Annotated in this window: 83 protein-coding genes and 1 tRNA gene (1 of these 84 running past the window's edge); 48 read left to right on the top strand and 36 right to left on the bottom strand. The window is 50.0% G+C overall.

From position 1 onward, the window contains the following. Positions 1-1,296, top strand: partial view of a hydroxylamine reductase gene (hcp, locus tag QHH26_01805; GenBank protein ID MDH7480695.1) — the 3' portion only. Its footprint begins 348 nt before the window's first position; the window shows 1,296 of its 1,644 coding nt (coding positions 349-1,644); its start codon lies beyond the left edge, outside the window; it ends in the stop codon at positions 1,294-1,296. Between the two features lie 73 nt (positions 1,297-1,369). On the opposite strand, the gene QHH26_01800 is transcribed toward hcp, so the two are convergent. From QHH26_01800 to QHH26_01790, 3 genes are all read right to left on the bottom strand, one after another. Beyond that, positions 1,370-2,197, bottom strand: coding sequence for a hypothetical protein (locus QHH26_01800; protein ID MDH7480694.1), 828 nt, complete (start codon positions 2,195-2,197; stop codon positions 1,370-1,372). A gap of 187 nt (positions 2,198-2,384) precedes the next feature. Beyond that, positions 2,385-3,914, bottom strand: coding sequence for a hypothetical protein (locus QHH26_01795; GenBank protein MDH7480693.1), 1,530 nt, complete (start codon positions 3,912-3,914; stop codon positions 2,385-2,387). Positions 3,915-4,148: 234 nt separating this feature from the next. Further along, positions 4,149-5,096, bottom strand: a complete 948-nt coding sequence (locus QHH26_01790) for a glucosamine-6-phosphate isomerase (GenBank protein ID MDH7480692.1) — start codon at positions 5,094-5,096, stop codon at positions 4,149-4,151. A gap of 318 nt (positions 5,097-5,414) precedes the next feature. Between QHH26_01790 and mraZ the strand changes: the two genes are divergently transcribed. From mraZ to QHH26_01690, 20 genes are all read left to right on the top strand, one after another. Further along, positions 5,415-5,843: a division/cell wall cluster transcriptional repressor MraZ gene (mraZ, locus tag QHH26_01785; protein MDH7480691.1), complete on the top strand. Its 429-nt coding sequence runs from the start codon at positions 5,415-5,417 to the stop codon at positions 5,841-5,843. A gap of 13 nt (positions 5,844-5,856) precedes the next feature. Further along, positions 5,857-6,792 carry a 16S rRNA (cytosine(1402)-N(4))-methyltransferase RsmH gene (gene rsmH / locus QHH26_01780; protein MDH7480690.1) on the top strand — a complete coding sequence of 312 codons (936 nt, stop codon included), beginning with the start codon at positions 5,857-5,859 and terminating at the stop codon, positions 6,790-6,792. A 106-nt stretch (positions 6,793-6,898) separates the two neighbouring features. After that, entirely contained in the window at positions 6,899-7,297 is a 399-nt protein-coding gene (locus QHH26_01775) for a hypothetical protein (GenBank protein MDH7480689.1), read from the top strand. 120 nt (positions 7,298-7,417) lie between these two features. Beyond that, positions 7,418-9,208 carry a penicillin-binding protein 2 gene (locus QHH26_01770; protein ID MDH7480688.1) on the top strand — a complete coding sequence of 597 codons (1,791 nt, stop codon included), beginning with the start codon at positions 7,418-7,420 and terminating at the stop codon, positions 9,206-9,208. Positions 9,209-9,339: 131 nt separating this feature from the next. After that, the gene (locus QHH26_01765) at positions 9,340-10,821 is read left to right on the top strand and encodes a UDP-N-acetylmuramoyl-L-alanyl-D-glutamate--2,6-diaminopimelate ligase (GenBank protein MDH7480687.1); all 1,482 of its coding nucleotides are present in this window, start codon (positions 9,340-9,342) and stop codon (positions 10,819-10,821) included. Positions 10,822-10,937: 116 nt separating this feature from the next. Then, positions 10,938-12,320, top strand: coding sequence for a UDP-N-acetylmuramoyl-tripeptide--D-alanyl-D-alanine ligase (gene murF, locus QHH26_01760; GenBank protein ID MDH7480686.1), 1,383 nt, complete (start codon positions 10,938-10,940; stop codon positions 12,318-12,320). Further along, entirely contained in the window at positions 12,313-13,284 is a 972-nt protein-coding gene (gene mraY, locus QHH26_01755) for a phospho-N-acetylmuramoyl-pentapeptide-transferase (protein ID MDH7480685.1), read from the top strand. The genes murF and mraY overlap by 8 nt, the downstream gene beginning before the upstream one ends. Beyond that, complete coding sequence (gene murD, locus QHH26_01750; protein ID MDH7480684.1) at positions 13,275-14,678, top strand: UDP-N-acetylmuramoyl-L-alanine--D-glutamate ligase; 1,404 nt, start codon at positions 13,275-13,277, stop codon at positions 14,676-14,678. Before mraY ends, murD begins: the two co-directional genes overlap by 10 nt. A gap of 3 nt (positions 14,679-14,681) precedes the next feature. Then, positions 14,682-15,875: a putative lipid II flippase FtsW gene (gene ftsW, locus QHH26_01745; GenBank protein MDH7480683.1), complete on the top strand. Its 1,194-nt coding sequence runs from the start codon at positions 14,682-14,684 to the stop codon at positions 15,873-15,875. Next, positions 15,811-16,905: an undecaprenyldiphospho-muramoylpentapeptide beta-N-acetylglucosaminyltransferase gene (murG, locus tag QHH26_01740; GenBank protein MDH7480682.1), complete on the top strand. Its 1,095-nt coding sequence runs from the start codon at positions 15,811-15,813 to the stop codon at positions 16,903-16,905. Before ftsW ends, murG begins: the two co-directional genes overlap by 65 nt. Positions 16,906-16,907: 2 nt before the next feature. Continuing rightward, positions 16,908-18,311: a UDP-N-acetylmuramate--L-alanine ligase gene (gene murC, locus QHH26_01735; protein ID MDH7480681.1), complete on the top strand. Its 1,404-nt coding sequence runs from the start codon at positions 16,908-16,910 to the stop codon at positions 18,309-18,311. Then, entirely contained in the window at positions 18,308-19,222 is a 915-nt protein-coding gene (gene murB, locus QHH26_01730; protein ID MDH7480680.1) for a UDP-N-acetylmuramate dehydrogenase, read from the top strand. The genes murC and murB overlap by 4 nt, the downstream gene beginning before the upstream one ends. A gap of 1 nt (position 19,223) precedes the next feature. After that, the gene (locus QHH26_01725; GenBank protein MDH7480679.1) at positions 19,224-20,267 is read left to right on the top strand and encodes a D-alanine--D-alanine ligase; all 1,044 of its coding nucleotides are present in this window, start codon (positions 19,224-19,226) and stop codon (positions 20,265-20,267) included. Beyond that, on the top strand, positions 20,267-21,037 hold the full coding sequence (locus QHH26_01720) for an FtsQ-type POTRA domain-containing protein (protein ID MDH7480678.1): 771 nt from the start codon (positions 20,267-20,269) through the stop codon (positions 21,035-21,037). The genes QHH26_01725 and QHH26_01720 overlap by 1 nt, the downstream gene beginning before the upstream one ends. 103 nt (positions 21,038-21,140) lie before the next feature. Then, on the top strand, positions 21,141-21,902 hold the full coding sequence (locus QHH26_01715; GenBank protein MDH7480677.1) for a DUF881 domain-containing protein: 762 nt from the start codon (positions 21,141-21,143) through the stop codon (positions 21,900-21,902). Positions 21,903-21,912: 10 nt separating this feature from the next. Further along, positions 21,913-22,269 carry a small basic family protein gene (locus QHH26_01710; protein MDH7480676.1) on the top strand — a complete coding sequence of 119 codons (357 nt, stop codon included), beginning with the start codon at positions 21,913-21,915 and terminating at the stop codon, positions 22,267-22,269. 12 nt (positions 22,270-22,281) lie between these two features. Then, positions 22,282-23,520, top strand: a complete 1,239-nt coding sequence (gene ftsA, locus QHH26_01705; GenBank protein ID MDH7480675.1) for a cell division protein FtsA — start codon at positions 22,282-22,284, stop codon at positions 23,518-23,520. Between the two features lie 33 nt (positions 23,521-23,553). After that, on the top strand, positions 23,554-24,606 hold the full coding sequence (gene ftsZ / locus QHH26_01700) for a cell division protein FtsZ (protein ID MDH7480674.1): 1,053 nt from the start codon (positions 23,554-23,556) through the stop codon (positions 24,604-24,606). A 117-nt stretch (positions 24,607-24,723) separates the two neighbouring features. Beyond that, complete coding sequence (locus tag QHH26_01695) at positions 24,724-26,436, top strand: TIGR03960 family B12-binding radical SAM protein (protein MDH7480673.1); 1,713 nt, start codon at positions 24,724-24,726, stop codon at positions 26,434-26,436. Between the two features lie 183 nt (positions 26,437-26,619). After that, positions 26,620-26,925, top strand: coding sequence for an STAS domain-containing protein (locus QHH26_01690; GenBank protein ID MDH7480672.1), 306 nt, complete (start codon positions 26,620-26,622; stop codon positions 26,923-26,925). 87 nt (positions 26,926-27,012) lie between these two features. On the opposite strand, the gene QHH26_01685 is transcribed toward QHH26_01690, so the two are convergent. The 3 genes from QHH26_01685 to QHH26_01675 all read right to left on the bottom strand — a co-directional run bounded on the left by QHH26_01685 (position 27,013) and on the right by QHH26_01675 (position 31,583). Further along, on the bottom strand, positions 27,013-28,065 hold the full coding sequence (locus QHH26_01685) for a hypothetical protein (protein ID MDH7480671.1): 1,053 nt from the start codon (positions 28,063-28,065) through the stop codon (positions 27,013-27,015). 44 nt (positions 28,066-28,109) lie between these two features. Continuing rightward, positions 28,110-29,306 carry an MFS transporter gene (locus QHH26_01680; protein MDH7480670.1) on the bottom strand — a complete coding sequence of 399 codons (1,197 nt, stop codon included), beginning with the start codon at positions 29,304-29,306 and terminating at the stop codon, positions 28,110-28,112. A 120-nt stretch (positions 29,307-29,426) separates the two neighbouring features. Further along, a complete protein-coding gene (locus QHH26_01675; GenBank protein MDH7480669.1) occupies positions 29,427-31,583 on the bottom strand; it encodes a hypothetical protein in 2,157 nt (718 codons plus the stop codon). 345 nt (positions 31,584-31,928) lie between these two features. Here QHH26_01675 and QHH26_01670 point away from each other — a divergent pair, with 345 nt between their 5' ends. The 5 genes from QHH26_01670 to QHH26_01650 all read left to right on the top strand — a co-directional run bounded on the left by QHH26_01670 (position 31,929) and on the right by QHH26_01650 (position 37,289). Then, positions 31,929-33,347, top strand: a complete 1,419-nt coding sequence (locus QHH26_01670; protein ID MDH7480668.1) for an ROK family protein — start codon at positions 31,929-31,931, stop codon at positions 33,345-33,347. A gap of 56 nt (positions 33,348-33,403) precedes the next feature. Beyond that, positions 33,404-34,252, top strand: a complete 849-nt coding sequence (locus QHH26_01665) for a PIG-L family deacetylase (protein ID MDH7480667.1) — start codon at positions 33,404-33,406, stop codon at positions 34,250-34,252. An 18-nt stretch (positions 34,253-34,270) separates the two neighbouring features. Next, positions 34,271-35,308 carry an S-methyl-5-thioribose-1-phosphate isomerase gene (gene mtnA / locus QHH26_01660; protein MDH7480666.1) on the top strand — a complete coding sequence of 346 codons (1,038 nt, stop codon included), beginning with the start codon at positions 34,271-34,273 and terminating at the stop codon, positions 35,306-35,308. A gap of 60 nt (positions 35,309-35,368) precedes the next feature. Then, a complete protein-coding gene (locus tag QHH26_01655) occupies positions 35,369-35,890 on the top strand; it encodes an adenine phosphoribosyltransferase (protein MDH7480665.1) in 522 nt (173 codons plus the stop codon). A gap of 109 nt (positions 35,891-35,999) precedes the next feature. After that, the gene (locus QHH26_01650) at positions 36,000-37,289 is read left to right on the top strand and encodes an NCS2 family permease (GenBank protein MDH7480664.1); all 1,290 of its coding nucleotides are present in this window, start codon (positions 36,000-36,002) and stop codon (positions 37,287-37,289) included. Positions 37,290-37,331: 42 nt separating this feature from the next. On the opposite strand, the gene QHH26_01645 is transcribed toward QHH26_01650, so the two are convergent. The 19 genes from QHH26_01645 to QHH26_01555 form a co-directional block, all read right to left on the bottom strand. Then, positions 37,332-38,402, bottom strand: a complete 1,071-nt coding sequence (locus QHH26_01645) for a Gfo/Idh/MocA family oxidoreductase (protein ID MDH7480663.1) — start codon at positions 38,400-38,402, stop codon at positions 37,332-37,334. 44 nt (positions 38,403-38,446) lie between these two features. Continuing rightward, a complete protein-coding gene (locus QHH26_01640) occupies positions 38,447-39,223 on the bottom strand; it encodes a hypothetical protein (GenBank protein MDH7480662.1) in 777 nt (258 codons plus the stop codon). After that, positions 39,223-40,542 (bottom strand): sulfatase-like hydrolase/transferase, encoded by a 1,320-nt coding sequence (locus QHH26_01635; protein ID MDH7480661.1) that lies wholly within the window; start codon positions 40,540-40,542, stop codon positions 39,223-39,225. The genes QHH26_01640 and QHH26_01635 overlap by 1 nt, the downstream gene beginning before the upstream one ends. Positions 40,543-40,933: 391 nt before the next feature. After that, positions 40,934-41,470 (bottom strand): ferritin, encoded by a 537-nt coding sequence (locus QHH26_01630; GenBank protein ID MDH7480660.1) that lies wholly within the window; start codon positions 41,468-41,470, stop codon positions 40,934-40,936. A gap of 42 nt (positions 41,471-41,512) precedes the next feature. Next, complete coding sequence (locus QHH26_01625; protein ID MDH7480659.1) at positions 41,513-42,085, bottom strand: rubrerythrin family protein; 573 nt, start codon at positions 42,083-42,085, stop codon at positions 41,513-41,515. Between the two features lie 108 nt (positions 42,086-42,193). Next, the gene (locus QHH26_01620) at positions 42,194-44,077 is read right to left on the bottom strand and encodes a DUF3604 domain-containing protein (GenBank protein MDH7480658.1); all 1,884 of its coding nucleotides are present in this window, start codon (positions 44,075-44,077) and stop codon (positions 42,194-42,196) included. Between the two features lie 10 nt (positions 44,078-44,087). Beyond that, positions 44,088-46,124 (bottom strand): hypothetical protein, encoded by a 2,037-nt coding sequence (locus QHH26_01615; GenBank protein ID MDH7480657.1) that lies wholly within the window; start codon positions 46,122-46,124, stop codon positions 44,088-44,090. Further along, positions 46,121-47,416, bottom strand: a complete 1,296-nt coding sequence (locus QHH26_01610) for an alpha-L-fucosidase (protein ID MDH7480656.1) — start codon at positions 47,414-47,416, stop codon at positions 46,121-46,123. The genes QHH26_01615 and QHH26_01610 overlap by 4 nt, the downstream gene beginning before the upstream one ends. 122 nt (positions 47,417-47,538) lie before the next feature. Then, entirely contained in the window at positions 47,539-49,794 is a 2,256-nt protein-coding gene (locus QHH26_01605) for a hypothetical protein (protein ID MDH7480655.1), read from the bottom strand. A 124-nt stretch (positions 49,795-49,918) separates the two neighbouring features. Next, positions 49,919-51,850, bottom strand: coding sequence for a DUF4838 domain-containing protein (locus tag QHH26_01600; protein ID MDH7480654.1), 1,932 nt, complete (start codon positions 51,848-51,850; stop codon positions 49,919-49,921). Continuing rightward, positions 51,847-55,434, bottom strand: a complete 3,588-nt coding sequence (locus tag QHH26_01595; GenBank protein ID MDH7480653.1) for a glycoside hydrolase family 2 TIM barrel-domain containing protein — start codon at positions 55,432-55,434, stop codon at positions 51,847-51,849. Before QHH26_01595 ends, QHH26_01600 begins: the two co-directional genes overlap by 4 nt. A gap of 73 nt (positions 55,435-55,507) precedes the next feature. Continuing rightward, positions 55,508-56,458, bottom strand: coding sequence for a sialidase family protein (locus tag QHH26_01590; protein MDH7480652.1), 951 nt, complete (start codon positions 56,456-56,458; stop codon positions 55,508-55,510). 27 nt (positions 56,459-56,485) lie between these two features. Continuing rightward, the gene (locus QHH26_01585) at positions 56,486-56,896 is read right to left on the bottom strand and encodes a sialidase family protein (protein ID MDH7480651.1); all 411 of its coding nucleotides are present in this window, start codon (positions 56,894-56,896) and stop codon (positions 56,486-56,488) included. A 41-nt stretch (positions 56,897-56,937) separates the two neighbouring features. Continuing rightward, a complete protein-coding gene (locus QHH26_01580) occupies positions 56,938-58,455 on the bottom strand; it encodes a sulfatase (GenBank protein MDH7480650.1) in 1,518 nt (505 codons plus the stop codon). A 23-nt stretch (positions 58,456-58,478) separates the two neighbouring features. Continuing rightward, the gene (locus QHH26_01575; GenBank protein ID MDH7480649.1) at positions 58,479-60,026 is read right to left on the bottom strand and encodes a sulfatase-like hydrolase/transferase; all 1,548 of its coding nucleotides are present in this window, start codon (positions 60,024-60,026) and stop codon (positions 58,479-58,481) included. 27 nt (positions 60,027-60,053) lie between these two features. Beyond that, positions 60,054-61,544, bottom strand: a complete 1,491-nt coding sequence (locus tag QHH26_01570; GenBank protein MDH7480648.1) for a sulfatase — start codon at positions 61,542-61,544, stop codon at positions 60,054-60,056. Positions 61,545-61,585: 41 nt separating this feature from the next. Continuing rightward, positions 61,586-63,124, bottom strand: a complete 1,539-nt coding sequence (locus QHH26_01565; protein ID MDH7480647.1) for a sulfatase-like hydrolase/transferase — start codon at positions 63,122-63,124, stop codon at positions 61,586-61,588. 80 nt (positions 63,125-63,204) lie between these two features. Then, positions 63,205-64,032 (bottom strand): TIM barrel protein, encoded by an 828-nt coding sequence (locus QHH26_01560; GenBank protein ID MDH7480646.1) that lies wholly within the window; start codon positions 64,030-64,032, stop codon positions 63,205-63,207. Between the two features lie 45 nt (positions 64,033-64,077). Further along, positions 64,078-65,085 (bottom strand): hypothetical protein, encoded by a 1,008-nt coding sequence (locus tag QHH26_01555; protein MDH7480645.1) that lies wholly within the window; start codon positions 65,083-65,085, stop codon positions 64,078-64,080. A gap of 148 nt (positions 65,086-65,233) precedes the next feature. Here QHH26_01555 and QHH26_01550 point away from each other — a divergent pair, with 148 nt between their 5' ends. Together QHH26_01550 and QHH26_01545 are read left to right on the top strand one after the other, a co-directional pair. Further along, a complete protein-coding gene (locus tag QHH26_01550; GenBank protein ID MDH7480644.1) occupies positions 65,234-66,544 on the top strand; it encodes a hypothetical protein in 1,311 nt (436 codons plus the stop codon). A gap of 3 nt (positions 66,545-66,547) precedes the next feature. Continuing rightward, positions 66,548-66,787, top strand: coding sequence for a hypothetical protein (locus tag QHH26_01545; GenBank protein MDH7480643.1), 240 nt, complete (start codon positions 66,548-66,550; stop codon positions 66,785-66,787). A 27-nt stretch (positions 66,788-66,814) separates the two neighbouring features. Here the strand turns inward: QHH26_01545 and QHH26_01540 are convergent, their stop codons facing one another. From QHH26_01540 to QHH26_01525, 4 genes are all read right to left on the bottom strand, one after another. Continuing rightward, positions 66,815-67,702, bottom strand: coding sequence for a CehA/McbA family metallohydrolase (locus QHH26_01540; protein ID MDH7480642.1), 888 nt, complete (start codon positions 67,700-67,702; stop codon positions 66,815-66,817). Positions 67,703-67,968: 266 nt separating this feature from the next. Continuing rightward, positions 67,969-69,789: a PQQ-binding-like beta-propeller repeat protein gene (locus QHH26_01535; GenBank protein ID MDH7480641.1), complete on the bottom strand. Its 1,821-nt coding sequence runs from the start codon at positions 69,787-69,789 to the stop codon at positions 67,969-67,971. A 200-nt stretch (positions 69,790-69,989) separates the two neighbouring features. Then, positions 69,990-70,196, bottom strand: a complete 207-nt coding sequence (locus QHH26_01530) for a hypothetical protein (GenBank protein MDH7480640.1) — start codon at positions 70,194-70,196, stop codon at positions 69,990-69,992. Between the two features lie 156 nt (positions 70,197-70,352). Then, positions 70,353-71,360: a LacI family DNA-binding transcriptional regulator gene (locus tag QHH26_01525; GenBank protein MDH7480639.1), complete on the bottom strand. Its 1,008-nt coding sequence runs from the start codon at positions 71,358-71,360 to the stop codon at positions 70,353-70,355. Positions 71,361-71,603: 243 nt separating this feature from the next. Here QHH26_01525 and QHH26_01520 point away from each other — a divergent pair, with 243 nt between their 5' ends. The 14 genes from QHH26_01520 (at position 71,604) to QHH26_01455 (ending at position 92,202) form a co-directional block, all read left to right on the top strand. Next, positions 71,604-72,836 carry a DegT/DnrJ/EryC1/StrS family aminotransferase gene (locus QHH26_01520; GenBank protein ID MDH7480638.1) on the top strand — a complete coding sequence of 411 codons (1,233 nt, stop codon included), beginning with the start codon at positions 71,604-71,606 and terminating at the stop codon, positions 72,834-72,836. Continuing rightward, a complete protein-coding gene (locus QHH26_01515; protein MDH7480637.1) occupies positions 72,833-73,927 on the top strand; it encodes a right-handed parallel beta-helix repeat-containing protein in 1,095 nt (364 codons plus the stop codon). Before QHH26_01520 ends, QHH26_01515 begins: the two co-directional genes overlap by 4 nt. Positions 73,928-74,010: 83 nt before the next feature. Beyond that, positions 74,011-74,772 (top strand): amidohydrolase family protein, encoded by a 762-nt coding sequence (locus tag QHH26_01510; protein ID MDH7480636.1) that lies wholly within the window; start codon positions 74,011-74,013, stop codon positions 74,770-74,772. A gap of 43 nt (positions 74,773-74,815) precedes the next feature. Continuing rightward, positions 74,816-76,852, top strand: a complete 2,037-nt coding sequence (locus QHH26_01505; protein ID MDH7480635.1) for a beta-galactosidase — start codon at positions 74,816-74,818, stop codon at positions 76,850-76,852. Beyond that, positions 76,843-77,658 (top strand): amidohydrolase family protein, encoded by an 816-nt coding sequence (locus QHH26_01500; GenBank protein ID MDH7480634.1) that lies wholly within the window; start codon positions 76,843-76,845, stop codon positions 77,656-77,658. Before QHH26_01505 ends, QHH26_01500 begins: the two co-directional genes overlap by 10 nt. Positions 77,659-77,663: 5 nt before the next feature. Further along, a complete protein-coding gene (locus tag QHH26_01495; GenBank protein ID MDH7480633.1) occupies positions 77,664-78,962 on the top strand; it encodes a sugar ABC transporter substrate-binding protein in 1,299 nt (432 codons plus the stop codon). 85 nt (positions 78,963-79,047) lie between these two features. Beyond that, entirely contained in the window at positions 79,048-79,974 is a 927-nt protein-coding gene (locus QHH26_01490) for a sugar ABC transporter permease (protein MDH7480632.1), read from the top strand. A 28-nt stretch (positions 79,975-80,002) separates the two neighbouring features. Next, the gene (locus QHH26_01485; GenBank protein MDH7480631.1) at positions 80,003-80,875 is read left to right on the top strand and encodes a carbohydrate ABC transporter permease; all 873 of its coding nucleotides are present in this window, start codon (positions 80,003-80,005) and stop codon (positions 80,873-80,875) included. 88 nt (positions 80,876-80,963) lie between these two features. Beyond that, positions 80,964-82,685, top strand: a complete 1,722-nt coding sequence (locus QHH26_01480) for a tetratricopeptide repeat protein (GenBank protein MDH7480630.1) — start codon at positions 80,964-80,966, stop codon at positions 82,683-82,685. A gap of 23 nt (positions 82,686-82,708) precedes the next feature. Then, positions 82,709-85,885 carry a family 78 glycoside hydrolase catalytic domain gene (locus QHH26_01475; GenBank protein ID MDH7480629.1) on the top strand — a complete coding sequence of 1,059 codons (3,177 nt, stop codon included), beginning with the start codon at positions 82,709-82,711 and terminating at the stop codon, positions 85,883-85,885. 8 nt (positions 85,886-85,893) lie between these two features. Next, the gene (locus QHH26_01470) at positions 85,894-87,171 is read left to right on the top strand and encodes a hypothetical protein (protein ID MDH7480628.1); all 1,278 of its coding nucleotides are present in this window, start codon (positions 85,894-85,896) and stop codon (positions 87,169-87,171) included. Between the two features lie 21 nt (positions 87,172-87,192). Then, positions 87,193-88,488 (top strand): neutral/alkaline non-lysosomal ceramidase N-terminal domain-containing protein, encoded by a 1,296-nt coding sequence (locus QHH26_01465; protein MDH7480627.1) that lies wholly within the window; start codon positions 87,193-87,195, stop codon positions 88,486-88,488. After that, positions 88,485-90,680 (top strand): family 20 glycosylhydrolase, encoded by a 2,196-nt coding sequence (locus QHH26_01460; protein ID MDH7480626.1) that lies wholly within the window; start codon positions 88,485-88,487, stop codon positions 90,678-90,680. Before QHH26_01465 ends, QHH26_01460 begins: the two co-directional genes overlap by 4 nt. Next, complete coding sequence (locus tag QHH26_01455; GenBank protein ID MDH7480625.1) at positions 90,673-92,202, top strand: hypothetical protein; 1,530 nt, start codon at positions 90,673-90,675, stop codon at positions 92,200-92,202. The genes QHH26_01460 and QHH26_01455 overlap by 8 nt, the downstream gene beginning before the upstream one ends. A gap of 65 nt (positions 92,203-92,267) precedes the next feature. Here QHH26_01455 and QHH26_01450 read toward each other — a convergent pair whose 3' ends face one another. Continuing rightward, positions 92,268-93,410, bottom strand: a complete 1,143-nt coding sequence (locus QHH26_01450) for a uroporphyrinogen decarboxylase family protein (GenBank protein MDH7480624.1) — start codon at positions 93,408-93,410, stop codon at positions 92,268-92,270. A gap of 135 nt (positions 93,411-93,545) precedes the next feature. On the opposite strand from QHH26_01450, the gene QHH26_01445 reads away from it, so the two are divergent. Then, positions 93,546-93,622: transfer RNA gene (locus QHH26_01445), tRNA-Met, on the top strand. A 325-nt stretch (positions 93,623-93,947) separates the two neighbouring features. On the opposite strand, the gene QHH26_01440 is transcribed toward QHH26_01445, so the two are convergent. Continuing rightward, positions 93,948-95,330, bottom strand: a complete 1,383-nt coding sequence (locus QHH26_01440; protein MDH7480623.1) for a hypothetical protein — start codon at positions 95,328-95,330, stop codon at positions 93,948-93,950. 681 nt (positions 95,331-96,011) lie between these two features. On the opposite strand from QHH26_01440, the gene QHH26_01435 reads away from it, so the two are divergent. Continuing rightward, positions 96,012-96,419 (top strand): hypothetical protein, encoded by a 408-nt coding sequence (locus QHH26_01435; protein ID MDH7480622.1) that lies wholly within the window; start codon positions 96,012-96,014, stop codon positions 96,417-96,419. Positions 96,420-96,830: 411 nt separating this feature from the next. Here QHH26_01435 and QHH26_01430 read toward each other — a convergent pair whose 3' ends face one another. Together QHH26_01430 and QHH26_01425 are read right to left on the bottom strand one after the other, a co-directional pair. Continuing rightward, entirely contained in the window at positions 96,831-97,406 is a 576-nt protein-coding gene (locus QHH26_01430) for a winged helix-turn-helix domain-containing protein (GenBank protein ID MDH7480621.1), read from the bottom strand. Between the two features lie 97 nt (positions 97,407-97,503). Beyond that, positions 97,504-100,767, bottom strand: a complete 3,264-nt coding sequence (locus tag QHH26_01425; protein ID MDH7480620.1) for a PDZ domain-containing protein — start codon at positions 100,765-100,767, stop codon at positions 97,504-97,506. 250 nt (positions 100,768-101,017) lie between these two features. Between QHH26_01425 and QHH26_01420 the strand changes: the two genes are divergently transcribed. The 4 genes from QHH26_01420 to QHH26_01405 all read left to right on the top strand — a co-directional run bounded on the left by QHH26_01420 (position 101,018) and on the right by QHH26_01405 (position 105,500). Continuing rightward, complete coding sequence (locus tag QHH26_01420; protein ID MDH7480619.1) at positions 101,018-101,476, top strand: hypothetical protein; 459 nt, start codon at positions 101,018-101,020, stop codon at positions 101,474-101,476. A 771-nt stretch (positions 101,477-102,247) separates the two neighbouring features. Continuing rightward, positions 102,248-103,117 (top strand): hypothetical protein, encoded by an 870-nt coding sequence (locus QHH26_01415; protein ID MDH7480618.1) that lies wholly within the window; start codon positions 102,248-102,250, stop codon positions 103,115-103,117. Positions 103,118-103,209: 92 nt separating this feature from the next. After that, a complete protein-coding gene (locus QHH26_01410) occupies positions 103,210-104,865 on the top strand; it encodes an RCC1 repeat-containing protein (protein ID MDH7480617.1) in 1,656 nt (551 codons plus the stop codon). A gap of 293 nt (positions 104,866-105,158) precedes the next feature. Next, positions 105,159-105,500, top strand: a complete 342-nt coding sequence (locus QHH26_01405; GenBank protein MDH7480616.1) for a hypothetical protein — start codon at positions 105,159-105,161, stop codon at positions 105,498-105,500. 207 nt (positions 105,501-105,707) lie between these two features. Here the strand turns inward: QHH26_01405 and QHH26_01400 are convergent, their stop codons facing one another. From QHH26_01400 to QHH26_01390, 3 genes are all read right to left on the bottom strand, one after another. Beyond that, positions 105,708-106,211, bottom strand: coding sequence for a hypothetical protein (locus QHH26_01400; GenBank protein MDH7480615.1), 504 nt, complete (start codon positions 106,209-106,211; stop codon positions 105,708-105,710). Positions 106,212-106,270: 59 nt separating this feature from the next. Further along, positions 106,271-110,962 (bottom strand): DEAD/DEAH box helicase, encoded by a 4,692-nt coding sequence (locus QHH26_01395; GenBank protein MDH7480614.1) that lies wholly within the window; start codon positions 110,960-110,962, stop codon positions 106,271-106,273. 20 nt (positions 110,963-110,982) lie between these two features. After that, on the bottom strand, positions 110,983-115,343 hold a 4,361-nt coding region (locus tag QHH26_01390; protein MDH7480613.1), incomplete at its 5' end, for a DUF1156 domain-containing protein.

Below are 115,343 nucleotides of genomic sequence, written 5' to 3'. Positions count from 1 at the left end.
AGATGGACTCCGGCAACCGACCGCGATGGTCTTCTTCGTCAAGGTGAATCGGTAGGCGTCATTGCGCGTAGGAAAAAATTTGGCGAAGAGATTACTGCGCTTCAAGATCTTGTGCTGTATGGTTTGAAAGGTGCAGCTGCATACGCAGACCATGCACAAATTCTCGGCAAGGAATCCGATGAAGTCTATGCCAGATCTCATGAAGGCTTAGACTTTCTTACGAAAGAGAATACAACCGTTGAAGAGTTGCTTGGAATGTGCCTAAAAATCGGCGAACTAAATCTGAAAGCCATGGAGCTCTTAGATGCGGCAAACACGAGTGCATATGGTCATCCCGAGCCGACAAAGGTGCGCATCGAGCCTGTTAAAGGAAAAGCAATTGCCGTCTCTGGCCATGATCTCAAAGACCTCGAGGAGCTACTAAAGCAGACGGACGGAAAGGGAATAAACGTTTACACCCATGGTGAGATGCTTCCGGCGCACGGATATCCAAAGCTTAAGGCATATAAGCATCTAGTTGGCAATTATGGAAGCGCCTGGCAAAACCAGATAAGGGAGTTTGCCGCCTTCCCAGGCGCAATACTTATGACAACAAACTGCCTCCAGCGCCCGAGTGACGTTTACAAGGACCGCATTTTCACCACAGGTCTTGTTGGCTGGCCAGGCGTAAAACACATAGCGAACAAAGACTTCACACCAGTAATCGAAGCAGCACTCGCTGCACCCGGATTCACGGAAGATGGCGAGGAAAAGTATATAACCGTAGGCTTTGGGCGGCAGGCAGTGCTCAGCACAGCTGATGCAATCATTGAGGCGGTCAAAAGCGGAGCGATACGTCATTTCTTTCTCGTCGGTGGGTGCGATGGCGCCAAAGCGGGACGAAATTACTACACAGAGTTTGTTGAAAAAGCTCCAAAGGACACCGTCATACTCACATTAGCATGCGGAAAGTACCGCTTCAACAAAATGGACCTGGGAGACATTGGTGGAATCCCAAGGTTACTCGACATTGGCCAGTGCAATGATGCTTATTCGGCAATCCAAATAGCAGCGGCTCTTGCAGATGCCTTTGGTGTAGGCATAAATGACCTGCCGCTTTCTCTTATACTTTCATGGTATGAACAAAAAGCAGTAGCAATCCTGCTAACGTTACTTCACCTTGGGATAAGAAATATGCGGCTTGGCCCAAGCCTGCCAGCCTACCTGCCGCCAACAGCATTAAACGTCCTTGTTGAGAAGTTCAATATCATGCCAATCACAACCCCCGAGCAAGACCTGAAAGCAATCCTTGGATAATTATTAGAGCTGTAAAAAGATAAATGGAGGAAAGTGAACACCTGTTTTCCTTTCCTCCATTTTCCACTTTCAACTAGATTGCGCTTGTATGCCGATAGCCAATGACTAACCTAAGGATTGAATCCCACTCGCGGCTTCCACGAACTGAGCGAATGAGGTTGTTCACAGACCAGCCGAGTCGCAACGACAGCCCCGGTGCAAATTCATGGACCAGGGAAATGTCCGAATCAACTTTTGTTGCGCGGAATTTTTCCATGGATTGAAGCAACAAAATATCTGATTCTAGAGCAAGCTTTGGATTGAGAGAATGTCGACCACGTAGCGATGCAACAAGTACCGGCTTTGTACCGGTGCCATTGTCGTAGTCTTCCAAAAACCCGAGACCGACATCACCCTTCATTTTCGTTCCAAGTTGTTTCCCAACTCCATAGGAAAGAAGATGGTAGCCGGATTTCTTTGGCTGGTTTTTTGACACCCGATTTCTATCCCGTCTGCTCAATACTGCAGTCCAGACAGAATAACCGTTATCTGGCTTGGAGTTTTCAAGCCGCGAATCAACCTTTTGTGTCGTCACATGCCACGACGTATTCCCAGATTTTGCTACTGTCCGGATGTAAGCCCCACGCACAAACCAATCACGCTGGTTTCTTTTCTCCGACAGCGAGACTCTTAGGTACAACTGGTCTGCGTCCTGCGAGGTAAATCCGCTTACCTGGGTTTCGATTGTTCGCGTGCCACGAGGCTTCTTTGGTTTTGCAGATGAAGTCTGTGTTTTTTGCGCTGGAACCGACATCGGTTCGGGCGCAGTTTTCTCAGGTTCCTGAGCCGAATAAACTGAAGCACTAACTATGCAAATTATAAGTGCAACAACGCCTTGAAAAAAGCAAAGCCTTCTTACCAAAACCACCTCCTAAAGCACCGTTTAGATACACTCATTTTAACATGACGGCGCTGTATGGTAAATGTTCACCTATGGGCATTGCTTTCCTCTGATGAATAAGCATACTAGCGGAACATGATTGATAACTTTGTGCTGGAAAGGGGCAAAGTCACAGCCGCCAAGGAGTTGGTACGCTTAGAAGCCAAACTTACATTGAAACCGCCCGTTTATAAGGAACCCGACGCACAAATATAACTGCTTTGTCATCCTGATAAATACGCTGCCAGTCGGGAGCTTCGGTGAGCACGTCTGCGAGAAGAGTATCGGGCATAATGATAACTAAGTTTACGCCATACTTGTCGAATATCTTTCTCCATACGGAGTTGCCGCCTACCATTGCTACCCGCACAAAATCTTCAAAGGCACCTTCATAGAAAATATCGTCTCTGTTGTCTATAAAAACTTTATACTTGGGCCAAAGTCGCCAGATAAGATAGCTGCCGTAATTTAACTCGTTAAACATCGGACCGGGCGGCCGCTCTTTTAGAATGAAGTCGCAAGCAGCAGCTGGAAAAACGTCGGAGCTCGTGACATAGGTAAAGACATCCATCCCATCTATATCGGATATCCTATATGCAACGCCTCCAGAAACAGCGGCGATTACAAGTATTCCTATCACCCACGCCCTCCAACGGTTTTCTAATAACCTACTAAGAAGTGGGGTTATCAAGCTCGCCAAAGCAGGCGCAACTGCGATGGCGAACAAAGGACCAATTCGCTTGGCCATGAGCGATGCAGAGAGAAAAACAACAATCATTGCCAGCGTTCGCGGGCGGAGCGGCTTACTGCTCTGCGAGATGGCAAATATAAGAACTAATATCAGCACGCATAAGAAAGCACCAAATAAAGACCGAAAGTCGGGCGGCATCCACTCGGCTATAATTGAAGTCATCTCCCCATGACCAACTGTTTTAAATGGATAAGCGTAAAGGCTCAAGCCGTTGGGGTTCACTAAAACAGCAACTCCACACCCAAAAGTTACAGCTAGATTCCGCAGAGGAATGGAGTAGTCAATCTTCTTGTTTTTCTCACGAAAAGCAGTATAAAAGGCGGCAACACACTCAACACCGAGTAGTAGAAGGCCTGATATAAAACTCCCGTGTAAATTCGCCCATACGAGAAATAGGAGAGGCAACCAATATGGCAGCCCTTTTCCGCTTCGGGCACCATTCTCAACCCCCCATACAAGGACTGCAAAAGCAAGAATTCCTGCTACATTCGGACGAACATCCACCATATCTGCGCTTACACCAGCGGTTAATACGCTTACAAGAAATGCGGCTGGAATGGATGCTTGCGACCGCGCTGTAAAAAACACCAAAACAAGCGCCCCGGCTACTAAACCAAAGCACAACCACGTGAGAAATTCGAATGAGATACGCGAAACAAACCAAGCGAATACTTGAAATGCCCATTCATGAAAGATCCACTGCTTTGTGGCGGTATATGAAAAGGGGTCAGGCCAAGGGAAAGAGCGGTGAGTAGCTATCCATTCGCCAGTTTTGAGGTGCGAATAAACATCCCCACTGAGCTGGCGGCCGAAATTGATTGCGAAAATAGCCGCTAGGAGGACTAGCAAGTACCCTATTGTTACAAGTGGCGACCGGTTCGCAGATTCAATAAGCGGCTTTTGGGGAGACGTCTTGGCAGTTTTAGAAGCCCGCTCCCTTTCATTCATTTTCTCTCCTACCCCCTGGAGCTCCTAATCTGCCCACAGTATAGCATTAAGTATTACGCCACTCAAGTTCGGACTATTCAACTAGTCAAACAATGTTGAAAAATCCTCAATTGATATGCACAAACTCCCATCTAAACGCCACAATCAGGCACAAAAATTAACGCTACAGCCTGCCGCAAACCACCGCCGACTTGCATTCGAGTATAATAACAATACCGCTAGCGCCTACAGACCCTAGTTACACTCGGGAATCAGTGGGCCAGCAAGCTCTTTCAAGAAGAACAGCCTGCCGGGGAGCGTGGTCATAAATGTGCTTGGAATCCAAGGAGTTGGCTCATGCCTGAGCGTCATCCAAAGCGACATTCCCTGCCACATCATCCCTCTACCAAGAGAGCCATCTGCACCGCCTATTATCTCGTCAGCCATCAGAAATAGCCCTGGACCTATAGTATTCGCCCGCGCAGGCACTAGGGTTGTTCGGCTCTTGAAACTCGTAATCGCATTTTGCTCAATCGTAAGTGGGTGAAGCAGGGCACCGAGCCGATAATCTTGTTTCTTCCATTCGTCAAGGGTGAACTCGGCGGCGAAGTGAGGCTCCCAAAATGCGATATGACAAACGCGTCCGATACCGAAGACAACGACCAACCGTGCGCCCTGCGCTTTGAGGGCACGTATCTTCTCGCCATAAGTCGGCAATTCCGACTTTACCGCAAAGTGGCGCTGCTCCTTGGGAACTGTAAGACTGCCAAGCGGTCCATAAAACGCATCCTCCATTGCATACTGGAATGACTCTGGGCTGTCAGGAGAAACTGTATTTCCCTCTGCATCACTCCACTCGTCCATATTAAAGCCGTGGACATGGTCGCAAGGGATATTCCATTCCTTCAAGAAGTAGACCGCCCATCTATACATGCCCATTGGTCCGACAGGAAGAATGAAAACGATAGGTTTCCCAGCAGCCCTTGAATCGCGGATACATCCTGCAATACCCTCGCCCATCATTACGTTGAAATCTTCAAGAGAATCACAAGGTATGGGTCTAAATTGGGGATTCCACCATGGCTGACGCTCCGTAATGGACTCAGGCAGAAGCGAGCAGAGCTTATCAATCTTTTCAAGGTCCCACCCCGCTGGGAAGAAATTCTCAAGAAGAGAGCCCTTAATTGTTGTAATAAGGTTAATTGCCATTTCTTCACTCCTTCGCCAAAAAGTTTTATAGCCTATGCCTACACCAAGAATTATTTTCTACAATTACCCAAGATTTCCTTGCAACCTTTGGCCAAACAAAAAGCCGCCACAAATTCAGATTCTAGATTTACTAATTAATTCATCAAAGTGCTTGTTTTCCTTCCAATTATTCGCTGATTATGCAAGTCAGCGCAAAATTCTTTCAAAAAATTTTACATTCCGGGCTAAAAGGGGTTGACAAGCAGGAAAACTAGCAGTATATTTTGGGGTAGCAAGTGGTGCCGGAGTAGTAACTTAGCGGAGGCAGCGGGCATGTTTAGGGGTGGTTACGCCCATAATTTAGATGAAAAGGGGCGAATAATAATTCCGCAGAAGTTCAGGCTACTTCTTGGCGAAAAGTTCGTCATCACCAAGGGTCTGAATGGCTGCCTCTGGATTTTCACGGATGAAGTATTCCGACAGCTAGACGAAAGGTTGAAGGCACAGCCGCTTCTAGACCCTAATGCTGTCACCCTCCAGCGGTTTTTCTCCGGCGAAGCTGTTGATTGCAGCACTGATGCTCAAGGCAGAGTTGCAATTCCCGCCAATCTCAGAGAACACGCCGGCATTGAAAAAGAAGCAATGATCATCGGCGCTGGCAACAAAATCGAAATATGGAGCAAACAGCGGTGGGATGAGTTCAACTCCACCTTGACTGACGAACAACTAAGTGCTTCCGCAAGAGAAATAGGACTTGGATAATGGCGGGCTAGCCATGACGGAATTCCATGTTCCCGTCATGCTCGCAGAGGTTCTGCGGTTTTTGGACCCGCGGGCGGGAGAAACAATAGTTGATTGCACTATCGGTGGCGGAGGGCACGCCGCCGCAATCCTCAAGCAGATAGTGCCGGGAGGTAAACTGCTCGGGATAGATCGGGACCAGGAGGCAATTGAAGCTGCCTCCAAGAACCTCGCTGACTATTCCGACAACCTAATTCTCGTTAAAGGGAATTATGCTGACTTGCTAGCAATCGCAGAGAGAGTAGGCATAGATGCGGCTGATGGCATACTATTCGACCTAGGTGTTTCATCTATGCAGCTTGAAGCCGCAGAGCGAGGTTTCAGCTTTAGATACAATGCTCCGCTCGATATGCGAATGGATACGGCTCAGCGACTGACAGCCAAAGAGATTGTGAACTCTCTTTCTGAGCGTCGTTTGGCCGAGACAATATGGAAATACGGCGAGGAACGCTGGGCAAAAAGAATAGCCAAGTTCATTGTAAACCGAAGACAGCGACGTCCTATCGAAACGACCTTCGAGCTGGTTGAAACAATCTTGGCGGCAATACCTGCGGGTGCAAGGCCTACCAGCATTCATCCAGCAACTCGCACGTTTCAGGCGCTAAGAATTGCAGTTAACCGCGAGTTGGAATCACTTCAAGAAGGTTTGGAAGCTGCCATTAAGCTTCTTAAAAGCGGCGGCAGGTTAGTCGTCTTAAGCTATCATTCGCTCGAAGACAGAATCGTAAAAGACACTTTCGGAAAGCACATTGGCAGATGCATTTGCCCGCCAGGACTGCCGGTATGCGTCTGCGGAGCAAAAAAGGATATCGAGATAATTACAAAGCGACCAGTGACACCGTCTGAGGAAGAGATTCGAACAAATCCTAGGGCTAGGAGTGCAAAACTCCGTGCAGCAAAAAAATTGTAGCCATGAGTATTAGCATGGACGGGGAAGCCTACCGACCGCTTTAAAAGCAGAAACGCAGGCCTCCCATTACATAAAAGTTTTCACCACATGGGGAGAGGTGGCTAAAATGTTGGCACAAAAGAGACACGAAGTCCGTTATGAAATTGCTCCGAAAACCAGAAGGCGAAAGCGCAAAGGGCTACTAGGATTGCTATTCAGCAACCCTATGGTAGCAATCCTTGTGATAGCCGCAACATGCTTCGGCGTTCTGACGGTCTACGTAAGCGCGTACGCCAAAGTTGCAAAACAAGGATACGAAAAATCAGACCTACAATCTTATCTTAAGACACTTAAAATCGAAAACCAGGAGCTAAGGGTTCAAAGAGATATTCTTCGACAACCGGATAGAATCACAAAACTCGCCATTGAAAATGGGATGGTGCCAGCCCAGCAAATGGCTTATGTTCAGTGCCCTACGCGTGAGCTTTGGTTGGCGGAGAATACTACAGGTCGCGAAGCAAGATAGACCAGAAGGCTAACATCAACCCTATTTATTGCTCTCCCAAAAACCAGCTCATGATTCGCAAAGTCATGAGCTGGTATTCTTGTAAAGATCTCATGAAGCACAACATGAGGGGTGGCTGAATTGAGACGCCAAATATACTTCGAACGGCGTGTACAGCGCAGGCTGCGGAATCTTTTCTACATTTTGATTTTCCTCTATGCCTGCCTTGCTTTGCGTCTCATTTGGATACAGGTCATCCGCGCCCCATATTTCGCTAAAAAAGCCGAGTACTACCGCCTAAAGCGATTCGTTCTCCATGCTAGACGAGGTACCATATACGATAGGAACGGAGTCAAACTTGCGGTAAATGTTCAGGCCTACGACATCGGCGCTCACCCCAAAAAGATAGCAAAAAAGGACAGACCCAAGATTGCCGCCCAACTTGCAAAGATTTTGGGTTGCGATGAAGAATTCGTGCTCTCTAAACTCAGCAATGATAAGGCGTTTGTCTATATTAAACGTGGTGTGAACGCCCGAGCAGGGCTTGCAATCAAGGAAGCCAAACTGCCCCAAGTCGAAGTAACCTCGATCATTAAGCGAGTCTATCCAGCAGGCGGCCTAGGGGCAAATGTTATTGGCTTTACAAACATTGATGGCAAGGGCATTGAAGGCTTAGAAAAAGCTTACGATAAATTTTTGAGAGGCAAAGACGGCTATATAATTGCTGAGGTGGACGCTAGAGGGAGGATTATCCCCGGCACAGTTCGCCAGCGGGTGGAACCGGTAGATGGAATGGATATTATCCTCACAATAGACTCTACACTTCAGCACAACCTCGAAATGGAATTGAGGAAGGCATATAACGACCGCAGAGCGGCCGGCGCCTCGGCAGTCATGATTGACCCCAAGACTGGCGAGATAATGGCTTTGGCGAATATGCCAACATTTGACCCGCAGGAAATTGCAGCGTCAGATGCTGCTGCGCGTAGAAATCGAGCAATTACCGACCTATACGAACCAGGTTCAACACTGAAGACAGTAACATGTAGCGCAGCCCTTAACGAAAAAGTTATTGATCTAGATGATACATTTTATTGTCGCGGAAGCATGGGGATAGGCAATCACGTTATCCACTGCTCACTCCATGGAAAATTCAAAGGCGGCCACGGCCAACTCAACGTCGCAAAGGTTCTCCAACACTCCTGTAATGTCGGAGCTGCATCCATTGGGCTTAAACTGGGGCCCAAAAAACTCTACCAATATGAAAAAGCCTTCGGTCTTTTCGACAAGCCCGGCACCGGAATGGTAGGCGAAATGAAAGGATGGGCAGGCAAGTGGCAGGATTGGCCAGACATTAAGGTTGCGAACATTGCCTTTGGGCAAGGAATTGCAGTCACACCGCTCCAATTAGCTCAGGTCTACGCGGTAATTGCTAACCATGGCATAATGATGCGCCCGCACATCGTCAAAGAGATTCGTCGGCCAGATGGAAAACCATTCAGGGTATTTCACCCGAAGATTGTTCGGCGAGTGGTCACGGAAGAAACCGCAGACTTGATCGCCGAAATGCTTCATGGGGTAGTCTCTGGAGGTACTGGAAAGGCAGCAAGAGTAGAAGGATACCGCGTTGCCGGCAAAACAGGAACTGCTCAAAAGCCAAGCACGGTCGGGAAGGGCTATGCTGCAGGCAAGTATGTCGCATCGTTTGTAGGCTTTCTTCCTGTGACAAATCCACGTGCGGTAATCCTAATTGCGGTTGACGAGCCAAAGGACACCCAATTCGGAGCGGTAGCCGCCGCGCCTGTTTTCCGAGAGGTGGCGAGAAAAGCAATGTGGTATATGAAAGTTCCTCCCGATGACTTGCCAAACAGCCCGCCAGTTGCGAACAGAACAAAAGGGCGGGAAGCAAACGGCAAGCAAAGGTCAGGATAGCTATTAAAGGAGCGTCTGAGTGTTTCCAATTCACAAGGAATTTTCCATATGGTATAATTTCATGTTCACGAGCAACCTTGGTGAAGGCAGTGCGAAGCACCTCACAAGGAAAGCTCAAGGGAGTTCGTCCGATGTTGTTAAGTCAATTAATCGAGCCGCTTCCAGAAAAGCGCGTCACAGGATCGGCGAATCCCGAGATTAAGGCTGTCGCTTACGATTCTCGCCGGGTAGACCCTGGGGCGCTCTTCGCATGCATTCGGGGCGAGAAATTCGACGGCCACGATTTCATTGGCGAAGCAATAAGCCGGCGAGCATCGGCGATCCTAATTGACCGCATTGATTGCCTTCATGCGAGCTGCAACTCCGTGCCGTTCGTCATAGTGCCTAACGTTCGCCAAGCACTGCCTATCCTGGCAAATCAATTCTTTGGCTATCCCTCGCGACGCCTGAAGCTTATTGGCATAACCGGCACAAACGGCAAGACAACCACGACCTACCTTGTGGAAAGCATGCTACGCCAAGCAGGGCTTGCGACAGGCGTCATTGGTACACTGGGCGCTCGCATTAGAGGGAAAACCATACCCACTGAGCGAACTACACCAGAGGCGGTGGACCTTCAGGCGCTTCTCGCGCATATGGCAGATGAAGGTGTCGCGGCAGTAGCGATGGAGGTATCCTCGCATGCCTTGGCTATGCATAGAACAGACGGGTGTGAGTTTGACATTGGGGTGTTCACAAACCTTACTCAAGACCATCTGGACTTCCACCAAACCTTCGAGCACTACCTCGAAACAAAAATAAAGCTTTTTAGGGATTACCCGCAGGCTTCTAATAAGGCGTTCACTGGGGTTGTAAACATTGACGACCCAAATGGCAAGCGGTTTGTTGATGCCACGTGTGGAAAAGTTATAACTTACGGGATGCGGGAGAAAGCCGACGTACGTGCATCGAATGTCCATGCCACAGCCAAAGGTATTTCATTCTGCGCAGCTTTGCCGACTGGAGAATTTGAGGTAGCGTTAAAGCTAGGCGGACTCTTCAACGTATACAACTCCCTAGCCGCAATAAGCGTAGGAGTTGCCCTTGACCTTAGCATTGAGCAGATTAAAGCAGGCATCCAATCCATCCCACCAGTAGCTGGCAGATTCGAAGCGGTGGACTGCGGCCAGCCATTCTCGGTGATTGTTGATTATGCGCACACTCCAGATGGTCTTGAAAACGTCCTGAGGTCGGCAAGAGAGCTCACAGCTGGTCGGTTGATTGTCGTATTCGGCTGTGGGGGTGACCGCGACCGAGCAAAGCGCCCGATTATGGGAAGGATAGGCTCGGAAATGGCGGACATCTGTATTATAACCTCCGACAATCCACGAAGCGAGCCGCCCGACCAAATAGCGCAGGAAATACTTGGGGGTATCTCCCCCGAGAACATGGACCGAGTAAAGATAGACCTCGACCGGCGGCAGGCAATCAAGCTAGCACTAGAGGTTGCTTCGCCTGGCGATATAGTCGTCATTGCCGGCAAGGGGCATGAAACTTATCAGATATTTAAAGACAAAACAATCCCGTTTGACGACCGTCAGGTGGTTCGCGAAATTCTTGGCAAGACTAAATGAATGCTTGCAAAGTAACAGCCCAATGTATGGGATTTAGGTATAAATATCTTGAAATGCACAGCCAAATCCTTAAAACTTGTGCCATTAGCTATTCTGAAAGTTTCTGGAGACAATAATTGGAAGGCATTACCATACAAGAAGTCATAGCTGCCACAGGTGGAGACTTGCTCGGAGGCGATGCTTCAGCAAAGGCTACGGGCGTCAGCATTGATACCCGAACGTTGAAGCCTGGCGACCTCTTCTTCGCGCTGAAGGGCGAGCGAACAGATGGGCATGCATACGTTGATGAGGCAATCAAAAAAGGCGCCAGCGGAATAGTTATTGCAGAAAACAGTTATCTTCCCAAAGCAGACGTGCCAGTTGTGGGCGTTTCGGACACATTATGGGCGCTGGGCGATTTAGCAAGCTATTACCGAAGCAAGTTTGACGTGCGAGTTGTGGCAATTACAGGAAGCGTAGGAAAGACGACAACCAAGGAAATGACCGCTTCGGTCCTCAGTCGCAAGTGGAATGTTCTAAAAAACGCAGCTAACTTTAACAACGAAATTGGCGTGCCATTGACGCTTTTTCAACTTGACCGCACCCACGAAATAGTGGTGCTCGAGATGGCGATGCGAGGGCTTGGTGAAATTCGACGGCTTTCTCAGATTGCCAAACCCCACATTGGTGTGATAACCAACATAGGCATCTCTCATATCGAAAGGCTTGGCTCCCAAGGTGCGATTGCCGAAGCAAAATCTGAGCTTTTGAGCGAACTACCGCCAGACGGGATTGCAATTCTAAATGCTGAAGATGGATACTTCGAGTTTCTAAAGCATCGTTTTGCAGGCAGGATAATAAGCTTCGGCTCGTGTAAATCAGCTGATGTCATTGGCGCACGAATCAAGCAAGCGGCATGCGGCAGATATGAATTTGTACTCGTGGTAGAAGGTGCTGCGATAAAGATTTCTATTCCTGTGCTTGGCAGATATAATGTTTATAATGCGCTTGCAGCGGCAGCAACAGGCTACGCACTTGGCGTGGACTTACGCTTAATTCGAGAAGGCCTTGAAAATTTCACTCCACCGGCAATGCGAATGGAATTGGTCAGGTCAAGAGCCGGCTACGTAGTGCTGAACGATGCCTACAACGCAAGCCCTGCGTCTACTTTGGCAGCGCTTCGAACTCTCCAATCGCTCAGCGGATACAAGCGCAGAATCGCGGTATTGGGCGATATGCTTGAGCTCGGCGATTATGCCCCAAAAGCCCATAAAGATGTCGGCGTCGCAGCAGTGGAAACTGGAGTGGATATGCTAATCACAGTTGGCGAACTCGCGCGGGGAATCGCAGAAGGTGCCCGGATGCGAGGACTTTCGGATTCAGCAGTGCAGTGGTTTCCAGATAGTTTACATGCAGCCGAATACCTTAAAAAGCAAGTTGCCGACGGCGATGCAATTCTTGTAAAAGGCTCAAGAGCTATGAAGATGGAAGAGATTGTGAGGATATTGCTCAGTGAATAACGCGGCAATAGCATTTCTTATAGCCACAGTGGTTTCGCTTTTGATTGGGCACAAAACAATTGCACTGCTCACCAGCCTCAAGGTGAGGCAAACAATAAGCGAAGACGTTCCTGAGCGGCATCGAGAAAAACAAGGAACGCCCACAATGGGCGGACTAATCATATTGGTAGGTGCCGCGGCAGGAGCGGCGGCCGTTTGGGTAAGTCATGCAAAGATTGCGGCGGTCGCACTTCTTACCCTAGCTTTTGCAGTATTGGGCTTCATAGACGATTACCTGATTGCATCAAGGGGAAAATCACTGGGGCTTAAGGCGCGGCATAAACTTCTCGGCCAGTTTCTGATAGCAATTGCGTTTGTATGGTGGCTACATGTTAATCGAACGCCTGCAACTACAGTAGTGCATCTGTGGGGGAACACCGACGTTCACTTAGGTTGGGCATACTATCCACTTGCGGTTTTGCTGATAGTATGGATATCAAACGCGTTCAACCTTGCCGATGGGCTTGATGGCTTGGTCGCAGGGCTTACGACAATAATCGCGCTTACGCTCGGAGCACTTGTTGTTCTATCTGCAGAAAGTGGACTAACCGTTCTAGCTTGGGCGCTGGCAGGTGGATGCGTAGGATTTCTTTGGTACAACGCCAATCCAGCGAGAATTTTCATGGGCGACACGGGATCGCTCGCACTCGGTGCCGCCACCGCCGGAATTGCCATTGCGGGCAAACGAGAACTTCTTTATATACTCATTGCTTTGGTAATTGTGATTGAGGGATTATCCGTAATGATTCAGGTAGCATCATTCAAGCTTACCGGGAAGCGGGTGTTTAAAATGACGCCCATTCACCACCATTTTGAACTTATGGGATGGCCGGAGCAAAAAATTGTAGTCAGATTCTGGTTGGTGTCTGGATTGATTGCATTTGCCATACTGGCAGGGATGGGGATGTTTAGAATATGGCATTAAGCAAGCAGACCGATTTCTTTGGCAAGAATGCGCACATTATAGGAATGGCACGGTCAGGTATGGCGGCAGCCGAAGTTTTAACTGCCCTTGGCGCAATTGTAACGCTTCATGACCATAAAGAAGAATCAGAAATTCAGGAATCCCTGAGGATAGCGCGCGAACTTGGCCTCCAAGTAAAGGTTGGCAAGCAGGCATATGAAAACCTTTGGACTGCCGACCTTATTGTAACAAGCCCCGGGGTGCCGGATACATGCCCAGCTATTGTTATGGGTCGCGAACGCGGTATTCCCATATTCTCGGAGGTAGAACTAGGATATCGCATATCCCCTGCTCCAATTATCGCCATAACCGGCACGAACGGAAAAACCACCACAACAGCTTTGACTGGCGAAATCTTGAAGTGTGACGGCCGCCATGTCTACATAGCAGGCAACATCGTTGCAGGTGAGATACGTCTGCCGCTTGTCCGTGCAGCATATCGAGCATCGGCATCAGACGTAATCGTTGCTGAAATTAGCTCCTTCCAACTCGAATGGGTCAGCTCATTCCGCCCAAGGGTTGCCGCCCTTCTAAATATCTCTGCTGACCACTTGGACCGCCATCCTGATTTGCAAACCTACGCCAAAGTGAAGGCGCAGATTTTCCAATACCAGGAACCAGCCGACTTCGCGATACTAAACGCAGATGACCCTATTGTTATGCAATATGCCCCCCAAATCAAAAGCCAAATATGGCAGTTCAGCCGCACCAAAGAAGTCGAAATTGGAACATTCGCCCGGGGGACAGAAGTATGGGTCAGAACACCAGAAGGTGAAAGCTTTGTTTGCGATACGGCTAACATGCGACTTAGAGGCACGCATAATCTCGAAAATGTCCTCGCCGCTTCTGCTGCCGCCCTAGCATTCGGCGCCAACCGTCATGCAGTGCAAGAAGCCGTGGACGCTTTCCAACCCTTAGAGCATAGGCTTGAACCGGTGGCGGTAATCAAGGGCGTTGAGTTTCTCAACAACTCGATGTGCACAAATGTCACAGCGGCAGTTCGGTCTCTCGAAGCCATTGGCAAACCAACCATTGTAATCGCCGGTGGAAAAGACAAGGGTGCAGATTATGGGCCCCTCGGCGAGGCATTTGCTCGCTATGCAAAGCATGTGGTCCTAATTGGCCAAGATGCACCGCTAATTGAAAAGGCAGCTAGAGCAGCAGGTTTCACCCAAATTAGCAAGGCGGCCTCAATGGACGAGGCAGTTCGCATTGCTTGGGAAAACGCAGAGCCTGGCGACACAATTATGCTATCTCCTGGATGTGCAAGCTTTGATATGTTTAGGGATTTTGAACACAGAGGAGCAACATTCAAGGCGGCAGTAGCCGACCTTGCCGCTCGTGTGGAGGCGTAAGCTTTGGAAATTAGAAAGCGACAGGTAGATACTTTGCTTTTTCTGCTAACCATCATTTTTCTCGTCGGCGGCATTCTGCTGGTTTTCGATGCGAGCTATGCGACAGCAGGCCAAGCAAAGTATACTGGCGGCGACAGCTTCTACTTTTTCAAGCGCCAAGCAGTCTTTGCAGTTGCTGGATTAATAGTGTTACTCATTACGTCGCACATCCCCTACTGGAAGCTAAGAGGGTTGGCACCTACCCTGCTTTTTATTTCAATTTTTGGTCTCGTCGCGGTATTTATTCCCGGCTTGGGCATCGAAGTTAACGGTGCCTCAAGATGGATAGGTATAAAAGGTTCGCCTATTCAAATTCAGCCGTCAGAATTAACCAAAATAGCGCTCGTTCTTTTTCTAGCAGTGTACTTATCAAACAAGAAAACCGACATACGCCGGTTCAAAGAGGGACTCATCATCCCAATTGCGCTCATGGGTATTACAGGAATATTAATCATGGCTGAACCAGATATGGGCACAGCAATAATAATATGTGGCACTTGGTTCGCTATGCTTTTTATGGCTGGCGCAAGAAAAAAACACCTATTAGTAATCTTCTTAGCCGGCGTTATCTTAGGTTCTCTACTTATAATTATCGAACCTTACCGGCTTGCACGAGTAACGTCGTTTCGAAATCCCTTCGCAGATTACTACGGAAGCGGCTACCAAGTATGCAGGTCGCTCATTGCGCTGGGTTCAGGGGGCATCAGAGGAGTTGGCTTGTGTGAAGGTAGAGAAAAATGCTTTTACCTCCCTGCTGAGCATACTGATTTCATTTTAGCAACCCTGGGCGAAGAATTAGGACTAATAGGCACTCTTAGTTTGGCGGGACTTTTCTTAATATTTGGTCTTCGAGGCCTTGCAATTGCGTATCGGACAAAGGAAAATTTTGGCAAACTTCTAGCCGCTGGAATATCAATTTTAATATGCGGACAAGCTCTGCTTAATATGCTGGTAGTCACATCGTCTGTCCCGGCTACTGGTGTGCCACTACCGTTCATAAGCTATGGCGGTTCAAGCTTGGTACTAAACCTTTTTGGCGTCGGAATACTGCTTGGTATATCGAAGTATCCGGAGCCTGTGAAAGAGTACATTAATGAGAGTCGTAATAACAGGAGGCGGAACAGGAGGACACGCATATCCGGCTACGAGTATAGCTGAGGCGATCCGCAGAAAACATCATGATTGGCGTCTTCTCTATCTCGGAAGCAAAGGCGGGCCTGAAGCAGAGCTCGCAAATAAAGCGGGCATCGAATTCGTTGGCTTATCAAGCCGCAAACTAAAAAAACTTGCTTCGCCGGACACGCTTCTAACCGCCGCCGTCCTCGCTAGAGGCTTCGTGGAAGCATTGGCAGTCTTGAGAAAATTCCGGGCCGACTTGGTAATCGGAACTGGGGGCTACGTGGCAGCTGCAGTAGTGCTTGCCCAGGCTCTTAGGCGAGGCCATATACTCATCCATGAGCAAAACGTCATACCGGGACGAACAAATAAATGGCTAAGTCGGTTTGCTGACCGGATATGTATCTCCTTTGAAGATACACTTGCCTATTTTCCAAAAGAAAAGACAGTTCTCACAGGCATGCCGATTCGTTCGGCATTCTCAAACCCGCCCGACAAGAAAACTGCTCGGAAGCTGCTAGGTTTGGAAGAGCAATTGTTTACAGTATTAGTGCTTGGTGGAAGTCAAGGCGCGCGAAAAATCAATGAGATAGTTGCCGACTGTTTGCCAACACTGCGCAATCTGCCAATTCAAATAATCCATCAATCGGGCAGGCGCAACTTTGAAGAAGCCCAGATGCGCCAAAAATCTCAAAATTGGGAAAACTATCACCTTTTCCCTTATATCGAGGATATGGTAACAGCCTATGCGGCCTCCAATCTCGTCGTTAGCCGTGGCGGTGCGTCAACCATATGTGAAATTACGGCGATGGGTTTGCCTGCTATAATAATACCATATCCGTTCGCCCAGGCGAACCATCAGCAACTAAACGCCGAATACCTAGCCAGGGCAGGAGCCGCTGTTGTGATTTTGGAAGCCAATCTCAGTCCTAAGGTATTGTCGGATACAATCACGCAATTGATGGAATCGCCGGAAAAACTCGTGGAGATGGGTAAAGCAAGCAAAGCGCTTGGCAGACCCAACGCTGCCGAGAAAGTACTTGAAGTAGCTATGGAGCTCGTTGGAAACTAGAAATGAAAAAAACAAATCTACCGAAAGGCACCCGTATCCATATGATTGGAATCGGTGGGGTCGGGATGAGCGGCCTAGCCACTGTGATGGCTGGTATGGGTTATCATATCTCTGGCTCGGACTTGAAAATAGGCCACGTAAAGGAAAGGCTCTCGGCCCTCGGCATAGAACTAGCTGAAGGACACCACGCCCAAAACGTCGGCGATGCCGAGCTAGTAGTGGCATCCGCAGCGATACCTGCTGATAATCCTGAGATAATTGCCGCTCGCGAAAAAGGCATACCTGTGCTCACGCGGGCACAAATGCTTGGGCGTTTGATGGCTGGAACCTTTGGCATAGCAGTCTCAGGAACACATGGCAAGACAACAACAACATCCATGCTTGCGCTAGTGCTTGAGCGCGGAGGACTAGACCCGACGATTTTAATTGGCGGCGACCTCGAAACCTTAAAGGGCAATGCTCGGTTGGGAAAGAGCAGATATTTTCTCACCGAGGCGTGCGAAGCATATGATTCGTTTCTTGAACTCCATCCCGCTGTTGCTGTCATCACCAACATTGAAGCTGAGCACTTAGACCACTACAAATCGCTGGATGGCGTTATGGCGGCGTTCAGTAGGTTTCTATCGCAAGTACAACCCGGAGGCTTTGCCGTCCTCTGCACCGATTGCCCCAACACGCGTTCGCTTATCTCACAAGTTAAGACGCGAGTTGTAACTTATGGCTTAGACTTCCCTGCCGACTATACAGCAACCGATATAAGCGATTCACCTCAGCCTTCGTTTAAAATTCTCAGCAAAGGCAATGAGTTGGGATTAGTTACTTTGCGTATCCCAGGTAGACACAATGTTGCAAATGCTGTGGCGGCAGCAGCGGTGGCTTCAGAGCTACGAATCGGTTTTGATGTAATCAGCAAAGCACTTGGGGAATTCAAAGGAGCCGAACGCAGGTTTGAAATATTAGGAACCGCTGCAGGAATCATGGTAGTAGACGACTACGCCCACCACCCCACCGAAATTAGAGCAACATTGGCGGCAGCCCGGACATTGGGGCGACGAATTATTGCAGTCTTTCAACCGCACCTTTACAGCCGAACCCAGCAGTTTGCAAGGGAGTTTGCTGAGGCGCTCAGTGAAGCAGACCGAGTAGTAGTCACAGAAATCTACCCTGCAAGAGAAAAGCCAATCCCTGGTGTGACGGCCGCTGAAATTACTAACCTAATCCGCGCAAAAGACCCTAATAAGCCGGCTAAGTTCATTGCAGATAAAGAGCTAATTGCAGAAAATTTGATGGCAGAGCTTCAGCCTTCCGATTTAGTATTGTTCATGGGTGCAGGAGACATACGAACAGCTGGCGAAATGCTTCTATCACTACTTCGAGAGGCCGAGGAAAAAGGAATATCTAAATGAATACCACACCGAAGCACTCTCTTTGCGAATTGCCGACAATTCGCGGCGAAATACTTTTTGGAGAACCAATGTCTAAATATACATCCTTAGGCGTCGGCGGTCCAGCAGAGATATTTGCAATCGCCGAGGACCCAGATGACATACGCTTGCTTCTTAGATGGGCACGCGAACACTCAAAGCCCATATTCGTTATTGGCTCCGGGACAAACCTCTTAGTTTCGGACAAAGGGTTAAAGGGTTTAGTGCTAAAACTTGGTTCGGCATTTACACACATTCATACCCAGGGAACACGGCTGGTTGCTGGGGCAGCAGCGCGACTTCCGGCACTCGTGAAGCAAGCCCTGGATAGCGGCCTCTCAGGCTTGGAGGGACTGGTAGGCATCCCTGGTTCAGTCGGTGGGGCAGTATGCATGAACGCCGGCATCCCATCATGCGAAATTAAAGATACACTTTACTCAATTAAGGCTCTGGATTATGAAGGTCGCCCGTGTGAATTAAAAAGAGACGAATTGCATCTTGCCTATAGAACTAGCGATATCAGCGACCGCGGGCTAATTATTCTCGAGGCGACCTTCGAGCTTAAGCACGGCGAAAAAGCTGAAATAGCGCGCACCGTGAACCAGCTAATGGCAAAGCGCCGTGAGAAACAACCTGTCAATATGAAAACGGCAGGGTCGGTATTTAAGAACCCGCCGAACGGATATGCTGGCCAATTGCTTGAGTCTGCCGGTGCAAAAGGGATGTCCGTTGGAGGTGCAAGAGTTTCGCCAACACATGCGAACTTTATTGAAAACATTGGCAGAGCATCTGCCGCAGACATCTACGAGCTTGTTCGGCGCCTGCAGCGACTTGTTGAAGAAAAATATGGTATTAAATTGGAAACTGAAATACGAATAGTTGGAGAGTGGTAGAGTGTCGCAAAAAATTAGAGTTGCCGTCTTAATGGGAGGGAGATCCAAAGAGCGAGAAGTTTCACTCTCAACAGGCCGAATGATTATGAACGCTCTAGATCCGCAAAAGTACGACGCCTTTGCGGTTGATAGTGCACTGATTGGGGTATCGGCCGCAACTAAACCGAAAACTGCCATTACAGGGTCGTCGGCGAAGGCCGAACCTTCATCCAATACGTCGATTGAACTGCGGCCTCTTGACGACATAGTTCGAATGAATGGCCATTCTCCAAAACCTGATGTAGTAATTATCGCACTCCATGGAAAGTTTGGCGAAGATGGCACCATTCAGGGACTACTTGAGCTACTTGAAATACCATATGTCGGTTCAGGCGTGCTTGCTAGCGCCCTGGCTCTCAATAAAATTATGGCTCGCAAAGTGCTCCAATACGAGGGAATCCCTGTTCCTAAGGGTCTTTCAATTCGCCGAGGCAGCGATATAAAAGAATTCCAAGCAGAAGTCGAACGCATATTAGGTTATCCCGTCATCGTTAAGCCCAATGAGGAAGGTTCTACCATTGGCATCAGCATAGTTCGAACAGCAGAGGACTTCGCTAAAGCCATCGAATCTGCCTATGAATACGACAGCGACATTTTAGTTGAGGAATTCATCGAAGGCGGAGTTGAGATTACCGGCGCAGTGCTTGGCAATGAAAAGCCTTTCGTTCTACCGTTAGTTGAAATTGTACCCGAAGGTGGGTTCTATGATTACCATGCCAAATACACGCCTGGTGCAACCGAGGAAATCTGTCCAGCCCGCATTCCAGAGGAACAATACCGCGAAGCCGAGCGCTTGGCACTCGCATCACATAAAGCACTTGGGTGCAGGGGGATGTCGCGCACAGACATGATAGTCAAAGGAACGAACATTTGGGTGCTAGAGGTAAACACAATCCCGGGAATGACCCCAACAAGCCTGCTACCGCGTGCGGCACAAGCCGCGGGCATTTCTTTCCCAAAGCTGCTTGATATGTTAATCGAGTACGCATTGGAAGGCAGAGCTTAATGAACGATATTACCTACATACAGCCGAGACCAAAGCGCCGACGCCGAAAGCGCTACGTCATAAACGCTTGGCGGCTGACATTATCTTGCCTGCTTTTTCTGCTTTTCTTGGAACTTGTGGCAACAGCCTTCACCTCGCCATGGTTCTATATTACAAATATCAAAGTTGAAGGCACAAAAATTCTTTCCCCAAAGGCGGTGGTGCAGTATCTTAATATCCCGCCAAAGACTAACTTATTTCGTTTGCAAACCCGCCGGTTAGTTAAGCGCTTACAATGCAACCCAGTTGTTTTTAGAGCCTCAGTGCACAAGGTAGTTCCAGGAACCCTAGTTGTCAGGATTACAGAAAGAAAACCAATACTAACACTAAGTGCGAACGACAAATACTATGAAATTGACCGTTACAGCGTGCCATTTCGAATTGTTCCCAAACCATCTGCGAACCTTCCGCTAGTAATCTGCCCAGCCCCACGAAAAATCCTCTTGGGCAAGCCCTTGAAAACACAAAATTTCAATTCTGCAATAGAATGCTTGCTTCTTGCACAACAAAAAAAGAATTTCACTGTAGCCAAAATATTCGTTGACCAAAATGGTGATTTATGTTTAAATACATCCGATGGGCTTGAGGTCAAAATGGGCCGCCCGAACAAACTCGACGAAAAGCTTGACATAGTCGAGTCGGCAATGGAGCAGTTGCCAAGCGCACGCACTGGTGCGGAATATATTGACGTCAGCTGCGGGCGCGAAGGTTCGGCAATAAAATACAAGTAAAGCCTTAGGATTTTGTACTATAATTTAACTCGCTTCCATAAATAAAACGCAATGATAGGAGAATGTCCTTAGCAATCTAAAGGACGATCCTTGGTCAACAAATATGAGCACTCCCGTTGGCATCAAACACAACTCATGGATATGGCAGGTTACTATTCTCAGCATCGTGTTGGGAATGCTACTAGCTGCAGCATTAAAAACTCAGCAACACATCCGCACTGCCTCTGGGATTCCCACTACTCGTTTCCCAGGGTTGGTTCAAGCCCTTCAAGACGAGCGCCAGCGAGGAGAGCAACTGCGCAAAGAAATCGCGAATTATCAAAAGAAATTAGAGGAGTATCAGTCAGCTCTAGGGCAGGGATCGACTCGCACAGAACTTTTGAACAAAGACTTGCAGAAGGCGAAGTTTCTCGCTGGTCTGACCCCCGTTCAAGGAGATGGAATAGTAGTAGTTCTCAAAGATAGCGACAAGGAACCGCCGCCGGATGCACCGCCCGATTTAGCGCAGGAATATATTATTCACGACCAGGACATTCGCAATTTCGTCAACGAGCTCCTTGCGGCGGGAGCGGAGGCAATAGCCGTAAACGGCCAGCGCCTCATAGCAAAATCAGCAATTCGATGCACAGGAGGAAGCATTAAAGTAAATGATGTAGCCATTGCTCCTCCATACACAATCGTTGCTATTGGGCCACCGGATGCGATGGAGAGTGCTTTAAAAATCAGGGGCGGGATTGTTGACCAGTTTAAAATGCTAGAAGACCTCAGCGATATGGTTCGAATTCAAAAAAAGAAAAACCTGATGGTGCCGGCATACAACGGAAGCACAGAATTTCAATATGCCAAGCCGGTGAGCGTAGAATAGGATGGGCAGAATGGTTTGGCTGCCGATAGTTGGCTTATTAATTGGATTCATAATTATATATTTACCAAATGTTACAGTACCAGCTGGATTTGCAAGCTACCTTTCCCTGGCGACACTTGCCGGATTGGACTCACTTTTTGGCGGTATTCGCGCAGGACTGGAAGAAAAGTTTCGCGCAGACATATTTATTAGCGGTTTCTTAGTAAATACACTTCTCGCCGTTCTGCTAGCTTATCTTGGCGACCAAATTGGAGTCGATTTATTCCTTGCTGCTGTTGTTGCACTTGGAGGGCGAGTCTTCCTCAACCTGTCGCTTATAAGGCGCTACTGGCTCACCCAGATTGCGTTGACAAAAAAGGAACATTAGGCGGGGATTGCTTTGGACTACAGCTATCTAATAAGCAGTCTAGACATTGGGACCACTAAAATTTGCTGTCTAGTTGCCGAGGTAACCACTGGTGCAAGCCTTGAAATACTGGGTGTTGGAATAACTCCATGCACGGGGTTAAGGAAAGGGGTGGTAGTAGATATTGCCTCGACCGTTTCAGCCATCCGCAAGGCAGTCGAGGAAGCACAAAAAATGGCAGGCGAAAAGATAGACTCCGTAGTTGTCGGCATAACTGGCGAACATATCGCCTGCCTAAATAGTAGAAGCGTTGTAGCAATAACACATCCGAGGAGAGAAATTACCGAGGCTGATTTAGAGCGTGCCTTGGAATCGTCCAGAACTATTGTTCTGCCTTCCGACCGTGAAATAATCCATGCAATCCCGCGATGGTACTCGGTTGATGGACAGCGTGGCGTTCGCACCCCAATTGGAATGCATGGAAATCGGTTAGAAGTAGAAACTCATGTTGTAACAGGGGTATCCACATTCCTCCAAAATGTGTTAAAATGTGTCAACCAAGCTGGGCTGTCGGTTGATGGCACGGTACTTGAGCCCGTAGCAACCGGCGAATGTGTACTTTTGCCAGCGGAGCGCGAGCTTGGCGTTGCCCTGGCAGACATTGGCGGCGGCACAAGTGACGTTGCCGCATATATAGAAGGAGAAATATATTTCTCTGGGATTGTTCCCGTCGGCGGAAACCATGTTACAAAGGACATATCCGTCGGCCTTCGAACAACAATTGAGGAAGCGGAGCGCATCAAACTAAATTATGGATATGCTGCCATAAAATTTGTGGGAAATGATGAAAGCTTCGAATTCACCAGCATAGGCAGCAATAAAGTAAGGCGGCTTCCCCAAAAAGTGCTGGCAGAGATAATCGAACCCAGAGCCGCAGAGATGTGCCAGCTCATTGGGGAGCAGATAGAAAAGGCAGGATGCCGAGAAAAGCTCTCTGCTGGGCTAGTGCTAACTGGCGGAGGAGCACTACTTCGGGGTCTGCCGGAGTTGATGTCCGAGATACTAGGCCTCCCCGTGAGAGTCGGGGCGCCGTCAAACCTAACTGGGCATGCAAGCGCGGTGAGCAGTCCAGCATGTTCGACGGCGGTCGGTCTGCTAGAGTTCTGGCGCAAATACCAGGACAAACAAATGGACGAAAGGCGCGACGGCACAGTTCTCTTTAACATATTAAAGCGTATCCGCGAGGTATTTGCTAGGATTTACCAAGACTAGCTTTCTAAATACAGCAAAGGGGGGCAAAGTATTATGGCAAACGGCAGCAATTCGGACCATTACGCAAAAATCAAAGTGGTCGGCATTGGGGGAGGAGGCACGAACGCAGTCAATCGCATGATTGAGTGCGGCGTTACCGGTGTAGGCTTCCTAGCCATGAACACCGATGCGCAGGTCCTTGCAATGTCATCTGCTGACGAACGGTTGCAGATTGGCGAGAACCTTACAAAAGGCCTGGGTTGTGGTGGCGATCCTGAGATTGGACGAAATGCGGCTGAGGAAAGCAAGCAAGATATCAAAAAGGCACTTGAAGGCGCGGACATGGTCTTCATCACCGCAGGCATGGGCGGCGGCACTGGGACAGGCGCCGCTCCGATTGTGGCCCAGATTTCCAAAGAATTGGGCGCTCTCACGGTAGCTGTGGTCACCAAACCATTCAGCTTCGAGGGACCCCGAAGAGCGCGCACAGCGGAGGAAGGCATAGACAGCCTCAGGGACAAAGTTGATACAATCATCACAATCCCAAATGACCGTTTACTAGCAGTCACCGAAAAGAAAGCCACCCTTATTGAGGCGTTCCGGATGGCAGACGACATTCTCAGGCAGGGTGTTCAGGGAATTTCAGATATCATCACTATTCCCGGCATGATTAACGTGGACTTTGCGGACGTTAAGGCTGTAATGGCGGACGCGGGAACAGCCCTAATGGGCATTGGATATGCAACAGGCGACAATCGCGCTGTGGAGGCTGCTCAGGCGGCGATATCAAGCCCGCTTCTTGAAAGCACCATCGAAGGAGCCAGGGGCGTGCTCTTCAACATTACCGGCGGCCCAGATTTGACGCTCTCCGAGGTGTACGAAGCAGCTGATGTTATATTCAAGACAAGCGACGAACGCGACGCAAATATTATCTTTGGAACAGTTATTAACGAGCGAATGGAAGGCGCAGTCCAGGTCACTGTTCTAGCAACTGGCTTCGACGGAGCTAGGACGATGGGCACCGAACGCATGACAGCCCGCGAGAGCATTCCCACTCGCGGCGTGACAGAAGACTTTGACATCCCTGCTTTCCTGCGACGAAGATAAAAAGACACGCAAAAGGGTAAAACAAAACCAGAGTTAAAATGGGAGAATGGGCAAAGGAAAAGAAGCAATGATTCCCATTCTCCCATTATCTATTAACCCGTTCCCTGAGGTGCCAGCATGTCAAAGCAACTAGCAGAGACTATTAGGAAGCGCCTTGAAAAGGAAACGGGCACAATCTATAAACCCCACGCTGCAAACATTCGATTCGCCCTCGCTTTTCCAAACACATACTACATCGGCATGTCAAATCTAGGTTTCCAAGTAGTCTACCGATTGCTAAATGAAACCGAGGGCGCAGTCTGTGAGAGAGTTTTCCTCCCCGATGCTGATGATATGGCAGACCTACTCAGAACCAACGAGCCGCTTATAAGCATGGAATCCCAAATGCCAGTTCGAAATTTTGATGTGCTGGCTTTTTCAATCTCATATGAGCTTGATTACCTCAATGTGCTTAAAATACTTTCTCTTTCGAAAATTAGCGAACTTCCAGAGGATCGTGGGCCAGACCAGCCTCTTGTAATCGCAGGGGGAGCCGCAGTTACATTCAATCCCGAAACTTTAGCGCCGTTCTTCGATGCCTTTATAATTGGTGAGGCGGAAGAACTCATCAAGGAAATGGTTGAGATACTTCGTCGTCCGAATGATCGTGATGCCATTTTGGAAGCCCTGGCACAAGTCGAAGGAATCTACATACCGAAGTTCTACCACCCCTCGTATAAAGACGACGGCACGCTCAGCGGCTACAAAGTAACCCACGGCGCACCAGAACGAATTAGACGGCGCTGGGTAAGGAATCTCAACTTGTATAACCCTGCAAGCGTCATACAAACGCCCGAGACCGAATTTTCGAACATGATACTCGCCGAGATTGCGCGCGGGTGTGGCAGGCAATGCAGATTCTGCGTTGCGGGACATATTTATCGCCCTCCAAGACCCCGAAGCCCAGAATCTGTGCTTGCGGGGATAAAGGCTTCCGAGCACTCAGCACGACAAACAAGAGTAGGCCTTGTGAGCGCTTCGGTGTTCGACCATCCAAGTTCGCTTTTAATTTGCCAATCGCTTATCGAGCAAAACAGACTTTTTTCGATATCATCCACTCGGTTGGACACCCTCAACCGCGACATTGTAAGAGCCCTTCACGCAGGCGGCCATGAGACTCTAACATTGGCACCGGAGGCAGGAAGTGAGCGGCTTCGATTGGTAATAAACAAGCCAATAAGCGACGAGGCGATACTTAATGCGACGGCCATTGCCTGGGACGGCGGCTTTCGAAGCTTGAAGCTCTATTTTATGGTTGGCCTTCCAACTGAGGAAGCCAAAGATGTTTATGCAATCATTCATCTTGTTACAAAAATTGCTGAGGCATTTAAATGGCGGCGGCTTATCGTATCTGCTAGCTGCTTTGTTCCTAAACCCTGGACACCATTCCAATGGTGCTCAATGGAACATGAAAAAGAACTTTCAGAAAAATTAACGACCATCCGAAGGGCACTTCGAACTGTCAAACATGTGAACGTTTCATGCGAAAGCGCAAGGGAAGCCGTGGTCCAAGGAATCCTCGCTAGAGGCGACCGCAGGCTCAAAGAAATACTCCTCTTGATGCATCGTGAGGGTCTCTCATGGCGCAAAGCTTTTGAGAATGCTCAGATTTCCCCCGAGTTTTACGCTCATCGGCAAAGACACAAAGATGAAATTTTCCCTTGGGACCACATCCACATCGGGGTGGCAAAAGCATATCTCTGGGCTGAATACGAGCGAGCAATGATGGCTGCTCCTACGGAAGAATGTTTGGTCGGAGTCTGCCGTAGATGCGGCGTCTGCCATACTTAGACCAGCAGTACTTTTAAAAATGCTTTGAACAAAGAGATTCAAAAGTGAAATTTTTAATTTACTAGTTGCTTAAAGAGATTGACAAGAAGATTAGTATTTGCTAAACTATAGAATAAGCAGGCCGTCGTTATCCCCCGAAGTTGAGGGATGGCAAAGACAAAAAAATGGATTAGGGGGAAATAGATGGACTTCAAAGTAAACCTCGAATACGATGGCGAAATGCCTGTCGTCGTCGTAACTGGTGACCTTGACTTCGATACATCCCCGCATCTCGCCAAATGTCTCCAACAACTAATAGAAGGCAATCATACCACTTTTTGCGTAGACCTAAGTGGCGTCGAATACATGGATTCGGAGGGATTGAAAGCTCTTATTAAAGCTTACCATGAGTTAAAAGGAAAAGGGAAAATTCAGGTGAGAGGAACTCATGGCTCAATCCGCCGAATATTTGAAATCTCAGGTCTACACAAACTCTTCGACATTAAATAATTTTACTATTCGAATACGTAGAACGTCTGCTTTTGGTATAAATGCGGGTTTGAATTGTTAACAATGCATGATTCTAAACAATTGCCTTTACGAGCGCTTGCGAACAATAGGTGGAGCAGTATAAACATAAGATATAGCGGGGCCACTTTTTTCTGAAAGAGTAGCAATGCGGACGCTCAATCTCCCATCTTCGTAAGTTGCATAAACAAGACGGTCGTGGTTTGGAGACCACGTCGGCACCCTTAACCAAGTGCTAACTGCTTTTGAGCGGTCGAACGAAGCCTGAAAATGGGGACCAAATCCTGTGGATTTTGCAACGCTAGTAGCAAAAATATTTGCTGGTTCCTTCCCATATATATAACTAATCCACTTACCGGTAGATGACCATACTGGCGACCGATAACTACTTCCCCCTATGGCGATTGGCTTTAACCCCGAACCTGAGATTGATATGGTGTATATTCCAGTACGCCCGCCAGTGCGAAGAAATGCTAAGCGCGTACTATCAGGCGACCATGTTGGGTTCTCTTCGTCGTCAGGTGTGTCAATAACACACCGCGCAGAACCACCTGCTGAGGAGACGAGATATATGCCAAGGGATTTCCCCTTTCTGCTAGTGAAAGCAATTTTACTCCCATCGGGAGACCAAGTTGGCTCGAAATCCATGCTCCCACTTGTCAGCTTTTGCTCTCTGCCCGAATCAACGCGAATGCGGTATATATTCACGCTACCGCCGGAGTTCGAAGCGAAGGCGATAGCTGTTCCGTCTGGCGACCAAGAGAAATAATTTGGGCTTGCTATTTTCGGTATGTAGACAGCCCTGTTAGAAATTTTCTTAATGATTCCTGAAATATTTAATAGCCACAAATAGCACTTGCCGTCCGACTGACGCGCTAAAACTGCAATTGGCTGGTCGCTTGCTGGCCATTTCATCGCAAGAATTTCATGGTGAAATCTTATAAAATTACCTCTACATCCATTAGGGTCAAATATGTGTATGCCATACGCTCCCTCAATCTGGCTGGCTACGGCAATTTTCGCACCGTCACCGGACCAAGCTACCGGTGGGATTGAGACAGCCGCTGTTGCGCCCACAGATAAAACCAAGAAAAGCAAAGTTATATAACAGGTTCGGAACAAATACTTACCTCCATAATCGGATTAGACAGTATTATCTCAAAATATCACTTAAGGCACCTTACTTTGGGTTGGCATAAGAGCATCAGAGTAGCAGCGCTGCCGCAGATAATACCACCTATAGTCAATGTGGCTTGCACTCCAATTACATTTGCCAGCGCCCCCGCCTGAATATGCCCAAGTGGCAAAAGGCCTTGGAATGCAAATAAGTATGCGCTCACAACGCGCCCCCTAAGATTATCCGGCACAATGCTCTGCACAAGCGTATTTGTCGTTGCAAGGTAAGTTACATTCATAAAACCAAGGCCAACCAAAAAAACCAGCGACAAGGGAAATATCTTTGAATTTGCAAAAAGTATCAGCATAACTGCAAGCGAGACCGAGGCTATGGAGAGAATCAAGCCTTTCCTCTGAGAATTGCTAAAAAATGCAAGATTCAATGCTCCAACAAGTGCTCCTATACCTACCGCCGACATTAGGGTCCCACAGCCAGTCACGCCAACTTTTAGCACTCGGTCTGCAAACACAGGCATCAACGTTGTATAAGGCATCGAAAACACACTGGGAAATGCCACCATAATGATAAGAGTCCTAATGGTGCTGTGCTCCCAAACATATCTCATTCCTTGTCGAAACTCAGAGAGCACGTCGGCTCGCTCTGCAGTCTTCGGACTCTTTATTTTTATTAATATTAAAGCCGCAATGACTGCCAAAAAGCTAACCGAATTAACGAAAAAACACCGCCCTATCCCAATGTGTTCTACAAGTATCCCTGCAATCGCCGGCCCAATGATACGTGCGCTGTTGAACGCTGCCGACTGCAAGGCAATTGCATTCATCAGGTGCTCTTTTGCAACAAGGAAAGGAATGCTCGAATGGCGTGTGGGGATATCGAAAGCGTTTGCACATCCACTCAAAAACGCCAACCCCATTATATGCCAAATTCTAATGCTCCCAATAGTGACGAGCACCCCTAATATGAACGCCGAAAGTGCCAATATGCTTTGGGTCAGCAGCAGTAATTTTCGGCGGTCAACCCGGTCTGCAATCACCCCCGCGAAAAGCGACAGCGCTGTGAAGGGAATACTATTTAAAAACAGCACTGTGCCAAGCATCAGGGAGGAGTTTGTTAGCTTGAAGACAAGCCATCCCTGAGCAATTGTCTGCACCCAGCTACCAATGGCTGAGATCAGTATTCCTGACCAATACAGCCTATAATTTCGGTGTCTGAGTGCGGCGAACAACTATGAATCTTCCTTGCTGTTGTGGGTACTATAATTTCTTACAGGATGCCATATATCCGTGCGTATGTCAAGCAAACCCTAGAAAGTCGCCATCGGACATCTTCGCAGATGACCTTATTTCTATCGCAACTCCGAGTCGGTCATCTCAAACCTTACGGTATCACCGCTTCTCCAATCTACTTCAAATAACCCATCGCGAAGCCTTCTAACTACACTTCCTGATGTATCCAATGCTTTCCAACTGCCAGGCAGTGAGATAATGACAGGCTTACATGCAGGTAGACTGGAAATTCGGCGAACTTCTACTTTGGTATGCGTCGCTTTGATGGTAAAGATGAAATCGTGCCAGCGAATGCGGTCAATGGTCAGCTCAAGCCAGTCTCGCGGAAGCTTGGGGGCTATTTTAAAACCATCCGCAGTTGGCTTGAAACCAAGAAATCCGTCGAGCATCACTTGCGGAACCATAACACTCTCGAAGAACTCACAATCAAGGCCCAAGCCGCCTGCGGTTCCACCACCCTGCAAAGTGCCCTCGCGAGAACCGTCGTAGTATTTACGATATCCGCCCGCCGCCTGGACTTCATCGAACCATTTAACGATTTCTTTTAGGCGAGCCCAAGCATCGTCCGCTCCAAGAGTGCGAATACGCGCCATAATGTCGTGATAAGAAAATCCGAGGACTGCTCCACCGTCTTGAACCTGACCACCCCAAGGAATGCTTTCAGGTGAGCTCCATGCCCAGAAATAGTAATCCAGATTTCGCTTTGTAGTCGCCCTAGGCGCAAATCTCCAATGGTAGATATCCATGCCTTGCGCAGTATCATCCTTTACAATGCGCCTGCCTGACATCCATTCCATAATCGAGCGTGCGTGCTCTGGCGTGGCAAAATCATAGTAAATTGCCTCTAAGTTTAAGAAAGTAAATCCATAATCATGCATTTTCCCATCTGCATCGGGACCGGTGCCAAAACGTCCAGTTTTAGAGTTCCAAAAAATCTTGTTGCCAGTTTCCTTTACTTCCTCTGCATGCTTAAGCAGCATTTCGGAATTAAAAACAAGCGTGCCAAGCGGAATGTTCCATTCCGGATGCTCAGTAATTTCTTTTTCTATTTCTGCCATTGCCAGCAGTGCACCATAGTAATGAATTGTCGCATATGCATCCATTCCACCAAATGGCAGCAAATCCCAATAGTTATTTCCAATCCCCCTGCCGGAGAAGATCTCCTTTGACCCATCGGCGTTGCGTTTCAAACCGCTTCGACCATCGTGACCAACCCAAGTAGTATAGACAACTTTTTTCTCAAGCGTATGATGTTCTGTCATCATATGCCGCAGCGCCATTCTCATGCGGTTAATATTCCGTCGAAGGAAATTGATATCGCCTGTCCAGTGAAAGTAATTTGAACAACCAAGTATAAAGTTCTGGCTGTTAACATTGTGCCGAGTATCGTATTGGGTAAAGAAAGCTTGAATAGTAACCAATCCGCCTGGAACAGAGTTTCCAAAGCAGATTCGAAGCTTTGTGACCTCACCAGCCCATTTTGGGTGTTTGTAGAGTGGAATCATTGTATAGGTTATCGCTGTCCCCTCAACAGGCTCAAAGTACATTCGACGGTCGGCAGAAAACCTGGGATTTTCCTTGGTTGTCCATTCGATGAAGGGCTTTGCATCTCCAAGGCCAGTCGCTGACCAGCGAAGTTGGAGGAATGGCGACTGAAAGGTGTCCACCTTAATCGAAGGCGTAGAAGCAGAGGCATTTGGTTCGGTCAGCTCGAGTTTCCAACCGTCCTCGCTAATTCCTTTATCCTCAGCACCAGATAATTTCCATCCGCTGGTTGTGCTCAAATCATGCTGGCGCCAAGGGGGACCCACGGTGTTCTTAAACGAAAAATGCCACCCTACAGTACCCACGCCCTGATTCCAAAAAGGAAACGGCCAGCCATGCTGGTGAGCTATTGATGCATGCTGATGAGTAGCCACATACCCCTCGGGATCAATAATCCTCTCGCTAAGAACACGAGCCCAATCCTTACGCATTTTTTCCATCGAACCACTCACAGCAGGCCACAACGCTGGGCCACTTAGCCACTCGTCCCAAAGCGTAGCCTTGGGGCCCGAGCCAGGATAATGCAGCCAGAAAAGCTGACGAATGCTCGCCATCTCCTTTTCATAGCCAGGGACTGAAAACTTTGGGAAATCGTCTGGAATGCTCACGACATCACCTCTGCAGGGAATAATAATGCCTAAGGCAAGCATAATAACCCAAATTCTTTTCATCTTCTTACTCGCTCCAAGTCCAATACAACTGTTCGGTTGGTATCGGTAGTCAAAATAATCATAATCAACCGTTATTCTTTATGATTCATACTTTCAATAGCGGGTCAAATCCTTCTATAAAGATTTAGAATTTGCCAGCTATTTTTGCCGTGTCTTGCATGAACACCAATTGCTAGCCTAGGAAACGCTCACCCAACCTTGACAATATCACTCCTGCGTCTTATTATTGAAATGCATACGTTTACATTGGCAATCGCGTTTTGGCGAAAAAGGAGGGCAAACAGTCGCAATCTCCGTTCACCAACGATCATATCGCCAATTCGCATATAGCAGAGGGGTAATTGTATGAGTAAAGATTTGAAAAAGCTAGCAGAACTCGGTATACCGAAGGTTAAACCGCCATTGGATGACATGTTCCGCCCAGCGGTCCTAGCAAACCGGGCATTTCGCGAACTTGTCAAGGAATCTGGCAGAGGCGTCCCTCTCGTCATAGGTTTGGAGAGAGGAGATGGAACCAGGTCGCGATATGAAACGCAAATACTTCCGGCGAGCCATGAGAAAGCTAGCCTCAATTTTCCATACGTTGAGCGCCTGGTAAAGTTCTTTCTATGGCAGAAAGGCGCGTGGAAAGTAACCATTGGCGGCCCGAGAGAGATTGGCGAATACATCCAGGAAGTTTATTCGCCAAATGGGGAGCGCGCCTTTGATTGGGACTTCATGGGCCCAACTACGTACGAGAGGCCATTCGAAGTTGAAATTACCGACCCTGAAAAGGTCGCCCCACCGCACGAAGTTAGCGCTGCTCTTGGTAGGCACTTAGACGGATGCCGCATAGGATTCGATCTCGGTGCAAGCGATCGGAAAGCCGCCGCTGTGATTAATGGCGAGCCCGTTTTCAGCGAGGAAGTTGTATGGGACCCACGCGGACAGAGCGATCCAGAGTACCACTACCGCGAAATCATGGCTGGGCTCAAATCGGCCGCCGCCCATATGCCTCGGGTAGACGCAATAGGCGGGAGCTCTGCTGGGGTTATTATCAACAACCGCCCAATGGTTGCCTCGTTATTCCGCGGCGTTCCGAAGGAGCTGTTTGAGACAAAAGTAAAATCAATATTCAATCGAATGGGCGAAGAATGGGGTGTTCCACTAGTTGTTGTAAACGACGGCGACGTAACCGCACTCGCAGGTGCAATGTCTCTAAATGACAACGCAGTTCTTGGCATTGCAATGGGGTCAAGCGAAGCGGCAGGATACGTCAACCAAGAAGGAAATATCACAGGGTGGTTGAATGAACTTGCTTTTGCGCCAATTGACTACCATCCTGATGCCCCAGTAGACGAATGGTCAGGTGACGCTGGCTGTGGCGTTCAATATCTTTCCCAGCAGGGCGTATTCAGGTTGGCAAGCGCAGCAGGAATCGAACTTAATGAGAATCTGAGTTTAGCAGACAAGCTAAAATCGGTTCAAAACTTGCTTGAGGCGGGCGAAGAACGTGCAAAGCAAATCTGGCACACAATTGGTTGCTATGTAGGGTACGCCATTGCCCACTATGCTGACTTTTATGAAATCAGGCACATGCTAGTTCTTGGACGCGTAACCTCAGGCAGTGGAGGCCCAATAATAATCGAGCGTGCGAAGGAAGTCTTGCGGACGGAATTTCCTGAGCTCGTGGACCGGATATCGCTTCACCTGCCGGAGGACGAAGCCACACGTCGTGTTGGCCAAGCCGTTGCGGCGGCAAGCCTTCCGGAGATTAAGAAATAATTCAAACCTTACTCTCTTTTACGGAATAGAGAGTGACGGATGCGGAGGAAAAACTAATGCAACTCACAAATCCAAACGCCGAAATATTTGTCCCAGATGGCGAACTGGTTGAAAAAGCAATTGCTCGAACAACCCATATGGCAATAGGGTGTCACCAAGATGATATTGAAATTATGGCATACGACGGCATTCTAAAATGCTTCGGAAGCCCGACAAATTGGTTCATGGGCGTTGTAGTGACAAATGGAGCCGGCAGTCCGAGGGACGACTTGTATGCCAACTATACCGATGAAGACATGCAGAAGGTCCGCCGAACGGAACAAAAGAAAGCCGCTGTTGTGGGTGAATACGCAGCAGTTGCGCTTTTAGATTACAGCAGTTCAGCAGTAAAAGATCCGTCTAACAAGAACGTAGTTGAGGATATTAAAAAACTGCTACTAGCGAGCCGCCCAGAGATCCTTTATACTCATAACCTAGCGGACAAACACGACACCCACGTGTCGGTTGCCCTTCGCACAATTCAGGCATTGAGAGAGCTTCCGGACGATGCCAAACCCAAAGCCGTCTATGGATGCGAAGTTTGGCGGGACCTCGACTGGATGATTGATGAGGACAAAGTTGCCTTCGACCTTGCAGGGCATGAGAATTTGGCGGCAGCACTCCTAGGAGTCTTCGACTCCCAAATCTGCGGCGGAAAGCGGTATGACTTAGCGACAATTGGGAGGCGAAGGGCAAACGCAACCTACTTCGAGTCGCACGGCACTGATATTACAACCCAGATGAGCTTTGCGATGGACTTAACTCCTCTAATTAAGGACCCATCGCTAGATGTGAAGGAGTACGTAGCAGGCTATATTTCGCGATTTGCAGACGAAGTCTCCAATCGCTTAGCTAAGTTCAGCTAGAAAAACACAGGTATTACGGTGGCTGCCGAACTTCGACCAGTTGATTGGAAAGACGGCAAGGTAGTTCTCATAGACCAGACAAAGCTTCCAGACGAGCTGGCATATATTGAATATGCCGACTACCAAGGCGTCGTGGAAGCAATAAGAACAATGCAAGTACGAGGCGCACCCGCCATAGGAGTTGCGGTTGCCCTTGGGATTGCTCTTGCCGCTCAATCAATTCCAGAAAACAATTTTTGGGAACAAATCGCGAAAGTAGCCAATGATTTCCGCGCCACCCGACCCACCGCCGTAAACCTTTTCTGGGCGGTTGAGCGGATGCTGCGCGCGGCAAACGAAAACGCTCGCCTTCCAATAGACCAAATCCGGCGCAGACTCATAGACGAGGCTATCACAATACTCGAAGAAGATATTGAGGTTAACCAACGCATTGGCAAGAATGGCTCTGAGCTTATTCAAGATGGAGACACCGTGCTCACTCATTGCAATGCAGGAGCCCTTGCAACCGCAGGATATGGAACAGCTCTTGGGGTAATCCGAGCCGCCGTTGAGTCTGGCAAAAAGGTCAAAGTCATTGCCGACGAGACACGCCCTCGTCTTCAAGGCATGCGTCTCACAGCATGGGAACTTCAGCAACTTGGCATTCCGGTTACGGTTATTACAGACAACATGGCTGGCTATGCCATGCAAAAAGGCTTAGTCAATTGCGTGATTGTCGGAGCGGACAGAATTGCAGCCAATGGCGATGTTGCAAATAAGATTGGCACGTACAGCCTCGCCATTTTAGCGAGAAAACATAACATCGCGTTCTACGTCGCAGCTCCCATGTCAACCGTTGACCTTTCGCTTCCCAACGGCGAAATGATTCCCATTGAGGAACGATCGCCAGATGAAGTTACCCATATTTCTGGCATTCGAATTGCCCCGGAGGGCGTGCGTGTAATGAACCCAGCCTTCGACGTGACTCCAGCCGAATATGTGACCGCCATTATCACCGAGCGCGGCATCCTATGGCCACCATTCGAGGAAAGCCTAGCAATCGGGAGAAGGCAATAAACTATTGTTGTAATTATTGCGCTTTATGATTACAATGGCTCACAGAGAGGAGCTGATGCCATGTCTGAACAGCTTTTAAAGAACCTAATTCGAGATATACCCGATTTCCCTAAGCCGGGGATAATCTTCAAAGATATCACCCCAGTCCTGCTGCATCCACAAGCATTTACTGAGGTCATACAAAGGATGGCTGACTTTGCCAGAGAGAAAAAGGCAGAGGCAATCGTTGGAATTGAGTCAAGGGGTTTTATGTTCGGGACCCCAATTGCGCTAGAGCTAGGCGTTGGGTTTATCCCCGTGCGGAAACTTGGCAAACTCCCACATGAAACAGTCCAGTGCGAGTATGCCTTGGAATATGGGACGAACGTAGTCGAGATGCATCGTGATGCAATTGTTCCTGGACAGCGAGTAGTAATTGTGGATGATTTACTGGCAACAGGCGGCACTGCGGCGGCTTCGGTGAAGCTCGTTGAGGAGCTTGGCGGAAAAGTTGCTGGCCTTGTCTTCCTTGTAGAGCTTACTTTCCTTCGTGGTCGAGATCAGCTCAAAGGCTATGATGTGAAAAGCTTTGTAACTTACTGATATAAATCGCTCGATTCTTGTTATCGTTCATGGTAAAAAGACATAACGGCACTAAAAAGTCGGCTAGAGCTAGGCATTAAAACAATAGCAAACAGTCTGGAGTGGCAGAATGCTCGAACGCATATTCCGACTCAAAGAAAGAAACACTGACATAAGAACCGAGGTAATTGCCGGCTTAACTACGTTTATGACCATGGCGTATATTATCTTCGTCAACCCGAGCATACTTCAGGCAGCCGGGCTACCCCTTGTCCCAACTATCGCGGCCACTGCCCTTGCTGCTGCAATCCCAACACTTTTGATGGGCTTCTACACAAACTACCCCTTTGCGCTTGCGAGCGGAATGGGCTTAAACGCTGTACTCGCCTATTCGGTTGTAAAAGGCATGAATATCCCGTGGCAGACAGCCATGGGAATTGTTTTTATTGAGGGAGCAATCATTACAATTCTGGTGCTCACCCGAATTCGCGAGTCCGTCATGCATGCAATTCCTCTAAGCTTAAAGCGAGCAATTGGAGTCGGAATCGGACTTCTAATCGCATATATCGGCATGCAGCAAGCCGGCTGGGTAATTGGAGACTCAGCGACGCTAACAAGCTTTGGTTCTTTTCGAAACATCGGCACGCTAGTTTCGACATGCGGCTTAGTTATCATGCTTGTGCTCATGGCTCGGCGAATTAAAGGATCTATACTGCTTGGGATTTTAATCACCACCGGCATTGCCATCGCCGCCGGAATTGGTAAGATACCCGATAAGCTAATCGCCCCTCCAGACTTTTCGACGTTTGCAAAGCTGGACATCTTAGGGGCGTTGAATCTCAGCTTAGTTGCAACGATATTTGCTTTTCTAATCACTGATTTCTTTGACACCATGGGCACGGTAATTGCAGTTGGAGGCGAGGCAGGCTATCTGACCCCCGATGGGCGCCTTCCGCGCCTGAACCGAGTGCTCCTTGTGGATTCACTTGCGGCAGTGTGGGGCTCGATATGTAGTGCAAGCTCAGTAACTACCTATATTGAAAGCGCTTCTGGTGTTTCGGCGGGGGGCCGAACTGGGCTGACTGCAGTGGTCGTAGGCGTTCTATTCCTGCTTGCCGTGTTCTTTGCGCCAGCAATCAGCATTGTTCCCGCCGTAGCAACCGCGCCAGCGCTCATTGTCGTTGGCTTTCTTCTAATGACTGTAGTCTGCGAGATTCCATTCGGCAACTTAGAGGAATCGTTCCCGGCATTCCTAACCATCCTCGTAATCCCTCTCACTCTAAGCATATCACGAGGAATCGGATACGGATTCATTGCCTACACTCTAGTTAAGCTAATGGTTGGGAAGTGGAAGGAACTGCACCCTTTGATGGTTGTTGTTTCCGCCCTATTCGCCCTAAACTTCGCCATGCAGAAATAACGACTGTTCGCCAAAACAGCCCTCGCCACGCCGTCACCAGCCTTATGTGATGTTTCTGCGTGCTTCTTCTAGAAGCTGCTGCACCTTAACGGGGCTACCTGTTTTGCTACTTTTGATTGCCGCAAAGATTAGCGCAACCGACTGGAGATTGTCCTCCACATTTGTTTCCATTGGTTCGCCGCCGTCGAGCCAACGCACGAATTTCTCAATAAGCCATGTATTTGCCCATTTTGGCTGTTCAATGAGCGGTACTATTTCGCCTGTGCCTTCATCCGAATATGAACCAGATGGGTTGTACCAGAATCGCTCAATCCGGCGGTGGTTTAGGATAATAGTTGCCTTCTCGCATTCGGCGCGAATATATTCCTGGCCCCAGCCATTTAGCCCTGTGGCATTGGTCTTGGCACCCTCATAGAAAGCGCGCGCTCCGTTTTGAAAAGACATCATAACAAGCCCTTGGGAGTCACCAGCAAATTCACCCCACGGCGGATTCCAGGTCTGTGCGTAAATAGTATCGCACTTTGCCCCAGCTAGGTCTGCAAGTATGTCGAGATGGTGAACAGCTCCCTCAACCATTAGGGCGTCAGGTATTTCGTGACGGAATTTGCCCCAGCTTCCAAACCGCCGGCAATCACATGTGAATCGGCAAATTAAATAGTCAAGCTGGCCATACTGCCCCGACCTAAGCTCCTGCCGAAGAGTAGTCTTGTCTTGGTCAAAGCGGTGGCTCATGGTAACGCCCATTTTCTTTCCTGCGCGTTTGACTTTTTCGGCAATGCGGACGGATGCTTCCAAGGTGTCTGCGATTGGCTTCTCGGATAGTATGTGCATATCGTGAGCAAGTGCCACGTCAACTATATCCTCGTGAAATGCTGGCGGTACGACTATGGTGCAGAAATCGGCAGGGTTTTCGTCGAACGCTTTATTAATATCGGTGTAGCACTTATCCTCTGGCAAACCAAGATGCTCACGAGCATTTAACAAAGCTTCCGAATTAATATCCACCGCGGCTACTACTTCTACAAGTCCTTCTTTGATGTTTGGCGGGAGAAATACTTTGCACCACCAAGCGCCAAAGCCTCCCGTGCCAACTTGAATCATCTTGTAAGCCATTTTTTTCCTCCTTTGAAGACAAAAGTATTCAAAATGCACAAGCCTTATAATTCGTGGTCCTCCTCTTCCACATTAATATGGCCAATGCATTTGTCGCCATTTAGGAATTCTATGCGCCCATTGGAATAGCGCAATTTAATTTTGCCTTCACCATCTAAAGCTATGGCATTCCCATGCATTTGAATGCCAACGTCAAACTTCGCAGGTAGGTCAATCCCAATCGAACCGCCACTTTCAAGCGATATTTGCTTTTCGAAGATAGCACCTGGACCTGAGCCATTATTCTTGATAACAATGCCGCTCTGGCATGGATTTGGTCCACAAGCCATGACATTGACGCCATACAATACCGTCTGCTCAGAGCCCGCATAAAGATTGCTCATTTCAACATTAACTCCTAGGCCAACCATTGGAGCATTGCTGAAAACTTCCGAATGAAGGCCACAAGACCAACCCCTACCGTTTTTATGCAGGCGAGAACAGATTACACAAGCATCTCCTTCGACATGATGAGTAGTCAAGTGAGAATAAATGGTCCAAGGATAAGACTTCGTGCCCTTTTCCTCATGCATTAGGGACAGGATTTCGTGAGTCATAGCCCGCTTGTTATTGTTATCCGAGCGCTCAAAGCGAACCATCGTATCGAGCGGCTCAATAGGCGGGCGCCCTTTATAGACACAGGTTTTGAGCACCTCCCCTTCGGTTTCTAATCCAGAAGAATTCTCCTCAGCAAGCACGCGCCTGCCAATGAGTCCACCTAATAATGCCAGCAAGCCTTTTAATATAAAACCGCGGCGATTTTTTGAACTATCACCCATCATTAATCACTCCTTAGTTCGGCGAACCAACCCTGAACGGCAGCCGTTAGCTCTTCTACAAGGGACGGATGCTTATCTGCTAGATTGGTCTTTTCGCCAGGGTCTGTCTCTAGATTAGAAAGATGAACAGCATCGGGCTGGGTTTGGCTGAAATCAAGCTTGCCATTCAGCACAAGCTTCCACTCTCCCTGTCGAACTGCTAGTTGGCCAGCATACTCCCAAAAGAGCCGATGATGTGGAGACTTTGCACCTTCGACTACCATCTGCTGGATACTTATGCCGTCAATACTTCGGCCAGTTGGGAGCTTACCGCCGGCAAATTCAATGAATGTTGGGAAGATGTCCATCATTGCGCCTACTTCGTGGCAAACTTTTCCTGCTGGAATGCGGCCAGGTGCGCTCATGATTGCTGGCATGCGTATGCCTCCTTCGAAAAGGCTCCCCTTGTGTCCGCGAAAGATTCCAGCACTGCCGCCGAGATATGGATCAACCCTGCCATCGAGCCAATTGCGGGTCTCATTAGATGGTCCATTGTCGCTAGAGAAAAAGATTACGGTATTCTCATATTGCCCCGCCTGCTTGAGCGCTTTGACTATCTCGCCGACTCCATCATCCACAGCGGCAATCATGGCGGCCATGATTCGGCGGTCGGGAGGTATGTTAGCAAAGCGGTCGAGATACTTTTTGGGCGCATGCATTGGATAATGCGGGGCGTTGTAAGGCACATAGAGGAAAAACGGCTGGTTGCTTTGGCGCTTGATAAACTCCACCGCTTTCTCGGTGATTAACTCTGTTAGATAGCGCCCATTTTCCCACACCTCTTTGTCATTGTGCCAGAGGTCGTGCACAGGATTTTCGCCGCGTCCCTGGCCCCAGTAATAAATATGAGAATAGTAATCAACACAGCCAGCCAGAAACCCGAAAAATTCATCAAACCCGTGGGCATTTGGCCGGTATTCTTCTGCCGTGCCGAGATGCCATTTGCCGAAAATCGCTGTCCGATAGCCAAGGGGCTTCAGGGCTGTTGCCAACGTAACCTCTGTTGGCGGAAGGCCTGCCAAACCCCGCCTCCCGCCAAGAATACGAGGAACTCCGGCGCGCATTGGATAGCGGCCGGTCAGTAAAGATGCGCGAGATGGAGAGCATACAGGGGAGTTCGAATACCAATTTGTAAAGCGGACGCCGCTTTTAGCAAGAGAATCAAGGTTTGGAGTTTTCGCCTCCTTCGACCCAAAGCATCCCAAGTCGCCATATCCTAGGTCGTCGCAGTAGATAATAACAAAGTTGGGCTTCTTTGCAGCAGGCTCTTTTGCAAAAGGCATACCGATACCTCCAATTCCAACGACTGCCGCCGCGGACGATTTGAGAAACTCTCGCCTAGTTACTTTTTGCTCCAACATGACTAATTTTCCTTGCAAAGTGAAGCAATTAATATACCCTTAAGATTCGCCAAATTGCTTTCACCTTCATATTTTAGCGGGTTCACGCCACTAGCCAGAATAAATATCAACCAGTTAATTATTGCATGCGAGGAAGTTATGTGCTCGGTTGGGGAAGGCAAGATGGTCTTCGGGAAAAATATATTAGCATTCAACTGGAAAATATTGATTGAAATTTGAAATCTGCTCACAAGGCTCCTCTTCTCCCTTTTGGGCCTTTTTTCCTTCTCATTAGGCAAGGGAAAAGAGGAGCCTATATTGCGAACGACAGGGGCTAACCCGCGGTCGCTGCTCCACCGCCTGTTAGGATTGCAGGAGGCACAAAGACACGCGCGGCAAGCTCACGGTCAATTATCACCAAACCGCCAGGCGCATCACCTGTTAACTTGAGCTGCTGGAGAATGTCCGCTGGGTTTTTCTCCTCTTCTACCTGTTCGGTCACAAACCACTGAAGCATGGCGTTTGCGGCAAAATCCTTTTCTTCCAGCGCGAGGTTCACCAAATCGTTAATCATTGCGGTAACCTTTTGCTCGTGTTTGAGGGCGTCTTCAACGGGTGCGATAGGTCCCGACCAATCAGTCGGCGGCGCATCAATCGCTTTGAGGATGACCCGCCCACCGCGGTCAATTACATGGTTGTAGATAATCTGAGCATGGGCTTGCTCCTCTTGATTCTGCACAAAGAACCAATTTGCAAAACCAGGCAAGCCAATTGATTGGTAGTAGGCAGACATTGAGAGGTAAAGGTAGCCTGAATACATCTCTGCGTTTATCTGCTTATTTAATGCATCTAACATTCTCTGACTTAACATTCTTGCCTCCTATTGCAAGTTAATGGGATTTGATAGCAACGGCTACCAATTCTCTGCCAGCAATTCAAAATATGCCTGGGGATGCTCGCAAGCTGGGCAAACTTTTGGCGCCGATGTTCCCTCATGAATATATCCACAATTCCTGCACCGCCAAACCACCGGCTGGCTCTTTTGGAACACGGTTCCAGCCTCAACATTTGCCAAAAGCCCCCTATAGCGCTTTTCGTGTTGTTTCTCGGAGACTGAAATTGCGCGGAATACAGCTGCAATCTGGCGGAAGCCTTCTTCTTCGGCAACTTTGGCGAACTCCTGATAAAGCTTTGCCCACTCTAAGTATTCGCCTTCTGCCGCCTCCTTGAGATTTTCAGCAGTTGTACCAATCACACCTGCGGGATAGGCGGCTTGAATTTCAACATCGCCGCCTTGGAGAAACTTGAAAAATCGCTTGGCATGCTCCTTCTCTTGCTCAGCTGTCTCGAGGAAAATGTCAGCGATTTGCATATAGCCTTCGTTCCTGGCGACGCTTGCAAAAAAGGTATACCGATTCCTTGCCTGAGATTCTCCGGCAAATGCTTTTAATAAGTTTTTTTCTGTCTGCGTTCCTTTCAAGTCCAAAGTACTTTTCTCCCTTCTACATCATTTTGACCCTTATAGGCTTAGGGCTTAACCTGCCTATCCTAAATATACTACCAACCTAGGCGCAGTTTAAAACACCAAATTAAGCTATGAGATAATCCAAATTGGGCTCGACCAGGCAATTGCGCCATCTTCTTGGGTAATGCGAATGTAGTAGAAGGTGAACGGCTTGGGCAAGTGCACTGTAGGCGGCAGATTAACATCTTCAAGTTGTTTGCCATCCACCCATTCTAGTTCGACGTCGAGCCTGCCAGGAGTGAAAGCATAGATATCTTTATTGTTTCTTACTATTTCGATTAGCTTGATTGGTGCAGTGCCGCAGACCGAAACTGAGATTTTTCGAGATGACGCAAGGTTCGGATGTTCTGCAAGCAGGAATTCCGACCCCATAAAACCATTGTTTATTTGAAAATTCAAAATAATGCGCTCGCCTGTAGTTCCATAGCACCGCCGATTCCAAAGTGCCTCCCAGATTGCTTGCCGAGTATTTTCTTTCGCCCAAACAGCAGTAAGCCCGCCAGTCTGCCCACGACCGCGTGTTGTTCGGTCGCCTACATGACCGAGATGGTCATCAAAATCCGCTGTAAAACCCACACGCCATCCGAGCGCAAGGGCGCGCTGCACATAGCCTAAAGGATTCATTGGCGTGTTATCCTCGCGCAGGACAGGACTACCAGGCAAAGGATTGCCATCCTCGGGGCTGCGTTCAGAGCATCCCCATATCGAATATATCTCGACCAGCCGTTCTTTATCGGGTTCATGAAAGGTCCAGTCATTGTGGTTGCTTGGATGTGGAGGATGATGTGGAATGATGATTGCTGATTCATTCTTCAGTGCACCGAAAAGATCCAGCGGCGTCGGATAATGGCCCTCATCAGAGCGGTAGATTGGCCTATAATCTTCTAGGTAATACACATTGCGGTCACCGTGACCAAGCTTGCGCCATTTTGCCCATTCATAACCAAGGAAAACTGTGAATCGGTGAGGTTCATTATATCGAGCCACAGCTTCCTGAACCAAGTGCCAAAGGTTCTCTGGCGTTTCCTTCTCACTGTCGTGGTCGCTTGAGGCGGCAAAATCAAGCGCACATTCGTCCCTAATGTATTTGAAATACCTATCGAGAGAGCCGACGCCATCCGAAATTTCAGTATGTCCGTGGAGCGCACCCCATAAGAGTTTATATTCGGCGTTGCCGCATATGATTGGATTAGTAACAGATTTCATACCATTTGCGGCATCCTCTACCTCAAGTCGGTAGATACCCTCCTTGGGAATCGAAGCCTCAAGGTGGGCGCAGTTCGAGCCATCAACTTCAAAGCGAGTGGTGGGTATCTTTTCGCCATTCAAGCGCACGATAATATCACCGGGGGTTTGGCACGCCGTATTCCGATTCGCATCCTCAGGCCTCACAAGCAGGGATAACCTTTTCGCAGGAGGAATAGTGCTCGGCGCTATTGCCCTGATGCTAGCAGGAACGCTTCCCACAACTGGAAACATGCACGCACCAACGATGCGATCCAGCGTTTCTCCGAAAATGCCGTGGATTTTGATTTCTTCAACAGGAGAGGCAACCATAAGTAGAACAAACCGGTCGGGGTGAGACAGCCGAGGTGCGGTAACTCCAGTTAAATGTGCTGTCAAAACCTCTCCTTTTTCAAACCCTTCTAAGGGAACCTTGAATGAAAAGATGCCGTTATCTTCGCTATGATTGATGGCGCTCAGCAGTTCGCCAGATGCGGTTTGCAGGGAAACATATCCTTCTTGAGATGGATTATCGGTCTGAAACCCTTGCCATGGAGGCTTGAGATTGCGGCCGCCATGAAAGCAAAGCCAGAGCACTTGGTCAGACGAGACCGGCTTAGAGAGGATAAAGGAAAGGTCCCATGACCCTTTTTCGCTGGCATATGCGATTGGAGGATTAGGCTCGCCAATTAACACATCCTTTGGTATTCTAAGTGGACGACTTTGCACGCAAAAACCTCTACATTAGCGCTATTTGAAGCTCTTTACCTTCACAAAGTTTAATGCTGAGCGCTCTGCCTTTGGGCTTCTCTTTTATCATCACACTTTCCGAAATTAGAGAAGTCTCCTCCGGCGTTGTCTCAACAAAGAAAACAATTAACCTATATGCAACCTGATCGCCTGCTTTGAATTGCCGCCGGCGATTTGAGAAAGAACCATAAAGTACATCTGCATAGACTGCCTGAGTATTGTACGCCGTGGCTTGCACATAAGCTATTCCAGACCCAGCGACAGACACAACACCCAACCGTCCATCTACATTGACCCACTTGCCATGAAATGCAACTGGCTTCTGCGGGTTCTGCCAGTCGAAGTTAATTTTGCCGCCTTGGTGATATACAGTTCTTAAGCCGCCAGTGAGAATATCATTTTCAATGCCAACTGGAACGCCGAGTTCGCTTTCAATTAATACGTCATCTAGAGCGGTTACCTTGTCCTCATAAACCACTACCTTCTCACCAACTGAAGTCACCTTGAGCTCTTGTTTAAGAAGCCCACCGTTTGTAAGCAACTCACCAAACGTCTCGAATCCATTCTCCGTTTTTCGCCAGGAGTGTTTTACAACCGTCAGCGCCTGGCTCCCTCCTTCGCCCAATTGGAACGTGCCTATAAAGCCATTAGTTATTGGGACAGCGAAATGGCAATTGCCTTTGTGCTTCTCTCCAATGGGTGCCAGCGTGCCCATGACTCGGTTTTTCCAGGAGAAAGAGACGAGCTTGCTGGGCGTGCGATGAAGAATAACGCCAATTGGACCGAATTGCCGCACGCATTCCAATTGGCGAGTGTCGGCGTTAGGCTCGCATGCCGGACCAAATAGCTTATGCGAGAGAAAGCCATATGTCACCTGTTCGGCAAAGATAGCATGCCGCGTGAACCCCAATTTTGACCCAGGAATTGCCAGGTTGCCATCTTGCATATTCTGCCACGTCCTGATGTACTGCAAGTGAATGCTTTCCAACCTTGCGGCAAGGGAATCGTGCATTTTAGTGGATAGAAAAGCAAATAGATTTATATAGGGAAGCCCGTGCAACTCCCAGTCCATCCCTTGTGGGAAAATGGTTTCTCCGCATGGAAGCATTAAAGTTTGGAACATTGCCCAAGTATCCATAAGGTGGTGGGTCGCAGCTTGTGGAATTGGACGTCTTGCATAGGCATAGTGCATTGAAGCTACTGCTAGGAAATAACTACTGCAGGCGACGTAGGATGGATGGAAGAAGTTGTGGTTCTCGAGCGTGAAATCGGGATGCAAATTTGCACCTTTGACCCATTCCTTGACCGGTCTCCCATCTATTAGCCTCTCATCCCTAAGGTCGCGGGGAACCGAAAGGGTGTTCATCATATATTCGACTGCCTTTTTGTTCCATTCAGATGCATTGGGATGGTGGGCGAACATATTTGATGCAATAGATATGCAAGTAAGGTCCCAACCATTCTCCTCAGCCTTGGTATCACCCCAGCGATTAGTTGGCGGGGTTCTATTAAGAAGACGGTCTGCCTCCTTAGAAACGACGCGCTCAATCCCTTCCCGCAATTCATTATCAAGGTCGTCCCAAATAAGCCACGCACCGAACGCCAGGTTGCTCGCCCACATCCCTGACTGCCAACTGCAGCCCCACTTTTTGCCGTCGGTGCACTTTTGCGTCCCAGTGACATGAGTTGCAACAGCATACCGAATTGCGCGCAGGGCTCTGCTTTTGAGATATTGGCGCTCAGCATCTTTCAGGCGAGAGTACTTTAAGAGTGCGGCACTCGTTAGAACCATGTTTCCAATTGCACGAATGCCCTCATTTCCCTCGCTTATTCCGTTGCCCCAATATCCAGCTTCGACATCAAAGGCTGACTCATGCCAATCTCTGTCCGAGAATCGGCAGCAGTCAAGCATTATATTCTCGTAGGTTTTCAGCAACTCATGCTCAGAAAGCCTGCGGACCTGGTATACATCCTTTGCATACACACAGGCTGGGATAATGGCAAGCAAAAGCATGATTTGCTTCACTTAAGGAACAACTCCACCACTGGAATCGCCACGGGCGGCTTCTGAAGCGGCAGCTCAAGGGTAAGAGTCCCAGGCGTGCCCTTCATCGTAGTGTTTTGCGGCTCTTGGTGAGGGTCAATCTCAATTCTCTTTACTTCAGATGCATCGTTCAGCAACTGAGCATAGGCAACCTTGCCCGCAAGTCCTTCGAGGTGGATGTGTTTATAAGGCCATGCGAAGATATGCAGGTAGAGCCGCTTGCCATTTTGAGTATATGCGCAGTTAGGCGGAGGCACAAAGTCGCTGGCAGTACAGCCGTAGATTGATCTATTATGGAGCCGCATCCACTCACCGATTCCTCGAAGCCTTTCAACAGCCCTTGGGTCAAACTCGCCTCGAGCATTCGGCCCAACATTCAATAGGAAGTTGCCGCCCTTGGAAACGCAATCTATTAGCGTCCGAATCAATTCATCCGTCGAGCGCCAATTGCATTCATCGCGGTAGTATCCCCAACTTCCGCTGAAGGTTTGGCACGCTTCCCAAACAACTGGCTTGCCATCAACCTCCAGCCATCCTTTTGGTTGATACTGTTCCGGCGTTCGGAAATCTGCACTTTCCGGCAGGTCAATGCGGTCATTAAGGATTATGTGCGGCTGAAGCTCCCGAACCATTTTGGCTAATTTCTCGGACTGCCAGTCATCGCGGCCCTTGCCCTTTGACCAGCCCCAATCGGCTTTTGGATATGAGAAATCAAACCACATGATGTCGATACGCCCAAACATGGTGAGCAATTCTCGAGTCTGTCCATGGAGGTATTCGACATACTTTCTGATATCCCGCCCTTTTTGGGCTTCGCGAAACTCCAGGTTGTCACGCATTGGGTGCAAGCCATCAATCGGAAATTCGGGGTGATGCCAGTCAATAAGCGAGTGATAGAATCCGACTTTCAGGCCCTCCGCCCTGAATGCTTCAACCATTGGTCTGAGGAGATCGCGCCCAGCCGGGGTGTTGGTAGCCTTGTAATCGGTGAGCGCGGAATCCCAAAGGCAAAAGCCGTCATGATGCTTGGTTGTAACAACAAAGTATTTCATTCCTGCATTCTTTGCTTCCTTAGCCCAAACGGTGGGGTCATAAAGGTCAGGGTCGAAGTGGTCAAAATACACTTGGTAATCCTCATCGCTGATTTTCTCTCGGTTCTTGACCCATTCATGGCGGGCCGCCGCGGAGTAGATTCCCCAATGAATAAACAAGCCAAATCTATCATGAACAAACCAACTAGTGTCGCCAGGAGTAGGATCTGGTAGTTTTGGCATAGTATAAGCCTCCTTACTAAAAGTCTTCGTTTCACATTTAGGCAGTAAATCCGCAAATCCTTCGCATATACCGCTAAATTTGAGCTTCTTATCGCCCTTAATGTCTATTAAATTGTTGTAAACTATCTAGCTATTCGAATAGCCTTGAAAGATACGCTAAATTTGCCCTTGAGCCCCGTTATATCTACAGTGCCCTGCCCATCTACATCCAGGCTGCGGTTGCCCACCTTCGCCGAGACAACTTTCCAGCCATCCGGAAGCCTGCAACGGATAAGCATGTGTTTCGGCGGCTCGGGCGGGGCGGTTACTTCGGCGACGACCTCGCCTTTGCTAAGGTAGGAGGTCATGGTCATCGAGACTTCCCCAAAGGCAGTTGGAGCTCGTTCTACTTTGATTACTTTACCATCTTCCATCCATCTTCTAGGTGTGGCAAACATCAACCGCAGGGTATCTGGCTTTCGATCATCGTCCGTATCCCAATCCTGAATTAGGATGTACCTAAGCATCCAGAGGAAGAAAGCATTGCTTGCACTATTGGGGGGCAGTGATATCTGACGGCCAAACTCGTCCCTCGGCAGAGGGCAGGTTCCTTCGCCGCCAATAAAAGTATCACGCGTGAGCCCTTGAGCAAGCTTACCGTAGAAACTCACGAGAGCACGATCTACTTCGTCCCGCCGCAGTAGTGTAAGGACATACCGAATCGTGTAGAGATCGTCAATGTTTTGATTGACCATCCACCACGATATCCCCGGATGGGTGCGCACCATACCCATCATCAGCCCGCCTTTTTCCTCAAGGTAGCGCTTGATGCAAGTCTCATAGTACGAGCCAGTTTTGAAAATGCCCGAACCGAGTATATATGGTGCCACTAGGTCCCAGTAGCCGCCAATTCGAGTCCCAGTCAGAGGGTCGTATGGCTTTTCTTCGCCGAATAACGCAATGGGAATGAAAGGTGGGTCTATATCTCTACGTATGCTTTTCTCAAGCGCATCGAATATATGGGGCAGCCATTCTTCAGCCGATTTTTCAAGACGGACCGCCTCGTCATACTCTTTCATTTCCCTGAGGATAGCTGAAAGGTCGCGGAGACCTGCCCATCCATTTGCATTCGTGCTTAGGGAATAAACCGGTGTGCCAATATCGCCGCAGTATCGTTCGCGAGGCAGCAATCCAGTTTCTTTCTCGCGTTCGTTTGCAAGCCTATTGGCTTCAATCATCCACAGGTCCCGATGCTCCTTGAACCACGATTCATCCCTTGTCAGCCAATAGTAGTGGCTCAGCATTTGGAGTTTTTTGCCAGCTTGATGGTAAAGTAGACCCTGGCGTCTAAAGTTCATTAGCGGCAAGAGCATTCGGCGCGCATCTTCTTTATAGCCCCACAGCAAAACCGCTCGGATTGCGTCTGACCCTTCACTTACATACATTTGCGCATATTGGTTACCGGCGCTATAGCGCATTTCATCGCCGTGGACGAGTTCAAAAATACCAATTATAAGGGCTTTCCAAGCATTGTTAACAACTGGTTCGGGGGTCTCAACTTGCATCCCACGGCTGAGGAGTGCTTCCCAGACATCAGCACACTTTCTGCGTTGGGCTTGATATAGCGACTGGTCTAGAGTTGGCAGTTGTTCTTTTATAGGCTTTGTTGGAACAGCTAGCAGTGCCGGCCTAATAGGAGACAGCTCAGTAACCAATCTCTGGCCTCCAGGCTCCCATTTCCATCCCTTGCCAAACCACAACACAGCGCCGCCTTCGGAATTGCGAAGTACCCCATTTTTGGGATACATAACCGCATTTGTGGTCATTGTGAGCAACGCCACCAATTTGCCGCTTCCTTTGAAGCTCAAGAACACGACGCCGCTATCAGAATATGGCGGCTCAACACATGCGAATGCCTCTTGTTCTATGGTGACGCCAGCATGGCGGTAGCGGTTGTGAACAATCGGGAGGTAACCTTTCTCGTACTTAGGGCCGTCGAGTTTGCTAAGGTCCTTGCCGAAGACTTCCTCATCCCTTCCAACATAGAAGATAACGGGATTGCCGGCTTCAGAGCGCCAAGTTAGAGTGCGGGCTAAGGCGTTGACCGAGCTCCCATTGCTAACCAACCTTGCCTTTACTTTTCCACTAGGTGCGCAGAGCACTATTGGGTAGTGCTCAAATGTGGCACTGACATACCTGAGGGGTGGAAGAAGCTTTTCGAAAAACTCATAGCTTGGCCCATTAGGCTGTTTCATCGCCAATTCGCCCCATATATCTCGCCGCGAGTTAATAGCCTCTTGGACCGTTGGAATCCTTTCGGTATTTTGTCCGCTGAGTGCTGCAAGTGGCAGAATTGTAAATGCCAACAAGACTACTAATCCGTACTTTGGAAATCGCATACTAACCCTCCAAATAACTCTCTGCCTGTAATTTCTTTAACCGCCGATAAAGATTAGCGCTTGCTTAAAAGCAAACACCTCTCATTAGCAAAAACCATTGGTTTTAATTAAAAAGCAAGCGGCTTTACTTTGCAATCCCCCCAATCGCCTTTTCCTCTTCTTCAATCCATCTCTTGACCCCTAGGGTAATAAAACCAGAAACCTCATTGCGGTCAATTAAGCCCTCGCCCAGGTCGGCAACGGATGCCATATAAGCGAGAACTTCATCTGTGTATGCCTTTGCCTTTTCCAGCAGCTTCCTAGCCCCTTTGATGTCGCCCGCTTTGCGCAGTTCGGCAACCTCCTCCCGCATGCGATGCGCCTCCGCCAGCATTTCAGCCACACGGTGAAGCTTGTCAACCTTGCCAACACGGTGAGATAGCAGGGGATCGTCTTTAACTGCCTCGACCGCCGGGTTTATCCAGAGGCGGCGCTGTTCGGCAAGCAATTTGCGGTCCGACTCGCTGGTCCCATCCCTCACATGATAAGGCAAATCTATATTCGTTGCCCATTGAGTGTAGTAGGCTGACAGCAGTGGACCAGCATTCTCGCCAAAATAGTACACGGCATAGTCTCGAATTAGGTCATATGGGTCGAGAGAAACGTCGTAGAAGCACCTACCAGCCATATAGCTATTCAGGCCGTGGTTCCACCAATATCCCTTCGCCCAATGAAGCACATATACACCTTTGACGCCGCTACTTAGGATATACCGCCTATCGCCCTTAATGACAATCGCATAAGGTGCGGATATCCATGGAGTTGCAAAGTTATCGGTATAATACTGACAGAGGGTGAATCCACCTGGTGCAGACTTGCGCCACTTCTCCAAATTATCTTTAAGGTCATATCTTGCATCGTCATACCCATAGCCATGATAGCGCCCCCAGTGAGCCCAAATGATTCGCAGCTTTGGATGGGGCTTCACCTTTTCTGGCGGCTCTTTTGGGTTGTAGCCGCCGTAAGTCTCGACCAGCAACTTCGGCGCACTTACCGAAAGCCGCTCAATTAGCTCGTTCATCAGCACGAACATCAGGTCAGCTGGCGTTGATTTGGAGCATTCGGGGCATTCGCAGAACTGTCCACCATCGAATGGAAGCGGGCAAAAAATGTCCAGTCCAGGGCTCTCCAGCACAAATTTCTCAGCATTTTTAATGAACATTTGCCGAGCCTCAGGGTTTGAAAGGCAGAACTGCGAGCCGGCAAACTCCTGCTTAACACGCTTTCCATTACGCATTCCAAACCATTCTGGATGTTCGTTGTAGAGGTCATTCGGAAGGAAATGGGGATAACTGTGTGCCGGACCATGAAGAATCATGCCTCGCTTCTTTATCTCTTTAATGACGCCCCCAGCCTCCATCTGTTTATATTGTTCGCCTACGGGAGTCCGGTGGTCACACTGCCAGCCCATGCCGTTATACCGTGCTTTCATGGCAACGTCGAGCTGGGCTTTCATTGCTGAGGGATTAACTTCAAAAAAGAAAGAGCTCGCATTGCAAATACGGTATTCGATAGGTGAGGCAATCGCAGTTTTACCAACTTCCAAACGAACAGTACTTAGGCGAGGAACAACCTCAACATCTTTGGGGTCCTGCTGAGGATAAAACCATCGGCAACCGATGCGCTCCAAGAGGTCATAAACGCCATAAACAACGCCGCGTTCGTTGTCGCCGCCAACAACAATTTTGTCCGAGGTTATTGCCAAAGCATAGCCATCAAAACCAACCGCTGGGTCTGGCAGAAGCATATCATCGTCCGAAGAAAGGTCAGTGCGGAGGCCTAGCACAATCGCAGGACCGTCGCCCGAACCTATCGGCAGTTCACAGCCGCTTATCTCTTTTAGATATCTCTGCAGTTCGCCTGCCGCAAACTTGCAGACTTCGCCATCTGACACATTGACTATCCGCCAGTTAGTTTTGCCTTTTGTAACAATCTCAGCTTCCATATTGCCAGCAACCCCCATACTGTGGAATAAAAGCAAGGTCAATGTGATTAGCAACGCCGACCCCTTTATCATTTCACAACCTCCACAACATACTCGCCTGAAAGCCGGTCGCCCTTTTTTAGTAAAACCTGGCCAAGACGACACTGAGACAAGATATGCATCCAGACGCCGTCTTTCGAAAGTGCGGGGCGCACATGAACGTCGGCATTGGCGTGAACTTTGATACCTTTCCTATCCGGCGATTCTAGCGATGCTTCATATATATCGAACTTTACCGAGCGGAAGTCCGCAGTTCCAAGCTCAGTTTGGTCGAGCGACCAAGGCCAAGCTGGCTTCTTATTCCACGCTTCCTCTCCCCACCTTGAGTCGCGGCGGGCCCTTGCGCTACCCTCAGGTCTAAGAATGCAATCCTCGGGGAATACATTTCCCCACTCCGACCATCGGCGCCATCTTATCTCGTCGCATTCAGGCTTTAGGAGAAGCTTTGCGCCTAGCTCCCGCATATTCATCTCGTCGCCTAAGTAGATATAGTCATAAGTAATTCGCCCCATGCCTTCTTTATCTACAAGCCAGCTGGTCCAACCTGCAAAACCTTCATAGCGGTCGCGAACAGTGAGCTTTAGGCCTTCCTGCGTCTCCTCGGCGGAGACCTCCTCAACAACTCTGGTTTTGCTGTCGGGGAATACCGCGCAGGGCGGTGAGTTTGGACCTGCTAAATCCCCAAAATCATATCTAGTCAGGTGGATGGAAGGAAATGCAGTGATAGGAGCATCATGCCGTTTATCATTGACTGCGAAATCACCTAGAGTGCGGTCGAGAACCAGCGAAAATCCTCTGCCCCAAACAACGATTGTTTTCCCGTCATCCTGCCATTTCGGCGGGCCCGCCTTACTTCTTGGCAGAGGTTTTTGCTCAATTTCACCCAGCTGAATCGAACGGGCATTAACCAAATTGCCATTTTTATCCCAAGCTCGCAGGATGACACTTTCGCCCATCGGAGTTCCCTTTGGGATTGGAATCTCAATATTTCCAATCGAAGAAGGGGGAATGCTAGCTTTTATGATTCCTGATTTACCGCAAACTTCCCAGGTTACTTTTAGTTCCGACAAATTTGTGAAAGAATAGCGATTCTCCACTGGAACGCACACAGACTCCTCGCCAGGGATATAGTCCACACGACTAGCTGGAAAACAAACAGGGCTGAAGATAAGTCGTGCAAGATACCATTCAGGCTTCGGACGGCGCCAGACATCAATTAAGCCCCAAAAGCCGTGATGCCAAGCATATCCGCAATGCTTTCCATCGGGGAAATAGAAGGCATCGTCGTGGGAAGCCCATATCGCTCCACCTACAATGTGTTCGGAGTGATAGATACCGCTCCATGCGCCAGGCTTTGCGCACGGCTTCATGACCGGAAGGTCATATTCTGCCGCTATTTCCCTTGCAAACTTCGAATCGGGGTCGGCATGGCCGCGGCCAAAATATTCTCGCAAGCCAGGGTTGATCATGACGTCGGTCTGCTCATGGCAAACTGGAAACCAATACTCGCCAAAGAGGATGGGACGTGAGCGATCTTTAAACTGCTCATGCCAAGGCATCGGAGGGTAATGGTAATTCTCGATATCGCAGATTTCTTTTGGGTCTGGGTTGTTGAATGTCGTGGGGCGCGTAGGGTCTAGATGCTTTATAAGCTTATTTGAGACTTCAAAAAACTCATTAAAATGTGATTCATTGGCAAGCGACCAGATAATCACACTGGGGTGTGCGTGGCAGTAGTCAACCATTGCTGACGTTGGTACGAGTATTTGCCGCAGGCACTCCATATCATCCCGAGGGCCTACCCAGCAGAATGGCGCCTCCACCTCGACATACATCCCCAATCGGTCAGCGGCATCGAGCAGCTCGTTGGTCGACGGGTAATGAGACGTTCGGATATAATTCAAGTTCACTGCTTTAAGCAAGCGAACGTCCTCTTCGGCATGGCGCATGGTATCCGCCCGACCCGTCAGTGGGTCAACTTCATGATGGCATGCACCAGCCAGCTTGATGCGCTTGCCATTGATGAAAAGCTGTTTGTCGTGCCATTCAATCTTGCGAAAGCCGACGCTGCGCTCAATCCGCTCAACCAGATTTTCGCCATCCATGAGTTCGAGCACCAGGCGGTAGAGATTGGGTTTCTCGGCGCTCCATTTGAGCGGATTTTTGACATGAGTAGCCACCTCAAAATCAGTCTGCCCAGGCACAAGGTCAAGCTTTGGAAGGGAATGGTTGATTTGCTTTCCTTGGGGCGAGAAAAGAAGGATATTAAGCGCCATGCCCGCGTGGTTTGGTGCGCCGTCTAAAGAAAAAGCAAGCTTGAGGTCGGCATCTTTATAATCTTTGTCAAGGTCTGTATTCAAATGCAGGCTTCTGATATGGACTGCCGGCAGTGCAAACAAATGCACCGAGCGATCAATACCGCCCAGGTTGTGGAATGCATACCCCGAAGAATACGAAAGTGCCTCAGAAACGGTTGCGACAATCATGCGAAGGTCAAGGCGGTTTGTCATGCCGACATGGGCGAATTTTGTTATCTCCCATTCGACAGGCGTAAACAGATTCTCGCTGTAGCCTAAATACCGCCCGTTTAGCCAGTAATCAGTTCCGGCATGAACTGCATCGAACCGCAGAAAGATGCGATGGCCAGCCCACTCTTGTGGGATTACAAACTCGAGCGCCATTGCAACCGGCTTATCCTGAGGGATATCGTATCCTTGCTGGAGCCATTGACCAGGAACTTTTACATCGCCCCAAAGGGTGCTGTCCATTGGAAGCGGGCGCTTGTCCTCAGGCGGGTTGGGATTGATGCGCCAGGTGCCGTCAAGTAGCAGGTGGTTGCTTTTCAATCCGCCCACCTTGACGGGAATCGGCCTGAAGTGAATAGGGTCGAAGAATAGGTCCTTAGAAGCCAAGACCTTCTCAATCTTTGACCCTTCAAAGTTCGCCGTGATGCGAACATCCCCCTCCAATCGCTCAACCTGCTGTCGGTCGAAACTGAAAGAGCCGTCAACTCCAGTGGTAGTTTCTAATACTATGCTAGGTTTGTCAGCCGAGGTCAGCTTGACATTAACGCCCTCAATGCCATCATAGCTCAAATTCAGTATTTTGCCGATTAACTCGGTCTGAGTGCCGAAAATAGACCCAAAGCGAATGGATGGCCCTGGCGGTGGAGATGAAGCCCAAAGTTCAATTATCGAGACCGTGGCGTTAACCTCGCCGTGAATTCTCCACTCCAGCGTTACCTTACCATCACTTGTAGCCTCTGGGGGTATTTTGCATATAAGACGGACTGCCTTCGCCTTTGGAAGCGCATATGGACCATGGAGCTCGATGCCATCCGCCCACATGCTTTGCACTCGGTTGTATACGTGGTCATTCGCATAAGTTACGGCAACAACATAATCAAGCTGTGGATTAAGATTTTCATATACGGCGTTTATCTTTTTGTAGCTGAAGACCGCCGACCTAGACTTCAAATCAGCGTCTGTATCGCTAGTATTGAAGGTCCAGAGATAGCAGTCGTCCATCCTAACATGCGGCTGTCTACCCTCGATGCCGCAATCGTCATAAGCATAAAGGTAATAACCGCACGGCACGGCATCGAGCATATAACCCATAGAGAACACTCCTTTGGATGAGGTTAATGCCATTAGAACCAAGCAGGCGAAGGCTGTAGTCAAACGCAGCAATTCAGGCAGGTACCTCCAAATCAGACAGCCATTCATCGGTTATCTTTTTGCCTAGCAAGAAAAACTTGCGGTCTGGGTGCCAGAGCACAAAGTTATTATTGCGTTTCGTTACACTTGGATAGACTCCGATATCGAGGCGGTTCAGCGGGCCAATGCCATGCCCGTCGTTATCCATTAACTGCTTTGACTGGCTGAACCAAATCGGCTGTTCAGCATTTGGACGGTACTCACCTAGGGCGATAAACGCGGGGCGGCGGTTGAATTTCGTCTCTTCAGGCTGGTGGCCATCCACACGACCATCGTTGTTGTGATGAAGGAGGATGTACCTGCCTTCTGAATACTCGTATATCGGGCAGCAACAGAGCGGCTGGAGTATCGGAAGGCCATGGTCGCGCCTGAGGAGTGGCCGTGGATTGCACCAATTGAAACCGTCATCGTTGGAAATGCTGTACCAAATATAACCAGACATTGTGCGCATTGTGCAAAACAACCGCTTATCAGGAAGTCGCACCAAACTCGGCTCTTGGACAATGCTTAGAAGGGGATTGCTGTAATGAGGGACTCGGAGCGCATTGTTACCCCAAGCGGAATACGTAATTTCGATATCCTTGGGCTCAGGATTTTCATCTATGTTCTCAAAGCGCATGAACTCAACCACGCTTTCCCATGCGGTCCAAGAGTTGTTATGCGGAGGGGTTCGCACAGCCTTGCTGACCCAGCGGGTAAAGCCTGTAAACCACTTGCCCTTCAAATCTTTTATTGGCTTCTGCCAGACAATCCAATTGGAGGGCACTTTCGAATCAGGGTGGTCGTAGGGGCTTCGAGCCATGGGGATGGTTTGCGGCTTCGACCAAGTTTTCCCCATGTCATCGCTGTAGATGCAGTCCATTGTGCCTGTATGTTGGTGGATGACATCGTCTATGCCTTGATATTGATTATAAATTACATAGATGCGCCCTGACTTAGAGATAACGGGGAATCACCAGCTTGCCATATATCCATCGCCGGGTTTGGTGGGACCTACCAATCGCTTTGGTGGAGACCAAGTTGCTCCTTCATCATCAGAACGCGAGAAAACAATGCGGTGGTCCCCAGCACCTTCGTAACTACTCTGGGTCCACACAGCCATCAGCGAGCCATCCGGCCCGTCAAACACCAGGAAATGTTCGTTTCCAGTATCAAATGTTGAGCCATCAATGCTTTTGGGCTTATACACTATATAGTCGGGCTTGCTGCGCTGAATTTCTGTGTTTAGGATATCTTCCACATCACCCATTGCCTCTTCTCCGCCTCCATCTTTGCCTAACAACATACTTGGAGCCAGCTTCAGACCAGCAGCGGACATGCCAAGCTGCCTTAGAAAAAACCGCCGATTAATTTTTCTGCTCATTTTATAATTGGCGCGCTGAACAATCCTGACAAATGAAAAGGTTAAATGCCTTTTCCAGCTCGGCTTTTCAGCATTGTCTTGCTTTTCTCAGCAATTTCCCGTTCAATTTTCTCGGTGTCAAATGGGTCGCCAGCCTCCTTGAGGAGCTGTTTGAGCTTGGTCTCCATTTCAGTTTGAAGCTCCTTATATGCCGGGTCGTTTACCAAATTCCTCATTTGGTAGGGGTCATTTTTGTTATCATAAAGTATCCATGGGCCGCCGTCCGCAAGGCGAGCGTATGTATGGGTCTTTGTGCGCACTCCTCGCCACTCAGTTGCCGCGTTTATAATCCAGGGATTGCCGCCGGGAAGCATCTTCATGATAAGTAGAGCATCGCGTTGGTCAGAGCGCTTGCCGAGTGCCGCATCTGCAAGGCTAATTCCTTGAACGCCTTTTGGAATAGGCAGACCCGCCAGACTAAGAAGCGTCGGCATGATATCCATTGGCGACAAAAGCGCATCAGTAGTTATGCCCTTGGGAACGCGCCTTGGGTAGCGAAGTATGAATGGGATATTTATGGATTCTTCGAACGGCTCCTGCTTATGCGACATCCGATGCGAACCCAGCATATCGCCATGGTCGGAGCTGAATACAAGAATTGTATCTTCTGCAATGCCTTCCTCGTCGAGGGCCTTCATAATACGACCAATACAGACATCCAAGCCATGGGTAGCAGCATAATATCCCTGCATATTCCGCCGTATACCGTCGTCGGAGTCTATTATCCTCCGCCATTTTGCTCGCTTCATCGCGGCTTCGGAGTTGCTAGCTGGAATAGGATGCCTCTCAAGTTCGATTCGCACTAACTCCTTTTCAGCGGTGTTAGGGCGCAATTCCATCGTTTCCGGCGGAAACATTGCCATGTATTCGTCAGGAGCGATGTATGGGTCATGCGGTGGATTCCAAGATAAAAATAAACAGAAGGGTCTATCCTTGTTAGCTTTAATATAGCTGATTGCCTTGTCGGTTTGGACGTTAGGCCGCCATATTTGCTTGCCATCGGGCCCTTCTGAGAGTATCGGTCCCTTCACCGGCTCCCAATAGTCGAACCCAAGCCTTCTGTCTGGCGGCACTCCACCCTTGCCTTCAGTCTTGCCCTGAAGATGCCATTTGCCGATGTACCCTGTGGCATAGCCCTGTGATTTAAACGCAGTGCCAATATACGGAAGCCCATCCCAGATTGGGTAGTCATTGTATACAACGCCGTTTGACATAGGATACCGCCCTGTCATCAACATTGCACGGAACGGCGAACAAACAGGCCAGGTACTGATGGCGTTGGTAAATCGCACCCCCTCCGACGCCAGCTTGTCGAGATTTGGTGTCCTCGCCTGCTTGTCGCCATAACATCCCACAGAACAGGCTCTGAGTTGGTCAGCAAAAATGAATATTACATTTGGCTTCCGCGCATCATCAGCGAATACAGCAGGAATTCGCCCGCTTAGTGCTACACTTGCTGCGACTGCACCAGCTCCCTTTAGAAACTCCCGCCTTGTTTGCTTAGGTTGATTTTCGGACATGCCAAGCCTCCTGAACTTTGCTTTTAAGGTCTAGCCTCTTTCCAACCACCGCGAAGTTGCTTGCTCAATTTAGCCACAAGTTCCTTATTCTCTGGCAAGCCAGCAATGTTTACGTTGCCCAAAGGGTCTTTTTCATAGTCATAAAGCTCAACTGCAACAACATCGCCACTATCCCTTTTGATCCATTCGGTGTAGCGATAGCGGTCTGTGCGCATGGAATAACCCATCACATTCCCCGGACGTGGATACTGGCTGAATGCAGCCTTCTTCCACTTGCGCTTGGGGTTATTCATCACCGGCACAGCGCTAGTGCCCTCAAGATTGTCGGGTATGGGCAGTCCTGCAAGCTCGCAGAGGGTCGGATAAATGTCAACAAATTCCACCAGAGCATCTGTCTTTGCACCCTTGTTCTTTTGTCCAGGGGCGCTTATGATGAGAGGCGAGCGAGTTGCAACCTCGAAGTTGGTATGTTTGCACCACAAGCTGTGGTCGCCTAGATGCCAGCCGTGGTCGCCCCAAAGCACAACGATTGTTTTATCCCTAAGGCCAAGCTTATCCAACTCATTAAGCACCCGCCCAATCTGAGCATCAGTGTAACTTGCGGCTGCATAATAAGCATAGCGAAGCTCGAGCGCCTTTTCGTCGGGTATGGGTCCAACGTCCGGGATATCCGTGTACGAACGCAGTTCACCAAAAGTAGTAAGTGCAATCTCAGGGCAGTCCTTTGGCGGGAAGGGATTTGGAGATAAGCCTATTTTGGCTTTTTCGCCTGCGTACATATCGAAATACTTTTTAGGCGCAACAAACGGCAGGTGTGGTTTATGGAAGCCGACTGCAAGGAAAAACTTTTTATCCTTGATTTCGCGCAAGGTTTCGATTGCGTGGTCGGCGATCATTCCGTCAGCAAGAGCATTATCGGGACAATCGGGGTCTTCCCAAGCTGGCCCTTTTAGAATGGATGCCCTGCGGATAATTTTGAGAGGCAATCCAGTTTTGGGGTCTTTTTCTACTACCTCGTCCTTGAGCTTTCTTCCTTGTGCTTCCAGCTTTTCTCTAAGTTCTTTCTGCTGAGCCAAGCTCTCGGGCTTCAAGTAGGTTGGTGCCTTAGCCGCCCAATGTGGCACACTCCAGGACTGGGGATCATCAAGGCCAGGATGGTATATCTTTCCCATCGCCTGGGTGTGATAGCCATGCTTCTTAAAATACTCTGGCAATGTAACAACGTTCGGAATGAATTTGCGGAAATGATCCTCAAGGTTGTAGACCTTGGTGCTGTCAGGACGAAGACCCGTAAGGAGTGAGGTCCGCGATGGACTGCATACCGCCTGCTGGCAGTAAGCACGGGTGAAGACGGTGCCCCGAGCTGCGAGGGCGTCAATATTCGGCGTCTTGATGACTGGTGCACCATAGCATCCCAAAGTGGGCCTAAGGTCGTCAACGGCTATGAAAAGGACATTATATTTCCCTTCTTCCTTTCCAAATGCAAGCCCCGGCGAAATGGTAGAAAGCCCGGCAAAAGCACCAGCCATTAATGTCGCTTTTAAGAAATCTCTTCGCGTGTATTGCTTCATATCGCTCGACTCCCTTTCTTTTGGTTATCACTTGTTTTGTTTAGGCTTGGGGTAAACCCACTCTCCCTGTCTGCCGAAATAAGGATAGCTATCCCAGCGGTCATCGTTTGGATTAGTCGCACGTGGGTCCCTTGTTTTTGTCATCCAGGTTTGCAGTCTCCGCGCTAATTTCTCCTTGATGCCGGCATATTCAGGGTCGTCTGCCACGTTGTGAACGGTCCATGGGTCACGCTTTAGGTCATAGAGTTCCTCGGCTGGCCGCTTTGCGGTTGCAAGCTCGAAGTATGGCTTAATTTTGGGGTCATCCCGCCGGCTCAAGATGAGCTTTTTAGATGGGCTTGTGTCTATATCACCAAAATCGCCAACTGCCACCCACATTTTTGGGTCGCCTGCGGGCCACCGCTCCGGGTGGAAGTTGCGAATATAAAGGAAGTCTTTAGTGCGTATTGCTCTGCAAGGATATCCCAAGTTGCCTTCACGACAGTTTGTATGACGCTCCTTTTCTACAAAAACGGCATCGCGCCGTGCTGGTTTATCTTCGGTCAACAAATCAATCAGGCTGCGTCCAGTCATGTCTGGAAGCGGCTTCATGCCAGCCGCCTCTAAGAACGTCGGTGCGAAGTCCGTATGACTTACGACCTCATCCACCTTTCTGCCGCCCTTCACTCTTGCTGGCCAGCGGATTGCGAGAGGCATATGCGCACCTGCCTCATAAAGGTTTGCCTTCGCCCTTGGGAATGGCATACCGTTGTCGCTTGTGATGACTACTATGGTATTTTCGGCGCGGCCGGATAATTCAAGATTTTCGAGCACAGCGGCACATTGCTTGTCAAATTGCTCAACGTTCCAATAGTAATCTAGAATATCGCTTCTCACTTCTGGGGTATCAGGCAGGAAAGGCGGAACTTCCACATCCTCTAGGCGCATACCGGAATTAACACCACAGCCTAATTCATAATCTCTATGTGGAAAATGGCTGCCAAACCAAAAGCAAAATGGCTTATTTTTCGGGGCTTGCTCTAAAAACTCCTTGAAGTTTTTGAACTGCGGACCTGCTGGGTTGCGCGTTCTTCCTGTGCCTTCAAGCTTCCCTGGTCCCCATCCTTTGCCGCTCAGTCCAATAAAGTAACCGTTTTCCTCTAGGATATCAGGGAATGTTTTGAACCTGGCGGGCAAAACGCCGTAGAGGTTTGCACCTTCATCCAAGCAGTGGATCGCCTGGCCAGTCAATATAGCTCCCCTCGACGGCGTACATGTTGGGGCGGCACAAAATGAATTTGTGAATAGTACGCCCTCTCTCGCAACTCTATCGAAGGTAGGGGTCTTCACTACCCTATCGCCAAGAATGCTGGCGTGCGGGAATGACCAGTCGTCTGCAATCATGAATAGGATATTCGGGCGTTCGTCGGACGCCTTTGCAGAAGAAATCACGCCAAAGGTATTGAATGCCAAACCCACCGAGGCCACTCCCGCCGCTTTGAAAAAATCCCGCCGGGTGATGGCTCGCTTACTGTTCATTTTTCTCCCTCCCTGCCATTTGAAGGCTTTAAATAAATAACTTACCAAGGTGCCGTGCGCACAGGAATTGGATCTTGAGTAAGCACACTAGCGTCGAAACAAAGTTTAAGCATTTCCATCTTGAGAGAGGTGTGCTCAGGGCTATCCCATAGATTATCATGTTCGCCAGGGTCGGCTTCCAGGTCATACAACTCGCCTATTTCCAAGCCCGCATAAGAAGTCAGCTTATGCTTGCGAGTTCGCACAGTTGTCAGCAGGGGCTTTTCCTTCAAGTTGTCATGGAAAGGCTGACCAATGTAATACTCTGCGTAGATATAATCTTTGTGATTATGTGGGTCTGCATTTCCGGTACAGATGCCGTAGAGCGATTTGCCTTGAACGCGAACTGGAATCTCCATCCCAACGGCGTCAAGTAGCGTAGGCACGATATCAACAAGTTCGACCAGCGCATCACTCTTGAGCCCAGCTACGAAGTGTCCTGGCCAAGAAATAATAAGCGGCACCCTCAGCGAGCAATCGTACATATGGGGTCCTTTGAGGTACATACCATGGTCGCCTAAAAGCTCGCCGTGGTCGCTCATGAAGATAACTATCGTATTTTCTCTTTGGCCAGTTTCCTCCAGCACTTTCAACAAGCGGCCTACGTTGTCGTCTATCTGCTCAATCATTGCGTAATATGCGGCAGTTACCTCTCTCCGCTCTCTGCGAGTCATCTTGCTGAACCCCAGCAGCATTCCGCCATATGCGCCGTCGTGGTCTACCTGCTGAAATATTGGCTTGTTGTGGAGTTCTCCAGGCTTATATGCTGGGTCTGGAAGCTTGTCGGGGTCATAGCGGTCAAGATACTCTTTTGGTGGGTCGAATGGGTGGTGAGGGGCAAAGATATTTACACTCATCAGCCAAGGACCCTGACGCTTTTCGGTGATAAAATCAATCGCCCTATCAGTACACCACTTGGTCTGGTGCAATTCAGCTGGCACACCTGCAAAGGCGTGCTTGCCTTTTGGAGGACGATAAATGTCATTCCATTTATAGCCCTTGGACTCAAGCCAAGCCGTGTACTGGTTGTCCTTTCCCCAGTGAGGGTGAGGGTCGTGGCTCCAATTGAATACCCTATAGCCATCGTCAATCCGCTTTTCAACTTGCTTATGGCAAGGAGCAAGGTGCAACTTGCCCGATAAGCCGCAGTCATAGCCTGCATCGGCTAGCATTTTGGTGACAAGCACCTCATGCGGCGGAATTGCCTGGCCATTCTGCCTAGCGCCAGTAGTACGAGGATAGCGCCCAGTAAGAAAAGAAGCCCTGCTGGGGGTGCAGACAGGATTTTGGGCAAAGGCATGCGTGAAGGCGACGCCTTCTGAAACCAATTTGTCCAAATTTGGTGTGCGTATATAAGGATTCCCGAGGGCGGCAATTGTGTCATATCGCTGTTGGTCGGTGCAAATCCAAAGTATGTTTGGTCTCTTTCTCTCCATGACTTCCTCCGAGTGTGCTTCAGAACTTCCAAGCGCTAGTCTGGCGGCTAGGACGCCTGCCGCCTTGATAAAATTCCTCCTTGTCATCGCATTGTTTTGCTCCATGGCTTGTCTCTCCGCCATTCATACTGCTGGCCATAATATTCGAGGCGGCCAGCACTGAGAAATATCCTCAACGCATTTAATTACTTTGTGACTGCTTTTTCGATACTCCTAAGATACTCGACCTCCTGCTTGAATTTCTTGTACATGAGTGGAAAATTGTCAGTATCGTAGAATGGCATCAATATCATGGGGCCCGAAAAGCCGATGTTGTGGAGCTCGGCACAAATCTGCTCCCAATTCGCTTGGCCTTCGAATGCCGGCACAAACTCGCTAACCCATCCTTTGGTCGGAGAATCAAGTTGCCCTGAGCGTACCTTCACTGCATCCTTGGCACCCACAGCGGCGATATACTCCCCTAGCAGTTGAATTTGATAGTCCCAACGCTCAAAACCTTCTTGGTGTAGGTTGTTGCCGGGGTCAATCATTACGCCAATATACTTGGGATCAAGCCCTTTAACCATGGGCCAAGCGGCAGTGGCATTGTGGGGATAGCAGTTGCCGTGAAGCTGGATAACAGCCTTTATGCCAGCATCCTCTGCGGCACGGGCAACTCCCTCGGCAAGGTGGCGGGCAAGGTTAGCCAAGTCGCGCATGTGTCCCGCATCGTTCTTTGCAATATAACCCAGCCTGACAGCCTCGATACCATTATCTGCAAGAACCTTCAGAGGTGTATTATCCCTCGCCAACTCGCCCATCGGGAAGCTAGTATCCGCAAACTTCACCTCTAATCCAGCTTTCTCAGCCGCCTGCACGTATCCTGGAAGAGTCTCTGCGTACGACTCAGGCTCGAGCCAATACCCCTCACGAATTACGGCAGTCGGGCCATCAACGCCAGCCTCTGCGCAGTGAGCCATTAACTCATCTATGGAAAGATGCTGGAAGAATTTTGCAAAAAGATAATATTTCATGGGCATTTCCTACCATCTAATAGAAAACACAACGCTTGATGCGCTTTATTTGCATTTTTCAACTATTGGCTTGAGAACCTCATCAAGCGAAGCGTCTGTGAACTCTGCTTTAATGCCGTCGAAAAGGAACCATTCCTCTATATGCTCCGTGCTCGCTCCAGGGTTAAGTTTGACCATAGGACCTAATGTCTCGACTTCCATGAACGCGCCGTCGGTGTAAGTCTCGCAGTTGCAACCCATGTCGGGGTATGCTGCGCCTTCCACGAAAGGAAACTTTTTAACGAAAAGCAGGTCCTTGCGGAGGTACGCAGCCCAGCCTTGCTTGTTCAATACGCCAATCTTCTGCGGGTATCGCAGGTTCTCGTCGGTCCGCAGGCAGATGTATTTCTTTAGGAACTTCCACCTGGAATCGCTCAAGTCGGTATAATGCCAAAGCACCATAGGGCGAGCTGGGAGAAGTTCCTTTTCATGGGGAATAAACGGCTCTTGCGGAATAATTGTTGTCCCCCCGCCCGCCACAATAGTCAGTGCCCATGGAGCTAATTCGACGGGCCAGATACCTTCGTTTGTAAGTTTATGAATCAATGTAACCTTAGTTCCCTCATCTGCTAGCTTTAGCAAAATCTCTTTACGGATGCCGGTGGGTGCTTCAACAGGCTGAATCAGCCGGATAGCATTTGAACCAACCTCTTCTACCTTAATCGGCGCATTGTCGGGAACATAGCTTCTTGGTATTGATTCTGGTGCATGCCACAGCCGATGGCCACCCCAAGGATGCCAATCGCCGAGGTCAGTTTTCACGACCGCCCCTTTTCCAAGCTCAGCCAGGATATTTTCGCCGCCAATGAACCGATAAGCAATGACCCGAGGGCCGATGTCGCTAGTGGCGATGACCTCTACCGTGCCATTGGAAAGCCGATAGCAATTTGGTTGATTGAAGTATGCAATCTTGTCAATCTTCACCTTTCCGCCCTCCGAGATATTTGTATTCGCCAGAATGGCTGCCGCCGTCAGCAGGAAAATCATGCCGCAAATGCGCATTTTTTTCTCCATATGCCATAGCGCTCCTTTAATGAACAATTCATCGGTGAAAAAGCGTTATCCTTTTAACATGCTCATAAATTGCAAATAACTTTCACTTGACCCAGCAGACAACGCTTGACTAGAATGCTTAAAAACCGAAAACGCGAGGATATTAGAAGTGGGAGAAAAGATTGTTCTCATTGGTGCTGGCAGCGCCATGTTTACAAGAGGACTCATCGCAGACCTAATCAATCGAGGGAATGAAATCCAGCTGGGGCTTGTTGATATCAATCCCGAAGCCCTGGCAGTGGCTGAGGGTTTAGCTCGCAAAATGATTGAAGCTCGAAGAGCGCCAATCAAACTCAGCGCTTCGACCGACCGACGCGATGTGTTACCTGGTGCAACTGCCGTTATCTGCACTATAGGCGTTGGCGGGCGGCGGGCATGGGAAAAGGACGTTTTCATTCCTAGAAAGTATGGAATTTACCAGCCGGTGGGCGACAGCGTTATGCCTGGCGGAAGTTCGCGTGCCCTGCGAATGATTCCAGCGATGGTTGAAATCGCAAAAGACGTGCTCGACCTTGCGCCAAACGCTCTATTCTTTAACTATGGCAACCCGATGGCGCCGGTATGTCGAGGTGTGAAAAAGGCAACCAACGCTGAAGTTGTTGGGCTGTGCCACGGCGTGAATGGAGTGGCACATTATTTAGCAAACGTCCTCGGCGTCCAAATCTCGCGCTTGAGCTACACAGCAGTGGGAATGAACCATTTGACTTGGTTCACCGAAGTCCAGGTTGACGGAAAGGACGCGATGCCGAGGCTTCAGGAAATAGCAGCCGCTAGAAAAATTGAAGATGGCGACCCATTCAGCTGGCATTTACTTAGGTTGTTTGGCGCATTCCCAGCCGTGTTAGATAGGCATGTGTGCGAGTTTTTCACCCAGTTTTTCGCGGACGGAAGCTACTATGGCAAGAAACTGGGGGTAGATGCATTCAGCTTCGAGGAGACAATCGCCTGGGGCGACAGGATATTTGAAGAGATGAGGGAGGATGCGCTGTCGTCAAAGCCTCTTAGGGAAGAATACTTCCTGAAAATAGGTGGCGAGCATGAGCAGGTAATCGAAATCATTGACAGCATCCTAACAAATGCAGGGCGAGTTTATTCCGCTAATCTGCCTAACAGAGGACAAGTGCCAAACCTGCCACCGGAATCAGTTATAGAGTCGCCCGCGGTAGCAGACGCATCAGGCTTAAAACCAATTCCCCAGAAGCCGCTCCCCTCTGCATTGGCTGGAACTCTTGCTACTAGGCTGATGTGGGTAGAAACAATCGTCGAAGCCGCCCTCGAAGGAAGCAGAACAAAGTTCGTCCAAGCGCTTGTCCTTGATGGCTCGGTCAAATCGCTTGAGATGGCTGAGAAACTAGCTGATGAGCTTTTAGCCGCTCAAAAGGAGTATCTTCCGCAGGAGCTTTGGGGGCTCGAACATTAATGTGTGATGCTTCGGCGCTTCGCAGACTCAGGTGCGTCGGATGACTTTTGCAACAAACGCATCTGCATCCCTGGCGAACTTGTTGGAAAATCGCTGGAACAGGCGGGAAAGAAGTTTGCCACCTACGGACGCGACGTTTCCAAAGAAGCGGCGTTTGGTGCTGGAAAACGGAATTACAATTCTATCGCAGGCGAAGCGTTGTGGGTTGACAATCTCGGCGAAAGCCGACGGCAAGCAAAATGATAAATCGCCATGGCTCCTCCAAGTTTACTACCTAACAACAAGTGGATTGGTCCATGCGCGATTTCCCTGTAAATCAACGATTTCTATGCGAAGATACCGCCAGCTGTCACGCAAAGGAATTTCCGCGCTGGTGATTGGTCCCTCGCCGTCGCTGTAGATGCTAAAGCCGTGTGACCTCTGGGCAATGAAGTGCACCTCGGAGGCTGGCGAGCACTTTACAATCACCTTCCCATCGCAAACCCGAGCATCTTCTATGACAGGACCGCATGAGGAATAGAAGCATCCCGTGCGAAGTGCTTCCATAACATCCTCGGCAGTAAGATTCTCAGCCTTGAACCACGTCCAGCCCATAAAGATGTCCCTGCCTCGGTGTGCATCGTCAACAGCTACTGCAGGAAGGATAATCCCGGCGTCGAGCAAGTCATCCCACTGAACAGAGCTCAACCCTTTGCCGATTTTTGTGCATGTAGCGTTATAGACTTCCAAGGCGATTGCCCCGTTAATTTTCATTAGGTGGTTTATATTGTGGCCGCACCAATATGGATGGCAGATAATCGCCTCTCCGCCCGCCTCGCGCGCCATTTTTATCCGAGCATTTGGATTAGGTTCACTTGAGCAATCAAAACCGTACGGAACGTTTAAGAAAACAAAGTGATACGGGTCAGCACCCGGACAATTCGGATGTGTCTCCGTTCCGGAGATAACGAGAAAATCATCCGTCGAAAGAGCTGAGACGTCGTTCGTTCGGTCATGGTCGGTGATTGCAAGGATGGAATACCCTTTCTCGTAGTACTGTTGGATGCGCTCCTGCACGCTAAATCCACCATCCGACGTGGTTGTGTGGGTGTGCAAGTTGGCTTTATACCAATTTCCGTTGCTTTCGAAAGGATTCACAAATGGCGATGTTGCACTCACTGTACTACCTCACAATACTTTGCTAAGCGATTATAGGATAGCCTCCTAGAATATGCTTGAGCATATCTTCCCAGGCGGCACGTCATCATGAATTCAAGGTTATATTCATTTGCTAACCTTGGCACTTTCTCGCTATCCATTATTGCATGCATTGCCAATCCCTGCCAAGCGGGGTGGGCGCCTTCTGATTGCCAATGTTTGGATGCAAATAAAATCGGGCAGTGCTTTTTGCGCACTGCCCGCTCGAAATCCCTGAGCAGTAAAATCTAGCGGTATCCTGGGGGCGGGCCTTCCCCGGGAGCGGCCCCCGGCGGCGGGCCTTCGCCCGTTCCGCTAGTCTCCGTGCCACTTGGCTTTGGCTTGGGAGCCAAACGCAGTCTGTTGTCTACAAAGAAGCTCCACTGCTCGGTAGTCTTGTTTCCACTCCAATCTTCAAGCGAAAGCGTAACAATATGGCGGCCATCTTTAAGAGGAGTGATTGGCTGCTGTCTAACTGTTTTATACCAAATTATGCCTCGCTCTGCCGCGAACTTATAATCAACAGCCTCTCCATCAAGCAGCATCGAAATGCTTTTTGGGTTTATCCCGCTACCAGGGTCTGTAACGAGAGCGGCAAACTCCACGGGCGGCATTCCGGGCAGAACGCTGTCTCGCGAAGGTTTCACGGCTTCGACCACCGGCGGCGTGGTGTCAGGGGCGTCAGCGCGGAATGCGTTGAGAGACCCATCATCCCCAACAACATAAAGTGTTCCATCGCAAACGGCAGGCGCCGCGGCTATATTCACCTGTATAAGTGAGCCGGTTTCCGAAATGGTTGGTCCCAAAATATATTTCCACTTGATTTCGCCTGTGGTTCCATCAATCGCCGCCAAAACGCCCTTCCTCCCGCCAACTATCACGGTGTTTCCAGCTACGATAGGAGAACCATAAATAGGAGCACCTAGGTCGGGAGGAGCACTCCATTTCAATTTGCCAGCCGAGGTGAGCGCGTAGACTTTGCCGTCCCTACAGCCCACATAAATGGTTCCATTTGCAAACGCAGGAACTGTCGTAATGTCTGCGGGGAGGTTGACCGCCCATCTCAAGCGTCCACTTTGCGCCTGGAAAGCATGGAGGATTACACCGCCGCCAACATATACAGTGTTTTCGGCTACGACAGGCGTTGAATTTCTGGTTGCATTGCCTATCCTAACCGACCATTTGAGCTTGCCGCTAGCAGTATAGGCGGCGTATAGTACCATGTCATTCGAGACAAAATAAACTAACCCTTCCGCCACTGCTGGCGAGCATAGAACATCGTCGCCCGTACGAAAACCGCCCGGCCATTTCAGTGCGCCGGTAGCCGCATCCAAAGCATAAAGGTTATTGTCAGTTGCCCCAATGTAGATAACACCATCAACAAGAACGGGAGATGAAACAATGCCTCCCTTTGTGCGGAACGTCCACTTGAGAGTACCAGTTTCTTTGTCAATGGCATAAAGATTTCCATCCCCGGCGGCGAAGTAGACTAAATCATCACCTATCAGCGGAGATGTCTTTATGCTGGCGGTTAGGCTCTCCTCGGGATATCTCCATTTGAGCGAACCGGTTTCCACATTTACAGCGTATATTCTTCCATTCGAGCAGAAATAAGCAACGCCATCGGCAATTGCAGGCGAAGACGGATTTTCAAGAAACCTCTCCGTTACATGGCGCCAGGCGAGCTTGAGCGGGAATGCAAGCTGCTCTTCGGTATATCCTGTATGCGCCGCATTACCCTTGAACATTGGCCACTTTGCACCAGAGCTTGGAAAAGATGGCACAAGATCTTCTGTTTGCACATCGGTTGAACCAGGCAAACCATTATTGCCATTTTCGGCTGGCGGGTTTGGCAAAATCTCTTTTGCTTCATCGGCAGGCGGCTTCTGCTTGGGTATGGGCGGAGGAGGAGGCGGCGGTGGCATGGGCGGAAGTGCCTCATCAGCCCCAACGCCTTGTCCAGGAGGAAGCGGAGGGAGCGGCGGTGGTGAGTTATCCTGTGCAAAGGCTACAGCCGTAGATAAAAGAGCAAATAAGGTTATAACGCAGACGATTAGCCTTCTGGGCATCGTCATCCTCCTTCAAAAAACAATCCGAAAGAAGTATAACGCATACGGCGCTTAGCGTCAACTACCACTGGGTCTATCGGCGGCAAGCTACTATACAATTTCACTGACGTAGTTAAAGCAATGGCTTGTTCCATCTTTCGCAAAAAAGAAAGCCGGGATTAACCCGGCTTTCCTAAGAAACCTATTTTGTTGATTGTGCACTAGGGAATCTGGTCCTCTAGAACTGGCTTGTCCTTTCGCAGGCACTTTGCACAGCGCCAATCAATTTTCATATTTTCGTACATCGTCGGAACATTTCGCACAGGTGAGCCGCAAGCACCGCATCGAATTTTGTTGCTGTAGCTTGTCGAAGTGAAGTGGGTCTCCTGCGGTTCGGCACCCGCGCCTTCGTATTCCGTATTGGTCATAAACAGACCTCCGTGAATAAAGTTTTTGCGTGTTTATTATACCATTTTTCTCATCAGATGGGAAACTCGCGGAGGCTCATCCAACTGGGAAAAGCAATTGGTTCTCCTTGGGAAATAGGCTATCCTCAATGGCAACTATACAAGCTCAACAGCGTTTTAACTCTCTGGAGCTGGGGCACAAGATTCGCGCTCTTTCAAGTAGCATGGAAGGATATTTTCCATTCGGAATTGGTCCGCGTTCCCTTGGATTTGAGCTACGACCAGCTTAGCCGCTAGGACGCCAATCTCATAAAGCGGCTGGTGAACGCTGGTGAGCTGAGGAATAGTCAATTCGGCGTAGGTATCGTCAAAGCCGATAAATGAGATATCCTCCGGTATTCTGAGACCAGCCTGACGTGCGGCTTGCATTGCTCCAATTGCCATTGCGTCGTTTGCGGCAAAAACAGCCGTTGGTCTTGGCTTCATTTCGAGAAACTTCTGCATAGCTTGGAAGCCAGATGCCCTAGTGTAGTCGCCCTCGGCTTTTAAATCGGGGTCTACTGGAATGCCTGCATCTCCGAGAGCATCTGAATAGCCCTTTACTCTCATTCGCGAGATTAGCGTGTGCATGGGTCCGGTTATCATAGCAATGCGCCTGTGTCCCAGCTTGATGAGATATTCGACGGCACCCCGAGCGCCTTTGAGGTTATCGGGCTCAACATAATAGAAACCGGTGGTCTCCATTCTTCTTTCGATAATCGCAAGAGGCACCCCGCGTTCTCGAAGAAAAGTTATGTGCTCTGGCAGGATTGGCGATGACATTACTATACCATCGGCTCGTCGCTCGAGAAGGATATCTATATATGCCCGCTCCTTTTCTATGCTGTCGTACGAGTTGCAGAGGATGACATTATATCCAAACTTTTGAGCTTGGTCCTCAACCGCCCGAGCAAGAGCGGGGCTTACTGGTCCTGCAATACTGGGGACGATGTGGCCAAGGAGTCCTGTCCGCCGCTTCTTCAAGCCGCGCGCAAGGGCATTATAGCGATATCCAAGATCGGCAATGGCGCGCTCGACGCGAATTCGCGTTTCCTCCGAAACAGAATCCGCACCATTAAGCACGCGAGATACGGTGGCGGTAGACACCCCAGCGAACTTTGCAACATCCTTGATAGTCGGCAGCACGGAAAATCACCTCTTCTCCTTCGAGGAGAATGCTTTAAAAACCCTTCGAATGAAATTAGATTATTAGTGGCATACTACTCTTTTTGCTGACGTTTGTCAAGCGAAGGCAATTATACCGCTGTCCATACCATCCCCAGCAGGAATTAGCTACTTTTTGCGAAGGGAAATAGACCAGCCATGTTGAAACTTTAAACGGCATCAAAATATTTTGCTACTTCGAGATTCGCAAAAGGGAGCGATAATATGGGAAATCTTGCTATAAATGGTGGAGCCAAAGTTCGGACTAAGGGGTGGCCAAGCTGGCCAGTTTTTGATGAAAGTGATGTCAACGCAGTTGCGGAGGTTGTCCGAAGCGGACACTGGGGCTGTCTAACTGGAAGCAAGGTCGCCGAGTTTGAGAAGAAATTTGCGGCATTCCACGATGCTAAATATGGGGTATGCGTTACCAACGGCACGGCGGCGCTGGAGGTTGCGCTCAGAGCAGTTGGAGTTAAGCCAGGGGACGAAGTTATCGTGCCGCCGTACACGTTCATTGCCTCCGCAAGCGCGGCGCTTCAAGTAAACGCCATACCTGTATTTGTTGACATTGACCCTGACACCTACAATCTCGACCCCAATAAGATTGAACCAGCGATAACAGAAAAAACAAAGGCAATAATTGCGGTTCATATTGGCGGCGGGCCAGCGGACATGGACGGCATTATGGCGGTGGCGAGAAAACATGGCCTCAAGGTTGTCGAGGACGCCGCTCAGGCGCATGGAGCGGCGTGGAAAGGGCAGAGAGTCGGAGCCATTGGCGACGCTGGAACGTTCAGCTTCCAAGCAAGCAAGAATCTGACGGCAGGCGAAGGCGGCATAGTAATTACAAACGACCCCGTAGTGTACTCGGCGGCATGGTCGCTTCACAACTGTGGACGCGTGCCGGAAGGAAAGTGGTATGAGCACCGCATCCTAGGCTGGAACATGCGCATGACGGAGTTTCAGGGAGCAATCCTTCTTTCGCAAATGGAGCGGCTCGAAAAGCAGATGAAAATCCGCGAGGAAAACGCTCTCTATCTCGACTCAGAGCTATCAAAGATTGAGGGCATTCGACCACTAAAACGAGACCAAAGGGTTACGACTCATGCTTATCATCTCTATATTTTCCGTTATGATTCCGCAGGCTTCGGAGGCGTTCCGCGGGCGAAGTTTTTGGAGGCACTAAACGCCGAAGGAATACCTTGCAGTGCGGGCTACGTGCCGCTCTACAAAGAGCAACTTTTCTATGTCGAGCCAAACGGCTGTCCCATCGGATGCGCTTTCTATGGGCGGGAGATGGATTACTCGAAGGTCTGCTGTCCAATCGCCGAGAATGCATGCGCCAACGAAGCCGTATGGCTCACCCAAAACATGCTACTTGGAACGAAGCAAGACATGGATGATATAGTAAGCGCGATACGAAAAATCAAAGACAACATCGGGGAGTTGATTCATTGACAGGTTGCCTAAGAAAAACGAGGAAACTGTGCCCTTTAGCGGCAGTCATTCTAATCGTTATGTGCGCACCGAAGGCAAAGGCATCCGCCGATAATTCGCCTGCAAAGCCGGTTTATGCGCAGGTATCGAGCGTCGAGGCGCTTTTAAAATCCGTTGCTGAGGCAAACGAAAAAGGAGGTACAATCATACTTGAGCCGGGCACCTATACAATCACCGAGCCGATTGTAATTAGGAGGAGCGACGTGTGCTTAGCCGGCAGCGGATGGAATACCGTAATCAAGCGAAAAGGCGACGGCGATGCATTAGTATTCCAAGGCAGCCTTTGGAACTGCTCAGTGCGCAATCTTGCAATCACTGGAGATTCAAATGCAAAGACCGGGTCGGGCATAGTATTCAAGGATGGCGAATGGTCTGGAATCGCTTACATTGACTACTGCCGCATCATGAACTTCCCCGAAAGCGGAATTCGCTTTGAGGGGAATCCCAAAGCTCCATTTTCCTCGAATACGGTGAGCAACTGCTGGCTGGTAGGCAACCTAGGCGATCAGCTTTACAGCCGCTACAATAACGACTTTTACATCAGCGGCAATCAGTTTGGAATGCAACCTAATAGGGTTCCTCGAACAGGCGCATTTCTCGACCATTCATCCGCAGGAACCTACACGAAGAATTACCACTGGGGCAATCAAGTTGCCTTGAGGATAATTGGGAGCCACTTTAATAGGATTGAAAACAATCGGCTGGAGCAGAGTTTGGAAAGCGGCATCGTAATTGGCGATCCAAAGAGCGATGAGTGGAGCCAGCTAAACATTTTTCTTGGAAATACTATACATACAAATTCCGAGACCAATTCGGGGAAATATTCGGCGGTTGTCGCATACAAGGCGGTTGATACAACGTTCTGCTCAAATCAAATATTCAGCTGGGACAGCAATTCAACCAAAATGAAATCCGGCTTGGTTCTCGGCGAAGGGTGCAGAAATTGGATTGTTAAGGACAACATAATCCGCCACTGCGTGGAAACTCCAATTGTGTATGATAGAAAAGTTGGCCACATTGTGAAAGATAATATCCTTGACGTGCAGAAATGAATTCAGTATCACGCCATCCTATCGGTCCCGTTGGAGAGCGAATTTTCAGCTATTAAAGTCCTGCCACTACTTGGAGGAGGAAAATGGTTAATCAACAACCGAATATGAACTTTTTCGACTGCAATGCGCAAATCGGGAGGTACAGCGTCCGCCATCCCGAAGCACTAACTACCGTGGATGAACTGACGAAAGAGATGGAATACATCGGCATCTCGGAGGCACTTGTTTACCACTCCATGGCAAAAGAATATGCGCCATCCGTCGGCAATGAGATGCTGATTCAAGAGATAAAAGGGAAACCGCTCCACCCCTGCTGGGTCGTAATGCCGCACCACACCGGCGAGATGCCTCCTCCGGATGAGCTTCTGGCGCAAATGAAGGAAAAAGGCGTTCGCGCCCTGCGTGCGTTCCCTGTGCTCCACCAATTCCGCCTGTCGAAGTGGTGTTCTGGCGAGCTCCTGGAAATGATTGAGGCAAATAATATTCCCTTATTTCTCGATATGGACCAAACGAGTTGGGAGGACGTCGCCCAAATACTTAGCGATTACCCGAAAATTAACCTTATTCTTCTTCGGACTTCCTACCGAATTGACCGATATATTTATCCATTGTTTGAGAAATATGAAGGCTTGCGCATTGAAACCGCAACATACCAGGTGAACTTCGGGATTGAGGAGGTGTGCAGGCGGTTCGGAGCCCACCGCCTTCTCTTCGGCACCGGCCTTCCATTTACGGAAGCAGGTCCTTCAATTGCCCAAATCGCTTACGCCGACATCTCCGACGAAGAAAAAGCAATGATTGCGGGAAAGAACCTCCATAACTTATTGCAGAATGTGGGATATTAGGTGTAAATCATTTTTCAGCCAGAAAGATTTAGAGAGGCTAAAGATGCTGATGACCATGAGCATAATAGCTCTGCTAGTCCTTCAGGGAAGCACAGCCAGCGCCGAGAAAATAATTATTCCGCTGGATGGAAAATCCATTCCAGAAAACGCAGTATTAAACAGCGTCAAAGCGGAGGCTGAAATTAAGGACAGCAGGCCTGCGCTTAGGGTTAAATTCGGCAAGGTCGAGTGGCCAAATATCTTTTTCAAGCCCAAGGAAGGCACCTGGGACTGGTCAGCCTACTCGGGTATTGCCGTGGACGTCTTCAATCCGCAAAAGCAAGCGATACAGTTCAGCGTGCGCGTTGACAATGAAGGCGCCGACGGGTGGAACCACTGCAATACCGGGTATGCGACCGCTCTGCCGGGGAAGTGGACTACGCTTTCTATGGCATTTCGGTCCAACAAGCCCGAGCGATTTTGGGGGATGAGAGGAGTGCCGGCTATTGGGCCGCCGGCATCGGGTACTCCCATTGACCTCTCAAAGATTGTCGGATTCCAGGTCTTCCTTTCACATCCCAGTCAAGAGTATACTCTCTTGATTGCAAATATACGCCTGATTGCGGATACAATTTCTCTTCCATTTGTGGACAAGTTTGGCCAATACAAGCACGAAAACTGGCCAGGAAAGCTAAAAAGCGAACGGGAGCTCGCCGAACGCCGTGAGATGGAGGAGAAGTCGCTAAGAGAATCCAAGTGGCAAGACCGCGACAGATTCGGCGGCTGGGCAAATGGTCCAAAGCAAGAAGCAACCGGCTGGTTTAGAACCCAAAAAGTGGGAGGCAAATGGTGGCTGGTTGACCCAGATGGCAATTTATTTTTCTCCATAGGCGTTGACTGCGTGCGAACTGGCGACAGCACCTTCACCGAAAAGCGCGAAGAATGGTTCGAGTGGCTGCCTGGAGAAGATGAGAAGTTCAAGCCAGCTGTCGGATACTACAGCGGAGCACACTCTATGGCAGACGTCATTGGCGGCAAGGGAAAAACAATCAACTTCTACCGTGCTAACCTAATCCGCAAATATGGAAGCGAATGGGAACGGAAGTTTCGAGAAACAGCTTGCGCGCGATTGAAGGCGTGGGGGTTCAACACCATTGGCAATTGGTCGCAGGAAGACGTCATGACAAGCGGCTGTCTGCCATACGTTGCCTGCGCTCATGTTACGGGGAAGTTCCGACGAATTGAAGGCGGCGGCGGGTATTGGGCAAAGATGCCTGATGTGTTCGACGCGGAGTATGCCATCGCGGCTGAAAACTCCATCGCACCTGTAGCTAAGAAATATGCGGCAGATAGGTTCTGCATAGGCTTTTTCGTTGACAACGAGCTGGCGTGGGATGCCATCGAGAAAGGAACGCTTGCCAGCCCGCCAGACCAACCCTGCCGCGTTGAGATGATTAAAAGGCTCAAAGAAAAATATGGAACTTTGGAAGCCTTAAATGCTGTCTGGGAGACAAAAGCCGCCAGCTGGGATGCGCTAAGGGTCCCTGATTCGCCAAACGCCGCTTGTCAAAATGATTTAAACGAGTGGGTGTATGCATTCTCGCACCGCTACTTTGAAATAATCAAGAGCATACTCAAGAAATATGCGCCGCATCATCTCTATCTAGGCTGTCGGTTCGCATGGAGTCATCCGCAGGCAGTCCGAGCCGCCGCAGATGTTGCGGATGTAGTCAGCTTCAACATCTACACCCGCGGAATAAACTGCGCAGATTGGACCGGCGAGAACGACCTTGGGAAGCCTATTCTCATCGGCGAGTTCCACTTTGGAGCATTGGACCGAGGAATGTTCCACCAAGGTCTCGTGCCGACAGCGAATCAGCGCGAGAGGGCGGAAAGCTTCGTAAAATATGTGCGAAGCGTCATCGAATGCCCGGCGTTCGTCGGCTGTCATTGGTTTCAGTACGTTGATGAGCCGCTTACAGGCAGAGTCTACGACGGAGAGAACTACAACATAGGCTTAGTAGACGTAACCGATACGCCCTACCCCGAGATGATTGCGGCGGCAAAAAAGGTGAATGGAGAAATATACAAATGGAGATGAACAAAGAGACTAAGGGCGGCTTGATGGATAAAGTGCGCCGCGGCATACCTCTAAACGACCTGCTAGTAATAGACGCTCACTGCCATATGGGGCGCTGGCACAACTTCAATATCCCAAAAGGCGATGCCGCTGGAATGATTGAAATGATGGATCGTTTGGGAATTAGGTCGTGCATCGTCGCTCATCATTCGGCAATTGGTCCCGACTTCCGCTATGGGAACGATGAAGTGCTTCGCGCGATGGCTAAGTACCCAAAACGAATTTACGGCTACGCCACCGTGAATCCAAACTATCCCGAAGCCGAACTAATCGCCGAGCTGGAAAGATGCATCTCTGCCGGCATGGTTGGCGTTAAGATTCACCCAGACGTACACCAGTGCAATGTTGACGATGATAAATACCGCCCAGTGTGGGAATGGGCAAATGAGCGCCGACTTCCACTCCTTTCTCATACCTCGACTGGCGGGCGAAACCCCGTTAAAACGTTTGAGAAGCTTGCGGAAATGTATCCAAATGTCATCATTATCCTTGGGCATTCGGGTTTCGGCTCAGAGGGTGCAAACCAATCAATCGAAGCGGCACTTAAGTACCCGAACATCAACCTCGAACTTACGGGGTCGGTTATAGTGTACGGGACGCTTGAGCGAATGGTAAAGAAAATCGGCGCTGAACGAGTGCTTTTCGGCACCGACATTCCTTTTCTCGACGCCAGGCCTCAAATCGGGCGCGTTGCTTTTGCGAAAATCTCCGAGGAGGACAAGCAAAAGATACTAGGATTAAACGCCGCTAGAATCTTCGGAATATGAGTGGAATGAAAAGGACGTTTACATATCTTGCAATCATAATCATCGCAATCCCCGTGGTCCATTGGGTGATGAAGCCCAAGGAACGAATCGAATACGAGAATGGCAAAGTAGTAATAGAATGGTACAACTACGCAACTCCCGAGTTCCTTGAGCTGTATGAGAAATACTTAATTCCCGAGTTCGAGCGCACCCACCCACATATCAAGATTCGCCTCAACTCAAGCCTCGGCGATACGGGATACGATGCAAAACTGCTTACGCTAATTGCTGGGAAGATTCCGCCTGATATAATTCACGTTACTCAGCAAAACTTTCCATTCTATGCGGTAAAAGACATTTTGCTGGACCTCAACCCTTTAATTAAAAAGGACCCGACATTTGATTTAAATGACTACTTCGAGCGAGTACTAGACGGCATGCGCTTCAAAGGAAAGCTTCTCGGCTTACCGAGCGACTTTTCCACCATTGCCCTTGTATACAACAAGGATATGTTCGACAAATACGGCGTTCCCTATCCCGACGAGACCTGGGATTGGAATAAGTTCCTCTGGGCCGCAAAGAAGCTGACTCGCGACACCGACGGCGACGGCACAATTGACCAATTTGGCTTCGTGAACATCAATTCCTACAACCGATGGCCAGCCTGGGTCTGGATGGCAGGCGGCGACATTCTCACTCCCGATATGAAAAAATGTCTAATGGACGACCCCAGGTCAATTAAAGGCATGGAGTTCTATGTAAACCTTTCAATCAAAGAGCATGTCGCCCCAACATCTACGCAAACCCTTGGCCAAAGCTTCGAAGAGATGTTCATCGCCGAACGTGCGGCAATGATTGCCGACAGCCGTTATGCCTACAAAATATTCAGCAAAGGGGTGCCTTTCAGGTGGGATATAGCCCATATGCCAAAGGGACCAGCATGCCGCGCAACAACATTCATATGGGGCGGCAACTGCATTCTCAAGACGACAAAACATCCAAAAGAAGCATGGGAGTTTCTGAAGTTCCTATCGGGCTATGAGGGAGCAATCCTAAATGTAAAGGCAGGAAACGCATTCCCAGCCTTCAAAAAGGTAGCAATGTCCGATATGGTATTGAAGTCGCCAATCTCGCCGCCCAATGACAAGATTTTCCTCGATGCAATTGAATATGGGCGGCAGGCTCCCTTCCCACCGCAGTTCACCGAGTTCAACCAAGCGATGACAAAATTCGAGGCGGCATTCCTCGGCTTTGAACCAGTTGAAAAGGTATGCAAGGAGTTCGCCGCAGAGGTAAACGCCGCTGTCAGCGGTGAAGTATGGTAGAAGGGCTATCGCTTGCGAAAAATAAGACAGCAGGCAAAATGCTTGCAATTCAACTATCTATTATGGTCAAATTATGAAGCAACGCATGACTAAAAGGCAAAAAATAGAGGCTTTTCAAGGCTTTTTGTTCATCCTTCCATGGGTGATTGGCTTTCTTGTATTCGCGCTGGGCCCAGTGATTGCATCGCTCGCGCTCAGTTTCTGCAAATGGGACATTCTTACGCCGCCTAAGTTTGTGGGCTTCGCGAATTACGCGAAGATGGCAAGCGACCCACTGATTCGAAAGTCGCTGTTTAATACAATCTACTATGCGGCATTTGCAATTCCACTAGGCATGTGCGGCGCGCTCGGCACGGCACTTCTGCTTAACCAAAAGCTAAAAGGCATGAGGCTCTTTCGCACACTTTTCTATGTGCCGTCGGTTACCGCAGGCGTCGCAACCTACCTGTTGTGGAGCTGGATTTTCAACCCAGAGCTTGGGCTACTCAATCGTGCGCTTAGGCATCAGGTATGGTGGCTTGATTTTTCAAATGGGATAAACTGGAAATTGGTGCCGCTGGTGGCGAATCCCCCAAAATGGCTTGCCGACCCCCATTGGGCAATGCCAGCGCTCATAATAATGTCGCTTTGGGGCGTTGGGGGCGGAATGCTCATCTATTTGGCGGGACTGCAGGGGATTCCCGAGGAACTTTACGAAGCCGCAACGATTGATGGAGCAAATACCGTCCAAAAGTTCCGCTACGTTACCATCCCAATGCTCAGCCCGACCATCTTTTTCAACCTAATAATGAGCATCATTGGCGCATTCCAGGTCTTTGGAGCCGCATTTATCATGACCGGCGGCGGCCCAATGAATGCAACGCTGTTCTATGTGCTCTATCTTTTCCAAAACGCGTTCATGTACTTCCGAATGGGATATGCTTCGGCGATGGCGTGGCTCTTGTTTATCATCATACTTACGCTTACGCTAATCCAATTCCGTCTTTCCAGGAGATGGGTGCATTATCAGTAGCAGAAAGGCAGAGTGGCGAGAACAACCAATGGCTGTAGCTTCAAGAAAACGAATTGGCAACCCGAAAGTTCGCGCATGGAGAAATGCGAAGATTGCGCTAACTTACGCAGTCTTAATTGGGCTGTCGTGCGTCTTCCTCATACCCTTCTTCTGGATGCTTTCAACCTCGCTAACCGAAGCTTCGAAGGTCATCGTAAAAAATCGCTCGTGGATACCCAACCCTGTTGTCTGGAAAAACTACAAGGACGCGCTGACGGTTCTGCCATTCCACTTATTCCTAAAAAATACGCTTATCATCACCATCTCCTGCATAATCGGACAAGTGCTAAGCGCATCCCTTGTTGCATTTGGCTTCTCGCGCATGAGGTTTCCAGGGCGCGATGCGATTTTTATCCTGGTGCTTTCAACGATGATGCTTCCGGCTCAGGTTACGCAGATACCGACATTTATTTTATTTACATATCTGCGGTGGATTGACACACTTAAGCCGCTCATTGTGCCGGCATTTTTCGGCGGCGGTGCATTCTTTATCTTCCTGCTCAGGCAATTTTTTCTAACTATCCCAACAGAACTGGAGGACGCCGCAAAAATTGACGGATGCAGTCCTTTTGGAGTCTACTGGAATGTGGCAATTCCACTCTCCAAGCCAGCGCTTGCAACAGTAGCGGTATTCAGCTTCATGAGCCACTGGAATGACTTCATGGGACCGCTGATTTACATCCAGTCTATGGAGAATAAGACGCTTGCGCTCGGACTGGCATCGTTCAAAACTCTTCATGGGACCGAGTACCACCTGATGATGGCCGCTTCGGTGGCGGTCCTCCTGCCGGTGCTGATAATATTCTTCTCGGCGCAGAAGTACTTCGTGAGGGGCATTGTGATGTCGGGGTTGAAGGGATAGGTGGTGAGGCACTATTAAGAAGCCCTGGGGTACAAGTTTAGCAATTATTCTTATACTGATAGCCATTACCCTACCCGTCTATTGGCAGATGCTCAGCCACGACTTCATCAACTACGACGATGACAAATATATTACCCGCAACGATAACTTGAGAACAGGCACTTGGCAGAGCATCCGCTGGGCATTTACTTCTTTCTATGCCGCCAACTGGCACCCACTGACTTGGATCTCACACATATTGGATATTCAACTCTTCGGATTTAAGCCAATGGGGCACCACCTAACTAACTTAGTGCTCCACCTGCTGAACGTCCTGCTGTTGTTCCTCGCCTTCAATTGGATGACGGGGTCGCCGTGGAAGAGCGGTCTTGTAGCGGCACTGTTCGCCACCCACCCACTCCATATCGAATCCGTCGCATGGGTAGCCGAGAGAAAAGACGTCCTCAGTACTATGTTTTGGATGCTGACCATGCTGGCATATATTGGGTATGCTCGGCATCCGAGCGTCGGCAGATATATGCTTGTTGTGATATTGTTTGCCGCAGGCTTAATGGCAAAGCCCATGCTCGTAACTCTTCCTTTCGTGCTCCTTCTCCTCGACTTCTGGCCGCTGTGCCGAATTACTTACCCATTCACCGCTAACCAAAAGAGCAAGTTATCGGCTGAAAGAAAAAAGAAAAGCAAGGGCTCTTATTGGAAGCTCATCTGGGAGAAGGCGCCGCTTTTTGCCCTTTCCCTTGCATCCAGCATTGTTACCTGTCTCGCGCAAGCCAAGGGCAGGTCGCTTGGGTCGCTGGAAATGCTGCCCCCTGGGATTCGCACCGCCAATGCAGTAGTATCATATGCAACATACCTTTGGAAAACCATCTGGCCTAGGAAACTAGCTATTTTCTATCCGCACCCCAAAGATACCCTGCCGGAGTGGAAGGTTCTCACGGCGGCGGTAATCCTAGCCAGCGCATCGTTTTTCGTCTACCGCCTCTCGAAGCATGGGCGGCACTACCTGATGGTAGGTTGGCTTTGGTATATCGGAACGCTTATACCCGTCATAGGCTTAGTTCAGGTCGGCGCGCAAGCAATGGCTGACAGATATACATACATCCCACTCATTGGAATCTTCATAATATTAGCCTGGGGGATGCCCGAACTGGCAGGATGTGCGAATAGAGAAAGCAAACCAGAAGCGGCAAATGAGAAAAGGCGGGGTCCTCTTTCAAAAACCCCAGCAAGCATTCTTCCATTCTTGGCATGCGCCGCCATAGCTGTTTTCGCCGCATGCACATATACCCAGCTCGGATATTGGAAGAACAGCTTAACCCTTTTCCGCCGCTCTCTCGCCGTGGTGGAGAGCGATGTCGCACACAACAACTTGGGTCTCGCGCTGGCAGATCAGAAAAAGATTGGTGAGGCGATAAAGCACTATGCGGCGGCGCTTCGCATTCACCCAGAATCAATTGAGGCGCAAGGGAATATGGCAAACGCCCTAGGTTCGACTGGCCGCATTGAAGATGCAATTGAGGGCTATCGGCAGATTTTGGAAATGAGACCAGATGACGCTAAGGCACACAACAACCTAGCAAACGCCTTGATGAAGCTCGGCAAGGTGGATGAGGCAGTCGAACACTATTACGCCGCCATTGAGCTCACGCCAAACAACCCTGTTATACATTACAACCTTTCGACCGCGCTATTCGCTAAAGGAGACTACGCTGGGGCGTGGCGCGAGATTAGCTTTGCCCGCAGGCTAGGCTTCCAAGGCGACGCAAAATTTGTGGAGCAAGTAAGAGAAAAAGTAAGTATTAATCATTAAAATACCATGGGGGAAGGATTTTTATGAGCATTGACATTTCAAATCCATGCTGGCTCCTGTTTATTCTCGCCGCAGGGGTAATACTCAACCTTGCAAACGACGCGCGTGCCGACTCAAAGCCGCGTGTAACTCGCCTTCTGACCGAATATCGCGAGAATCCTCTAGGCATTGATGCAGTCGAACCCAGATTCTCATGGCAGTTTGTTCAGGATGGAAGAAACTGCAGGCAAAGCGCATTTCAGATTCAAATTGCAGATGACCTCCAGGCACTCCTAAGCGGCAAGGCAAATATCTGGGACCTCGGCAAAGTAGAATCAAGCAAGAATATAATTTCGCTTCCGCTTGGACCCCGGCTGAAAAGCGGAACGAGATACTGGTGGCGTGTCAAGGTGTGGGACGCAAATGATGTCGAAAGCGAATTCAGCGAACCTGCGTGGTTTGAAACCGCCCTGCTGGACCAATCTGAGTGGCAGGGCGTCTGGCTGGCGGCTCCGGGAGGCGGCAACGGCTACCACTCAGCACTCAGCTCAAAAGCGGAGGACGTTAAGTGGGTGCAGGTTGATTTGGGCGAACCAATGGAGTTCTCGGCTGTTAAGCTGTTCCCAGCAAGGCCCTACAACTGGCGGGAAGACGTCCCCGGCTTTGGTTTCCCTCTGCGCTATCGGCTTGAGGCTTCCAATGAACCAGACTTCAAGGAGCCAACTATACTTGTTGACAAAACCGCCGAGGACCAGCCGAACCCAAAGGAACAGCCTGTTGAGCATAAATTCGACACCGTCAAGGCGCGCTACGTCAGGCTGACGGCTACAAAGCTTTGGATGCGGCAGGATGGCCAGAGGCTGTTAGCGCTTGCAGAAATGCAGGTCATAAGCCCAGACGGCACCGACATCGCCTTTGGAAAGCAGGTCAAAGCGCTCGACAGCATTGAGGACAGCGGATGGTCTGCAAGCCAACTTACAGAAGGAATCCTCAGGTCCGCTGAGGAGCCGAAGATTGCTCCCTTGTTTCGGAGGGAGTTCGAACTGCCAAAGCCTGTCAAATGGGCGCGGGCATACGTTACAGGGCTAGGCTACTGCGAGCTTCACCTGAACGGCAGGAAAGTAGGCGACCGCGTCCTCGACCCGGCATATACGGTCTTCGACAAGCGGGTGCTCTACAGCACATACGATGTAACAGAAATGCTCAGGCAAGGTAGAAATGCCGTCGGCGTAATACTAGGCAAAGGATGGTACAGCAAGTCTCCGCGATTCATCCTTCAGCTAAACATAATGTTCGAAGACGGCACAAGGACAAGCATAGTTACCGACTCCCACTGGAAGCGCGGCAACAGCCCAATCCTAGAGAACTCCCTCTACCATGGCGAGGTGTACGACGCTCGGCTCGAACAGCCCGGATGGGATGCTCCCGGCTTCGACGACTCAAAGTGGGAGCCGGCGGAAACAGTCCCATCGCCAACCCAAAAACTTTCCGCGGAAGTAATTCAACCCATTCGGGTAAGTGAGACAATCAAGCCAAAAGCAGTTACCAGTCCAAAAGAAGGCATCTGGGTTTACGACTTCGGACAAAATTTCTCCGGCTGGTGCCGCCTGAAAGTGTCGGGTCCAGCGGGAACAGAGGTGCGCCTCCGCTATGCCGAAGTGCTTTATGACTACGGCATGGTGAACCAAGAAAACCTTAGAAGCGCTAGAGCCACCGACCGCTACATCCTTAAGGGTGATGGCGTCGAAGTCTACGAACCAAGATTCACCTATCACGGCTTCCGATACGTCCAGCTGGAAGGCTTCCCTGGGGAGCCAGACCTCGACACCCTGCTCGGCTGTGTCGTTCGAACCGATTTCCCCCAGCGAGGTTCTTTTGAGTGCTCCAATGCGCTTATAAACCAAATCCAGCACAACTCCGTCTGGGGCTACAAAACCAACTGGCACAGTATTCCAACCGACTGCCCCCAGCGCGACGAACGCCAGGGGTGGATGGGCGACGCAGGAGTAGCGGCGGAGGTCGGCTTCTACAACTTCGATATGGGTGCCGCATTCTCCAAATTCCTCCAGGACATACAAGACCAGCAGGGCGAAGACGGCAGAATCCCCGATACGGTTCCCCATGTTTGGGGGTCGAATCCCGGGGACCCAATGTGGGCGGCGGCTTATCATGTTATCGTCTGGGACATGTACCGCCATACCGGCGACCAGCGACTTTTGGAAAAACACTACGAAAACCTCAAGCGATATGTGGATATGCTCGCCAAAGAGGCGCCAGACGGCATCCTAAGCCGCAATAATTACGGCGATTGGGTGGGCGTCGTCGAGACTCCGAAGGACCTGATTTCGACGGGGGCGTTCTACTACGTCGCCGACATCCTGAGGCAGATAGCGCGAAAAACAGGCCATTTCAAAGATTTTCGCGAATACAGCGCCTTGTGCTCGAAAATTGCCGACGCCTTCAATGCCAAGTTTTTCCATCCGGAGTCCAATACGTATGGAAATGGCAGTCAATATTCGAATGCCTGGCCGCTCTACCTCGGCATCGTCCCCAAAGAACACAAAAAGGCGGTTGTGGATAACCTGGTCCATGATATAATGGTAAACCACAAGGGGCATCTGAGCGTGGGATTCCTTGGGGCACGCTACCTTCCCGACGTCCTCTGCAACGAAGGGCATCCGGATGTCGCCTATACTATAGTAACTCAGAAAGATTACCCCGGGTGGGGCTATATGATTGAAAATGGAGCGACTACTATATGGGAGCTGTGGGTGTATGCTGTCGGCAACGGCATGAATTCACACAACCATCCGGCTTTCGGCTCAATCAGCGCCTGGTTCTATCGAAAGATTGCGGGCATAGCGCCGAAGTTCGAGCACGGCGGGTTCGAGTATTTTTACATCAAACCATTTGTAATGGGAGACCTGACAGAGGCAAAGGCTTCGGTTGAAACCATCAGAGGGACCGCCGCATCGCACTGGAAGCGCTCTCAAGACAAGCTGACGCTTGATGCCACTGTTCCCGCAAACTCCTGCGCATCCGTCTGGGTGCCGAAGAATGGCATAAAGAACCCCATCGTCAAAGAAAGCGGGGTCTTAGTATGGAAAGGCGGCAAATTCATCCCAGGCGCCGACGGCATAGAATCAGCGGCCGACGAAGGAGATTGGGTTAGATTCGAGGTAGGCTCCGGCAAATACTCGTTCGAACTGAGCAGTAGCTAACAATAACAATGATGCGAGCAGGCACAGGCACACAAATTATCAACCCGCCGCTTGGCGTCTCACTTGGCGGCTATTTCTACGAGCGGCCGTGCTCGGGAATCTGCGATGACCTTCTCGCAAAGTCAATCGTTCTCGACGACGGCTCAACGAAAGTCAGCATAACGGTATGCGACCTCCAAGCAGTCGAAGCCGAAGAGGTTCGCAGGGCGCGAGAGATTGCATCTCGGGCAGTCGGCATACCGCCCGACAACATAATGATTTCGGCGACCCATACGCATACTGGTCCCCAGGTTAGACGCGGGCGAGTTGTGCCAGTAAGCGAGGAATATCTCAGCAAACTGCCGGAGATGATTGCCAGCTCAATCATCCAGGCATACGACAATCTCCAGCCAGTAATCCTCAGGCTTGGCGAAGAATACGAAGACCGAATTGCCTTCAACCGCCGATATCGCATGAAGGATGGGAGCGTGCGGTTTAATCCCCCAAAGCAAGACCCAAACATACTCGGTCCCGACGGCCCAATTGACCCGCAGGTGAACGTACTGCGCATAGATGGCGAAGACGGCATGCCGACCGCCATCCTGGTAAACTATGCCCTCCACCCCGATGTTATGGGTGGCTGTGAAGCATCCGCCGACTTCCCAGGCGAGATGGCGCGCATCGTAAGCTCAGTTTACGAAAGCAAGCCGCTGGTAGTCTTCATGCAGGGCGCATGCGGGAATATCAACCATCGGGATGTTTCGAAGCCAGACAGCCAAACAGGGCGGGGCGAAGTAAAGCGGATAGCGCGGGTGCTGGCGGGCAAAGTGCTTGCGGCTTCGGAGCTCTCCAAGCCAATGGACGGCATATTGGGGGTTCGCAAATCCATTCTTAAAATACCATATCACCCGCTGACCAAGGCGCTGAGAGAAAAGGCGTCAGCCGTTCTGTCAAACCCAAGCGCAGACAGCTTCGACAAGGCACAAGCAAAAGCCATTGAGAACTACAGCCTCGATGGGAAGCTCGCCGATGTTGAAGTCCAAGCGATTAGAATTGCAGAAACGGCGGTTGTCGGCATCCCAGGCGAACTCTTTGTTGAGTACGGCCTCAGCATCAAAGAATGGTCGCCATTTCGGCAGACATTCGTGGTGGAGCTGGCGAACAATACGTTTGGATACATCCCCACCCAGGATGCTTTCTACCCAGGGACCTACGAAACAATGCCCATCGTCTCCGCCATGCTCGAGCCACCCGCTGGGGTGAAAATTGCAAATGCGGCGGGCGAACTGCTGAAAACACTTGCTTAAACGGCAAACACGGAGGAGAATATGATTAAAGTTGGAACAGGAACAAAAGTAATAACACCGCCTGTAGGCACTTCGCTTGCAGGGTACTTCCACGAACGCAAATCCACGGCTGTTCACGACGACCTCCTGGCGAAGGCGGTGGTTCTCGACAATGGCACGGCGAAAACTGCCATCTGCGTCTGCGACCTCCTGTGGATTCAGTCGTACCAAACCGCGGAAATAAGAAGGCTTGTCCACAGCGAAGTCGGCATCCCGCCCGAAAACATCATGGTCTCCACCACCCACACCCACACAGGACCCGAAACGCGCATACATCAACCCCTTGTCCTGCCGAACGACAAGTATGTTCAAGAACTGCCCAGGCTTATTGCCGATGCCATAATCGAGGCGCACTCTAACATGAAGCCAGCGACCCTCAGGCTTGGCGAGGAATATGAGGACCGAATAGCCTTCAACCGCCGATATCGCATGAAGGATGGAAGCGTGCGGTTTAATCCCCCAAAGCAAGACCCAAACATACTCGGTCCCGACGGCCCAATTGACCCGCAGATGAACGTACTGCGCATAGACGGCGAAGACGGCAAGCCGATCGCCATCCTGGCGAACTATGCCCTGCATGTTGACGTAATGGGCGGATGCGAGATATCTGCCGACTTCCCAGGCGAGATGGCGCGCATCGTAAGCAGTATTTACGAAAGCAAGCCGCTGGTAATCTTCCTGCAGGGGGCGCAGGGAAACATAAACCACCGCGACGTCTCAGACCCGAGAAAGCAGTCTGGGTGGGACGAGGTAGTGCGAATTGCCCGCGTACTCGCAGGAAAAGTGCTAGCCGCATCGGAGCTTTCCACCCCAATGTGCTCCGAAGTGCTGGCGGCAAAGACGCGCATCCTCGACATCCTCTACCATCCGCTCACCGACCAGCTTCGGCGCAGGGCAGCTGAAATACGCAGTATGCCTAATCCCAGCGAGTTCGACCTTGCTCAGGCGAAGCTTATCGAGAAATACGAGCTTGACGGCAAGAATGCCAATGTTGAACTGCAGGTAATTCGCGTGGGCGATACAGCGTTTGTAGGCATTCCAGGCGAATACTTCGTGGAATATGGGCTCAGCATTAAGGAATGGTCGCCATTCTCGCAGACGTTCATCGTCGGGCTGGCAAATGCATGCTTTGGATACATCCCAACCCAAGACGCATTCTATCCAGGCACATACGAAACGATGCCGATTCTCTCGGCAACCCTGGAGCCGTCAGCAGGAGTCCGCATTGCAAATGCGGCAGGCGACATATTAAGGGAAATGGAGTTGCTGAATCAATGAACGCATTCTTTAAGCCGAAAGAAATCGAGATTAGAGAAAGAAGACTGCCCCTCTTCAAAGGAGGGAAGCCCGCATATCACGTGGTGATTGCCGACGATGCCGATGCGGTAGTTCACGAAGCCGCACGGATAGTCTGCGAGGCAATCAGCCACCCAAGCGACCGCATTATACCCGAAAGCAAGGACTGCAGGCAGTCGCCCGCTATAATTCTCTGCACCCCAAACGGCCCTTCGCGATTCAGCCGAATGATTGAGGGTAGCAGGCTTCCCGAAACTCCAGTCAACCGCGACCAAGCCTACCAAATAACCATTACAGGCGATGATGTCGTCCTTCTCGGATACACTCCCCAGGCGCTGGTTTATGCGGCAATGACGCTCGGCGAGCTGGTTGAAGGCAAGGGCAAAAATGCCCAGCTACCCGATGTCAGCGTCTTCGACTACCCGGATATGGCATACCGAGGCATTTACGTCGAATGCCGCTGGGGACCAGACAGCATGACGCTCGATGAATGGAAGCATGCTATAGACGAGCTTGCCGCAATGCGCATGAATATCGTCAGCATAGGCTTATACAACAACTGGCCAATCCAATACGATGGGGTAATCTCCGAATGGATGATGGTACCAATCAAAAAGTATCCTAAGCTAAAGACGCCCAAGCTTGTAAACTACTATTCGCCGTCAAAGAAAAAAGACATACGCCTTGAGTATGTGCCTCGGATATATGCAGAAGACCTTTTCGGCGAAATTATCAAGTATGCGAAGTCAAAGGGCGTTATCGTAAGGCCCCACTTCAATACTCCGGGCCACAATACGCAAATCCCGCGCCACTACCCAGAAACATCGGCGAAGTTCGCAGACGGCACACCGAAAAAATACGGCTTCTGCATGAGCAGTCCGGCAACCTTCGAGGTGATGTTCAACATTTTCGACGAAATCTGCGACAGATATCTACTGCCAAACGGAATTGACTGGTTCCACATCGGCTTGGACGAAGTATATCCGCTGGTTGGGATGAATATGGACATGCCTCTAAAGCGCATAGACCCCTGGTGCGAGTGCCCCGAATGCGCAAAGACGCCGCCCGAAGACCGCTTCGTCAACTACGCAGTTCGCCTGGCGAAACACCTAAAAGAGAAAGGGATAAACCATATCGGCATGTGGCACGACCACTTCCTGCGCGGCGGAAAAATGAACGACGAGCTTAAGAGGCGCTTCGAAGAGGAAGGCTTAAAGGATTCGGTCGTGCTCCACTGGTGGCGGTATTCAGACTTCTTCGACACCACTATGCCCGAGCTGGGATTTAGGCGGTGGGTGGTGCCGATGACGGGGTACTTCTACTGGATTAACTATACCGACCACCTGCACAATGTTTTCTGGGCGATAGATAAGGGCGTCGAGGAGAACGCAGAAGGCGTCGAAGCATACGGAGTTTGGCATCCAGCATTCCACCAGCACTACATCATGCTTGCGGCGAAATCGTGGAACTCCGAACGCTGGGCACACCCCGGTGCGGTTAGGGAAGAATACGCGAAGTTCCTCTTCGGCGGCAGATGGAAGGAAGGGCTGAGGGGGCTCTGCTACTTCGACAACGTTACCGGTGGCGGCGGCATGATGAACTGGCTCAGTCGGCTGTTCAGCTACCCATACCTATACGCCAATTGGGAAGCCGACGCATTCATACGCGAGAACTATCCCCAGGCTATTATCGAACAACTCCTCCACAATTCGCTGAATGTATTGGGCTTTCTCAGCCAGGCGTCCGCCGAGACGCAAAAGGCAATTTCTATATTCGAAAGAATGATTGACGGCAAACCCTCTAAATCCAGAAGCAAGTCAGCCATCAACAGCCAGAGTGCTCTTATCAACCTCTATCTAATCGAGTGCAGGCGCATCAAGGCGGTGCTCGACCTCTTTTTATGCATGACCAACTCTGTCAAATTGGCGCGCAGTGGCGCAGATGGCGAAAGGCTTCTAAAAGCGGCAGACGAAGTCGAGAAAGCCGTCGCACAGCTCGATGAAGCAATGCTGGCAATCGAGAAGACATGGCTCCAGCCTTTCGTGCCTCAAACGCTAAGAGAGCTTACACTAATGCGCCGATTTGCAGTTGACCTCGCCGCTGAGCTTCGGATGGGGCAAAAAGGCGAACTGAAGGTCATGGAATGCAAGCCAATTGAATGGCCAAATGACTGAGAAAATAAATACATTCGACAATCACGACAAAGCCTACTACCTTTGGAAGACAGCGGGCATCAAAGAAGCGGCTGTAGTGCACGTTGATGCCCATCCTGACCTATTCGAGCCCCAGGGGACAAGCGCACCGGTAATCTCCGACTATCTGCGGTGGGCGCTGAGGGAGGGCATACTGCGAGAGGTTTACTGGGTCATACCCAAACATACTTGGGACGCGAACACCAGCCGCAGAGTCATCCAATGCCACCTCAAAGCAATTGCTAATACTAGCGGCGGAGCGGACAACTGGTTCAAGCCAGAAAAGCGCCAAGGCGGGCTTTCACTTTACGGACGACCGGTAACGGTATGCTCGCTAGAATCACTCCCCGAAGTCAAACCGCCGCTCCTCCTAGATATTGACGTTGACTACCTGCTCCTTAAAGATATACCGCTCAGCGGGCTCCATCGGATGGCTGAACGGCCCTGGATTTGGCCATCCGAACTTGCGCCCCTGCTGTCAGATTTGGCGGTGGCGGCTGAGATGGTTACAATCAGCTACTCCATCTCAGGATGCTTCGTCCCCCTCCAGTGGAAACACCTCGGCGACGATTTGGCTCTAATCTTTGCATCAAACCAGCCCGACAAGGCACTTGAATATGTCTCGCTTAAGCGGCAGATGGCTGAGGCACTCCTTGACGGCGACATTGAACTGCATAACAAACTTCGAGAAGCCGCCGAGAAGCTTAATCCCAAAGATGCCTCACTCCACCACTGGCGCGCACTGGCACTTATAGCAGAGGGCAGCATTGATGCCGCCAGGGAAGCCCAGGCTCGTGCAGTTGAGCTTGATTTGACATACAAATGTTCGTGCGGCTTCGGCGGCTTAATTTATGAGGCACACGGTGAATATGACAAAGCTGAGAAGGCATACCGCCTTGCCGCCGAGCTGAGCGATGGCGACCCATTGGGCTGGTATGGTCTCGGACGCACCGCCATGCGGAAGAATGATAAGCAAAGCGCGCGCAAGTTCCTAACGCTAGCCGCATCTTTTCCGAATGCGCCCGCTGAGGTCCACCGAGAATTAGCGGCGCTCGCCGAATCGGAGGGAGACTTGGAAGAAGCACTGAGGCAGTACCGCTGGTACCTTCGAACAGCTCACGCCGGGAGGTCGCTTGAACACCCTATAGCCAGCGTTCCTCTGCACGGCTTCCGAAGCCCATTCTGGTCGGAAGGCTACTCCGCAATGGCTCGCATATACAGTGCCAAGGGAAATACCCGCCTTTTCTCAAATTGCTACTCAGAAGCACTAAAACTTGCGAACCCCCGCTTATACAAAGCCGCTAGACCGATACTCCGCAAAATGGGCGGCGCAAAGGATGTAACAGCAGGCACAGTCCTTTGGTCGCTAGCAAAATCGGCGGCTGTCGGCTTAGGCTTAGGCATCCAGCACATCCGCCGCAGAATTAAACTCAGGCTCTCGCCAGCCGGCTCCGAGGCAGTCGCCAGCCGCATGTGCCCGCCCGTGCGCCTTCCAAAAAGATAACCCCTTGAAGTTAGCTTCGAATGCCATGTGCCGACTTCCCATTATCAGCTCAGCGGTTCTATCTGCTACCGCTCACTGCGAATCGTCTCGAGCATAGCAAAGAAGTTCTCAGGCGGAGTCTGGCAAACGATTAGGTTGGACACTCCAACGATTATGCCGCCCAGCTCCTTCGCCGCTTGAAGGCAGTCCCTTGTTTCCTCAATTACGTCGTACTTCGTGCCCATGTGCAGTGTGTGGGAGCTGATGTTGCCAATCAGCGTTAAGTGCGGATACCGCTCGCGAAGCTTCCTCAAGTCCATCCCAGCGCGGCGGTCAATCTCATAGAAGCCGTTAACTATCGGAAATACATCATCCGCAATGGGCCAAAGATTGCCGTCGCTTGCGAAAAAGTAGTACTTCCCCAGCGCATTGCATTCGCTGGTCAGCCGCTCAAATGCCGGCGCCATGACCTCGCGGAAAAACTTTGGAGAATAAATTGGTCCCTCGTTCCATGCCATGTCGCCGCCGCCAAGCATTACCTGCACGTCCAGCTCCCTGTAGCACCTTATCCGCTTCAAGGTGTATTCGGTCTGAACTTCAATGTAGCGCTTGACTAAATCAGGCCTCGCGGCAATCATTTCAAACCATATTGTCGAGCGGTTCGGCACGCCAACTCCGACTCCCATCCCTGGGACGGCGCGCTCGCCGCCGAATGCCTTCAGCACCTCAATCGCATCAGCGCATATTTCTTCGCATTTGGGATCGTAGGAGTCGAGACCCCTTTCGAGGCGCTCAACCTCAGCTTCTATGTCTGACTCGGTCGGCTCGGGCCGTGGGCTTCGGTCAACCGTCTGGTAAAGCTCGGTCTCGGGGTCAAACCGCATGACCTCCCATGAGCCGTCGGGATCGCCGTAGAGAAACGTATATTCATCCAGCCGCCTGGTTGGCTTCCTCGTCATTCGCCAATATGATGGGCGGACCATATCAACGTCAAGCACCTTGGCAAGGTCAATCGTGTCCCGACGAGTGCGCTCAATGAACTCCTTGTGTGCCTCCGGTCCATTCCACATCGCCGCAGACTCGCGCCACTGCTGAATGCCGCCGCCAACATATGCTTCGCGCCCAAGAACCAGCGACGCCATGCGCGAGGAAATCGAACAGTGATAGATTGGCACTCGGTCAGTCGGCTTGTGTTCCAGTGCCGCTATTATGCGCTCTTTTGGAATCATCTCAAGAGTATGTTACACCACAAAGGCGGCGATGTCCTTTTTGTCGAGAAATAATAAAAATTGAATTAAACCTTGGGAAAACTGCGGGCATGGTCTTTACAAAACTAGAACGGCATGGTATAATTTCAACGACACTGCGGGGTGGAGCAGTCCGGTAGCTCGTCGGGCTCATAACCCGAAGGTCGTTGGTTCAAATCCAACCCCCGCTCCCAAAGCAAGCCTCGGAAAAAACAAGAATCTTCCGAGGCTATTTCTATTTTCACCTGCCCCAGCCCAAACCTAATTCGACTTGCTGATTACAGCTGATTAGCGGCTATCGTCGGTTGAGGTATGTAGGGATGTAGGGTTATGTAGGGTTTTGCAGTCGAATCCATTTTCAAAGGATATATATTATCTTTCTGGAGATATATACCCTTTCCCCGCGTTTAGAGGTGTTTTGACCCTACACACCCTACATTAACCGCATTTTCACGCTCAAAATCGCCGTGAAATTATGTAGGGTTGACCTTTCAACCCTACACTAACCCTACATTCACCCTACATTGTTGACTGGGCATCGTCCGCCTCAACAACCCAGGTAACGCCGCCCGTATTCCTTGCCCCTCGCTCCAGCCGAAAGCCGCCCTTGCCGTAGCGCTTCCCCAGCCTCGCCCGAAACTGCTTGCCTATGCGCGAGCACCTGTCGCCTTTGCCGCAAAGAGCATCCGACACCACCGCAGGCAGTGCATCGGCTATCTCTTCCCCAGTCTCGACGGCGCGAACAAGCTCCTTCGGCGTAATAGGCTTACTGCCGTACACCTTGTGCCACTTCGACAGGAATGCCTCCCACTCCGCCGACTCCGCATCCGACTGCTCCCACAGCTGGTCTCGGTTCGCCAGGAATCCTTCCACACCCGCATGCCCCAGAATGCCTCCGACGGTATGCGTCCACTTCTCGAACGAGCCGAACACCGGAACGGGATACTCGGGGCTTCCATCAGCATACCACGCCCGACACAAGACTAGGAGCGCGGCAAGCAGACTCGCCCTGTTCTCCAGCGTCCAGTCAATCAAGTTCGGGTGAAGGAATCCCTCCCGCTGGTGAGGCTTCGACTGCCGAGGGTCAATGCGAATCCACACGCACCGCCTCGGAATGTCGCCGCCAATCTGGATGTTGTTGCCCGTTGCCACCCACACTGCGCGATTCGGCAGTATGACGGTCTCGGTATTCTTTCCGAAGACGCGCTCCTTCCAAGCCCTTGTGGTGAGAAGCATTGCCAGCTCAGCGCTCTGGATGGTGTGCTTCACGTTGTCAATTACCACAAGCGAAGGCCCAGCAGTTAGGATAGCAGTAATCTTCTTCGGCCACTCTTCGTCCTTCGATGGCGCGGTCGTGAAGTCGGGCACCGCGCCGCTGCTTATTATGCCCGCAGTGATTGCAAGAAGGCTCTTCCCACTGCCCGCCGTCGGTGCGTCTATCAGGAACAGCGGCGTCAGGTCCATGACAGCCGGCTGAATTATGGGCGACAATAGCAGAGCAATCGCATTTGCCTTGCTTGCCTGGCAGTCGAACGGGAAATCGTGCAAAAGTTCATCCAGCAGACCCAGCGCCTTGACGACGTCCTCGCTAGTCGGCTTGTCAGGAACGTTAACTGGCTCATCGGACGTCCGATGGTAGTAGAGCCTGGTCGCGGAATCATACCCTGGCACCTGCGCAATGCTCCCGTCCTGCCTGATGGTTGGCGAGCAAGTTACCGCCTCAAGCGGAGGGAATGGCCACCGTCCTTGAGCCAAGATGTACGACGCAATGCTCCTCGGCGGCAGTACGTTTTTCAGCCCATCCTCCGTTTGAACAACGGAGTTGCACGTTTTGGCTAGCCGCGCCAGCACGACATCCTCCGTAACCGCCCTGATTATCGGACGCCCGCGCTCATCCTCCACCACCTCACACAGCGCGCCCGACCGCACGAACAGCGTCGGCGGCGCATTCGACCGCTCCAGTATGCCGACTGCCTCGTCGCCCATGTCCCTCAGCTGTCGGTTGCTCACTACCAGCTGGGGATATTCGCTACCCTCATTAGCGAACTTCGACTTCCGCGCCCTGGCGACTGCTTTTTTCAACTCGCGAAGGTCGAGCTGGGGAACAGCCTCCTTCAGCTTCTTGACGGCATCCGCATACTCGCCTGGCGGAAGAAGCGCGAGCGACTCGACTGCCTCGAACACCGCAGATGCCGATCCTGCGTTCCGCGCCTGGGCGATTCTTGCACGAGCCGCCGTCAACTGCTCATCCGCAGCCCCACGCCTCGCCTGCACGCCACCCCTGCCGTCGTACACCTCGGTGGTGCGCTCTATCGCGGCATCAATGGTCCTGCGGCCATAGGTCCAATCTCCCCGCTTTTCATCCCACTTCGGGCGCATCAGCCCCGACATCCGAAACAGCCTGTCCATCCGCTCAGGATCCTTCCTGGTCCAGAACGCCAGACTGCAGCAGAGCGCCATATCCGCCGCGCTGTCGTCGCCGCCGTATTCGCTGGTGTCGCCGCTCCAAAGCCTGCGGAACCTGCCTCCGTTCGACGCCGCCAACGCCATATCAACCAGCTCACGGTCCGAAGCGAGAATCGGATGAAACTCCCGCCCTGCCTTCTTCGGCTCACTGCGCGGCTCGTCGGCGAACATCCGAAAGTAGATTTCATCAACCACCTTCTGTGCGCCGCGTATCTGCGGTGGCGACCCAGGCAAAAGCTTGCCAGTAAAGACAACCAGCCGCAGTCTGTCGTATATCTCAAACTTCGGGTGTTTGTGCGTTCTGCACCTCGGCCCAGGCTTCCTGGCACGAGCGAAAATGTGGATGCCTGCTCCCGACTGGCTGAACTCGGTATACGACTTGACTTTATCCACAATCTCCTGTGCCCATTCCTCGACTGCGCCGCCGCTCACCACGTGGTCAAGGTCAATAAACGTGTATGGGTCGCTCTCCGAGAGAATAAACCCGATGCCGTCGAATCGGTTCTTCGGCTTGGCGAGGGCTGAAACCACCTCCTCGAACGAATGCCAGGTTGTAGAATCATTTGATCGAGCCCTGCCGCCCCCAGCCTTGTCCGTACGGTAGGGAATCTTCGTTTTCCTGCCGTCCCTGAACTCGATTCGGTAGCACACCCACTGCCGCCGTGCCTTGAGCTCCTGGGGTATGTTGGCGAACTTTGCGCTGTTCATCAGCCGAGCCTCCAATCTGCGCGCGCGAAGTAATGATAGATGCCCACGGTCGCCTCCTTTAGGGAACATATGTTCGGTTGCAAACGAAAAAAGAGGGGCAGGACTTGAAATCCTGCCCACTCCTGGGAAACACTGCTCTAGCGCCGTTCAGCGCCGCCTGATATTTTCTCCCATAATTATAAGACCACGACAAAGCCCATATTCGGCGAACAAAGTATGTTATTATGATTAAATCTCATTCACATTTTTATGCCGCTCCAGCCATTCGCGGCCAGCCTCCGATATTTCCCACACACCACGCGGGGAATCTGCCTTAAGAAGTCCTTTTTGGACCATGTACCACCGCGCCCCCCGCGCTGAGGTGCGCCAGCGCAGGTCTCTGCCGCCCGGGAGACGCTCCATGTCCGCCGGCTTAAGGGAATCCTTCACAATGTCATAGACTCTGTCCAGCACTTCGCCCACTCGACCTCCACCGCCCATCTCACACAACACTTGAAGGATGGGAATGTAGAAGAACTCGTGACTAGTTTTCCAGTCCTCTGCTAAGCGCCCCGGGTTTCTCCTCAAGACATCTTCTCTGTTCCGACCGGCGCACAGCTTTTGCAAGTCTTGACCAAGCGAAATAGCTTTTAAACGTAAATCGTTCAGACTCTTTGCTTGGGCAATCATCTGTTTGGCGTCGTCATATCTGCCCTCGGAAAACGCCTGGCTGCCAGACTCATTCACTTTCTTCATGACGCGCTCAATCTCCTCAAAAAGCATATCGAATGCATTGGTCAATCCACTGTAGTCGTGTTCGTCCATTTTCGTGTCCCCCGTTCTATTTTGTTCACTCTGCTCGATACAGCGCCCCTACTGCCGCTGTAATTCGCATGCAGTCTCCCCCATGCCGGGGAGTTTGCTAATTCGCTATCTTCTCAACTTCGCCGCCGGCTTCTATTTTCTGCTTTATCTCCTTCTGGCGGTCAACAAGCTCTTTCATCTTCGCCGCCAATTTACTGACGGCTTCCGCGTATCTGTCGGTGCTCTCCTCGAGCGCCTTTAGGTTCTTCCACGTCATGCGCAGCTCAGCCAGGTTATACGCGGTATCAATAGCCAAACTGCCGTACTTCCACCACTTCCCCGGCAGAGTATCATCAAGCCCCAATAAACCCGAGATTTGGCCAATGCCGTCCCTCAGCGTCTCCCAAATCTCTGCCTCCGTCTTGTTCTCCCTCTCAGCCAAACCCGCAAAATCGTTGACCTCCTTTGCCTCTCTCAGCCTTCGAGTTAGCGAAGCAAGGTATCTATATTTTTCGATTACATCCTCTGGTTTTCCTGGGAGCTTCTTGGCAAGTTCATAGATAGTCTCATACCGCTCGGAGAGCCCGCCTATGCCAAAATCCAAAGCTATGTCTCCTATCATGCTAACACACCTGTCGAAACCCTCCGACGCGGAACTCTCCCATTCCTCAAACAGCTTCTGGTTTGACTGGATATACTTATTCAACCTAAGCAAGGCTTCCCTGGTGGCGGCAATCTGCTTGTTTACCTCATCAAGTTCTTTCTTCAGCCTTTCGAGATCCTCAGGCGTCGGCTTGGTGGAAGCAGCTGCAGTCGGCTGTGCCCCTGTGCCTGGGGTGCTAGTGGTGCCTGGGGCACTCGTGCCGGATGATGCCGCAGACCCGCCGCTCGCAATCGGCATAACAACCGCCGAATCACTCTGCAATACAATCAGCGCCTCTCCCGACTGCGTGGGGTCGGACTTGTAGTTCTTAACCTGTTCGAGGATTTGGTTTAGCTTCGCTTGAGCTTCATCGCGAACTTTGACTGCCTGCTCTTTAAGCTTCGCGGCTTCGTCTGGAGCAGTTGCGGCAAGCTGTTCGGCTTTTTCTATATCCTTTCCAGCCGCAATCATTTTATCAAAGCATTCCGCGGCTTCATCAATGGCTTCCCTCGTCGCCGCCGCATAAGATGCGGGGTCAGCAGGAACGGGGATGTTGTCGAGCGGCGGCAGTCTCGTTAGGTCAATCTCGCCGGTCATTGCGCGAGCACTCTTCTCGGCTAGCTCCCTGGCAGATTCGAGGTCGCCGGAAACAGCCGCACCCAAAGCCTGCTCGGCAAATATTGCGCTGGCAACCAACTGCTTGGATACACTGGATGTAACGGATACGTCTTGCTGAACTTTAAGCCAGTCTTCTCCCTCGTCCTTCGCAAAACTAGCGCCTCCCTCAGCGATGAAGTTGAGGTATTGGCTGTCTTCGTAGACTTCGAAAACTGCACTCCAAAAGCCATTGATGTATTTCGGCAGGCTGACCTTTTCACCGGATTCGCCAATCACCCTCAATGTATAGCCATTGTTTTTCGCCCACCTTGCGAGCGCAATTACTTTCGCCGCTTCCGAAAGCTTGTGCCACTCCGGATAGACCCTCGCATAGTCGTCGTAGTGCTCAGCAAGGAAGTTTGAGTATTTTGATATGCAGTCGCTGAGAGTATCAATAGTTGCTTTGTCGGCTGGGCGCATCATCTCAATTATCCAGCCGATAATCTTTATTTTGGAATCGCCGAACTCAACAACATCGCCAGCTGGCGACACATGCATAGCAACCTCGGCAGGAACCAGCCGCTGACCTGCAAGGACGTCCACACCGCTCAGTGCCTTCAGCACAGCCGCCGGCAGATGTCTCTGCATGAACTCCTGATGCGTCAGATGGGCGGCGACCCTATCTCGGGCGTCGGGGTATGTGCTCAAACTCTTCAACCTGTAGTCCGATTTAAAGAACACATCGCCGAGCAGTGAATCCGCAGGCAGACCCTTAAAAACAAGCTCAGCCTTGGGGATTGGCAGATTGTAGAGCCTCGCCAAAACCGCCGGTCCGAGAATCAACCCGTTTATCATTTTTCTGCCGGATTTCTTGGTGATGTAATTGCTGAGCTGTTTGCCCATGTAGTTGATTATCAAGTCGGCTGACTGCCCACCGCGAATGGATGCCACAATGCTGTTGATTTCGCTTTCCGGCGCTTCAAACTGGCGGCATATTTCGGATATGCAGAGAATAATCTCCTCCTTCCGAAACTCCTCCGGCGGCAAGCCTTTCATGACAAGAGCGGTGTATTGGTCAGAAAGCCCAAGTTTCTCTGCCATTTTGAACAGCAGTTCCTCAGGAGTACCGCCGGCGGCAAGCACACCCAAAGCGTCGCCTGCCTTGGGGAGTCCGATGCCGCGTATCATCTTCGACGCCAAGCCCATGAACTCCGTACCGGGAATGTCTATCTTACCAGTTGCGGCATCGTGCATGCGCCTGAGTTCGTCGCCCGTTATCCCCAGCACCTCGGCACAGTGTTTGAAGAATCTTGCTCTATCTACCTCAAGCGAAGGATCTTCTAAAAGCAGATTAGAGACCTTCTGAGCCCACTGGCTGGCGTATTCCAAATCGTCCATCCTTGCTATCTCCGCATCCAGAACCTTCGCGGCTGTCTTCAGCGCCTCGGCAGTTTCCTGGGGCGGGTCGAGAGAAAACGACGGATACGGGTTTTCCAGCGCCACCTTGAGATAGTCGGCATATGGTATCGGGCCGGTATTATAGGTGGGGTCATACTTGCCAACGAAGGTTACAGCGCGCGTCTTGGGGTCAATGAATGCATACTTTAAGACATTTATATCGAGCAGTCCCTTCCTCGGCGCCGGCTTATCGGAAACATCCTCGGTGTTCGCTGTCGAAGCCGAACCAAACCGCCCCGCAGGACGGCTCGCAGGGCGAATTGTCAGCTCAAGCGTTTTGCCATCCCGAATAACCGTTAGCGGGTAATCCGTCCCAATCTTAAGCCCAAGAACCAACTGCATAAAATCTTTTGCATTCGTTACCGTCTTGCCACCTATTTGACTGATGATGTCGCCGCTTCGGACGCCCGCCTGTTCTGCCGGAGAACCAGCGGCTACTGACTCAACTTCCAGACCACCCGCCCTAGAATCAGCGGCAGTCTCTTTGAATGCGATTCCCAGCCACGGGACAGCCGCCTCCATCCTCGCTCTAATCCGCTCCTCTCGAATAACATCGGTGCTCTCGGAGCCGCTGGATGGTGCAGGCATGCGCCTTACCCTCTCGGCTAAACATGCGCTGGGGGAAACGACGGAAACTGTCAAAGTGATGGCAATGCAAAGGAGACCAAACTTACGTAGAGACACTTTTCCCTCCATAGGTTGAATAAGTATTTCTATTTTAATTCATCGGGTGGCTTGCTGTCATTTTTCAGCTTTGGCCGCTCTTACCGCTCGCAAGCGAACTTTCCTCGGCAGATAACGCTGATGAAGTGCACCACCGCCACTTTAGACACCCTGCAATAGCCGAGAAACAACATACTCAAACAATAAACCGCTTGACAATTTTGGCTCTGTTTGCTAGTGTCATAACCGAACCTGTTTGTAGGAGGAATTGATGAGCAAAGACAATAAGGAGGAACTAAAACAAAAATTATATCAAGTCGTTGTCGCAGAACCCGGGGGTTTTTGGGGTTCTTATTCATATATGATGCTTTGGGTCGCTGCGTTTCTATGGACACCATGGATTCTTTTTTCTCCCATAAACCCTCCAAGTAACTTTCCTCGTCCAACGTGGCTACTCATAGTTGAATCGGCGCTGTGTATTATAACATGTGCGCTGTTTGTGGCAGTCATAAACATACTGATGACCATACGTCTGCATAATATAGAAGCACATAGACTCTTGATGGAGTATTTAGAAGATAACGATGATGAGAAGTACAACAAAGCCAGAGCACGCGCTCAACGCGACCGAAAACACGTAGAGTATGCCAAATCACTCTTTACATTGGCATTCATTCTTATGACCCTTTTAGCTGCCCTCGAGTTAACAGCAATAATTATGGCACAATAATGTGCGACCACAAGAACTTAGAACAGATGAAATCTCACAGGGCCGGAGATTTACTAAAAGAGCCTGGCCCTAACTTCCGTAATCAGGACCACTGCCACCCCAGAATGGTTCTGCAGAGGAAAACCGGATAACAAACCATCACAGCCGATAAAGCGAGCCGCAACAGAGCCCAGGCGATAAGAAGAAATAGTTCTGCGAGTCGAATACACCTGCCGCGAAAAGCCTTCGGGAAGATTTTGGGATTCTGATCATTGGATTTTTCACCGAAGCCGCTGTAGAACAGGGGCATTGGCTGTCAGGATTCGGCGTCTGGTGCACTGCCTGTGCTCCTGGGCGGCAGCTCGGTCGGGGTGGACGACATGGTGGTCACTGTCAACCAGCCTGCCGAGTACCTCAAGTTGGACGGGAGGACTATTGATAAACTGGCGAAGCAGGAAACATCCCGCTCTTCGAGGTATTCAATCAGTGACGGCTTTTGTAGAGAATATTAAAATCTCAACCGAGAGCAGGCTGAGGAAAAAAGATTCCTTGAGTTGAAGGCAAAAAAAAACTTGAACGAGGGAGATGTTTAACCATGAACGAGGATTTTGGATTAAACGAGCAAAAACTCAAGAAAGCATTGAGTTCTTCCAAGAGTATTCGAAACAAAGTGAATTTCAAGAAGACATGAGAGAAAGGTATGAGAGAAAACAGTTCTTTCAGAGAATGGCTCAGGAGCAACTCAACGAATTCAATTTTTCTGAAATGATCAAGAAACTATGGGCGGTTAGAATGTGGACCAATAAGGAGTACCTCGCAAATAAGATTATAAGCGACAACGGCATTGATAAACTATCTGTGGAATTCGCACGCCTTGTGAGAAAAGAAGGTACGCCTGGTGAGCGGTATGAAAGGTTCTTGAAGAATGTTAAAGGGTTCGGACCTAGTATGGTTACAGAGATTCTGTGCCATACAGATCCTCAGCATGCTGGGATTTGGAATGACGTGGCAAGAAAATCGCTTGCCTGGTTTGAGGTAAAAGGGGTTCCGTGTGATAAATACGAAATCAACGGCGAAGAATATGACTTGTTTAATGATGCATTGATCGAACTGTCTAAGTTGCTTACTCAGGAAAACTATCAGGATGTTGACTTGCTCTTTGTTGATTATTTCCTTTGGAAGGTATGGGAAAAGGTCGCAAAGTCTCAAAAGTCTCAACAAGAGAAAGAAATCATAACTCCCCGGAAAGGGCTTTCTAGACACGATGAAATAAGAGACAAAGTAGCAGAAATTGGGTCGTGGCTTGGCTTTGAAGTAGAGAAGGAAAAATTGATAGCCGCTGGCGCGAAAGTAGATGTAATCTGGCGAGCGAGAATTGCTAATCTCGGAACAGTGTCTTATGTTTTTGAAGTTCAGGATCGAGGTTCTGTTGATTCTCTCATCGTTAATCTACAGAAAGCACAGATGAATAAGACTGTTCAAAAACTTATTGTTATTTCGGACGAAGAACAACTTTCGGCAATTCGAAGAGAAATTGATGCTATGCCCGAAAACTTCCGGAAGGCAACCACCTTTTGGGATATAACCGATGTGAAGAATACTCACGAAAATCTGGAGGAAGTGACTTCTTCTATCGCAAAACTTCACTTAGTAGAGGACTAAACTAATTCGAGGGGTCAAAACATTACTAGCGTATTTGATACTCTGGATGGCAACCCCAGTGGTTTAGCAATGACAAACGAGGTGAAATTGCAATGAGAAAAAGGCTTCTTGTGCTGTTTGCTGTGATAGTAGGTATTACTGCTGTTGTGTTGTGGTTTACCGTTGTGCCGCAGTTTACTGGTTCGAAGGCAGGTTCGATTGTCGGCTGGGGTGGTCAGGTTGTAGGAGTTGACCTAAACGGTCCGTTTGTGCAGATAGACGGAGGAGGGGACCACAGTTTAGCACTTCGAAAAGATGGTTCTATCGTTGCTTGGGGAAGTAACTATGTTGGTCAGTGCGATGTGCCCAGGCCAAACAAAGACTTTGTGGCTGTAGCAGCAGGATACTACCACAGTCTGGCACTTCGAAAAGATGGCTCTGTCGCAGCTTGGGGCTGGAAGAAGAAGTATGGTCTGTGCCGGGTACCCAAGCCAAATAAAGACTTTGTGGCCATAGCGGCAGGAGAGTACCACAGTCTGGCACTTCGAAAAGATGGTTCTGTCGTAGCCTGGGGAAATAACGAGTATGGTCAGTGTAATGTACCCAAGCCAAACAAAGACTTTGTGGCTGTAGCAGCAGGATGGCACCACAGTTTGGCACTTAGGAAAGATGGCTCTATCGTTGCTTGGGGGAACAACTGGTATGGTCAGTGCAACGTACCCAAGCCAAATAAAGACTTTGTGGCCATAGCGGCAGGAGAGTACCACAGTCTGGCACTTCGAAAAGATGGCTCTGTCGTAGCCTGGGGTTCGAACAACTATGGTCAGTGTAATGTGCCAAAGCCCAACAAAGACTTTGTGGCTGTAGCCGCAGGAGACTACTACAGTTTAACACTTCGAAAAGATGGCTCTGTCGTTGCTTGGGGGTGTAACGCGTATGGCGAGTGCGATGTGCCCAAGTCAAACAAAGACTTTGTGGTTGTAGCAGCAGGATGGGACCACAGTTTGGCACTTCGTAAAGATGGCTCTGTCGTAGCTTGGGGGAACAACTGGTGTGGTCAGTGTAACGTACCCAGCCCAAACAAGAACTTTGTGGCTGTAGCCGCAGGAGGCTACCACAGTTTGGCACTCCGGAAAGATGGTTCTGTCGTCGCTTGGGGGAGTGGCGCGTATGGTCAGTGCGATGTACCCAAGCCAAATAAAGACTTTGTGGCTGTAGCTGCAGGATGGGACCACAGTTTGGCACTTAGGAAAGATGGCTCTGTCGTAGCCTGGGGGGATAACGAGTATGGTCAGTGTGATGTACCCAAACCGAACAAAGACTTTGTGGCCGTAGCAGCAGGAGGATTTCACAGTTTGGCACTTAGGAAAGATGGCTCTATCGTTGCCTGGGGGTTTATCGGTGATGGTGACTGCGATGTACCCAAGCCAAACAAAGACTTTGTGGCTGTAGCAGCAGGAGCGTACCACAGTTTGGCACTTAGGAAAGATGGCTCTGTCGTTGCTTGGGGGGCCAAAGAGGATCTTCAGTACGATAATGTACAGTATGGTCAGTGCAATGTACCCAAGCCAAACAAGAACTTTGTGGCTGTAGCCGCAGGAAGGTTACACAGTTTGGCACTTAGGAAAGATGGCTCTGTCGTCGCTTGGGGAGATAACAGGTATGGTCAGTGCAATGTACCCAAGCCAAACAAAGACTTTGTGGCTATAGCCGCAGGAACGGCACACAGTTTGGCAATCAGGATCAGCAGAACAAGCTCTTCACCATGAAGCACCTTTATACATGAGTCATTTCTCAATACCTTACGGTTTTGCAAGCCAATGGGCATCAGCGCTTATGCTGTAGACACTGCAGTGACGTGTCTATGCTATGTCACACCAATACTTACCTGAAAGGATGCTCCCTCTTTCGAATCTACATGGTTACTTAATACTCCACAATTAAAGGAGAAATCCCTTGACAAATGTAAATCTTGACGTATAATTTTCGCAATGCCAGCTGGCAAGCGAAGAACCTCTGAACGCCACAGTGGTTCAATAATGCCAAACGAGGTGAAATTGCAATGAGAACAAGGCTTCTTGTACTGTTTGCTGTGATAGTAGGTATTACTGCTGTTGTGTTGTGGTTTACCGTTGTGCCGCAGTTTACTGGTTCGAAGGCAGGTTCGATTGTCGGCCGGGGTATTCAGGTTGTAGGAGTTGACCTAAACGGTCCGTTTGTGCAGATAGACGGAGGAGGGGACCACAGTTTAGCACTTCGAAAAGATGGTTCTGTCGTCGCTTGGGGAAATAACGATGATGGTCAGTGCGATGTTCCTAAGCCAAACAAAGACTTTGTGGCTATAGCCGCAGGAACGGCACACAGTTTGGCAATCAGGGCCAGCAGGACAAGCTTTTCCCCATGAAGTGCCTTTATGCATGATCATTTCTCAATACCTTACGGTTTTTCAAGCCAATGGGCATCAGCGCTTATGCTCTGGGCACTGAAGTAGATTGATTGGCAGTGGCGGTGGCGCAGACGTACGAAATGCCTATACGCTCCTCGCCTTCTCCAGCCGCGCCCGCACCAGCTCCACCACCGCCTCATACACCGCCTCCCCCTCGCCCATGCTTTAGTCTGGCTTCTCTTCTACGTTAATAATCCGAATCTCGTTTTTTAGCAATCGCCGCAAATCTTTATCCTGTTCTAAAAGTTTTTGGATGACCTCACGGTGCTCAGGGTGAACCCGTCTCGAAAGTTCATTAACCCTCTCGAGCAATCTTAACCTTAACTCAGCATTTTTAAGCCGTTGACTCTCTACCTCTAAGGGCAATTTGATTAGGAGACGAAGAATCTCGGCGAAGATTTTTGCCGCCCTTATGGCAGCGGCAGCTGTTCCAATGATAAGCTCAATCTGCAGTGGGGATTCTTTGGATAACTTTCCGATTTTCAGCTCCAATTGCGACTCTAGCCGCCGTTGACGCGTGTAGAAATATGGCGAATACAGAATTGGATTATAAGGTTCCTCAAAAGAAATCACTAAACGGTCCCAAAGCATTGTCAGGTCAAAAATGAACTCTGCCAAAGATCGAGCTGATAGTTCAGGTGCTTCCCTACATAATAGCATGATTCTCATATCTAATCTCCTTCATATAACTAACCTTACAGAAGTAATTCCGTGCGATGGGGTGCGGTTTACTGCCACTTGCTGAGAAGATTCTCGATATAATGCTTTACTGGCCCTCGCTGAAGAAATTGATGGGCAAATTGGTTCCTAAAACTTCTCAGACACCCATAACAACTTGTCCCTTCATCACACCCACACCTACCGCTGACTCTTTCCCTCGCTAACTGCAAGCACTCCTTGAGTATATCCTTATCTTCGAGCCGAGCCACAAGGCCTGCTCCCCCAGGGACGTCGTCATAAATAACAATCGGAGGAATAGTTAATTGGCTATTTGAGGCAACAGTTGCATTAAGGTCGTTTGGCGGCACTTCTAAGACTTCTGCGGCTCCCTCAACCAATGCGTATGCCAGCGAGTAGGCGAACCAAACAGGTCCGATGTCGTTAGGGGCTTCCGAACAAAACTGAAGCTGAACCACGTCGGTTATAAACTCGTGCCCGAGAGAAACCTGTTCAAGCATTCCATCACAATTCTGACCATAGGGAGTTTTATGAGTCTTTTCGCACTTTCTAAATCCTGCACCGCATTCTTGGCAGATATAGAATCCATCTCCACGTATGCCTTCGCACAACACAACCATCAAACCAGGAGATGCTTTCTTCATCTTAATCATCGGATTATTCGGCGGTATATCAATGATGTCAGGTTCGGAGCCGAGCGAACCTGCAAAATAAGGGTGCGTCGTAAATAGTCTCGCAGTCCGTGATTTTGGCTCATTTGGCTTATCACGATTAGTTACGAACCCAAAAAGCGGAATAACATATTTTGACACCGCCAAATTATCACCGCATGGAGTCTCAGGCTCTGGTTGTCCTTTTTCCCATTGAAGGAAAACATTGTGCCGGGGACATCGCTTGTAGAACTTCAATGGCCACTCCCTCTCAGCCACCTTCTTGAGCCCATAAGAGGTCCACTCTTTCTTGTTCGCAATCAACTTGCTCGTCGGGGCGAATTCAGAAATTGCGATACTTAGGTCTCTTTGGAGCAGGACTTCAGATGCCTCTTGGCTTTGCTGCGTCCTTTGGGTATCCAGTTCAACTACATCCACCGGGAAGCCGTACTTCGGAATCACAGCTTTGCGGGAGAGGAACGAAAGCACGTCTTCCTCAGCAATTGTATCCGCCCGTGCCTTAGCCCATTTAGCACCGTCGTAATCTCCCTTACTCCCAGCCATCTCCTCAAGGTTCTTGACAGTCCGATAGTCGCTTGAGACCTCTGCTTCTGCTAAAGCAAAGCGGCCATCCTTATTAGTAATATTTTCAATCCACTTCCCATCATTGAGCCCAATTTGATCCATAACATCGGGAGGAACAATGGCGCGCAGAGATTCTTCCAGTTCAGTTTGGTGCTCATTTAGAAACGCTTTGAAATCGGCAACGCCAGACGGATGCTCCAAGTCTTTGAATAGAGCCTGCACGTTATTAAACCTCTCTGGAAAGGCTCGTAAAAAGGACGACAAGGTCGTTGCTACAATATGGCGGATAATAATTTTTTCGTTCCGTATGCTCAGGACAGGAGGCCGAACCATGCCTCTCAGCATTTGCTGAGGTTCTATAAAGTGATAAATGTCATGGGGATTACGCCTGCAAAAGGTAATGGCAAAGCCAGGATATCCACTTCGCCGCCCAGCTCGGCCCACGCGCTGAGCATAGTTGAAGGCTTCCGGGGGAATGTTGCGAAGGAAGATGATATCCAAGTCCCCCAGGTCCACACCCAATTCAAAGGTCGTCGAGCAACTCAGTACATGGATTTTGCCTTGCTTGAATTCCTGCTGAAATTCCCGCGCCTTTTCCTTGTCAAGCTGTGCCGTATGTTCCTCCACCCGCAAAAGCCCAGGCAAATCTTCCTCATAGAGGAGACGATAGTGGTTCGGTTCCAAATCTGCCAGATGCACAGCCTTGAGAGTGCCCGGACAGCTGTGTCGCTGACAGACGCCGCGAACAGAGACCGCTTGAAGGCGGCCGCAAGTGTCGCATTGATAGATTGTGTCGTTATCTGCGATGCTAGAGATTCTCCACCAGTCAGGATTCAGCCTGCGAGCATCATCCACAGGGAGCAGTAGGCGGTCTTTGGGAGAGGCATCTTCATCGCACTGACGCAGTGTCTCCCATATCGAGCGCAAAGCCTCCACAGCTTTCTCAAGGGCTTCTTGCTTCGAAACGCCGCTCTGCAGCCTCATCAGAAGTTTCACAAGGAATCGAGCACGTTTCCCCCTCTCGCCATCCCAACTGCGTACGTCCTTCTTCCCTTTGGGATCGCCAATGCGAAATTTCTGCTGTGAGGGGAGCTCGAGGTCGTTCCAGCTCGGTTGGATACGGCAGTCGGTCCGCATCTCAACGGCTCTATCCGTTCTCATCGTGTCCAGCAATATGAATACAACGTCCCGTGCTTCTTGTTCAGTTAGCAACCAGGGAGGGTTTGTGAGGACTTCGGGGACCCTAAACCCGTCTGGCCACTTAATCTGCCACCGTATCAGCCCGACGCCTTCGAGGGAAATTCTTGACTCATCGGTAAGGAACTCGCGATAGACTCTACGCCAAGCTTCGCGGCGTCGCTCGTCGTCGCTTATAGAAGCAGGAAGAACCCGTTTTTCGCGGAAAAGGTTTTCTAGACCCTTCGCCAAATCCCGCAAAGACAAAGCACCTTGAGAGTGAACATTCTGCGGCCGAACCACCTTGAGTATCATATTTCGATATAGAACGTCGTTATACGAGTCCTCAAGGTACCAAGCGAAGAAAGCCGCTTCCTGGCGCCCGTCGGCAAAGGCTAGCACCTTTTTTCGCCCTTCTGGGAGGGTTTTGTAAAGAGTCGTAGCTATCACGGTGTGGGGACCATCTGTGCCGTGTATAACCTCACGCACGGGGTCGCGACCGGAAGCCGTGTATCCGCAGGCACCGCATCTTACCAGTTGGTCTGCCCTATCTTCATCCTTCGGAGACTCTTCCCTTACCACCTGGATTATGGTGTCATGCCCACACTGCGGCTTGAATTGCTGAATTTTGCGGCAGCGCACGCATAGGTGAAATATCCGACTGCTCTTGACCTTGCCATTGTTATCTTCCTCAGCTAAATCTTCGCCATTCTCAAGAGGCCGAAAGTAGGTGGCTCCAAACCTATCATCACTTGGATCGCGTATCGCCTCTACTAATATTCCCTGCACGATCTGTCCAACAAAATAATGCTGACCGCATTCTCGGCAGATGGCAACTTCGAATGCCGTACTCTCTTTACCAACCGACTTGCGGTCGAGAAAGACTTTTTTCTCGGGCCAATACGAGACAAAAGCGCCTTCAAGCGACCTCAGAAATAGGTGATACCGTGCAGATAAAAGAGGTGCATCGGAGGAGGGGTCCTTCGCCTGCAATAGAAGTTCAACCAAATTTAATAGAGAGGAAACTCGCTCCTCTTCTGGCAGGTCTTCAAAAACTTGATTAGCGACTTCTTGGACCTCAGCGGGCTCTCCTGTGATGCGGCGGCGCAGGTCCACTGCGCGTTTGTCGCTCTGCAAAAGTCTCCCGACAGCCTTTTGAAGGTCTTCGTCAGCTGGAAGCATAATGCCAATTTTCGCCGCTATTTCACGCAGGCGCCTCTCGCCTTCCGCGCTTTTCTCCTGCAGAGCCTCTTTGAGGAGCCGATAATCGTTTGGTTGAAGCTTGTACGTTCCAGGTTCGGGGATTGGTTCAGTTTCGCCAAGAATCACATCATCCTTTTGGAACTCCTCGCCAAACAGATTGGCGGCAAACTTTGCTACGGCATCTTTGCCATCATCCTTGCTAACCAACGTGGCGCTGGTGGCTATGCAACGGAATGGCTCGCTGCGTCCACCCTCCCTTAACCTTTGCTTGAGACGCCGCAGGAGCATCGCCATTTCGATTCCCGTGGAACCTCTGTACTGATGTGCCTCGTCAAGCACAAGAAACGTCCACCATCGAGCTTGCCCGTTGTCAAAGAGCGGACTGTCGGCAGGGCGGAGAAGTAGATATTCTAGCATTGAGTAATTGGTCAATAATATGTGAGGAGGTGCTGTTCGCATCTCTTGCCGAAGAACAAGCTCTCCATGCACGACCTGCCCGTTTTCGATTATTGAATAACCGCTCCTGCTTCGCTCTGAAAGGTGGTCTTGCGCTTTACGTTGGGAGTCATTTTCATCTTCCGGCGTTTCTCCGATGTACTGCCCAAAAGTAAAGCGAAAGGGTGAACGCTCTTCTTTAAGCCGTTTGCAGATTTCCCCGAGACGTTCACGTTGGTCATTAGCCAGAGCGTTCATTGGATAGAGGATTAACGCACGCACTCCAGGGCACAATTTGCCCGCTCTGAACTCCTTGTAGAGATGAAGCAATATTGGATAAATAAAAGCTTCGGTCTTGCCACTTCCTGTTCCTGTGGCAACAATCACATTGCGTCCATCAGCCACTTTGCGGATTGCTTGTTCTTGGTGTTGGTAGAGCAACCTGTTATCGTGCACAGCTTTCAAAAATCCCTCGTCAGGCTCAAATCCAAGGATGTCCTCGAACAAGCTGCGCGGCTTTTGACCACGCCTGAACACTGGCGTTGCCTCAATAAACGGTCCCTTACTCAGATGTCCTGAGTTCAACGCTTCTTCAAACGATGCACGAAGGTCTGGGTCCTTGAAGTAAAAAGTGGTTTTTAGGTACCGCCGATATCCTTCTTCCACTTGTTCCGAAAGCTTTTTCAGATTCATAGACGCTTACCCCACCAGAACTAGTAAAGTTCGCTCTTATGATTTTTAATCAAGTGGTTTAACCTATTTCCTTCGTCAAAATTCCTCGAGTTGTTTCCACACAATTTGCATCTATAGAGACGTGGCAAGTTAGAAATTACATTCTCTCTGATTTCATTAGAGTCGGTAATTACACGAAACCTAGGTTTTACAATTCCCATTTCTCTTTCGGCTTTTTGACATTCCCTCTCAATATGCTTATAAATGGCACTCGTGAGAGACCCAGCATCGCTAGATGGAACATAATGACCACAATAACTGCACTTATATATCTCCTTAGGAAGTGAGGGATCTCGTCTACGCAGCTCGTCATAAGGCACATGGATAAAGAACTCATCTAGATGCTTCTTTTGGATATGGTCATGCATGTCTTCTTCTGTGAAAGCGGAAAATTCACATTTCTTACATCTAAATCTTGCCTTACATTCACAGGGGTTCCCTTCGTAAGTTACTCCTCCGATATTAACCCACAATTTAAGCGAAAAATCCCTATTTCCGAAGGGCAAAGCATCATAGAAATCACGGAGCGGAATAGCAACTGTCCTCTCTTTTACCCTTACCTTATATGGCCTAGCATTTGATTGTTCGAATCCAACACGGATTTTGTCCACCCATCGGCACCTGGGGAATCGCAGCCACAGAGCCTTTTTGGAAGTAGCGGCAAAGTCGTCGCGAGAAAGTTCTAGACATCGGTCCTTCCATTCCGAAGGTTCTTCGCCCTCTTCACTTATCGCCCACCAAACCCTTTCCGCCAAGACCACTACTTCCACCTGAGGCCCATCTACACGACCCACAAACCAGCGGCTCTCATCGCAGGCAAGATTTGGCGGTATCTTAAGGATTGTTCGGCCTTTTGCTTCCTCAACCTTGATGCTGGTTTGTTCATCGGCTGGATTAAGAACAAGGTCCTCGTCATGGATAAATTCGACAGATAGCTGCACATGGCCGTCTTCGGTCGGGAAAGGAGACTGCTCGGGGATTTTTATCTCCTTTAGAGGCGAGATAAATCTAAAGTCCATGCTTTCTACAAGTTCGTCGTTTAAATCATAAAATCTAAGAAAGTACCAGCCAGCGCTTCTATATTTAACCTCATTAGGTAGATATTGCTCCAGGCCGGATGAAGTAGGAGTGAAGCTCATCCGCCATTTGTTTGATCCACGTCCTTCTTCACCGATAACGATTGTTTTTATGGTTTTCCAAGTGCTGTCCTGCTTAACACAGATTTTTGGGGGGTCACTGCCGAAGAGCGGTCCCATTTCCGCGTTTGCATCTTTCAAGCAGTTGCCGCTAAGTTCAACGTTTAATGGCTCAATCACAATGCGCGGGTTGCTGAACGCAATTCTTCTGTCTTCATCTTTTTCAAGGTGGAAGAAATGAGCCTGATAATCATTCAGAGATGTTGGCTCCGGCGCCACATAAGGCTCCCCCGAGAGCGTCTCATCACGCTCCCAGTCCTTTGGAACCACTGCTAAATAGGAGCCATAAGAAGGTAACTTAATGCGTCGCCCTTGATTTTCTTTATTTAGCTTAAACAAAAGATAGTCCTTTTCAAGGGCTATCTTAAATTTCTTATCTTTATTGCATTGGACCAAAATTTTGCCCGAAACTGCTTTAAGGAGCCAATTTTCTCCATCGAATTCATCAAGCTCTTTTCCCTTTTGAAATACTTTCACGTTGGAATTTCCAGCAATTTCCTCCGGCACTTGTACCGCCAATTTCCATTGACGCCCTAGCTTCCAACAAACTATTTCAGGCTTCGATTCACGTTTTTTGGCTTCCGTAACTGGTGCTTCCTTGTGCTTTTGGATAGAAAGTCGCGGACCGCCTCCTCTATCTTCAGGTCTTCGTCGTTCTCTTATCTCACTTGGTTTTGCCTCCTTTGCTACACTTGGTCGAGGCTCTTTTGTTAGTTGTATTTCACTTACGTTGGCCCCACTGGAGTGAGTTGTTTCGTTCGTTTTCTTGAAGACCACCCAGCAGTAGGGAGACGAAGTCGTCGAAATCAAGGCTTGTAGGAGGTCGTCCGACTCACTATCATTATTAGTTGGCCACATTCTCTGGAAGACAAATCCTACTTTGGAGATTGTCGAAATCAGCGTTTTACAAATATCCGGATGCTTATTTTCGAATATTACAACGAGTCGACCATCCTGATTAAGTGCTTGATAACATGCCTTGAATGAGTTTACGATGCTCTTTTCATAAGCGGCCTTTAACTTCTGCTCGTCTCCTTCGAGGTGGCTAGGGTTGTCAACCAACTCTCCATCACTAGCTCCATGGTCCCACTTAGGCGAAAGCTCACTGGTGAAAACCGAGTCAAAATCCTGGCTTGTACCATAAAGCGTCCGCCGCAACCAAACGTAGAAGAAGTCCATCAACTTGATGGAGGGGATTTCATCATAGCACGGCGGACTGGTTATTATCACATCGTATTGCTCTGAATCGAGCTTTACAGCAGACCCATTCCTTATCAGCGGTTGGGAAGCGCCTATCCCTGCCTGAAGAAGATGTTCCAGACACGGTGTAATGCTATCCAGCTGAGATACATAAGCTCCGCTGACATCGTTAGTTACTGCTAGCTCGACGAAATCCCAGGTGATGGGTAGTGCAAAACGCGCGAATGTATGGCGAATAAGCTCTCTTGTCGGATTCCATACGCAAATCGTGGAATTATAGTCGGCAATTTTATCCAGCACAGCCGCAAGATAGGACACAACAGCCTCTCCCCAGACAGCATCCGCCCCGTTGCTTTGCAGGAGCTCGCGAACCTTCCTGGTCCACTTGGCGAACACCCCCAGCGCAACCAACTGCCGCGGGGTGAAAAGCTTATACCATTTGTCGAAGCCGTAGAGGGGAGCAGAGAACGCAGACGAGGCGCCTAAACCTGGTGTAGGCGTAGGCTCCTCAGGTACTCCGAAGGGTATTTCCGCGAACACGCGCTCGATTTCGTTTGCCGCTTCATTTGCCAGGCGAATCTCTTCCTCCGTGGGCAGGCGGTATTCCTTGCCGACAATGCTCTCGTCGCCAGACTTGCGCTTGAACCTCGGCTTGATTGGGTCCACAACGACCGCCGTCATCACGGCACCCATGCGCCCTGCCTGGCCCTCAAGGCGGATGTCCTCCATCGTCATCGCCACGGTTTTCGGATTGCCACAGCAGGGACACCACGCGCCGTTGAGTCTCATGGTTCCTCGTCCGATTCGCTTGTCATGCCTGCGGCGCCGAGCGGCGTTATTTCCGACCACCGGCACGTTGTTCTGTATCCCGAACACTACTCCCGTACCGTCTGCATTTGGCTCCATGGTGAGGAGCACCCGCTTCCCACCCTTCTTGCACAGCCAACGAGTCTTGAGCAGCGGAATTGTCGCTCGGCATTTCTTGCAAGTTACTGTTCTCGCCCACAGATAGGCGACCGTCGGCTTGGCTATCCAGCGAGGTTTTGTAATATCTCTTAGATACTGCTTGTCGAACTCCGCATTGAGCGAGTCAATATCCGGCTTGCCGTTTTCGTCAAGCGGCACAAGCTTCATCGGCCGCTTTTCCCAACTGCCGACCTTCTTAAGCGGCTCGAACTCAGCATAGGTGGGGTAGAACCGCGCAAGCTCTTTCCGCGCCTGCTCCAGAACCCACTGCCCCCAAGCACGAACCTGCCATGCCAGGTTGGCATCTAAAGAAGATCTTTCTATCCCCAGCGGTTCCGACTGCACTTTGTTCCTGCCGTCCAACCCCAGCTCGGCAAGCTGTGACTTCACGCGCTCTCGGTTGGCACCCTGTGCTTTGAAGAACGACTCCATGAACTCCCGGTCTTTGAGCACGAAGTCCGGCAGCGGCAGCTTCTTATACGCAAGCTTCTCCGGGTACTCCAGCGTGCATTTGAGAATGAACCACGCAACTGGGTTGATGTCTATAGCAGTCGCCTCGCATCCCAGCCTCATCGCCTCGAGAGGAATAGCGCCGCCTCCTGCGAACGGGTCCAGAACCTTCGGCATGCGCCTGCCGAAAGCCTTGTGTATCTTCTTGCTGAACTCCCTGATGTCAGGGAGTTCAGGGTTGGGTTTGCGCCCCCAATGCAGAATGCCGCCGACTGTTTCCTCGACTTCGACGCTCTCGACCCGGCCGTTTGGGAGTTTTTTTTGTTTGGTTTTTTTGTCGGCTACGCCGCCGATGTTTATGCACAGCAAACGTCGCCCATAGCTGCTGCGTGGATCCGGGAGAAGGGTGGCGATAAGCGCCGCTCGACAAGCAGCCAGCGGCAGTCTCGCAGGCCAGGTGTGAAGTGTGGATATATGCCCATGCCGAACTTTCTTCTCATGCGCGGAATCAATAGTTGCTCCTTTCACAG

The sequence above is a fragment of the Armatimonadota bacterium genome (assembly GCA_029907255.1).
Classification (GTDB): domain Bacteria; phylum Armatimonadota; class UBA5829; order DTJY01; family DTJY01; genus JAIMAU01.
Note: the sequence above shows the minus strand (reverse complement) of the source record. Positions and strands in the feature narration are given on the sequence as shown.

Excerpts from the sequence above, each read along its gene's own strand:
- QHH26_01795 (MDH7480693.1), bottom strand. The coding sequence starts at position 3,914 with ATGAATGAAAGGGAGCGGGCTTCTAAAACTGCCAAGACGTCTCCCCAA.
- mraZ (MDH7480691.1), top strand. The coding sequence starts at position 5,415 with ATGTTTAGGGGTGGTTACGCCCATAATTTAGATGAAAAGGGGCGAATA.
- rsmH (MDH7480690.1), top strand. The coding sequence starts at position 5,857 with ATGACGGAATTCCATGTTCCCGTCATGCTCGCAGAGGTTCTGCGGTTT.
- QHH26_01775 (MDH7480689.1), top strand. The coding sequence starts at position 6,899 with ATGTTGGCACAAAAGAGACACGAAGTCCGTTATGAAATTGCTCCGAAA.
- QHH26_01765 (MDH7480687.1), top strand. The coding sequence starts at position 9,340 with ATGTTGTTAAGTCAATTAATCGAGCCGCTTCCAGAAAAGCGCGTCACA.
- murD (MDH7480684.1), top strand. The coding sequence starts at position 13,275 with ATGGCATTAAGCAAGCAGACCGATTTCTTTGGCAAGAATGCGCACATT.
- murG (MDH7480682.1), top strand. The coding sequence starts at position 15,811 with ATGAGAGTCGTAATAACAGGAGGCGGAACAGGAGGACACGCATATCCG.
- murC (MDH7480681.1), top strand. The coding sequence starts at position 16,908 with ATGAAAAAAACAAATCTACCGAAAGGCACCCGTATCCATATGATTGGA.
- murB (MDH7480680.1), top strand. The coding sequence starts at position 18,308 with ATGAATACCACACCGAAGCACTCTCTTTGCGAATTGCCGACAATTCGC.
- QHH26_01720 (MDH7480678.1), top strand. The coding sequence starts at position 20,267 with ATGAACGATATTACCTACATACAGCCGAGACCAAAGCGCCGACGCCGA.
- QHH26_01715 (MDH7480677.1), top strand. The coding sequence starts at position 21,141 with ATGAGCACTCCCGTTGGCATCAAACACAACTCATGGATATGGCAGGTT.
- QHH26_01710 (MDH7480676.1), top strand. The coding sequence starts at position 21,913 with ATGGTTTGGCTGCCGATAGTTGGCTTATTAATTGGATTCATAATTATA.
- ftsZ (MDH7480674.1), top strand. The coding sequence starts at position 23,554 with ATGGCAAACGGCAGCAATTCGGACCATTACGCAAAAATCAAAGTGGTC.
- QHH26_01695 (MDH7480673.1), top strand. The coding sequence starts at position 24,724 with ATGTCAAAGCAACTAGCAGAGACTATTAGGAAGCGCCTTGAAAAGGAA.
- QHH26_01690 (MDH7480672.1), top strand. The coding sequence starts at position 26,620 with ATGGACTTCAAAGTAAACCTCGAATACGATGGCGAAATGCCTGTCGTC.
- QHH26_01675 (MDH7480669.1), bottom strand. The coding sequence starts at position 31,583 with ATGAAAAGAATTTGGGTTATTATGCTTGCCTTAGGCATTATTATTCCC.
- QHH26_01670 (MDH7480668.1), top strand. The coding sequence starts at position 31,929 with ATGAGTAAAGATTTGAAAAAGCTAGCAGAACTCGGTATACCGAAGGTT.
- QHH26_01665 (MDH7480667.1), top strand. The coding sequence starts at position 33,404 with ATGCAACTCACAAATCCAAACGCCGAAATATTTGTCCCAGATGGCGAA.
- QHH26_01655 (MDH7480665.1), top strand. The coding sequence starts at position 35,369 with ATGTCTGAACAGCTTTTAAAGAACCTAATTCGAGATATACCCGATTTC.
- QHH26_01650 (MDH7480664.1), top strand. The coding sequence starts at position 36,000 with ATGCTCGAACGCATATTCCGACTCAAAGAAAGAAACACTGACATAAGA.
- QHH26_01645 (MDH7480663.1), bottom strand. The coding sequence starts at position 38,402 with ATGGCTTACAAGATGATTCAAGTTGGCACGGGAGGCTTTGGCGCTTGG.
- QHH26_01640 (MDH7480662.1), bottom strand. The coding sequence starts at position 39,223 with ATGATGGGTGATAGTTCAAAAAATCGCCGCGGTTTTATATTAAAAGGC.
- QHH26_01635 (MDH7480661.1), bottom strand. The coding sequence starts at position 40,542 with ATGCCTTTTGCAAAAGAGCCTGCTGCAAAGAAGCCCAACTTTGTTATT.
- QHH26_01630 (MDH7480660.1), bottom strand. The coding sequence starts at position 41,470 with ATGTTAAGTCAGAGAATGTTAGATGCATTAAATAAGCAGATAAACGCA.
- QHH26_01610 (MDH7480656.1), bottom strand. The coding sequence starts at position 47,416 with ATGCCAAAACTACCAGATCCTACTCCTGGCGACACTAGTTGGTTTGTT.
- QHH26_01605 (MDH7480655.1), bottom strand. The coding sequence starts at position 49,794 with ATGCGATTTCCAAAGTACGGATTAGTAGTCTTGTTGGCATTTACAATT.
- QHH26_01600 (MDH7480654.1), bottom strand. The coding sequence starts at position 51,850 with ATGATAAAGGGGTCGGCGTTGCTAATCACATTGACCTTGCTTTTATTC.
- QHH26_01595 (MDH7480653.1), bottom strand. The coding sequence starts at position 55,434 with ATGGGTTATATGCTCGATGCCGTGCCGTGCGGTTATTACCTTTATGCT.
- QHH26_01585 (MDH7480651.1), bottom strand. The coding sequence starts at position 56,896 with ATGAGCAGAAAAATTAATCGGCGGTTTTTTCTAAGGCAGCTTGGCATG.
- QHH26_01580 (MDH7480650.1), bottom strand. The coding sequence starts at position 58,455 with ATGTCCGAAAATCAACCTAAGCAAACAAGGCGGGAGTTTCTAAAGGGA.
- QHH26_01575 (MDH7480649.1), bottom strand. The coding sequence starts at position 60,026 with ATGAAGCAATACACGCGAAGAGATTTCTTAAAAGCGACATTAATGGCT.
- QHH26_01570 (MDH7480648.1), bottom strand. The coding sequence starts at position 61,544 with ATGAACAGTAAGCGAGCCATCACCCGGCGGGATTTTTTCAAAGCGGCG.
- QHH26_01565 (MDH7480647.1), bottom strand. The coding sequence starts at position 63,124 with ATGGAGCAAAACAATGCGATGACAAGGAGGAATTTTATCAAGGCGGCA.
- QHH26_01560 (MDH7480646.1), bottom strand. The coding sequence starts at position 64,032 with ATGAAATATTATCTTTTTGCAAAATTCTTCCAGCATCTTTCCATAGAT.
- QHH26_01555 (MDH7480645.1), bottom strand. The coding sequence starts at position 65,085 with ATGGAGAAAAAAATGCGCATTTGCGGCATGATTTTCCTGCTGACGGCG.
- QHH26_01535 (MDH7480641.1), bottom strand. The coding sequence starts at position 69,789 with ATGCCCAGAAGGCTAATCGTCTGCGTTATAACCTTATTTGCTCTTTTA.
- QHH26_01530 (MDH7480640.1), bottom strand. The coding sequence starts at position 70,196 with ATGACCAATACGGAATACGAAGGCGCGGGTGCCGAACCGCAGGAGACC.
- QHH26_01520 (MDH7480638.1), top strand. The coding sequence starts at position 71,604 with ATGGGAAATCTTGCTATAAATGGTGGAGCCAAAGTTCGGACTAAGGGG.
- QHH26_01510 (MDH7480636.1), top strand. The coding sequence starts at position 74,011 with ATGGTTAATCAACAACCGAATATGAACTTTTTCGACTGCAATGCGCAA.
- QHH26_01505 (MDH7480635.1), top strand. The coding sequence starts at position 74,816 with ATGCTGATGACCATGAGCATAATAGCTCTGCTAGTCCTTCAGGGAAGC.
- QHH26_01500 (MDH7480634.1), top strand. The coding sequence starts at position 76,843 with ATGGAGATGAACAAAGAGACTAAGGGCGGCTTGATGGATAAAGTGCGC.
- QHH26_01495 (MDH7480633.1), top strand. The coding sequence starts at position 77,664 with ATGAAAAGGACGTTTACATATCTTGCAATCATAATCATCGCAATCCCC.
- QHH26_01490 (MDH7480632.1), top strand. The coding sequence starts at position 79,048 with ATGACTAAAAGGCAAAAAATAGAGGCTTTTCAAGGCTTTTTGTTCATC.
- QHH26_01485 (MDH7480631.1), top strand. The coding sequence starts at position 80,003 with ATGGCTGTAGCTTCAAGAAAACGAATTGGCAACCCGAAAGTTCGCGCA.
- QHH26_01480 (MDH7480630.1), top strand. The coding sequence starts at position 80,964 with ATGCTCAGCCACGACTTCATCAACTACGACGATGACAAATATATTACC.
- QHH26_01475 (MDH7480629.1), top strand. The coding sequence starts at position 82,709 with ATGAGCATTGACATTTCAAATCCATGCTGGCTCCTGTTTATTCTCGCC.
- QHH26_01470 (MDH7480628.1), top strand. The coding sequence starts at position 85,894 with ATGATGCGAGCAGGCACAGGCACACAAATTATCAACCCGCCGCTTGGC.
- QHH26_01465 (MDH7480627.1), top strand. The coding sequence starts at position 87,193 with ATGATTAAAGTTGGAACAGGAACAAAAGTAATAACACCGCCTGTAGGC.
- QHH26_01460 (MDH7480626.1), top strand. The coding sequence starts at position 88,485 with ATGAACGCATTCTTTAAGCCGAAAGAAATCGAGATTAGAGAAAGAAGA.
- QHH26_01455 (MDH7480625.1), top strand. The coding sequence starts at position 90,673 with ATGACTGAGAAAATAAATACATTCGACAATCACGACAAAGCCTACTAC.
- QHH26_01450 (MDH7480624.1), bottom strand. The coding sequence starts at position 93,410 with ATGATTCCAAAAGAGCGCATAATAGCGGCACTGGAACACAAGCCGACT.
- QHH26_01435 (MDH7480622.1), top strand. The coding sequence starts at position 96,012 with ATGAAACTCCCGCCCTGCCTTCTTCGGCTCACTGCGCGGCTCGTCGGC.
- QHH26_01430 (MDH7480621.1), bottom strand. The coding sequence starts at position 97,406 with ATGGACGAACACGACTACAGTGGATTGACCAATGCATTCGATATGCTT.
- QHH26_01420 (MDH7480619.1), top strand. The coding sequence starts at position 101,018 with ATGAGCAAAGACAATAAGGAGGAACTAAAACAAAAATTATATCAAGTC.
- QHH26_01415 (MDH7480618.1), top strand. The coding sequence starts at position 102,248 with ATGTGGACCAATAAGGAGTACCTCGCAAATAAGATTATAAGCGACAAC.
- QHH26_01410 (MDH7480617.1), top strand. The coding sequence starts at position 103,210 with ATGAGAAAAAGGCTTCTTGTGCTGTTTGCTGTGATAGTAGGTATTACT.
- QHH26_01405 (MDH7480616.1), top strand. The coding sequence starts at position 105,159 with ATGAGAACAAGGCTTCTTGTACTGTTTGCTGTGATAGTAGGTATTACT.
- QHH26_01400 (MDH7480615.1), bottom strand. The coding sequence starts at position 106,211 with ATGAGAATCATGCTATTATGTAGGGAAGCACCTGAACTATCAGCTCGA.
- QHH26_01395 (MDH7480614.1), bottom strand. The coding sequence starts at position 110,962 with ATGAATCTGAAAAAGCTTTCGGAACAAGTGGAAGAAGGATATCGGCGG.